The following is a 112,848-nucleotide window of genomic DNA, read 5'->3' as shown; positions in this document are numbered from 1 at the left end:
GCCGAGTCCGGCGAGCTGGCCACCAGCCCCTTCGTGCTGGTCTTCTCCGAGGCGGGCATCCCCGCGGCCGCGGCGATCCTGAACTTCATCGTCCTGGTGGCGGCGCTCTCGGCGGCCAACGCCAACGTCTATGCCGGCACCCGCCTGCTGCACTCGCTGTCCTACCAGGGCATGGCCCCGCGCGGGTTCCGCCGGACCAGCGCCACCGGCATCCCGGTGCGGGCGCTGGTCGGCTCCAGCGTCGGCATCCTGCTGGTCGTGATCCTGGCGGCCTCGGGGATCTCCAACGTGTTCGTCCTGATGGTCGCGCTGATCACCAGCTGCGTCCTGGTCGTCTGGTTCATGATCCTGCTGGCATACGTCTTCTACCGGCGGCGCGAGGGCGCCTCGAGCAGCTTCCGGCTGATCGGCGGCGTACCGATGGCGATCCTGGGCATGGCGGGGCTGGTCTCGGTGTTCTCCACCGTCTTCGTCCTCGACGACATGCGGATGGCCGGGCTGGTGGGCGTGGCGTACTTCGTGGTGCTCACGGTGCTGTACTTCGCGGTCGTGCGACGTCACGTGACGGGGGACCGGGAGGCCTTCGAGGAGGCGGACCGGGCGACGCGGGTCGAGGCCTGAGCCGCCCGGCCCTCGTCGGCGGCCGGTGGGTAGGGTGGTCCCATGAGCTCTGAGACCCTCGTCATCGACGTCCCCCTGCGCTGGGGCGACATGGACGCCTACGGGCACGTCAACAACGTCCAGGTCGTGCGGATCATGGAGGAGGCGCGCGTCGCGGCCTTCGGGCCCCCGGCGGGCACCGGCGAGGCCGGGTTCGAGGCACCCGTCCCGGTGTTCACCGAGCTTCCGGAGGGGACTCAAGCACTCGTCGCGGAGAACCACGTGAAGTACCGCTCGCCGCTCGCCTACCGGACGGTCCCGGCCCGCGTCGAGATCTGGGTCGAGAAGGTGGCCGCGGCCAGCCTGACCGTGGGGTACGCGATCCGCGACGGCGTCGACGGCCGGCTGTGCGCCGAGGCCAGCACGGTCCTGGCCTTCTTCCACGAGCCCAGCGGGCGCCTGCTGCGGATCTCGGCCGAGCAGCGGGAGCTGCTGCGCGGCTACGTCCGCGGCGCCTGAGGGCGCGTACGCGCACGGCCCCGGTCCCGACCCTGCGAGGGTCGGGACCGGGGCCGCGGCGTCTGTGCGGGGTGGTGCCGCCGGGAGCCCCGAGGAGGCCCGGGGGCGGGAGATCTCCGGACGGTGACCCGGGACGTCCTCGGACGGTGGAACCGGGAGGCCCTCGGACGGCGAGCCGGGGCGCCCCGTCCGCGGACGCCCCGGGACCCCCGTCACCGGCGGATCGAGATCACCTCGTCGCCCGGCTGCACGGCGTCGGCCGGCAGGCCCTCCACGGCGGCGAACTTGGGGGTGTTGGTGACCAGGACCGGCGTGATCGTCGGGTAGCCGGCCTCCCGGATCGCGGCGGCGTCGAAGGCCAGCAGCCTCTGCCCGGCCTCGACGCGGTCGCCCTTGGAGACCGCCACCTCGAACCCCTCGCCGCGCATGTTCACCGTGTCGATGCCGACGTGGATCAGCAGCTCGACGCCGGAGTCGAGCCGGAGCCCGATCGCGTGGCCCGAGGCCGGGGTCGCGATGACCTTGCCGGCGCCGGGGGCGCTCACGACGCCCTCGGAGGGCTCGATCGCCACGCCCTGCCCCAGCTTGCCCGCGGCGAAGATGGGATCGGGGACCTCGGAGAGGGGCACGGCCCGGCCGCTCAGCGGCGAGCCGACCGTGATCTCGGCGGCCTCGGAAGCCTCGGGGGAGCCCGAGGCGGCGGTGCCGCTCGCGGGGCCCTCAGCGGTGCCCGCGGGGCCCTCCCCGGCACCGGCGGCGTCGTCCCCCGACGCCGCCCAGGGCGCGGAGGGGGCGGAGGAGACCGGAGCGGCCGCCAGGCCGGTCCCGGACCCGCCCGAGGAGCCCGCCGGGGCGGCCTCACCGTCCGCCGCGGACCCGGCTCCGGCGCTCACTCCGGCACCCACCAGGTCCGGGGCGTTCTCCTCGGTCGGCACGGCGTCGGGGGCGAGGTTCTGCTTGGCCAGGTCGGCCTCCCGCTGCTCCCGCGAGCGGAAGCCGAAGACGAGCACGCCCACCAGGCCGCCGCCGAAGGCCACGGCCAGGCCGATCACGAACAGCGGGATCGGCTGCATCGCCGGGATGGACAGCAGCGAGGTGAAGGCGAAGGCGTAGGAGCGGACCCCCATCCAGGAGATCAGTCCGCCCGCGATCATCGCCGGCACCAGGATCAGCGGGAACACCCGCTTGTACCGGAGCACGACGCCGTACAGGGACGGCTCGGAGATGCCGCCCACCAGGCCCGAGATCGCGGCACCCGTGGCCACCTGCCGCAGCTCCTTGTCCCGCGCCGCGCGGATGGCCACGCCGGTCACCACGCCGAACACGGCGAAGTTGTACGCCGCCATGGGCGACTGGATGAAGTCGTAGCCCAGGGTGGAGAGGTTGGAGATCATCACGGCGTTCAGCGGCCAGTGCAGCCCCAGCGGGACCATGAACAGGTACGCGCCGGCGACGACGACGCCCACGATCGCCGGGTTGATGTCGTTGAGCCACTGGAAGATCTCGGAGATCCCCAGGCCGAGGTTCACGCCGATCGGCCCGATGACCAGCGCGGTCAGCGGCACCATGATGAGCAGCGAGATCATCGGCACGAAGACCATGTGCAGCATGTTCGGGATGATCCGCTTGAGCAACCGCTCGAGCGGGGCCAGCAGGGCGACGGCGAACAGCGGCGGGAAGATCTGCCCGGTGTAGTCGAACATGTACAGCGGGACGTCCCAGCCGCCGATCGAGAACAGCGGGATCATCCCGTTGCCGTCGGCGATCTCGTTGAGGCCGGTGAAGGCGCTGGTCATCAGCGCCGCCGGGATCGCGGCGCCGACCCACATGTTGGCGCCCAGCCGCTTGGCCGCCGTCGCGCCGATGAGAATCGGCATGAAGTTCAGGACGGACATCGCGGCGCCGAGGATGATGAACCAGAACGGGAACTGCGCGCGCCACTGGTTGAGCAGGTCGGAGCTCGCGGCGTCGTCGCTCAGGCTCGGGCCGTTGACGAGGTCGACGTTGACCGTCTCGCCCGCGAAGTTGGTGTACTGGCCGAAGACGCCCAGCTGCTGCAGCAGGACGATCAGCGTCAGGATCATGGAGGAGCCCAGCAGCGCCCAGAGGACGGGGCGGAACGAGTCCGAGAGGACGTCGAACATCCGGGTGATGACGCCGGCCTTCTTCTCATCGCCGCCGTCCCCGGCGTCGTCGGAGCGCTGGGCGCCCTCCCCGCGGGTCTCGGGGTCCATGCCGGGCAGCCTGGTCATCTCGTCGTAGACGCTGGCGACCTCGTTGCCGATCACCACCTGCGTCTGCCCGGACTGCTCGATCACCGAGAGGACGCCCTCGGTCTTCTCGATGGCGGGCTTGTCCACCTCGCCCTTGTCGTGGAGGGTGACCCTCAGGCGGGTCGCGCAATGGGTGAAGTAGTCGACGTTCTCGGCCCCACCCAGGCCCTCCAGGACGGACTCCGCCGTCTTCCGATAATCCACGTGCAACTCCTCGCTGCTCCGGCGGTCCGGTGGGACCGCCCGTTAAACGCGAAAGACCCGAGCCGCTCCCGGCTGCAGGCCCGACGGGCGCGTAGAGGCACCGGAAGCCTCCGCGTCGCCGGCGGGCGGCGGGTCGGAGTCCCGGGGGAGAGGCTCAGGTCTTGCCTGCTGATGCAGTAACAACCCTGTCAGGGGGCCCGACGTCGTCGCCGGACCGACGCCGACTCTACTCGCAGGTCATAACCTCTTCAAGAGAGGCGGGGAGGGTTACGCCTGGCCGGCGCGGGAAGCGGCCTCGTAGGCCTCCCGTTGGTGGGTCCGCAGCCATCGCTGATGGAGCCGGAAGTTCAGCTCGATCAGGGCGCTGCCCGCCGCGCTGACGACCAGGGCCGTCCAGAGCAGGTCCGCCTGGGGCGCCTGGAACTCGTGGTAGAGCAACGACCACGGGACGCTGAGCACCAGCACCAGCAGCACGTACATGGCCAGCAGCAGCCCCAGCCGGGCGCGCGTCAGGGGCCTGGACCCCACGCACAGGATCCAGAGGCCCAGCAACACCAGGACGATGAAGCTCGTGGTCTGGATCTGCTGCGTCGTGGCGGTGGTGGGGTCGAAGACGTGCGCGTAGAGGTTGATGCCGACGACGCCCAGCGTCACCACCACCGCGTTCGGCAGCGCGAAGTGCAGCGCCCGCCGGAGGAACCCGGAGACGTACCGCCGGCTGTTGGGCAGCATGGTCAGGATGAAGGAGGGCCCGCCGATGATGAGCAGGTCCGCGGTGGAGTACTGCCGGGGGAGGAAGGGGAAGGTCCAGGCCAGCAGGCCCAGCGTCACGCCCATCAGCACCGCGAAGCTGGTCTTGGTGAGGAACAGGTGCGTGACCCGCTCGATGTTGGCGATGATCTTGCGCCCCTCGGCCATCACCGAGGGCAGCCGGGAGAACCTCCCGTCCAGGAGCACCAGGCGCGAGACGGCCTTGGTCGCGGGGGCGGCGTTGCCCATGGCGATGCCGAGGTCGGCGTGCTTGAGCGCCAGCGCGTCGTTGATGCCGTCCCCGGTCATCGCGACCACGCGCCCGGCCTCCCGCAGCCCCAGCACCATGTTCTTCTTCTGGTGCGGTGAGACCCGGCCGAAGACGTTGTGCTCCAGGGCCGCCTCGACCAGCTCCGGGCCCTCCTCGGGCAGCACCGAGGCGTCGACGGCGCCGGACCGCGCCTCCATCCCGGCCCGGCGGGCGGCGGCGGCGACCGTGGCGGGGTTGTCCCCGGAGAAGACCTTCAGCTCGATGCCCTGCTCGGTGAAGAACGCGAGGGTCTCCTCCGCGTCCGCCCGGACCTGCTCGCTGAAGGTGATGAGCAGCCGCGGCTCGTGCTCGGCGGGCAGCCGCTGGGCGGCGCGCCCGTCCTCGCCGACGATCAGATGCGGCGCGTGGGCCAGGACCATGGTCCGGTGCCCCGCGGCGGCGAGCTCGCCCGCCCGCTCCAGCGCCTCGCCCCCGGACGGCAGCAGCACCTCGGGGGCGCCCAGCAGCCAGGCTCCGGTGCCGGGGAACTCGACGCCGGAGAAGCGGTTGGCCGAGGAGAAGGGAAGCACGCGCACCGGCTCCTCGTCCGGGGTCTGCCGGAAGCCCGCGGACAGCGCCGCCGCGGTGGGGTTCGCGTGCGGGTCCGCGCCGAACCAGGCCAGGGCGGCCGCGGCGTCGTCGTCCGCCGGCCGCTGCCGGGCGCCGGGGTCCAGGGGGTAGGTGCGGTCGAAGGCGACGCCGCCCTCGGTGAGCGTGCCGGTCTTGTCGAAGCACACGGTGTCCACCCGGGCGAGCACCTCCACGGCCGGCTGCTCCTGGATGAGCACCTCGTCCCGGGCGAGCTTCACCGCCGCGAGGGCGAAGGAGATGGTGGTCATCAGCGCGAGCCCCTGCGGCACCATCGAGGCGACCGAGGAGACGGCGACGACGAGCGCATCCTCCCACGCCCCGGTCTCCAGGGCCGCGCGCCACCCGCCGACCGCCTGCATCTGGCCGTTGAGGACCACGAGGATGATGGGGATCAGCGCGATGGAGATCCACCGGACCACCTTCTCCAGCGCGGCCCGCAGCTCGGAGGAGATCGGGCTGAACTGCCGGGCCTCCTGGGCCAGGCGGGAGGCGTGGGAGCGCTCGCCGACGGCGGTGACCCGGACCAGCCCGGAGCCGCCGGTCACGCTGGAGGCGGAGAGGACCCGGTCCCCCGGGTGCTTGACCACCGGGTCGTTCTCGCCGGTGAGCAGGGACTCGTCGAGGTCCAGGCCGTCGGCGGTGAGGACCCTCGCGTCGGCGGGGACCTGGTCGCCGCGGGAGAGGACCAGGACGTCGTCGAGCACGATCTCCTCGAGCCGCACCGCGGTGACGCGCCCGTCCCTCAGGACCCGGGCGGGGTCGCGGCGGAGCAGGGCGATGCGGTCCAGCTGCCGCTTGGCGGAGAATTCCTGGACGAAGCCGATGACGATGTTGCTCAGCGCGGCGAGCGAGAAGAGCAGGTCCAGCCAGCGCCCCAGCAGGACGATGACGACGGCGCACAGCCCCAGCACCAGGTTGAACAGGGTGAACAGGTGGGTCCTGACGATGGCCCACACGCTGCGCGAGGTGGTGTCGGGCTGCCGGTTGGCCAGCCCCAGCTCGCGGCGCTCGGCGACCTGGGCCTCGGTGAGGCCCGTGCGGGCGAGGGCTGCGACGTCGATCTCCTCCAGCTCCACGGCGGTCTCCCTGGTCCGTGCGGGCATGGGTCTCCTCCGGGAAGGGGGTGGTGGGCGGTCGGCTCGCCTCCATCTTAGGCGGGAGGCCGGGCGGGGTGGAGTAGCGCCAGCTGTAGTCTTCGCCTCGGGGTGGCCGGAGGGACGGGGCCCGGCCCCCCGGGGGCGGCGTGCAAGGTCTCGGACGACGAAGGGCCGCGCCGCCTCGACGAGACGACGCGGCCCTGGGTCGCCGGGGCGGCCCGCTACCCGAAGTGCCGCCGCAGGGTGCCCTCGTGGGCCTCGCGCAGCTCGGTCAGGTCCAGGGAGAACTCGCCCTGGACGTCCAGGGCGCCGTTCTCGGCGTCGACCACGCCGATCCGGGCGTACGGGAAGTTCCGCGCCGTGCACATGTCCTTGAAGCGGACCTCCTCCGAGCGCGGCACCGCGACGACGGCGCGGGCCTGGGACTCGGAGAAGAGCATCGCGAAGGTGTCCACGCCGTCGCGCTCGGCGACCTCGCCCAGCCCGATCCGGGCGCCGACGCCGAAGCGCAGGCAGGCCTCGGAGAGCGAGGCCGCGAGGCCGCCCTGGGCGACGTCGTGCGCCGAGTCGATCATCCCGTCCCGGGACATGTTGACCAGCATGTCGCCCAGCTGCCGCTCGGCGGCCAGGTCGACCTTCGGGGGCAGTCCGCCCAGGTGCCCGCGGAGGCGGGCCCACTCGGAGCCGTCGAGCTCCTCGGCGGTCTCGCCCAGCAGGTAGATCGCCTGGCCGTCCTGGTCCGCCTCCCAGCCGGAGGGGGTGCGGCGCCCGACGTCGTCCAGCACGCCCATCATCGCGACCACCGGGGTCGGGTTGATGGCCTGCCCGCCGGTCTGGTTGTACAGCGAGACGTTGCCGCCGGTCACCGGGACGCCCAGCTCCATGCAGCCGTCGGCCAGGCCTCGCACGGCCTCGGCGAACTGCCACATGATCGCCGGATCCTCGGGGGAGCCGAAGTTCAGGCAGTCGGAGACCGCGACCGGGCGGGCGCCGCTGGTGGCGACGTTGCGGTAGGCCTCGGCGAGCGAGGCCCGCGCGCCCTCGTAGGGGTCCAGGTAGGCGTAGCGCGGGTTGGCGTCGGTGCTCAGCGCGACGCCGAGCCCGGTCTGCTCGTCCACGCGCACGACGCCGGCGTCGTCGGGCTGCGCCAGGGCGGTGTTGCCCTGCACGTAGCGGTCGTACTGGTCGGTGACCCAGCCCTTGGAGCACAGGTTGGGGGAGGCCATGAGCTCCAGGACGGCGCCGCGCAGATCCGTCCCGGCGGGGCGGGCGGCGTCGGCCTCGGAGCCCGGGAAGCGGTCGGCCTGCACGGCGTCCTGCCACTCGGGGCGCTCGTAGGGGCGCTGGTAGGTGGGGCCCTCGTGGGCCACGGTGCGGGGGTCGACGTCGACGATGATCTCGCCGTCCCACTCGATGGTCAGCCGCCGGGAGTCGTTGACCTCGCCGAGCACCGAGTACTCGACGTCCCACTTCTCCATGATCCGCTCGAAGGACTCCATGTTGGCCGGCGAGACCACCGCCATCATCCGCTCCTGCGACTCCGACATCAGGATCTCGCCGGGCGTCAGGGTCGGGTCGCGCAGCAGGACCTGGGTGAGGTCCACGTGCATGCCGCCCTCGCCGTTGGAGGCCAGCTCCGAGGTGGCGCAGGAGATGCCCGCGGCACCCAGGTCCTGGATGCCCTCGACCACCGAGCCCTTGAACAGCTCGAGGCAGCACTCGATGAGCACCTTCTCCGCGAAGGGGTCGCCGACCTGCACGGCCGGGCGCTTGGAGGGCTTGGAGTCGTCGAAGGACTCCGAGGCGAGCACCGAGGCTCCGCCGATCCCGTCCCCGCCGGTGCGGGCGCCGAACAGGATCACCTGGTTGCCGACCCCGGAGGCGTTGGCCAGCCGGATGTCCTCATGCCGCATGACCCCCACCGCCAGCGCGTTGACCAGCGGGTTGGCCTGGTAGCAGGGGTCGAACTCGACCTCGCCGCCCACGTTGGGCAGGCCCAGGGAGTTGCCGTAGCCGCCCACGCCCGCGACGACGCCGTGCACCACGCGCGCGGTGTCCGGGTGGTCGATCGCGCCGAAGCGCAGCGGGTCCATCACGGCCACCGGCCGGGCGCCCATCGAGATGATGTCGCGGACGATGCCGCCGACGCCGGTCGCCGCGCCCTGGTAGGGCTCCACGTAGGAGGGGTGGTTGTGGGACTCGATCTTGAAGGTCACGGCCCAGCCGTCGCCGATGTCGGTCACCCCGGCGTTCTCGCCGATGCCGACCATCAGGTCCTTCCCCATCTCCTCGGTGACCTTCTGGCCGAACTGCTTGAGGTGGACCTTGGAGGACTTGTAGGAGCAGTGCTCGGACCACATGACCGAGTACATGGCGAGCTCGGCGGCGGTGGGCCGGCGGCCGAGGATCTTCTTGACGTCGTCGAACTCGTTCTCCTTCAGGCCCAGCTCGGCCCAGGGGAGTTCGGTGTCCGGGGTGTCCGCCGCGTGCTCGACGGTGTCCAGGTTGAACTGCTGTTCGGTCATGGGGTGGTGAGTCCTAAAGGGTTCGGTGCCGCGCTCAGGCGGAGACGAGCTGGTGGAGCAGGGAGGAGAAGATGCGCAGGCCGTCGGTCCCGGAGCGCATCGCGACGGGCCCGGAGCCGGAGGAGGAGGGGCCGAAGCCGGGCTCCACGGCGTGCTCGGGATGGGGCATGAGCCCGACGACGTTGCCGCGCGCGTTGGCCACGCCGGCGATGCCGTTGCGGGAGCCGTTGGGGTTCCCGCCCGCGTAGCGGAAGACGACGCGGCCCTCCGCCTCGAGCTCCGCCAGCGTCCCCTCGTCGGCCACGTACTGGCCGTCCTGGTTCTTCAGCGGCACGACGATCTCCTCGCCGGGCTCGAAGGCGGCGGTCCACGGCGTCGCGGTGCTCTCGACCGCCAGGCGCTGGTCGCGGCACAGGAACTTCAGGTGGTCGTTCTTGATCATCGAGCCGGGCAGCAGGTGCGTCTCGGTGAGCACCTGGAAGCCGTTGCAGATGCCGAGCACCGGCAGCGGCGAGGAGCCGGAGGTGCCCCGGGACTGCGCGGCGCGGGCCACCGCGGTCATCATGGGGGCCTTGGCGGCGATCGCGCCGGCGCGCAGGTAGTCGCCGTAGGAGAAGCCGCCGGGGACGACGACGGCGTCGACGTCCTGCAGGTCGGAGTCCTTGTACCAGAGGGGGACGGGGGTGCCGCCGGCCAGGCGCACGGCCCGGGCGGCGTCGCGCTCGTCGAGGGTCCCGGGGAAGGCCACGACGCCGACGCGCACCCGGGCGAGCCGGGAGTCGGCGGCCTCCTGGCCGAGGTCGGCGATCAGGGGCGTCTCGAGGGTCACGGAGGAGTCGGCCACGCTGATCAGTCCTCCGCCACGGAGACGCTGACGACGTCCTCGATCACCGGGTTGGAGAGCAGCTCCTGGCCGGCGCGGCGGGCCTCGGCCAGGTGGGCCTCGGTGACCTCGCCCTCGACCGTCAGCTCGAAGCGCTTGCCCTGGCGGACGCCGGCGAAGCCGTCGATCCCGATCTGCGGCAGCTCGCGGGCGATGGCCTTGCCCTGGGGGTCGAGGATCTCTGGCTTGGGCATGACGTCAACAATGATGCGGGGCATCCGGGCTCCTGTTACGCGGTGTGGGTATCCAGTGCGCGGAGGGGTACCGGTTGCCGTCTCACGTCGGGATGTTCGGATCCGGGACGCTCCGCGAGCTTGCCCGTCCAGTCTACCCGGACGCGGGGCCGGGCGCGGACCGGGGCCGGAAGGCGGCGCGGGGCGGGCTCGACGGGCCCTTCGCCGGCTGTTCAGGACCCGGCGATGCCGGCTGCTCAGGACCCGGCGATCGAGGCGGGCCGCGCCGGGTCCAGCACTGCGTGCGGGTCGAAGAACCCGTTCAGGACGTCGTTCTTCCCCTCGACGGCGGCCTTGAGGCTGATCCCGTCCACGTTGATCCGGGCCTGGCGCAGCGAGCGGCCGCCGTACTGGTTCCAGGCCGGCGAGCTGGCGTCGACGTTGAAGAAGGCGTTGAAGCCCTCGGCCTTGTAGAACGCGAACTTGGCGTTCGCCTCGGAGTAGGGCTCGGGCCCGGCGATGTCCGCGCCGAAGGGGTAGATCAGCAGGTCGGTCTTCCCGACGATCGGCTCGACCTCCGCCTTCCACTTGCCCATGTCCTCCTGCAGCGTCGCCAGCGGCATCTCGGTGCAGCTGAGGTGGCCCCAGGTGTGGGAGGCGAACTCCCAGCCCCGCTCCTTCATCGCGTCCGCGACCTCGGTGGCGGTCCTCTTGTCCTTCTCCAGGTCGGGGTTCTCGTCCTTGTACCCCAGGTCGGAGGTGCGGTAGCCCAGCACGCCGTTGTAGCCGGTCATGGCGATGACGCCCTTGCGGCCGTTCGGGGAGAAGTCCGGGTTCTCCTCGATGAAGCGCTCGAGGATCGGCACGTAGTCGTACTCGCCCTGCTGGGTCTTCCCCTGGGCGTCGGTGTAGGTCGTGGTGAGCCCGCCCTCGTCGTCGAGGGCCACGTCGTCGGCGAAGCCGTCGCCCTCCATGTACTCGTAGTAGGAGAGGTCGTCGAAGGACAGGACCAGCGGCTTCTTGCCGACAGGGACCTCCAGCTCCTTGGAGGAGACCGTTCCGTCGGGGGCGGTGGCGTAGATGTCGTGGGGGCTGATCAGCACGTAGCCGCGCTCGTGGGCTTGGCGCAGGAACGTCTCGAACTCCTCGATCGTGGCCATGTAGTCCAGGTAGCCGGCGGCGTCCTCGTCGCCGTCGAAGGCCCGGTCGGTGTCGGCCACCAGGGAGTGGAAGAACAGGTGCGGGACGGTGGTGTTGTCCTCCCAGACCTGCGTCTGAGGCGTCGGGGTGGGGGCGGGCTCGGGGGTCTGCGTCGGGCTCGGGGACTGCTCGGCGCTCGAGCTCGCGTCATCGGACCCCGAGGCGCACGCGCTCAGCAGCGCGAGCCCGAGCCCGGTGGAGGAGGAGAGGAGGACGGTACGGCGAGTGACGGCCACGGTGCTTGGCTCCTGGATAGGCGGCATGTGCTTCAACCCACACCAGGCTAGGGCAATCGTCCTCGGAAAAGGGGAGCGGACGGCGCGTCGGGCGGAAGGTTACGCCGTGTCCGGAAGCATGACGCCGACGCCGTCCGGCTCAGTCGGAGGCGGGGCCCGCGACCTCCCGCAGGCTGTTCAGCAGGCGCTGGCGCAGCTGCGTGGAACGGGCCGCGAAGTCACGCTGCATCGTGGCGTACTGCTTCTTCCCCGCGGCGGTCTCCACGGGGATCGGCTCGTAGCCCCAGGCCCGTAGGTCGTAGGGGGCCGCCCGCATGTCCATCTCCCGGATCTGCCAGGCCAGCTCGAAGGCGTCCATGACCAGGTCGGAGTCCACCAGGGGCAGCAGCTTGTAGGCCCACTTGTACACGTCCATGTTGGCGTGCAGGCAGCCGGGCTGCTCCAGGTGCCGCTGCCGCTCGCGCGTCGGCTGGACCTCGTTGCGCTCCACGGCCTGGGGCTGGAAGAACCTGAACGCGTCGAAGTGGGTGCAGTGGATGCGGTGGGACTCCACCACGCTGTCCGTCCCGTCCGGCCCGAGTCGCAGCTCGAGGTGCTCGTGCCGGATCTCGTTCTCCTCCGAGCGGTAGGCCATGGCCCACTCGTGCATCCCGAAGCAGCCGAAGTTCCCGGGCTTCGCAGTACTCAGGGAGAGGAGCTCGCGGGTGAAGTCCACGGCGCTGCCGCGGCGGGCGAAGAAGTCCTCGACGTCGACCGTCGCCGCGCTCCCGGCCTGCGCGGCGGCCTCCGCGGGAGGGAGCCCCGCGGCCTCCAGCTCCTCGGCGCCGACGGCCCGGTAGAACTTCCAGTCCAGGCGCTCCGCGGCGTCCAGCAGCACGACGCCGGCCCCCGGGTGCCAGCGCGTGAACTGCCCCGGCTTCAGCGTGTAGTAGGTGAAGAGGAAGTCCTCCACCGGATGCGTCGCGCCCCGGTTCCGGCGCTCCACGAAGGGCTCCGCGTAGACGGCGGCGCGCTCGCGGTGCTCCTCGGCGAGCGCGCGCCACTGCGGCCCGGCCGCCACGGCCGGGCCGCGGCGCTGCTCGCCCGGCGGAACGGTGCTCAAGCCCTCAGCGGCCGGTTCCGCCGTAGACGGTGGCCTCGCCGTCGTGGTCCAGGCCGAAGGCGGTGTGCACGGCGCGCACGGCGGCGTCGAGCAGGTCCGCCCGGGTGACCACGGAGATGCGGATCTCGGAGGTGGAGATCATGTCGATGTTGACCCCGGCCTCGGAGAGGGCGTCGAAGAACTGGAAGGAGACGCCGGGGTTGGACTTCATGCCCGCGCCCACCAGCGAGAGCTTGCCGATCGAGTCGTCGTACTCGATGTCCTCGAAGCCGACCTCCTGCTGCACCTTCCGCAGGACGGCGAGGGCGGTGTCGCCCTGGTCCTGGGGCAGGGTGAAGGAGATGTGGGTGCGCTCGGCGGACTTGGTGGACACGTTCTGCACGATCATGTCCAGGTTGACGTGGGCGTCGTTGAGCGAGCCGAAGATCTTGGCGGCGTAGCCGGGGACGTCGGGCACGCCGACGACCGTGATCTTCGCCTGGCTGCGGTCGTGGGCGACGCCCGAGATGAGCGGCTGTTCCAAGGGGATCTCCTTCGTCAGTTCGGCTGAGTCCGCGTCCGTGGCGCTCGGGATGACCCACGTGCCCTCCAGATCGCTGAAGGAGGAGCGGACATGAAGTTTCAGGTTGAAGCGGCGGGCGTACTCGACGCAGCGCAGGTGCAGGATCTTGGCCCCGTTGGCCGCCATCTCCAGCATCTCCTCGCTGGAGACCTGGTTGAGCTTGTGGGCGGCGCCCACGATGCGAGGGTCGGCGGTGAAGACGCCGTCGACGTCGGAGTAGATCTCGCAGACGTCCGCGTTCAGGGCGGCGGCCAGGGCCACGGCGGTGGTGTCGGATCCGCCGCGGCCCATGGTGGTGATGTCGCGGGTCTGGCGGTTCATGCCCTGGAACCCGGCGACGATGGCGATGTTGCCGGCGTCGACGGACTCGCGGATGCGGTGCGGCTGGACCTCGACCAGGCGGGCCGAGCCGTGGATCCCGTCGGTGATCATGCCGGCCTGCGAGCCGGTGAAGGACTGCGCGGGGGCGCCGAGCTCGTGCACCGCCATCGCGAGCACGGCCATGGAGATGCGCTCGCCGGCGGTCAGCAGCATGTCCAGCTCGCGGCTGGGGCCGCGGTAGGAGGAGACCTCGTGGGCGAGGTCGAGCAGGTCGTCGGTGGTGTCGCCCATCGCGGAGACGACCACGACGACGTCGTTGCCCTGCGCCTTCGTCTCCACGATGCGGCGGGCGACGCGCTTGACGCCCTCGGCGTCTGACACGGACGAACCGCCGAACTTCTGGACGATGAGGCTCATGCTTGTCTCCAACGGGTGTCTGTTTGCGGGGCCGTGACCCAGAATATCGGCTGCCACATGTACCGGCGCGTTTCTGTGAGTGTTTCCATACTATGAAATCCGGTGCGCTGGCAGGCGACATGATCGCTTCATGGATTCACGGAGCGGGGCTAGCGTGGGGAGCAGCGGCCGCGGTGGCCGCGGCGGGCCTCGGGCGGGGCGTCACGGAGGAGGCAGGGAGCGGTATGGGCGAGAAGAGCGCGGAGCGGGCCGATGCGGCGGGCGAGCGGGCTGCGCCCGTCGAGGGCCCCCGCCCCCTGGAGAAGGTCAAGTACCCCATGCGCTACCGCGTCCTGCGCGCGGTGCGGGTGGAGGACGCGAGCCCCAGCGTGCGGCGGGTCGTCTGCGCGGAGCAGGGCGAGAGGATCGACTCCCGCGGGCTGGTGGGGGAGTACGTGCGCGTGGTGATCCCCCCGGAGGGCAGTCGCGTCCTGCCCGAGCCGGAGCTCAAGGGGGAGAAGCCGGTGTGGCCCAAGCCGAGCCCGCCCACCCGCAAGTACACCGTCCGGCGGTACGACCCGGAGAGCGGGGAGCTGGAGATCAACGTGGTGCTGCACGAGCAGGGCCGCGGAGCGGCGTGGGCACGGGCGCTGGAGCCCGGCGACCCGGTCCACGTCCTGGGCCCCAAGGCCGGGTACCGGATCGACGACGGCTACGACTTCTATCTGCTGGCCGGCGACGAGACGGGGCTGCCGGGGATGGCGCGGTGGCTCGAGTCCATGCCCCGCGGGGCCCGGGGGCGGGCCGTCCTCGAGGTGCCCTCGCTGCGGTCGCGGCAGCCGATCGACGCCCCGGAGGGGGTCTCGGTGGAGTGGGTGGTGCGCGAGGGCGCCGCGTCGCCCCTGGCGGAGGCCGTCGTCGCCGGCGGGGTCCCCGAGGGCGAGGTGTTCATGTGGCTGGCGGGGGAGTCCGGGGCGATCAGGCCGCTGCGGGCCTGGATGCGCCAGGAGCTCGGGCTCGCCAAGGGGCACGGGTACTCCAGCGGCTACTGGAAGCTGAAGGAGAAGTAGGGCGACGCCGTCCGGCCGCCAGCGGGGCGGAGTGTCAGTCGGCCCAGGGGTTGGCGAACTTCTCCCCGCGCCGCGGCGTGGGATAGCGGCGGTAGGGGTCCGCCGGCTGGGACGCCGGCGCCTCCGTCGCCGCCTGCTCAGGGGCCGACGCCGCGGCCTCGCCCTCGGCGCTCGCGGGCCGGTCCTCGCCGCCGTCCGCGCCGGCGGCGTCCCCCGTGCTCGGGGCGGTCCCGGCGTCGTCTTCCTGAGTCGCCGCCCCCGCGTCCGCGACGCTCGCGGCCTGCTCCGCGGCCTTCGCCCGGCGCTGGCCGGGGGTGAGGATCCGGCGGCCCTCCATCGCGCGGCCGAGGGTGATCTCGTCCGCATACTCCAGGTCGCCGCCCACCGGCAGCCCGGAGGCGAGCCGGGAGACGGTGACGCCGATGGGATTGAGCATCCGGGAGAGGTACGTGGCGGTCGCCTCGCCCTCGAGGTTGGGGTCCATGGCCAGGATGATCTCCTGGACCTCCTCGTCGGCCAGGCGCGAGACCAGCTCGCGGACGCGCAGGCGCTCGGGGCCGATGCCCTGCATCGGGTCGATCGAGCCGCCGAGCACGTGGTACCGGCCGGAGAAGCTGCCCGTCCGCTCGATCGCCGAGACGTCCTTGGGCTCCTCGACCACGCAGATGATCGAGGAGTCGCGGCGGGCGTCGCGGCAGATCGAGCACTTCGGCGTCTCCGAGATGTTCCCGCAGATCTCGCAGAAGGAGACCTTGCTCTTGACCATCGTGATCGCCGAGGCGAGCTTCTCCATCTCCTCGGCGGGCGAGTTGAGGATGTGGAACGCGATGCGCTGGGCGGACTTGGGGCCCACGCCCGGAAGCCTGCCGAGCTCGTCGATCAGGTCCTGGACAGCTCCCTGGTACAAAGGTCCTCTTTCCCGGTCCCGCCGCGGCGGGGCCTGCTACGACTGATGGTGCGGGCGCTCGTCGATGACCCGCCCGCCGAGGATGGTCTCCACGGCAGCCTGGCCGTAGAGCGCCGAGTCCTCGATGTCCTCGTCCTCGGGCTCCGGGACGAAGTCGTCCCAGTCGTCCGGCGGCTCCGGGGCCTGGGGATCCACGACGGGCTCCCCGCGGCGGGGACCGCCCTGGGCTCCCGCCGCGATGGTCGCCGCGTGGCGCTCGCGGAAGGAGCGCTGGTCGCGCTGCTCGCCCGCGGCCGGGCCGGGGGAGGGCTCCTCCTCGGTCCGCACGGCGTGGAGGTGCCGTTGCCGCTCGTGGGACTCGGCGGGGGCGACGCCGCCCTGCGGAGGCGCCGCGGGGGCCCGGTCCTCGGGTTCTGGTGCGGCCTCAGGAGCCGGGCCCCCGGGGCCGGGGGAGGCCCCGGGGCCCTCGCCCTCACCGGTGTCGCCGACCTCGGTGAGGTGCTGCTTGCGCTGGAGCCACTTCGAGGGGTGGTCGGAGGCTCCCGCGGCGCCGTCGGGCCCCGAGTAGCCCCAGCCGCTGCGGCGCCCGTCCACGGGGCTGCCGGGGGCCCCGGCCCGCCGTGCCGCGACGGACCAGTCGTGGGCGGGGCGGGAGGGCTCCTCGGCCGCCGAGGACGCGTCCTCTCCGGAGGGCTCCCGGGCAGGGGCCTCCTCGGCGGTGGCGTCCTCCGGCGGGCTCGGGACCACGGAGAGGCTCGCCGTGGTGCTGGAGGGCTCCCCGGCCTCGGGGTCTCCGCCGGTCCAGGGGTCGTCCGCATCCCGCTCCGCCTCGCCGGGCACGACACGCAGGCGCGACGCCGGCTCCTCCTGTTCGCCCTGCTCGCCGCCGGGGATCGTCGCGACGGCCCAGTCGCTGAAGCCCTCGCCCGACTCGTCGTCGGACCAGTCGGGGGCCGCGTTGGACGAGGGCTCACCGTGGCGCTGCCACGCCTGGTCCCCGCCGCGGGGGCCGTCCGAGAGGGGCTGGGACCGGTCCGCACGATCCCCGGGACGGCCGGCCGAGGGCGCACGCGGGGGCTCCGGGGTCTGGCTGTTCTCCTGCTGGGCGGCGCGGCTCCACTGCTCGTCGCCGGGCCAGTCCTGCTGCTCGCGCTGGGCGCGCCCGGCCGGGGCCCCGGGCTCGGGGCCTGCGTTCCGTGCGTATTCGCCTGCGGGCGAGGCCGCGCCGGGGGCACCCAGCGGGGCGCCCCCGCCGGATCCCTCGGGGCTGCCAGGGCCGGAAGGGCCGCTGGCGCCGGAGGATCCGCCGGACCACGAGGGGCCGCCGGACGCACCGGGGCTCCCCGGTCCGCCGGGAGCGCCCGGTCCGCCGGAACCTTCCAGGCCCCCGGCCGCGGGGGCGCTGCCGTCCAGGGCCACGGTGCAGGCGAGGCCCAGGATCTCCTGGACCGCCTCGCTCAGGGCGCCGGCATAGCGCTCGACCCGGGACTGGATGCCCGGCCCGCTCGAGGCCACGTAGAGGACGCCGTTCTCGAACCGCGCCGGGCGGCACTCGCGGAAGGTGGCCTGGGCGACCTTGGACCGCTTGCCGACGGCGGCCACGACGTCGGCCCACGAGCGCTCCACGAGGTTGACCTGGCCGGCGTCGGCCGGGGAGGTCGGCTGGGCGCGGTAGGCCTGCTGGCCCTCATCGGGGGAGGACTGAGGGGCGTCGTCGCCGGACGCGGGGGACGAAGCCGAAGGGGCTCCGTCCTGCTCGGCCGGACGGGGAGGCTGTCCCTGACCGGCGGCCGGGGACGCGGCGGGCGAGTTCTGGCCGGTCTCCTCGGAGGGGGCGGCATCGGGAGCCGGGAAAGCGGACTCCACGGTCTCGTCGGGAGCCGTCCAGGAATCGGCGCCCGGGGCTGCGGCGCCCTGCTCTCCGGTGTCCGGCTCCTGGGCCTCCGCGTCCTCCTGCCCAGCGGGGACGGGACGATTGCGCCGCGCCATCGCCAGGGCCGCCTCGCGGCCGCCGGGGGAGGCTTCCTGACGCGAGGCGGTCATGCCGCCGTCGGCCATGGAGGCCGCGTGCTCGGCCGGGGTCTCCGGGGTGGTTGCCGCCGCCTGGTCCGCCTGCAGGGGGGCGGCCACGGCGCCGACGCTGCCCATGTTGATCCGGCGCTCCAGCCGGTCCACGCGCGCGTTGACCCCGCGCGATGAGTCCTCCGCGGTGGGCAGCAGGATCCGGGCGCACAGCAGCTCCAGGTGCAGCTGCGGGCTGGTGGCGCCGGTCATCTCGGTCAGGGCCGAGTTGGCGATGTCCGCGGCCCGCGAGAGCTCGGCGGCGCCCAGCTGGGTCGCCTGCCCCCGCATCCGGTCGATCTGGTCCTCCGGCATGCCGTGCAGGATGGACGCGGCCGACTCCGGGACCGCCTTGACGATGATCAGATCCCGGAACCGCTCCAGCAGGTCCTCGACGAAGCGGCGCGGATCCTGACCGGTCTGGATGACCCGGTCCACGGCCTGGAACACGGCGGAGGAGTCCCCCGCTGCGAAGGAGTCGACGACGCTGTCCAGCAGCTCCGCGTGGGTGAACCCGAGCAGCGCCACGGCGAGGTCGTAGGTGATCCCCTGCTCCCCGGCACCGGCCATGAGCTGGTCCAGCACCGAGAGGGAGTCGCGCACCGAGCCGGCGCCGGCGCGCACCACCAGCGGCAGCACCCCCTGCTCCACCTCGATGTCCTCGCGCTCGCACAGCTGCTTGAGGTAGCCGCGCAGCACCTCGGGCGCCACGAGCCGGAACGGGTAGTGGTGGGTGCGCGAGCGGATGGTGCTGAGCACCTTGTTGGGCTCGGTGGTCGCGAAGATGAACTTGATGTGCTCGGGCGGCTCCTCGACGATCTTGAGCAGCGCGTTGAACCCCTCGCGGGTCACCATGTGCGCCTCGTCGATGATGAAGATCTTGTAGCGGTCCCGGACGGGGGCGAAGGTCGCGCGCTCGCGCAGGTCGCGCGCGTGGTCCACGCCGCCGTGAGAGGCGGCGTCCATCTCGATGACGTCCAGGGAGCCCGAGCCGTCCCGGGACAGCTCGCGGCAGGACTCGCACTGCCCGCAGGGCGTGGGCGTGGGACCCTGCTCGCAGTTCAGGCAGCGCGCCAGGATCCGTGCCGAGGTGGTCTTGCCGCAGCCCCGGGGGCCGGAGAAGAGGTAGGCATGGTTGACGCGGTTCTTCTGCAGGGCCGTCATCAGAGGTTCCGTGACGTGCTCCTGCCCGATGACGTCGGCGAACGTCTCCGGGCGGTAACGGCGGTACAGTGCTGTGCTCACCCGTTAAACCCTAGCGGGTCGGACTGACAAGATAAGACCCGTTGCGGTTCTGGGGACGAGGGGTCGGCGCGGGGCGGGCCGTCGAGGGGCCGCTGCGAGGCGTCGTGCCGCGGATCCGCAGGGCGCGGGCGGTGCGGATCCCGGCGCCGGGAGGTTAAAGGATAAGACCCCTCGCGCACCCGTCAGAGCCCGGATACCCTTGCTACCTTCCGGTCCTGGGGGAGTTTTCCACGATGACGCCACGCGAGGGGCTTCCGACAGCTTAGCCCAGAGCGGGATCGGGTGTCACACCGGGGCGAGCGTGTTCTGCGCCACCTTCGGCGGGCACGAGTTGGCACGCCCCGGGCCCGTTGTGTAAGCTCGAATCCGTTCGCTTTCGTGAAATCGCCTTCGGGCGGTCGAGCGGATGCCTGGAGGATTCGCCTAGCGGCCTATGGCGCACGCCTGGAACGCGTGTTGGGTTCACGCCCTCGGGGGTTCAAATCCCCCATCCTCCGCCGCAAGCCCTGGTACCGCTCACGAGCGGGACCGGGGCTTTTTCGTGCGTCGAGTGTCCGCCGTCGGGAGGGTGGGCCCTCGGTCTCATGCGTCGATCCGATTCGCTCCCGCCGGCGCCTCCCGGAGAAGGCGGGGGTCTCGGGGGCGAGTGAATGCACCCCATTACCGCACCACGTTCCGTATATGAGCTTAATAAGCTGAGAATCACCCGTATCTGCGGATACCATGTGACCATGGCTACTCTCTCCGTGGCAGACGCGGCGCACTTCCTGGGCGTCAGCGACGACACCGTGCGTCGCTGGATCGTCTCGGGCAGGCTGACCGGCTCCAAGACCCCCTCCGGCCACACCACCGTGGACGGCCTCGAACTGGCCCGGCTGGTCAAGGACCAGTCCGTGCCTCCCGCCGACCCCACGCACGTCTCCAGCTCCGCGCGCAACCGCTTCGTGGGCCTGGTGACCGCCGTGACCTCGGATCAGGTGATGTCGCAGGTCGAGCTGCAGTGCGGACCGCATCGGGTGGTGTCCCTGATGAGCACGGAGGCCGTGCGGGACCTGGGCCTGGAGCCGGGAGCGGTGGCCACCGCCGTCATCAAGTCCACGAACGTCATGGTGGAGGTGCCGGAGGCATGAGCATCTTCAGCAGGAATCGAGGCTTCGGCAGGTCCACGCGCGGCACGGTCGCCGCGCTGACCGGCGCGGGGCTGCTGGCCTTCGCGGCGACCGGCTGCGGCTCCGGGGCCGGCGCCGCCTCCTCCGAGGCCGAGCACCGCACCCTCACCGTTTTCGCCGCGGCCTCCCTCACGGATTCCTTCGAGGACCTGGCCGAGGAGTTCGAGGCGGACCACGAGGGGGTCGACGTCGAGCTCAGCTTCGGTGGCTCCTCGACGCTGGTCACCCAGCTCGAGGACGGCGCCCCCGCCGACGTGTTCGCCTCGGCCGACGAGGCCAACATGGACCAGGCCGCCGAGGCCGACCTCCTCGACGGGGACCCCAGCACCTTCGCCACCAACGAGCTGACCATCGCGGTCCCGGCGGGCAACCCCGCGGGGATCTCCTCCTTCGACGACCTGGCGCGCGAGGACGTCGACACCGTGGTGTGCGAGCGCCGCGTCCCCTGCGGCGCCGCCACGGAGAGGGTCGAGGAGGCCACCGGCGTCGCCCTGACCCCGGTCAGCGAGGAGAGCGCGGTGACCGACGTGATGGGCAAGGTGACCTCCGGCCAGGCCGACGCGGGCGTGGTCTACAAGACCGACGTCACCGCCGCCGGCGACGCGGTGGAGGAGGTCGGGATCGCCCAGGCGGGCGAGGCGATCAACCGGTACCCGATCGCCTCCCTCAAGTCCTCGGAGGACGCGGAGCTGGCCGGCGAGTTCATCGACTTCGTCCAGGGTCCGCGCGGTCAGGAGCGGCTGGCGGAGGAGGGCTTCGGGTCCCCGTGACGAGCGCATCCTCAGCGGAACCCCGGGATCCGGCGGACGACGTCGTCCCCTCGGCGCCGGCCAGGCCCTCCCGGCGGGGGCGTCGCAGGCCCCGGTCCTACCTGGCGCTGCCGTGGTGGGTCGCCGCCCCGGCCGCCGTCGGAGCCCTGTTCGTCATCCTGCCCGTGTTGGGCATGGTCCTGCGGGTCGAGCCGGGCAGCTTCTGGGAGCTGATCACCTCCGAGTCCTCTCTCGCCGCCCTGTGGCTGAGCCTGCGCACGGCGGCCGCCAGCACGGTGCTGTGCGTCCTGCTGGGCGTCCCCCTGGCCCTGGTGCTGGCTCGCTCGAGCTTCCCGGGGCAGCGGCTCCTGCGCTCCCTGATCCTGCTCCCCCTCGTCCTCCCGCCGGTGGTGGGCGGCATCGCGCTGCTGCACGTCTACGGGCGGGCGGGCCTGCTGGGGCGGCACCTCGAGGCGATGGGCGTCTCGATCGCCTTCACCACCACCGCGGTCGTGATCGCCCAGACCTTTGTCTCCCTGCCCTTCCTCGTGGTCGGTCTGGAGGGCGCGCTGCGCAGCGCCGGCACCCAGTACGAGGGACTCGCGGCCACGCTGGGGGCGGGCCCCGGGACCGTGCTGCGCCGCATCACGGTGCCGCTGGTGCTGCCCGGGCTGGCCTCCGGCGCCGTGCTGGCCTTCGCCCGGAGCCTGGGGGAGTTCGGCGCGACCCTGACCTTCGCGGGCTCGCTGCAGGGGGTCACCCGCACGCTGCCGCTGGAGATCTACCTGCAGCGCGAGACGGATCCCGACGCCGCGGTGGCCCTTTCCCTGGTGCTGGTGGCGGTGGCGATCGCCGTCGTGGGGCTCTCGGCACCGAGGGTCCGCGCCTCGGCCAGGGGATCGCGATGAGTCTCTCCTTCCGCGCCAGCGTCCCCGAGCGCGGGGTCGAGGCCTCCTTCGAGCTCGGCCGGGGCCGCACCCTCGGCATCACCGGCGCCAACGGCGCCGGCAAGTCCACCGTGCTGGGCGTGCTGGCCGGGCTGCTGATCCCCGCCTCCGGCCGGGCCGCGGTGGGGGAGCACGTGCTCTTCGACCTCGACGGCGCCGGCCGCGGCCCCTGGGTGCCCCCGCACCGCCGGGGCGTGACGCTGATGGCCCAGCGCCCCCTGCTGTTCCCCCACCTGACGGTGCTGGAGAACGTGGCCTTCGCCCCGCGGGCGCGGGGGCTGGGGCGGCGCGCCGCGCGGGAGAGGGCCGGGCGGTGGCTCGAGGACCTCGCCGCGACCCGCTTCGCGGACCGGCGCCCCGACGCGCTCTCCGGCGGTCAGGCCCAGCGGGTGGCCCTGGCGCGCGCGCTCGCGGCGGAGCCGGAGGTCCTCCTGCTGGACGAGCCGCTGGCCCCCGTGGACGCCGAGGGCAAGGCTGAGCTGCGCGCCCTGCTGGCCCGGATCCTCGAGGGGCGGACCGCGGTGATGGTCAGCCACGACCCGCAGGACGTCGAGGAGCTGGCCCAGGACGTCCTGCGGCTGGGCGAGCAGAGGGCGCGCCTGCCCTCCGCCTAGGCCCCTCCTGCCCTCCGCTTTGGGCCGGCCGAGCCCGCGGCGTCGTACTCTCCCGGTCTCAGAGCGGGAAGGCCGGCGGCGAGCCCCGCGTGACGAACTCCGTGGGGTGGGTGACGGGTGCGGCCAGCAGCCCGACGGCGGCGTCGACGAGGAAGTAGCCCACGGAGAGCCAGGTGCCCCGGGCCTCGCCCTGCTCCAGCTGCCCCTCGTAGCTGGCGCAGATGCCCATGACCATGCCGCCCAGGATGCGGGCGCGACTGCTCAGCACGTTCGGGGAGACCTCCCGCAGCTCCGGCAGGTCTCCGGGGAGGATCTCCTCGAGGCGCATGGACTGCGCCGCGCTCTCCCGCAGGGCCTCGGCGCCGGAGGGGACGGAGGCGACCTGGTAGAGGAAGCGCGCGCGCCAGCTCGGCACCGGCAGCGAGGCCAGGTGCTCGGTCCACGGCAGGATGTGGCCGGTGACGATCTCCCGCAGCGTGGGCGGAGCGGAGCCCGCGTCCAGCAGCTCGGCGCGGCGCGCCGCCATCTCGGCCCGCCCGCGGGAGAGCAGCGCCCGCATGAGGCCTTCGCGCCCGCCGAAGTGGTAGGTGACGGCCGAGTGGTTCGCCGTCCCGGCGCGCTCGGCGATCGCGCGGTTGGAGACGGCGTCGATCCCGTGCAGGGCGAAGAGCTCCTCCGCGGAGTTCAGCAGGGTCTCGCGCGCCCGATCGCTGTGCCGCCCCATGTTCTCTCCCGTCCATTCCGAAGTGACCGGGGCGCGCCCGACGGCGCGGCCCCACCCCGACGATACCGCCCGGGAGGGCCGCGACGCCGGGCCGGTCGCCAAAAATAAGACACTTGGCGTAAACTCGTCGCGTTGCGCCGTGCGCGGGCCCTCGGGACCCGCCGCGCGGCGGCATGAGAACGCGACGGCGGCAGGAGCTCCACCCTTGACCCACACCACTTCGAGCCAGACGCGGCCCGCCGGCGCCGACGTCGAGACGACCCCCGACGACGACGCCGCGGCCGAGGCGGCGGCCCAGGCCGCCAAGCGCGCCCGCGCCGAGACGATCGGCCGGTACGTGGCGATGTTCGCCATGCCGCTGCTGATGATCGGCATGATGATCTGGGGCTACCTGTACGCGATGCACTCGCCCACCCCGCACCACATGCCGATCGCCGTGGCCGGGCAGGGCGCCGAGGACTTCGGGCAGTCCCTCGAGGACCCCGACCCGGACGCGGTGGACGCCGAGGTGGTCGACGACGCCGAGGACGCCCGCCAGCAGGTCCTGGACCGCGAGGTCCCCGGAGCCGTGGTCCTCGGCGACGGGGACGGGAGCGCCACGCTCTACACCGCGAGCTCCGCGGGAGCCTCGCAGGCCGGCGTCGTGAGCCAGCTCGTGGCCCCCGCGGCGGCCGGCCAGGGCCTCGCCCTCGACAGCGAGGACCTCGCCCCGCTGCCGGACAGCGACCCGGCCGGCCTGGGCGCCATGTTCATGGCCACCGCCCTGGTGATGGCCGGCTACCTGCCGCTGAGCATCACGCTCTCCAACGCCCCGCAGCTGCTGCTGCGCAAGAGCCGCTCCATCCCGCTGTTGGCCGGGTGGTCCGCGCTCATCGCGGGCCTGGTCTGGCTGGTCACCGGCCCCGTCCTCGGCGTCGTGGGCTCCGGCGAGGCCTGGCCGGTGCTGGGCATCGCCTGGCTCGGCGTCTTCGCGATCGGCGCCGTGCAGATGTTCTTCACCAGGATCTTCGGCCCCATGGCGGTGCTGGCCGCGATGTTCCTGCTGATGGTGCTCGGCGTCCCCTCCTCGAACATGAGCATCTCCATCTACACGGCCCCGCCGTTCTACACGGTGCTCCACTCCTTCCTCCCGACGCCGGCCATCGGCGAGGCCCTGCGCTCGGTCCTGTACTTCGGCGGCGACGGCGCGGGCCGCCACCTGCTGGTCCTGGCGATCGGCGCCGTGGCCGGCCTGGCCCTGACGTTCCTGGTGGACGCGCTGAAGCAGCGCAAGGGGGCGCGGCCCCGGACCGTGGTCCTCAACATGCCCTCGCTGCACGGCGGGCCCCGCCCCAAGTCCCGCTTCTGGCGCTACGCGACCCTGCTCTTCTTCCCCCTGACCATGGTCGCCATGATGATCTCCGCGATGCTCGGCGCCATGCACGAGCCGACCCCGCGGGACATGCCGGTGGCCGTCGTCGGCTCCACGACCGAGCAGGCGCGGCAGACCGCCGACGCCTTCGAGCAGAGCATGCCGGACATGTTCGACCTCAGCGTCGTCGACACGCTCCACGAGGCGCGGGCGCAGGTGGAGGACCGGGAGATCACCGGCGCCTTCGTCCTGCCCAGCGCCGAGCAGCCGGAGGCGACGGTCATCACCAACCAGGCGGCCGGAAGCAGCACGGCCCAGACGGTCAGCAGCGTCTTCACGCAGGTCGCGCAGGCCCAGCAGATGCAGGTGGCGGAGGACGACGTCGCGCCCCTGCCCGAGCGCGACAGCATGGGCACGGTGAGCATGTACGTGGCCATGGGCTGGCTTATGGCGGGGTTCATGATCATCGTGGTCGGGGCGAACGCGGCGCCGGCGAGCCGGCCGCTGCCCAAGCTGCTGCCGATCGTGGCCGGCTACTCCCTGTTCATGTCGGCCGTGATCCTGCTGATCGCGGGTCCGTTCACGGGCTCGGTGGAGGGCCACGGCTGGCAGCTGTTCGGCACGGGCGCCATCGCGATCTTCTGCGTGGCGATGTTCGCGACGGTGCTGGAGCGGCTCCTGGGGCTGCTGGCGATCCTGCCGGTGGTGGGGGTGCTGATGTTCCTCGGCATCCCCTCCTCCGGGGGCGCGCTCTCGATCTACATGGAGCCGATCCTCTTCCGGGGGCTGAACGGCGTGCTGCCCATGTCCGCCGGGGTCGAGGCGGTGCGGTCCATCCTCTACTTCGGCTCGGACACGCTGGGGGTCTCCATCCTGACCTTCGCGGCGTGGGGCGCGCTCTCGCTCGTGCTCGTGGTGGTCATCGACCGCTTCAAGCCGGTGCGCACCGAGACGGAGCGGGCCACGGTGGCGCTCTACGGCAAGCACCGGGCCTAGCTGCCGGGAGAGGGGAGCGACGCCGGCTCCTCCCTCTACCCCGGACCGCCGGCTCCTCCCTCTCCCGGACCGGCGGCCCGCCCGGCGGACGGGCGCCTCAGCCCTCCAGGAGCCGCTTGAGGTACGGCGCGTACCTCTCCGCCATGTAGTCGTGCCCCTCCGGGGCCCGGAAGTGCAGCCCGTCCCGCAGGTACGGCGCCGCGCCCCACTCGGTGACCTTCCCCTTCAGCGGGACGAAGAGCGTCCCCTGCTCGCGGGCGACCTGCTCCAGGACGTCGCTGACCCGGTCGCGGCTCGCGGCGCCGTGCTTGGAGATCAGGCCGGTCATGACGATCCGCGATTCGGGGTAGATCGTCCTGAGCCGCTGCACGGTCCGGGTCATCTTGTCCCTGACCTCGGCCGGCGAGGTCCCGTAGCTGTCGTTGCCGGAACCCTGGACGTAGACGATGCCCGGGTCCCCGCCGGGCAGGATCCACTGGCCCTCGACGACGCCCTGGTAGTAGGAGCCGAAACGGTCGCGGGAGGCGTCCGCCGCGACGCCGATGCCCGGCCGGGCCTCGTAGTGGGGCGCGTACCCGTTGCGGCGGATGGCCTGGGCGACCCAGCTCGCGCCGTGGTCCCCCTCGCCCAGCTGAGAGTCTCCGATCACCAGGGCGTCCCCCGCACCCAATCCGGAGCTCACGCGCAGCACGGCGTCTCCCCGCTCCGGGACCCGGGCGAGGTCGCCCTCGGAGAAGCGGGTGATCAGGCGGCCGTCCCGGTCCGCGGACATGCGAGGCGCGCCGGTCGCGTCCGGCCTCTCCCGCCACGTCCGGAACACGCTCTCGTCCATCGCCACGATCTCGCCGGAGGAGGTCAGGACCACGACGCCGTCCTCGTGCCGCTGGTACCGTCCCCCACCCTCCAGCCCCACGGCGCCGCCTCGGGCCGGCCCGAGGTCGTGCTGACGGGCCGCCCCCTCCATCAGCTCCTCAGGTGCCCCCGCGGGGGCCGCGCCGGGCGTGAAGCGGGAGAACCCGTCGTCGGAGACCTCGGCGGTCCCTCCCTCGAAGTCCTGGGCCCGCCCCTTCCCGAGCTCCCTCGTCCCGGAGACGGGGTAGCCCCAGGGCCCCTCCTCCGCGCCCTGGGCCTGCCATGCGAGGGCGGCGGTGCGGTCGGTGACGGCCGCCGCCCCGCTGTCCGGGCTCCAGTACGCGGTGCCGCCGGCGAAGCGCTGGCGGACGCCGCCGTCCCGGAGATCCGTCTCCTCCCCGCCGAGGGGAGGGCCCAGCTCGCCCCGCGCCCCGCCCGCCGCGGCGTAGAGGTCCGCGAGGGCGCCGCGGACGGTGTGGTGGGCGACGTCGTCATCCTCCGTCCGCGTCATCACCTCGATGGCGCCGTCGGCGGGGTCGGAGAACTCCTGGACGGTCGCTCCCTCCGGGCCGACATACTCCTCGCCCCTGGGCGCCCCCATCGAGTCCTCGTACCGGTCCCTGAAGGCCCCCGTGACCGCGTGGACCCCGGTCCGGGAGCTCCAGACCAGGGTTCCGCCGCGGAAGTCCTGGCGGCAGACGCCGTCGTCGGCGCAGCGCTCACCGGCCGTCCCCGGCTCGGGCGCGCCCAGCTCCTCGCGGTGCTCCTCCCAGTGCCTGCCGACGGCGCCCGAGGCGTCGACGGGCACGACGTCGTCCTCTCCGGCGGAGACCAGCCAGTACCACGTCTTCGAGGCGGGGTTGTAGGTCCTGAGGTACTCGAAGCCGCCCTGGGGGTCCTCGCTCATCACCTGTCCCACGGGGTGCCCGTAGAGGCCCTCGGGGCCGCCGGCATCGGTGTAGTGCTCGAGGATGCGGCCGTCCGCCACGTGGGTCGCGGTGCGCCCGGGCGCCCAGTAGACGGTCCCGCGCTCGAACTCCTGCAGGCATCCGCCCTCGGCGAGCCCGCATCTCTCGTTGGCCGCGGGCTCGCCCAGGGCCTCGCGATGGGACCCGTCCGCATAGTACTCCGCGATCTCGCCCCGGACGACGATCTCCTCGCGGGTCACCAGTGCCCAGGCGCCGAGGACCACCAGGCACGCGAGGGCGAGGACGACGGCGATCAGGAAGGGCCTGGAGCGGGCTATCGGATGGCGGCGGATCACGGAGGGGCCTCTCGGGTTGTCTGCGGCGGCACGAGGGGAGGCGGGGTCGGTGCCGGGTCGGGGCGGCTGCGCGGGCGGCGCCTGCCAGCCGGGCCGCCCTCCTGCATCGAATCCTGCCATCTCCTCGCGCTCCGTGGGCCTCTCCGGCGCGGGTTCGCCGGAGAGGCCTCCTGGGCCGAGGACATCAGGGCCCGTCGGAGCCGGGCGCAAGCCCCCGACGGCGTCCGCGCGAGGACGGAGGGGGTGAGGCACCGCCGCCTCGTCAAGGCGCTCCTGCTCGCCGTAGGGTGTGGGTATGGACCCCACCGCCTTCCCCCGCCCCGAGACCGGACGAGCCGCCCGCTTGGCGTGCCGCGAGGCGCGGGGCCGCGCATGCTGACCGCCGTCGCAGGGGTCGCCGGGCTGCTGATCATCGCCCTCGTCCTCGGCCTGCTGGCGGGGATGTCACGGCACGGGACGCTGCCGCCCAACGGGACCTTCGGCATCCGGACCCGGGCGACCAGAGCCTCCGAGGCCGCGTGGCGCGCGGGCCATCGGGCCGCCGCGAGGCGCATGAAGCTCGCGGTGTGGATCGCCCTGATCTGCGCCGCGCTGGTGATGACCACAGCGATCCTGCTGCCCACCACCAGCGAGGTCGGGGACCTGCCGGTCTTCGTGGTCCTGATGGTCTCCTACGGGCTCCTGATCGTGTGCATGATCTTCATCGGCCGGGCCGCCAACAAGGCCGCCCGGCGGGCCCAGCGGGAAGCCCTTGACACGGCCTGAAAGCGAGCGGGTACAGTGAAGGTGATGCAAAAGTGACGTAGGTCACTGGACCTCCCGGGTCCCGCCTCCCGCGTCGCGCCGCCGGACCGAGGAGGCCCACCCATGCGCATCGTCATCACCCAGAACATGACCCTCGACGGGCGGATCGAAATGCTCACCGGCTGGTTCGACCCCTCGTCCCAGGATCAGGACCTCGCCGAGGAGATCCGTGAGCAGAGCGCCGAGGAGGAGGTCCTCCTGCTCGGTCGCCGGACCTTCTGCGACTTCCGGGGTTACTGGCCGCACCAGACGGAGGATCCGACCGGCGTCGCCCGGCACCTCGACCGGGTGGACAAGCGGGTCGTATCCGGCACGCTGACGGATCCCGAGTGGGAGAACTCGAGCATCGTCGCGGGCGATCCGCTGCGGGCGGTCCGCGAGCTGCGGGAGCGGCCGGGCGGCGACGTCGTCGTGACCGGCAGCATCCGGCTCGCCCACGCGATCATCGAGGCCGACCTGGCGGATGAGTACCGGATCTTCACCTATCCCGCCTGGCAGGGGAGCGGGCGGGGGTTCTTCCCCGAGGGGTACGAGGTGCCGCCGCTGGGACTGCTGCGGGCGACGTCGTTCCTCGGCGGCGTCACCTACGCCGCCTACGAACCGGAGCCCCGGCCGTGAGCGCGCGTCGTCTCGGGGCCCCGCGTCCGGAAGCCGCTTCTGGGCGGGCCGCCCCTTGCCGTCCGGGCGGCGCCCGCCGACGGGCCGCCGCCCTGTCGGGTGCCGCCCGCCGGCCGGGCGCCGCCGCCTGGGCCACGATCCGCCGCCCGAGGCCGACGCCGCGTGCGGCCTCCTCCACGGGAAGGGACGCGTCATGGGCCGTCTGATCTACTCCGTCATCTCCTCGCTGGACGGTTTCATCTCCGACCGGCAGGGGAACTTCGACTGGGCGATGCCGGACGAGGAGGTCCACCGCTACGCCAACGCCGAGCTCCACCGGGTCTCCACCCATCTCTACGGCCGCCGCATGTACGAGCTGATGATCCCGTGGGAGACCGATCCCGACATCGCGGACTCCTCGGGAGCGGCGGCCGAGTTCGCGCAGATCTGGCAGGACGCGGACAAGGTGGTCTTCTCCACGACCCTCGAGCGGCCGCTCACCCGCCGCACGACGCTGGAGCGCAGCTTCGACCCCGCGCGGGTCCGCGAGATCGCCGACCGCGCCGAGGGCGACGTGACGATCGACGGCCCGACGCTGGCCGCCCACGCCCTGCGCGCCGGGATCGTGGACGAGGTGCACCAGGTGCTGTTCCCGATCGTCATCGGGGACGGCCTCGCGGTCTACCCCGCGGACCTCCGGCTGGACCTCGAGCTGATCGACCACCGGCGGTTCGCCGGCGGCGCGGTGGCGGTGCGCTACCGCACCCTCGTCGCCGAAGGAGCGCCGTCGTGACCGGATCCGACGAGTTCATCCGCACCACCCGCTTCATCCCCGTGCCGCCGGCCGCGATCTTCGAGATCCTCCGGGACCCGGAGCGGCACCCGGAGACCGAGCCCGGCCACTGGGTGCGCGAGGCCATCGACCCGGCCCCGCTCGCCGAGGTGGGGCAGGTCTTCGGCATGAACATGTACCTGGAGCAGGCCGGCGGCCCCTACGTGATGCACAACCGCGTCGCCGAGTTCGAGGAGGGCCGGCTGATCGCCTGGCAGCCGGGCCAGCTCGACGACGACGGCCGGCTCGAGCTGGGCGGCTGGCTCTGGCGCTACGAGCTCACCCCGGTCGAGGGCGGCACCGCGGTGGCGCTCACCTACGACTGGAGCCGGGTGCCCCGGCGGACGCGCGAGGAGTTCGGCGGCCGGATGCCCCCGTTCGACCCCGTGCTGTTCGACGAGTCCCTGGAGGCCCTGGCCCGCGCCGTGAGGGGGTGAGTTCAGCCCGCCCCGGCCCCCACCAGCGGCGGCGCGCTGCTCAGCGGCTTGCCGCGCAGCTCCGGCAGGGTGAAGGCGGCCACCGCGGCCACGGCGAAGGCCAGGGCGAAGATCGAGAAGAGCAGCACGGGCCCGCCGACGCCGAGCACGGGCGGGACCATCAGCGGCGCGATGATGGACGCGATCCGCCCGAACCCCGCGGCGGCCCCCGTCCCGGTCCCGCGCACGCTGGTGGGGTACAGCTCGGGCCCGATCGCGTAGAGCGCGCCCCACGCCCCGAGGTTGAAGAAGGAGAGCGTGCAGCCGGCGGCGATGATCGCCCACTCCACCGAGGCCAGGCCGTACAGCCCCGCGGCCGCGGCCGAGCCGATGAGGAAGAGCGCCAGGGTCGGGCGGCGGCCCCACCGCTCGATGAGGTACGCGGAGACCGCGTAGCCGGGCAGCTGGGCCAGGGTGATGATCAGGGTGAACGTGAACGACTTGACCAGGGTGAAGCCCTGCGCGTGGAGCAGCGAGGGGATCCAGATGAAGGCGCCGTAGTAGGAGAGGTTGATGCAGAACCAGATGGTCCACAGCGCGATGGTCCGGCGGCGCAGCGGATCCGACCAGATGGAGGGCTTGGCGGACGACGCCGCGGTCTCCGGCCCGGGGGCCGCGCGCCCGGAATCCGACGCCGCCGCTCTCGCCGTCGTATCGGCCGATGCCCGGGCGTCCGACTGCGCCGCGGCGCCCGCCGTCGCAGTCCCGGAAGCGCCGGGAGAGCGCCGGACGTCTCCGTCCTCAGCCTCCCGCCCCTCCTCGGCCGCGGCCTCCTCGAAGGAGCGCACCACCCGCTCCGCCTCGGCGTGCCGCCCCTTCGACTCCAGGTAGCGCACCGACTCGGGCAGGCCCAGGCGGATCACCAGGGCGTAGGCCGCCGGGATGCAGCCCAGGGCCAGCGCCCACCGCCACCCCTCGTCCGAGGCGGAGACCACGAAGGCGCCGATCGCCGCGGCGGCGACCCAGCCCACGGCCCAGAACGCCTCGAGGAAGACGACCATGCGCCCGCGGATGCGCCGCGGGGAGAACTCGGAGATCAGCGTCGAGGCGACCGGCAGCTCGGCGCCCAGACCCAGCCCGACGACGAAGCGCAGCGCCATCAGCACGGCCAGGCCGGTCGCGAGGGCGGAGGCGCCGGTGGCCAGTCCGTAGATCAGCAGCGTGAGCGCGAAGACCTGGCGGCGACCGATCCGGTCGGCCAGCAGGCCGCCCAGGGTGGCACCCAGGGCCATGCCGATGAAGCCGATGGAGCCCAGCCAGGAGGCCTCCGTGGCGGTGAGCCCCCAGTGTGCGGTGAGCGCGGCCATGATGAAGGAGATCAGCCCCACGTCCATGGCATCCAGGGCCCAGCCCACGCCAGAGCCGGTGAGGAGACGGAGGTGCTTGCGGGTGACGGGCAGCTCGTCCAGGCGTTCGTGGCGCGTCGTCTGGGGCACGGGAGGACCTTTCGCACGGCGGGGAGCGGATCTCCCCGTGAGTTCGTGTCAAAAGTACCTTAAGGCGTCCGGCGGTGCTGTGATCGTCCTCACTTCCCGGGATCGCGGTCGCGCCGCCGCTTCCACGCGACCAGTGCGATGGAGACCGGTACGGAGGCCACGGCGACCCCCGCGATCACCCAAGGACTCACCCCGGGGTCGTAATGGTTCAGCAGGACCTGGGCCCCGAAGGTCGCGACGAAGACGCACAGCAGGACCAGGAGTACGGAGGATCGATCCTTGAAGGGCACGGCGGTCTCCGGGGGTCGGGTGCGGTGGGCTCCACCCTAGCCCACCCCCGGCCTGCCAGGGAGCCCAGGGCGGGATGAAAAAAGCCTTGTGATCTGTGCCACTCTGACGACTAAGATGAGCTCATCACTCACACCGGTGCCCGCCAGATGACGGGGCTGCCCCGGACGTGTCCCTCGACATGGAGCAGGACGTACTCGATGAGCAATCGCGACAAATCAATGCACGAGCTGGTGGGGGAGCTGAGAACCTCCCTCAACCACCGCCCCTCCCCGCACCGGCGCAACGGCACCGACTACTGGGTCTTCGGGCTGGCCGGAACCATCGCCGTCGCCTTCATCGTGTGGGGCTTCGTATCGCCCACGGGGCTGGGCGGCGTGGCGGACAGCGCGCTCAGCTGGGTCATCACCAACACCGGCTGGCTGTTCATCATCGCCGCGACGGTCTTCGCGATCTTCGCCCTCACGGTGGCCGTGAGCCGCTTCGGCCGCATCCCGCTGGGTCAGGACGGGGAGGGGCCCCAGTTCAGCACGCCGTCGTGGATCTCGATGATGTTCGCGACCGGCATGGGCATCGGCCTGGTGTTCTACGGCGTCGGCGAGCCGCTGTTCTTCTACATGTCCCCTCCGCCCGGCACCGTGGACGGGCAGTCGGACGCCGCCGTGAGCACGGCGATGGGCACGACGCTGTTCCACTGGACCCTCTACCCGTGGGCCATGTACGCGATCGTGGGCCTGGGCATGGCCTACAGCACCTACCGGCTGGGTCGCTCGCAGCTGTTCTCCTCGATGTTCACCTCCCTCTTCGGCGAGCGCCTCGTCAACGGCTGGGGCGGGCGCGTCATCAACATCCTCGCGATCCTCGCGACGCTGTTCGGCTCCGCGTGCTCCCTGGGCCTGGGCGCCCTCCAGATCGGCGGCGGCCTGCAGTCCACCGGCATCACGGGGCAGGTCAGCTCCGGTCTGCTGGTGGTCGTCATCGCGATCCTGACGGCCCTGTTCGTCGCCTCGGCGGTCTCCGGCATCGAGCGCGGCATCCAGTGGCTGTCCAACATCAACATGGTCCTCGCCGTGATCCTGGCCGTCATCGTCTTCGTCGGCGGCCCGACGTTGTTCATCCTCAACGTCATCCCCAACGCGGTCGGCTCCTTCATCGGCGACCTGCCGCAGATGGCCTCCCGCACGGCGGCGGCCGGCGACGAGACCCTGGCGGAGTGGATGTCCACCTGGACCGTCTTCTACTGGGCCTGGTGGGTCTCCTGGACCCCCTTCGTGGGCCTGTTCATCGCCCGCATCTCCCGCGGCCGCACGATCCGCCAGTTCGTCACCGGCGTGCTGCTCGTCCCCTCGGGCGTGACGCTGCTGTGGTTCTCGATCTTCGGCGGCGGGGCGATCGGCATCCAGGAGCGGGCCGAGCGCTCGGGGGACATGGGCAGCGCCCTGGCCGACATCGTGGACGGCGCTCCGGACATCAACTTCGACCTGATCCTGTTCGACATGCTCAACCACCTGCCCGTCCCCGGCTGGGTGGTCACGATCCTCATGGTGGTCACCGTCATCCTCATCGCCATCTTCTTCGTCACGGGAGCCGACTCCGCCTCGATCGTGATGGGTGCGCTGAGCGAGCACGGCGCCGAGGAGCCGACTAAGAAGGCCGTGATCTTCTGGGGCGTCGCGACCGGATTCGTGGCGGCGGTGATGCTGCTCGCCGGCGGAGACGAGCCGGCGGCAGCCCTCAACGGGCTGAAGAACATCACGATCGTCTCGGCTCTGCCCTTCGTGGTCGTGATGCTGGTGCTCTGCGTGGCGATCTGGAAGGACCTCAGCCGGGACCCGCTGATCCTGCAGGGCAAGGTGGTCCGGGAGATGCTGAAGCAGTCCGTGGCGGCGGGCGTGGAGCAGCACGAGGGCGGGGAGTTCGGGCTGGTGACCCACCCGACGGGTCCCATCCCCACGGTGCGGGTGCCGGGCCGGCCGCCCGAGTCCGCGGAGACCACGGTGGAGGTGTCCGAACCGGTCGACGGGAAGGAATAGGGACGGTCCCGCTCCGCAGGACCCGCGGAGCGGGCCGCCTGCGGACGGTCGGGCCGGCGGAGAGGGGCGTCGCGGAGGCACCGCGGCGCTCCTCTGCGTCCTCTCGCTCCGAGGAGGCGGGCGCCCGGCGAGGCACGGCGGAAAGCTGGGAAAACGCCGTGAACTCGCCAGCAGGCCCCGGCGCCTGTTGCCCCGCTCTGCGCTCTCCCGCACAATATGGGGACCGGCCGCGAACGGTAGGAATCTCGCGGCCGAAGAAAGGAATGATGGAGATACCCGGGGACAGTCCCGAGCACAGTACGTACCCTCTGCCGAACCAGAGCGCGAGAGATCAGCGCAGCGGTAGGGGGTGCACACCTTGGAAGTGATCTCGCTCCTGATCGCCGCCGTCCTCATCGCGGCCTGCGGTCTGTTCGTCGCCGCCGAGTTCTCGCTCATCACGGTCAACCGCAACGCCGTCAAGGACGCCGCCGAGTCCGGTGACCGCAGGGCCCAGGGGGTCCTGAAGGGGATGAACACCCTCTCGACCCAGCTCTCCGGCGCCCAGCTCGGCATCACCCTGACCAACCTCAGCATCGGATTCCTCGCCGAGCCCGCCATCGCGGCGCTGGTCGCCGGGCCGCTCGAGTCGGCGGGGCTCTCCGCCGTGGCGGCGCGCAGCGTCTCCGTGGTCACCGCGCTGGCGCTGGCCACCTTCCTCACCATGATCTTCGGCGAGCTCGTGCCCAAGAACCTGGCCATCGCCAAGCCCATGGGCACCGCGCGGGCCGTCACCGGCTTCCAGCGGGGCTTCAGCTTCGCGACCATGCCGCTGCTGGCGTTCTTCAACGGCACCGCCAACCGGATCGTGCGGGCGCTCGGCGTCGAGCCCAAGGAGGAGCTCGCCTCGGCGCGCTCGCCCGAGGAGCTGGTGACGCTGGTGCGCCACTCCGCCCGTCAGGGCGTGCTCTCCGAGGACGTCGCGGACCTGCTGCAGCGCTCGGTGGCCTTCGGCAGCCGCCGCGGGCACGACGCGATGACCCCGCGCTCGCGGATGGTCGGCGTCGAGCCCGGGGACACCGTGGCCGAGGCCCTGGACCTCGCGGCGCGGACCGGGCACTCGCGCTTCCCCGTGATGGACCACGAGGGCCGCGGGGTCCTCGGCCTGGTCCACATCCGCCGGGCCCTGGCGGTGCCGTACTCGCAGCGCACCGAGGTGCGCGCCGAGGAGATCATGGAGGCCGCCACCGTGGTGCCGGACACCGCCGAGCTGGACGACCTCATGGACACCCTGCGCGAGGGCGGCCTGCAGATGGCCGTCCTGATCGACGAGACGGGCGACGTCGCCGGCATGCTCACGCTGGAGGACCTGGTGGAGGAGATCGTGGGCGACGTCGTCGACGAGCACGACCCGCAGGACCCGGCCGTCGAGAGGCTCGACGCCGCGGGCTGGAGGCTCGACGGCGCCCTGCGGCCCGACGAGGCCACCGAGGCCCTCGGCTGCCACGTGCCGGAGAGCCCCGAGTACGAGACGCTCGCGGGGTTCCTGACCCTGCACCTGGGCAGGATCGCGGAGGAGGGCGACGCGGTCTCCGTGGAGACCGAGCCGCGCAACGGCCTGCCCGCCACCCTGCTGACCCTCACGGTCGAGGCGATGGACGGGGCGCGCATCGCCTCGGTGATCGCCTCTACCTCCCCGGCCCCGATCGAGGAGGGCGCTCGCTGATGGACCTGTTCGGAATCATCGCCACCGTCGTGCTTCTGGTGGCCAACTTCTTCTTCGTCGGCGCCGAGTTCTCGCTCATCGCCGCGCGGCGCAGCGTCGTCGAGCCCAAGGCCCTGGAAGGCGGGCGCCCGGCGCGGATGACCTTGTGGGCCATCGAGAACGTCTCGCTCATGATGGCCGGCGCGCAGCTGGGCATCACCGTCTGCTCCCTGGCGCTGGGCTGGGTCACCAAGCCCATGGTCCAGTACGCGATCGAGGGGCCGCTGGAGTCGTGGGGCGTGCCCGCCGCGATGATCAGCGTGATCTCCTATGCGGTCGCGCTGGCGGTGGTCACCTACCTGCACGTGGTGCTGGGGGAGATGGTGCCCAAGAACATCGCCCTGGCCGGGCCGGAGCGGATGGCTTTGGTCCTCGGGCCGGTGCTGGTCGTCGTCGTGCGCGTGCTGCAGCCGGTGCTGTGGCTGATGAACGCGACCGGCAACGGCATCCTGCGGATGTTCGGGGTCCAGCCGAAGAACGAGGTGACCAGCACCTTCACCCGGGACGAGGTCGCCGGGCTGGTCGAGGAGTCACGCGAGGGCGGTCTGCTGGACCGCCGGGACGAGCGGCTCCTGCTGGGCGCGCTGACCTTCGAGAGCCGGGACATCAGCTCGGTGGTCATCCCGATCGGCCGGGTCACGATCCTGCCGGAGACGGCGACCCCGGCCCAGGTCGAGGACGCCGCGGTGGAGGGCTTCTCCCGCTACCCGCTGCGGGCCGAGACCGGGGAGCTGACCGGCTACGTCCACATCAAGGACGTCATCGCGATGCCCGGGCCGCAGCGGCACCTTCCGCTGGAGCGCGGCAAGGTCCGCGAGCTGCCGGTCTTCGCCCTCGACGAGTCGGTGGGGCCGGCCCTGCGCCTGATGCAGCGGGAGGGCGCCCACCTGGCCCTGGTCCGCGACGCCGGGACGGGGGAGATCGCGGGCATGGTGACGCTCGAGGACATGCTCGAGGAGCTGGTGGGCCAGATCCGGGACGACTCCCGGACGGCGGCCGTGTAGGCGGGAGCGGGGCGTGCGGGGCCGGTGCGCCGGCCCCGCCCCCATGCCGCGACGACGTCGTGCCCGGGGCCGGAGGATCGGCCCCGGGCACGACGCCGTCATGGGAGGCGGCCGCCCCGTTCTAGGCGGTCTCGGCGCCGGCCTCGTCCTGCCCGGCGGGGCGGCCCGCGCCCGGCGCGAAGTCCTCCACGTACTGCCGGATCATCCGGTCGATGCTCCGGTCCCGCACGAAGCCCAGCTCCAGCATCCGCTGGACCTCGAACTCCCCGGGCCACGAGCACACGATGTCCATGACGGACCGGTCCGGCGCGTCGTCGACCAGGGAGCGGGCCTGATCGCCGCCGATCCGCTCCAGCGCGTCGAGCATCTCCCCGACCGTCACGCAGATGCCGGGCACGTTCATCCCGCGCCACGGGCCGATCCGCTCGCCGTCGACCTCCAGCGCGTGCGCCAGGTTGGCCACCGCGGCGCGCGGGGAGGAGAGCCACATGCGGGTGGCGTGCGGGACGGGGCACACGGCCCGCTCACCGTTCAGGGGCTCCCGGATGATCCCGCTGGCGAAGGAGGACGCCGCGGAGTTCGGCCGCCCGGGCCGCACCGAGATCGTGGGCAGGCGGCAGATGCGCCCGTCCACGTGGCCCCGCCGCGAGTACTCGTTGACCAGCAGCTCGCCCACGGCCTTGGTCGCGCCGTAGGTCGAGTCGGGCTGCTCGGCCCACTCCTCGGGGACCACCTCGGGCGGGTCCCCGCCGAAGACGGCGAGCGAGCTGGTGAACACCAGCCGGGGCGCCGTCCCGAGGCGGCGCGCGGCCTCGAGCAGGGCGCGGGTGCCGTCCACGTTGACGCGCAGAGCCAGGTCGAAGTTCTCCTCCGAGCCGCCCGAGAGCACCGCCGCCAGATGGTAGATCCCGAGGACGTCCTCGTCCACCTCCCGGTCCAGCAGCTCCGGCGAGGCCACGTCCCCGACCACGGAGCTCACCCGCGGGTCCGCGACTGGGCACTCGGCCAGGTCCAGGGAGACGATCCGGTCGAAGGGGATCGGCGGCTCGCCGGCGTCGAGGCGCCGCAGCAGCAGCTCGATGAGCCGGCTGCCCAGGAAACCGGCCCCGCCGGTGACGATGATCTTCATGGAAGCTCCTATCTCGATGGTCTGCTGATGGTCGTCGCGGCTGGTTCAGAGGTCTGCGGCGTCGGGGTCTCGTCCGCCTCGGCGTCGGCATCGCCCGGGAACTCCCGCGCGGCGCGCTCGCTCTGCTCCAGGTGGGCGGTCATCGCGGCGGCGGCCCCGGCGGCGTCGTGCCTCTCCAGGGCCAGCAGGATCTCCCCGTGCCAGTGGACGGCGTCCGCGCGCACGCTGCGGTGGGAGGAGGTGCGCAGCCGGACGGCGCGCAGGACCTGCTCCAGCGGCTCGTAGGCCGCGGCGAGGAACTCGTTGCGGGCGGCGGCGATGACCGTGCGGTGGAAGTTGAGGTCCGCCTCCGCCGACGGCGCGGGGTCGGGGTCATCGAGGGACTCGCGCATCCGGTCGAGCAGCTCGCGCAGCCGCCGCAGCTCGCCCGAGCGGATCCGCTCGGCGGCCAGCGCCGCCGTGCCCGCCTCGATCACCCGCCGGGACTCCATGAGCGAGCGGGTCAGCTCCCCGGCGTCCCCGACCAGGCGTCCGCGCAGGGTCATCACGTCGGGGTCCAGCGCGGACCAGCGGGAGGGCGGCGCGACCCGGTTGCGCCGTCCCTGCCGCACCTCGACGACCCCGCGGGCGCTGAGGTCCTTGACGGCCTCGCGGATGGTCAGCCGGGAGACGTCGTAGCCCTGGGCGAGGGCGGCCTCGGCGGGCATCTCCTCGCCGATCCGGTAGCGGCCCGCGCCGATGTCGTCCAGGATCCGCCGGGTGACCTGCTCTGACATCGTCATGGGGACTCCTCGCCGGACCGTGCGCCGCATCGCGCACCTGTGTGCATTGACACACACCAGATTAGCAATACACTTATCAGATATCTGACAGGTGCGACCTCCGCGTCGCACTCCGGCCGAAATCAACGAGGATTTCCCATGACCACTACCACCCTGGTGCTGCTCGGCTTGGCCGCCGTCGCCGCCATCCTGGCCCTGATCATCAAAGCCAGGGCGCATCCCTTCCTGGCCCTGCTCATCGTCTCCGTGGGACTCGCCCTGGTGGCCGGGATCCCGCTCGAGGAGGTCGTACCGGTCCTGACCGAGGGGATGGGCAGCACCCTCGGCTCGGTCGCGCTGATCGTCACGCTGGGGGCGATGCTCGGCCGCATCATCGAGATGTCCGGCGGCGCCGACGTGCTGGCCAAGAAGATGCTCGAGGTCTTCGGCCCGCGGCGCGCGCCCTGGGCGCTCGGCGTCGCGAGCTTCCTGTTCGGCATCCCCGTGTTCGTCGACGTCGCGCTGATCGTGCTGATCCCCATCGTGATGTCCGTGGCGCGGCGGCTCGGCGGCAACATGCTGACCTACGCCCTCCCCACGGTCATGGCCCTGCTGACCGTCCACGTGATCCTCCCGCCGCACCCCGGCATCGTCGGAGGCGCGGAGGTCATGGGCGCCGACGTCGGGATGGTCCTCCTGCTCGGGCTGGTCCCGGCGGTCCTGATGTGGCTCTTCTCGCAGGTGGCCAGCGGGTTCGTGCAGAAGCGCGTGTTCTCCCGGGTCCCCGAGTTCCAGGCCGCGGGGACGGCCGCCGGCGGAGCCTCCGCGGAGGCCGAGGACCGGAAGGGCTCCTCCGGGGAGGACCGAGAAGGGCAGCCTGCCGCCACACACTCCTCGCCGATCGTGGAGAACCCGCCGAGCGTGGGCCTCGTCCTGGCCATGATCCTCACGCCCCTGGTGCTGATCATGGCCCAGACGATCACCGCCCTGGTGCTCCCGGAGGGCGACGCCGTCCGCAACTTCTTCGCGCTGGTGGGCGCGTCCCCCATGGCCCTGCTGATCGGCGTGGTTCTGGCCCTCGTCCTCCTGGGCTACCGCCGCGGCTGGGGCCTGGGCAAGGCCGAGGAGATCATCAACTCCTCCCTGCCCCCGATCGCCGCGGTCATCCTCATCACCGGCGCGGGCGGGACCTTCGGCCACGTGCTCTCCGAGACCGGCGTGGCCGGCGCCGTCGCGGACGTCCTGGCGGGCTCCGGGCTGCCGATCGTGGTCCTGGCCTACCTCATGGCGGCGCTGATCCGCGCGGCCCAGGGCTCGGCCACGGTCGCGGTGCTGACCGCCGCCCCGCTCATCGCCCCGCTCGCCGCGCAGACGGGGCTGGCCCCGCTGCAGATCGCGCTGGTCACGATCACGATCGGCATCGGATCGATGGCGCTGTCCCACGTCAACGACTCGCTGTTCTGGGTCTGGAGCCGATACTTCCAGGTCGGCACCGCGACGGCCCTGAAGTCGTACACCGTCCTCACGACCTCGACCTCCCTGGTGGGCTTCGTCGTCGTGTGCGCCCTCTGGCCGCTCGTGGCCCTCGCCGCCTGACCCTCCCCGCCCGCCGCCCCGCCCCGCTTCCGCAGAAAGGCCCTCCCATGCTCCGCTCCCCCCGCCGCCTCCTGGTCCTCGACGACGACCCCACCGGCTCCCAGTGCGTTCACGACGTCTCGGTGGCCTTCGAGGAGGACGCCGAGCTCCTCCGGAGGACCCTCGCCGAGCCGGGGAGCACCTGCTTCGTGCTGACCAACACCCGGGCGCTCGGGGAGGACCAGGCCGTCGCCGCCAACCGCCGCATCGTCGAGGGCATGCTGGGAGGGGCCGAGGGCGCCGCGCCGGAGGGTCTGCACGTCGTCTCCCGCTCGGACTCGACGCTGCGCGGGCACGTGATCGCCGAGCCGAACGCGATCGCCGACGTCCTGGAGGGTGCCGGCCGCCCCGTGGACGCCTTCCTGTTCTGCCCGGCCATGATCGAGGCCGGCCGCTACACCCGCGAGGACGTGCACTACGCCGTGGTCCAGGGGGAGGAGCTGCGCGTCGAGGAGACCGACTTCGCCCAGGACGCCACGTTCGGCTACTCCCACTCGGACCTGCGCGAGTTCCTCGAGGAGAAGTCCGGCGGCGAGGTCCCGGCCGGCGAGGTCCTCAGCGTCACCCTGGAGGACATCCGGGAGGGCGGCGTCGAGCGCGTCGCCGAGATCCTGGCCGGGGCCTCGGGGCGGCGCTGGGTCGTGGTGAACGCCTGCGAGTACTCGGACATGGAGGTCGTGGCCGACGCCGTGACCGAGCTCGAGGCGCGCGGCCGCGTCTTCGTGACCCGCTGCGGCCCCTCCTTCGTCCGGCCCCTCGCCGGGCAGGAGGGCGCCCGCGTGCTGGGCGCGGAGGAGATCCGCGCGGCGGAGGGCGCGCCGGGCGCCGACGCCGCCCCGAGCGCCGGGACCCGGGCGGAGCACGGCCTGGTGGTGGTCGGCTCGCACGTCGGCCTGACCACCCGGCAGCTGCGCGCGGTCCAGGAGCGGGGCACGCTGACCGAGTTCGAGCTCGACGTCGCCCGCCTCCTCGACGAGTCCTCGCGGGAGGCGCACATCGAGGAGACCGTCGCCGCCATCCGCGAGGAGCTGGGACGCAACGACTGCGTGGTCTACACCAGCCGGGAGCGGGTCAGCACCGACGACCCGGACGAGTCGCTCGCGATCGCCCGCAGCGTCTCCGACGCGGTGGTCCGCGTGGTGGCCGAGGTCCGGGGCGCGCTGCCGGCCTGGGTGGTCGCCAAGGGCGGCATCACCTCCCACGAGGTGGCACACCGCGGGTTGGGCATCCGGCTGGCCACGGTCGCCGGCCAGTTCTTCCCCGGCCAGATCTCGCTGTTCCGGCCCGACGCCGCCCCCGAGGAGACCCTCGGCTGCCCGTACGTGGTGTTCCCCGGCAACGTCGGCGGGGAGCAGGCGCTCGCCGACGTCGTGGACCGGCTTCGCAGCGTCGGGCGCTGAGCCCGCCCCGCCCCCCCCCACAGAATCGATGCCCGCCGGCCGCCGCCGGCCCGCACCACACCTCAACCCCTGGAGGAAGACACCATGACCAAGACACTCTCCGTCGGCTGGATCGGCCTGGGCGCGATGGGCGCCCCGATGGCGCTGGTGACCGCCCGCGCGGGCCACCGCGTGACCGCCTTCGACATGTCCCGCGAGGCGCTCGAGGCCGTCGCCCCCGAGGTGGGCTCCGCCGAGTCGGCGCGGGCCGCGGCGGAGGGGGTCGACGTCGTCGTCATCATGGTCGCGACCGGCCCGCAGCTCGACGCCGTGCTGTTCGGCGAGGCGGGCATCGCGGAGGTGCTCTCCCCGGAGAGCACCGTGCTGGTGATGTCCACGGTGGGCCCGCGGGCGATGGACGAGGCCTCGGCCCGGCTGCTGCCCGTCACCTCGCACGTGGTGGACGCGCCGGTCTCCGGCGGGGTCGCCCGGGCGGGGACCGGCGACCTGCTGGTGATGGTCTCCGGCGCCGACGACGACGTCGCCGCGGCCCGCCCCCTGCTGGACGCGATGGCCTCCAACGCCCCCGTGGTCGGGCCCCAGCCCGGCGACGGCCAGCGCTTCAAGGTGGTCAACCAGCTGCTGTGCGGCGTGCACATCGCGGCGGCCGGCGAGGCCCTCGCGCTCGCGGACTCCATGGGGCTCGACGTCGCCCAGTGCCACGAGGTGCTCAACACCGGCGCCGCCGCCTCCTTCATGTTCGGCGACCGCGGGCAGCGGATGGTGGACGAGCAGTTTGACGAGGCCCGCTCGGCCCTCAACATCTTCGTCAAGGACATGGGCCTGGTGACCGACGCCGCCCGCCTCGCCGAGCAGCCCGTCCCCCTGGCGGCCTCGGCGGAGCAGCTGTACCTGCGCGGCCGCCGCGAGGGCCTGGGCCGCAAGGACGACTCGGTGGTCTTCGACCTGCTGCGCCGCCGCTGAGCGCCCGCGGGTGGGGGCACGTCCGAGGGCCTGGGCCTGGGCCGGGGTCGGGCTGTCCGGGCCCGCCTATCCCGAGGGCGGCGACCGCCGCCTCCGCCGCTCTCGCTTACCCGACCCGGTCCGGACCTGCGGCCCGACTGGACCAGCTCCTCGGTCTCGGTGGTTCCTGAAGCATCGTCCCCATCCTTGGCGAATCATCGCGTTGCCGGGCGGCCTCGCGCACCATGGAAGCGTGAAGCGTGAAGCGTGAAGCGTGAAGCGTGGAGCGTGGAGCACGAGTTACGGAGCGCGGAGCGCCGGGGAAGAGCACGGAAAACTAGCCGGGGGACGATGTGATGAGTGAGGAACTAGCGGTTTTCGGAGCTTTCACGCCGAAAATCTCGAAGGCCGTGGCTGGGCGGGGCCTCGTCCAGCGGTCGGATGCGCAGGAGTCACGCCTCGACGGGGGCAGCTTTCCGGAGCGAAAGCTCCGAAAAGGCTTAGTACACGGAAGAGGTCATGACGCGGCCGTGCGGATTGCGGCAGATGCGGGCAGGAGGGCATCCGCTGCGCTTGTCGGAACCCGGGGCGTCCCCGGCCCCGGACCGAAGTCAGCAAGCGTCGAGGGCGCGGGACGGGCTCGAACATACATCGGCGGCACAGGCCGGGCCCGGGACGGCCGCGAACAGCGCCCGATCGTCCCGGTCTCCGCTCCGGAAAGCGATGGAGCGCTGCGGCGATGAGCTTCCTGCGGCAGCTCGGCCTCGCGATCCGGTCCGCGCGCCGGGTCTACCACCTGACGCAGGAGGAGCTCGCGGAGGTCACCGGCATCAGCGAGCGGACGATCCGCGCCGTCGAGCAGGGCAGGCCGGGCGTCGCCGTCGGCACGGTCCTGACGGTGGCGCATCACGTCGGGCTCGAGCTGCGGCTCCGGGATGCTCCGATCTGGCCCCATCACGCCCTCCATCCCATCCACACCCGGCAGGTCCGGGCGATGATCGAGAGGGGAAAGGCACGGGGCGGGCGGATCCCCCAGCGCGAGGGCGAGAAGGTCCAACGCGCCGCCGAGACCCTGATCCCTGCCCGGGAGGCCTCGGCTCGGCGCATGGCGAGCGACGGCTGGGACGAAGGTCCCGGCGACCGGCTCAGGCTCGGAGAGTGACGATGACCTCGGAAGCCGGAAGCCGGAAGCCGGAAGCGGATGCCAGCTGCCGGAAGGCGGGCTAGGCCCGGCCGGCGAGCTCGGTCGGGCGCTCGGGGTCGAAGCTGCCGAAGCCGCCCAGCAGCTCCCGCTGCTCGTCCGTGAGCTTCCGGGTGCCGCCGGTCTCCTCGTCGACGAGGACCATGACGTTGAGGCCGTCGAAGAGCACGACGTCGTTCTGCAGGCCCCGGAAGGTGATGGAGAACGACGTCGTGCCCACCCGTCCGATGCCCAGCTCGATCCGCAGCCGGCTGCCGTAGTGGACCGGGGCGCGGTAGTTGATCTCGGTCCTGGCCACCAGCGTGGGACGGATCGACTCGGCGCGCTCGGCGAGGGAGAGCATCCACTGGATCCGGGCGTCCTCGGTGAGGGTCAGGATGCGGGCGTTGTTGACGTGGCCCATCAGATCCTGGTCGGACCAGCGGATCTCGGGGGTGGCGACGAAGCCGGGGTAGGCGGGCATCGGGACTCGCTTTCATGCGGTGGATCGGAGCGGCGGATCGGAGGGTGCCCCGCAAGCCCGGGGACGTCCGGGGGCGGAACTCACCCTCTCACCGTAGTCCCCCGACGGCCCGCGGGCGGGAGGGCGGACCCGAACGCGAAGGACCCCCGCCGGGCCGGTCTGGCCCGCGGGGGTCGTTCACATCAATCACTCGCACCTATGAGGTAGTTCCTACTGTAGGAACCGTCCCTGGACGTATCCTTGGGATCCTCTGCGCGAAGACCCCCAGTCAGCTCGGATTTCACCCCGGATCCGGGCGAACGGGGCGGATATCGGCCCCGGAGGGGTCCGGGGGACCCGGCCTGCGGCTACGCTCGTATCCATGCAGATGACTTCCCTGGCTGCCGTGGCGGCCCGTCCCGCCGGACCGAGCGCAGCCGAAGGCGCGGGGCGCCCCGTCGCCCAGGAGCCGGGGGAGCTGACCGGCGTCGCCGGCTGGGTCGTGGAGGTGATGGAGGCCCTGGGCGCCGTGGGCGCCGGCCTGCTGATCGCGCTCGAGAACCTCTTCCCGCCGCTGCCCTCGGAGGCGATCCTGCCGCTGGCGGGATTCACCGCCAGCCAGGGCAGGCTCAGCCTGACGGCGGCGCTGCTCTTCACGACCCTCGGCTCCGTGGTGGGGGCGCTGGCCCTCTACGCGATCGGGCGCGCCATCGGTCTTGAGCGGATCCGGAAGGTCGCGCGCCGCATGCCGCTGGTCGACGTCGCGGACGTGGACAAGACGATGGCCTGGTTCCACCGTCACGGGTACAAGGCCATCTTCTTCGGGCGCATGATCCCGATCTTCCGCAGCCTGATCTCCATCCCGGCGGGCGTGGAGAGGATGCCGCTGCTGCCCTTCACGCTGCTGACCGCCCTCGGCAGCGCCCTCTGGAACACCATCTTCGTCCTCGCCGGCTACTACCTGGGGGAGAACTGGCATCTCGTCGAGGGGTACGCGGGCATCTTCCAGAAGGTCGTGATCGCCGCCGTCGTGCTCTTCCTCGCGTGGTGGGTGGTCAAGAGGGTCCGCTCGCGGCGGGGCGGAGAGGGCGCGGGCCCGGCGGAGGAAGGCGACGCGCGCGGCTGAGACCGGAGGGCTCCGGGCCCCGGGTCAGTCCTCTCAGGCCGACCGCCCTGGGTCAGCTCATCTCAGGATCAGTCCGCCGGCGAGGCAGGCGTCTCGGCCCCGCCGGCCAGGGGCTCCCGTCGCGCGGGTCCGGCCGGCGCCGCGAGCATGAACTCCGGCCGCTCGAACCCTTCTCGGGCGAAGGCCTCGATCACCCCGCGCGCGACCTCCTCCGCGCGGTCCGCGGCCACCAGCGCGATGGCCGACCCGCCGAAGCCCCCGCCGGTCATCCGCGCCCCGAGCGCGCCGGCCGCTCGGGCGGAGTCCGCGGCGACGTCGAGCTCCGGGCAGGAGACCCGGTAGTCGTCCCGCAGCGAGGCGTGCGAGGCGTCGAGCAGCGCGCCCAGCTCCTCCCACGCGGAGCGCCCGGCGGCCGCGGAGCCGGCGAACAGCTCGACGCACTCCTGCACGCGGACCATCTCGGTCCAGGCGTGCCTGATCAGCGAGCGCACGGAGGGCGACTCGGCAGATGCCGCCGACGACGCCAGCTCGTCCCAGCGCCGCAGCGCCCGCTCGGCGTCGGCGGCGTCCGGGCGGGGGCCCAGGGCGTCCCGCAGGGTTTCGACGCCGAGGGTGCGGGCGGCCTCGTCGCAGCCCTGACGGCGTCGCGCGTACTGTCCGTCCACGAGCCGGTGCGGCGCTCGGGTGTCGATGACCAGCAGGGCCAGGCCGGAGCCGGCCAGGTCGATGTCCACCGCCCGCGAGCCGAAGTCGCGGCAGTCGATCGCGAGCACCGAGCCCTCGCGGGCCCGCAGGGAGATCGACTGGTCCATGCCGCCGGTCCCCGCGCCCGCGATCTCGTTCTCGGCGCGGACGCACGCGGCGGCCAGGCGGGCCCGCCCCGCGTCGGTCGCGGCCAGCGGCTCGCGCCCGGGGGCCTCCGGGGCCGATGGCGCGGTCTCCATCCCGGGCCTGCCCGCCGGGGAGCCCGGAGGAGAGGGCCGGCCCTCCGGCACCGGTCCCGGGGTCGGCTCGGCGGCCAGCGCGTCGAAGGCCAGGGCCGCCGAGCATTCGAGGGCCGCGGAGGAGGAGAGGCCGGCGCCCAGGGGCACCGCCGAGTCCACGGCGAGGTCCGCGCCGGGCACGGGGCCCAGTCCCTCCGCCTCGAGGGCCCAGGGCACCCCGGCGACGTAGGCGAGCCACCCCTCCACCTCGCCGGGGGCGACGTCGGCGATCCGCACGGAGCGCGGTGCCCCGGGCTCCTGCGCGGAGACGGCACGGACGACGTCGTCCTCCCGCCGGCCCGCCGCCACGACCGTCCGGTGCGGCAGGGCCAGCGGCAGCACGGTCCCGCCGCTGTAGTCGATGTGCTCGCCGAGCAGGTTCACCCGGCCGGGCGCGGAGAAGACGGCCCAGGGCTCGTACCCGTAGGCGGCGCGGAACGCCGCGGTCACGCGGGCGGTCTGCTTCTCGGCCGGGGGCGCGGCGCGCCAGCGAACCTGCGCCGCGCTCACGGGGCCACCTCCCGCAGCCGCGCCGCGATCCGCTCGGGCGTGGTGTCGCTGACCCACGCGCCGACCCCCGACTCCGAGCCGGCCAGGTACTTCAGCTTCCCCGGCGAGCGCAGCAGCGAGAAGACCTGCAGCCGCATCCGGGAGATGTCCTCGCCGCCGCTGGTCGGGACCTGGTGCCACACGGAGATGTAGGGCAGCCGATCGACGCCGTCGAAGAAGCGGTCCAGCCGGCCGAGCAGGTCCAGGTACACCTCCGCCAGCTCCTCCTTCTCCGCCTCGGTCAGCGCGGTGAAGTCGGCGGCGGCCCGGCAGGGCATCACCGAGAGCTCCACGGGCCACTTGGCGGCGAAGGGGACGTAGGCGACCCAGTGCTCGGCCTCCAGGACCACGCGGACGCCCTCGGCCAGTTCGGCGGCCAGCACGTCGCCCAGCAGGTCGGCGCCCTCCCGCTCCCGGGACCACGCGGCGGCCCGCCGCTGCACGGCCGCGGTGTGCGGCGGCAGGTACGGATAGGCGTAGATCTGCCCGTGCGGATGGTGCAGGGTCACGCCGATCTCCTCGCCGCGGTTCTCGAAGGGCACCACCTGCACGACGCCGTCGAGCGCGTTGAGCTCCCGCGTCCGGTGGGTCCAGGCCTCGATCACGGTGCGCGCCCGCCGGTGCCCGAGCTCGGCGAAGGAGCCCCGGCGGTCGGAGGTGAAGCTCACCACCTCGCAGCGCCCGGCCGGGGTGGTCTCCACGAAGGGCGGCTCGTCCCGCAGGATCTCCAGCGGGCCCTGCAGCGAGGGGAAGCGGTTCTCGAAGACGACGACGTCGTACTCCTCCTCCGGGATCTCGCTCGGCACGCTGCCCCGACCGGCCGGGGCCAGCGGGTCCTCGTCGGCCGGCGGGAGGAAGGTGCGGTTCATGCGGTGCGCGGCGAGCGCCACCGGGTCCCCGGTGAGCGGGTCGACGCGGATGCTCGCGGCCTCGTGCGGGGGCAGCTGACGGGGCTCGAGCGGGCGGGGGTCCCGGATGCGTCGGACCTTCCGCCCGGAGACGTAGGGCTCCGAGTCGTCGAAGAAGATGATCTCCCGCCCGTCGGCGAGCCGGCCGCGGGTCTCCCGGACCTCGGCCGCGGTGCCGGTGCCGGCGTTCACGAGGCCACGACCACGTCCGGGACCGAGTCCCGCAGCATCCGGACGGCCTCCTCCGGCAGGCCGGGGTCGGTGATGACGGTGTCCACCTCGCCCCAGCGGGCGAAGCCGGAGAGGCCGGTGATGCCCCACTTGCTGTGGTCGAACACGGCCACGACCTGGCGCGCGGACCGCACCAGCGCCCGGTTGGTGCGGGCCTCGTTGAGGTTCGGCGTGGTCAGCCCCGCCTCGTCGGCTCCGTGGGCGCCGATGAACAGCAGGTCCACGTGCAGCTCGGCCAGGGCGGCGTCGGCCAGCGGCCCCACCAGGGCGTCCGAGGGGGTCCGCTCGCCGCCGGTCAGCAGCACGTGCGGCTCCCCGCCGTCGTGCCGGCTCCGGTTCCGGGAGCGGAAGAACTCGTCGGCCACCGGAAGCGAGTTAGTCACCACCGTCAGGTCCCCGACGCGGTGCGGGCCGGTGATCTCCTGGGCGATGCGGGTGCAGGTGGTCCCGGCGGAGAAGGCCACCGAGTGCCCGGGCCGCACCAGCTGTGCCGCGCGGCCGGCGATCGCGGCCTTCGACTCGGCGTGCAGGGACATCTTCTCCGCGTAGGCGGGCTCCAGGGTGGAGGCGGTCGACTCCGCTCCGCCGTGCACCCGGTTGAGCAGTCCCTGCTCGTCCAGCTCGGCGAGGTCCCGGCGCACGGTCATGGCCGAGACGTCGAGGAGCTCGGCCAGGTCGTGGACGTGGACCGTGCCCCGCGCCTGCACTTCGTGCAGGATCCGTGCGTGTCGTTGCTGCGCCAGCATGTCTGGTCCCCTTCTGCCGAACGATCCGGATCCGCGCTCCGGGGTCGCGTGAGACGATTATGGCACAAAAACGAACACATATGGTCCCCGCGGGCGACTGCCGGGCGGTGTCCGCCCGCCTGCGGGGAGCTGGAACGGAACGATCTATCAAAGAGAAAAAGTCCTGAAGGCTCCTTCGGGGAGAGCGCTACTCGCTGCTGGAGGGGGCAGGAGGTTCGGCTGAAACAAACATTTATGAACATTCGCCATTGCCGACCCCCGCGGAGGGTGGGGACTCACAGTGACGCAGGCTACACATTTCCCCGTTTCCCCTTTATTGTTGGTCTAAATAAAAGCATGGCGCGGGACCGACCTCGACGCCGAGGGCGGTCCCGCACCGCAGACCCCTGTCCCGAAAGGACCGAGACCGTGGCTGGAATTACCTTCAACGACGTCAGCTGCCGCTACGAGGGCGCCTCGCGCGCCTCCGTGGACCACCTGGACCTGGAGATCGCCGACGGCGAGTTCCTCGTCCTGGTCGGCCCCTCCGGCTGCGGGAAGTCCACGACCCTGCGCATGCTCGCCGGCCTCGAGGAGGTCACCGAGGGCGTGATCAGCATCGGCGAGAAGGACGTGACCCACACGGCTCCGAAGGACCGGGACATCGCCATGGTCTTCCAGAACTACGCGCTGTACCCGCACATGTCCGTGCGGGAGAACATCGGCTTCTCGTTGAAGATCGCCAAGCACCCCGCCGAGAAGCGCAACCGCCGCATCGAGGAGGCCGCCAAGCTGCTGGACCTGACCGAGTACCTGGACCGCAAGCCCAAGGCGCTGTCCGGCGGCCAGCGCCAGCGGGTCGCGATGGGCCGGGCGATCGTGCGTCAGCCCCGGGCGTTCCTCATGGACGAGCCGCTGTCCAACCTGGACGCCAAGCTGCGCGTGCAGACCCGCACCCAGATCTCCGAGCTGACCCGTCAGCTGGGCGTGACCACGGTGTACGTGACCCACGACCAGACCGAGGCGATGACCATGGGCGACCGGGTCGCGGTCCTCAAGGACGGGGTGCTCCAGCAGGTCGATACCCCGGGACGCCTGTACGACCGTCCTGCCAACGAGTTCGTGGCCGGGTTCATCGGCTCTCCCTCGATGAACATCTTCCGCTGCGGGATCACGGAGGAGGGCGCCCGCTTGGGCGGCGCCGTGGCCCCTCTGCCCGCCGAGCAGCGCGGCCGCCTGGGCGGCTCCGAGGCGAGCGTGGGCATCCGCCCGGAGGACCTGACCGTCGTCGGGGAAGGCGAGGGGATGGAGGTGCACGTGGAGCTGGTCGAGGAGCTCGGGGCCGACGCCTACGTCTACGCCTCGCTGCCCAAGAGCTCGCCGGTGCGACTGCAGACGACCAGCAGCGAGCGCCCGCCCCAGGTGATCATGCGCATCGAGGGCCGCAGCCCGATCCGCCGCTACGACCGTCTGTGGCTGGCCCCGCGCGGGCACTGCCACTTCTTCGACCCGGAGACCGGTGACAACCTCGCGGTCGAGCAGGAGGCGGTGGCGGCGGGCTAGGCCCCGCCGCCCGCGTACTCCTCCGCAGCCTCGGCCACGTCCCAGAGGTAGTCCACGGAGCGGTTGTAGCCGAAGACCATGCGGGTCCAGGAGTCGTCCTCCGCGGCCGCGCCGCCGCGCTCGCACAGATAGGCGGCCGCGGTGAGGGCGGCGTCGTCGATCTGGTGCGGGTCGGCGCGGCCGTCCCGGTCACCGTCGAGGCCCGCGGCGGCCCAGGTCTCGGGGAGGAACTGCATCGGGCCGACGGCGCGGTCCCACACGGCGTCGCCGTCGAGCTCGCCGCCGTCGGTGTCCGGGACCGCCATGACGCCCTCGCCCCCGTCCAGGGGGACGCCGGTGATCCTCGGGACGACGACGCCGTCCTCCCCCGCCTCGCCGCCGCTCAGCGTCCCGTGCTGGGACTCGATCCACCCGATCCCCGCCAGGGCGTTCCATCCCACCCCGCACTGCGGGTGGGTCTCGGCGGTGGCCAGGGCCGCGCCGGCGTAGGCGCGCACCGCCCGCAGAGGGATGCCGGTGGCCTCGGCCGTCTCCGCGGCCCAGCCGGGGTCGGGGAGCTCCGCGATGGGCGTCTCGGTCCGGGAGAGGGGCGATGGCCCGTCGCCGTTCCCGGCGTCGTCCTCGCCTTCCGGAGCCGAGGAGGCCAGGCCCGTCATGGGTGCGGTCGGGTCGCTGGGCCGCTCGACTCCCGCCCGGGCCGCCGGCTCGGCCTGCGTCGGCGCGGAGGGATAGCCCTCGCGGGGCTCGCGCTCCGCCCCGCCCTGCAGCCCGCCGCAGGAGGCGAGGAGGAGGGCGCCGCCGCAGAGGGCTGCGCTCAGCGTCGTGCGGCGCGCGGTGGGGCGTGCGGCCCGGAGCGAGCGGGCGGTCCGAGGCGGGCGGGAGAGGCGGGGCGGAGGGGTCATCCTCTCCAGCGTCTCATCGCGGGCTCGGGGCATGCGGACAGGAGGCTGGCAATGCGCTGGACGGGGAGGGCTCGCCTCGGAGGTTGCGGGTGGGGTGCATGCCGGCTTCGTGCGCGGGGCGTCCCAGGTCCGGAGCGTCCCGGGCCCGGGGCGTCCCGGGCCCGAGGCGCTCAGTCGGTCCGGTCGCCCACGCCCCGCCAGGCCGGGAAGGGGTCGGGGAGCTCCGCCCAGGACTCGACGCCGGCGAGCAGCTCCTCGTCGGTGAGCGCTGCCTCGTCGAGGGCGGCGCTCAGGGCCCCGGCGTCGAGGTCCAGGCCGATGATCCCGAGGTCCTGCCCCACCGCGAGCAGCTCCGTGCTCGGCTCCTCCGCGTCGGGATCCTCCCTCGCCCCGAACCCCTCCGCGCCGGGCACGACGTCGCGGGCCAGCGGCTCCAGGGAGATGGCGGGCCCCGCGTGCGTCCACTGCGCGGTGATCCCCGGCCGCGTCGCGAGACGGCAGAAGCCGCACGAGCGGATCACGGTCCCGAACTCGCCGGGCTCCACGCGCTCGTCGAGCAGGGAGGCGAGCCTGCCGGGGTGGAAGGGACGCACCTGCTCGTAGCGCAGGGCCGAGACCCTCGGGTCCCTCATGGCGGGGGAGTGGTCTCCGTTGAGCAGTGCCAGCCAGCCGGCTCCGGTCCGCCGGACCTCGTAGCCCTCACTGCCCTCGGCCGGCTCGAGCCCCGGGCGCTCCAGGCGCAGCCGGGCCCGCGGGTTGAGGTGGCTGACCAGCGCCATGACGGTCGAGAGGTCCGGCGTCGCCAGCCGGTCCCAGTCCGCGATCACCACGGTCGAGGCGAACTCGATCTGGGCCGCCACCAGCAGGGCGCGCGGCGTCGCGTCCCAGAACCTGCGGCCGTGACCGGTGCTGACGTGGCGGATCGTCGACTCGTCGGCGAGGTCGGCCAGGAGGTGGGCGGCATCGACCAGGCATACGACGCCGCCCAGGCGAGTGTGGACCCCCGGCTCGAGCAGCGCCCCGATGACCTCGTCCACCGGGGCGCGCAGCGGATACTCCACCACCGCGCCCTTCACCCCGGCCCACGGGGCCAGCGCCGCCCCCTCCTCCACGGGATCCGCGGCCATGCCCAGCCTCGCCGCGGGGAAGATCTCCCTCCCCGAGGCCCGGGCCAGCTCGGCCGCATAACGACGCCGCTCGGGCGCGCAGGCGCCCACCACGGCCACCACATCGACGGGATCCACGGGCTTCCTCCTTCGGGCGTCCTGCACGGGGTCCGTCTGTACTGTACCTTTAAAAGCATATGATTCTCATCTGCAACTAGGAGGCAGTCGTGAAGGTGCGAGCATCGATCCGTTCGCTGAAGAACCAGCCGGGAGCCCAGATCGTCAGGAGGCGCGGCAAGGTCTTCGTGATCAACAAGAAGAACCCCCGGATGAAGGGGCGCCAGAAGTAGGCGCGAAGACGGTGGTGCGGCCCGGGGATTCCCCGGGCCGCACCGCCGTTCGGATCTGCCGCCGGGCCTACCGGCTCGGCTGGGAGTCGTGATCCGGCTCCCGCTCGGCGGCCGAAGCCTCCGCGGCGGTCTCGAGGTCCCTCTTCCGCCGCGCCCTCTCCCGCAGGCTGCGGCTCAGGATCGGCGCGGCCGCGAGCACCACGGCCAGGATCAGGATGGTCATCGCCACCGGCGACTGCAGCAGGATCGAGAGATCCCCGCGGCCGAACGCCGAGGTCTGGACGAGGGCCTTCTCCGTCATCGGCCCCAGCACCAGGCCAAGGATGAGCGGGGCGCTGGGGTACCCGAACTTCTTGAGGCAGAACCCCAGGGCGCTCGCCACCAGCACCACGATCAGCCCGAAGGTGTTGCCCGCGACGGCGAACGCCCCGATAAGGCTGAAGAAGATGATGAACGGGTAGAGGTGGTTGTAGGGCAGCCGCAGGATCTGCGCGAAGGCCGGGGCCAGCGGCAGGTTCAGCACCAGCAGGATCACGTTGCCGATGAAGAACGAGGTGATCAGGCCCCACACCAGCGTCGGCTGCTCGGTGAAGAGCAGCGGGCCGGGCTGGACCCCGTACATGATGAACGCGCCCAGCAGCACCGCCGTCGTGGAGCCGCCCGGGATGCCCAGGCTCAGCGTCGGGATGAAGTTGGCGTTGGCCGCCGAGTTGTTGGCCGACTCCGGGGCGGCCACGCCCTGGATCGCGCCCTTGCCGAAGCGCTCCGGAGTCTTGGAGACCGACTTCTCGACGCCGTAGGCGAGGAAGGACGCCAGGGTCGAGCCGGCGCCCGGCAGCGAGCCGAAGACGAAGCCGATGCCGGTGCCTCGCGCGATCGCGGGCGAAGCCTGCCTGAGCTCCTTGCGGGTGATCAGCATGTCCCGGAACCGGGCGCGGATGGGCTCGGCGCCCCCGGCGGAGATCTGCGAGAGCACCTCGCCGATCGCGAAGATGCCGATCATGACGACGACGAAGTCCAGTCCGCCCAGCAGGTTCACCGACCCCCCGGTGAACCGCGCGGTGGTGAAGCCCATGGCGACGCCGACGGTCGACAGGGCGATGCCGAGTCCCGCCATCATCAGCCCCTTGCGGATGTCCGCCCCGGAGAAGGCGACGATGGTGGCCATCGCGAAGACCATGATCGCGAAGTTCTCGGCGGGCCCGAATCCGATCGCGAGGTCGGCGATGGGGCCGGCGAGGGTGGCCAGCAGCACCACCGAGACGATCGCGGCGACGAACGAGCCGATCGCCGAGATCGCCAGCGCGGCCCCGGCCCTGCCGTTGCGCGCCATCGCGTACCCGTCGATCACGGTCGAGACGGCGTTCGCGTCCCCTGGCGTCGCGATGAGCACCGCGGAGATGGTGGAGCCGTACTGACAGCCGTAGTAGATGCCCGCGAGCATGATCAGCGCCGTCAGCGGATCCATGCCGAGGGTCAGGGGGATCAGGATCGCGATGCCGGTCGTAGCGCCCAGGCCCGGCAGCATGCCGATCACGGTGCCGACGACGACGCCGATCAGGCACCAGAGCAGGTTCTCGGGGGAGAGCGATGCGGAGAATCCGACCGCGAGGTTCTCGATCATGGTTCTGTCACCTCAGAGCAGGTTGAGGAAGCCCCGCGGCAGGGGAACCTCCAGGAGGACTTCGAAGACGCCCCAGCCGAAGAGGGCCGCGACGACCGCCGCGACGGCGCCGACCCAGGGCTTGCGGGGGTTGTCGAGAATGAACAGCGCCCCGACCAGGAGGGACACCGAGATCAGCATCCCGATGACGTAGGTCAGCGCCACCGAGAGGGCGATCAGGAGGAAGAGGACGACGACGCGCCGGGTCTGCGGAGCGTCGGGGTCGACGTCGTCGTGCTCCCGCTCGCCGGAGCGCAGCGTCCGTAGCTCCCTGCGGACCTGGAGCAGGGCCGGGATCACGATCAGGACGCCCGCGGCCGCGGGCATCGCGCCCGGGCCGACCCGCTCCTCCTGCTCCAGGCCGTAGACGAGGCCGCCCACCAGGGCGACGACGCCGAGCAGCAGGATCAGGACGGCGAAGACCAGGTCGGAGGACCTCCTGGTGCGCCCCTTCGCGCTGGTGCGCGTGCTGGTGTCGGTGTGCGTGCTCATGAGAGGGCCTCCGCGAGGTCGTCGTGGTATCGGTCGAGGTACGGGCCGAAGTCCTCGCCGAACAGCGGCTCCTCGACCATGTAGTTCTCCTCCAGATAGGACCGATAGGCATCGGTGCGGGCGTATTCGCGCGCGGCCTCGATCCAGCGCTCCCGCTGCTGATCGGTGATGCCTCCCGGCGCGATCACGCCGCGGAACTGGGCGAAGGCGACGTCGATCCCCTGCTCCCTGCCCGTCGGGATGTCCCGCAGAGCCTCGGCCTCGAAGCGCTCGGGGGTCAGCGCGCACAGTGCGCGGAGATCGCCGCTGGCCAGCTGACCGATCACCTCGCTGGGGTTGAGGGAGGCCGCCTCGACGTGCCCGCCCAGCAGGGCGGCGAGGACCTCGCCGCCGGATTCGTAGGGCACCCGGTCGAAGCGCATGTCCTGGTCCTTCTCGATGAGGGAGAAGACGATCTCGTCGAGGCTCGTCGCACCGGAGACGCCCACCAGGACGCTGCGCTCGCGGGCCGCCCGGACCAGCTCGGCGGCGTCGGCGTAGGGCGCGTCGGGGCGGGTCACCACGAGGGTGTAGTCGTCCCCGGCCTTGAAGATCGGGGTGAAGTCGCGATAGCTGAAGCGCACGTCCTGGGTCAGCGGGAGGACCATCATGGCGGTCTCCGTGGCCAGCAGCTGGCTGGAGTCGCCGTGCATGCCCAGGAAGGTCGAGTAGCCGATGGCACCCGAGCCGCCCTGGACGTTCTCGACCGAGATCGAGTTGCCCAGGGCCTGCTCGAGGCCGTCGGCGAGGGCGCGGCCGGACTGGTCCGAGCCCCCGCCCGGGGCGAAGGGGACGATCATCGTCGCGTTGCCGCCGGAGTCCTCGCTCCGGGACGAGCATCCGGTGATCGCCGCGGCGAGCATCGCCGCTGCGCCGGAGCCCAGCAGGGTTCGTCGGGACAGGTGCATCCATGCCTCCTTGCACAGATCCGAAAGGGGCGGGCCGGGAGGGCCCGCGGGGGAGCGGCGCCGAGTCGTTCCCGGCGGCGGCAGGACAGTCCCGCCGCCGGACCGGGCCCGGCGCCGCCGGCTCAGGCCCGGCGTCGGCGCGCGGTCTGCGCGCCGAGGTCCACGGCGATCTCGAAGGCCCGCTGGCTGGGGCCGATATTGGCCTTTCCGGTGCCCACGATCTCGTAGGCGGTGCCGTGGGCGGGGGTCGCGATCGGTACCGAGAGGCCGCCCTGGACGGTCACGCCCTGGTCGAAGCCCATGAGCTTCATCGCGATCTGGCCCTGGTCGTGGTACATGGTGACGACGCCGTCGAACTCCCCGGCCCGGGCCTTGATGAACAGCGTGTCGGAGGGGAAGGGCCCGGCGACGTCGAGGCCGCCGGAGCGAGCCAGGGCCACGGCCGGGGCGATGTGGTCGATCTCCTCCCGGCCGAACTGGCCGTTCTCGCCCGCGTGCGGGTTGAGGGCGGCCACCGCGATCCGGGGGCTCTCCACGCCGGTGCCGCGGACGACGTCGTGCAGGAGCTCGATCGAGTCCAGCACGCTGCGGGCGCTGATGTGCTCGGCGACCTCGGCGAGCGGGATGTGGGAGGTCACCCGGGAGGTGGTCAGTCCGGGGATGAAGTTCAGCTCGCTCGTGAAGCCGGTGTCCCCGAGGGACTTGGCGAACCAGCGCAGCTCGTCCTCCTCGTGCATCCCGCCCAGCCGCAGCGCCGTCTTGTTGAGGGGGAGGAACATGATGGAGTCGGCCTGGCCCTCCTGGAAGAGCCGCAGCGCGGTGCTCAGGTCCTGCAGGACGCGGGAGCCGGCCTCCTGGGAGCACTCCCTCAGGGGGACCTCGCGGTCCTGCAGCGGCGTCTCGACCAGGTGGACGTGCCCGGTGCCGGGCTCCTCTCCGACCGGGACCTCGACGCCGGCCAGCTCGCTGGCCCGCGCGAGCTCCGCCGGGGAGACCAGGAGGGAGATCTGCGCGCGCTCGAGGTTCTCCGGGTCGGAGAGCAGCCGGGCGCCCAGCTCGGGTCCGATGCCGGAGAAGTCGCCGAAGGTGAGGGCGAGGCGAGGGGCGGAAGGGGACATGGAAGGCCTCCAGGCGGTTGGTCCACGCGGGCGACGACGTCGTCACCCCGATCTAAATCAAATAGGATCTTGGATCAAAAGTGTGACGCAGCCTACGAGGGTTGTCAATGCCTGAAAACGTGACGAGGCCGTGTTGGAGGAGGAAAAACCCCTAGATGCGGGGGTAAATGGGGAGAGATCGCTCAGGAGAGGGAGGTCGTGGAGCGGTCCCGGACATGGTCCAGATGGGCGCGGAGAGCGGCTAGGGCGGCGTCGTGATTGCGATTTGCTACATGATTCAGGATCTCAGCATGCTCCGCGAGAGCCTCCTGCGCATCGAGGCTCTCTGCCGGCGAGGCCCAGGTCTGGCGCATCCTGTGCACGTGGGTTCCCAGGGACTCGATGATCTCGGTGAGGTAGCGGTTGTCCGCGTGCTGGAAGAAGGTGCGGTGGAAGCCCCAGTCCACGCGGAAGTGCTCGCGGACCATCTCGTAGTCGGGGCTCCCCGACTCCGCGATGCGCTCGACGACGCCGCTGTGCTCCTCGTGCGCGCGGCGGAGATCCCGCTGGAAGGACTCCCAGTCGGCGAAGGAGCGGCTGAGCGCGGCCCCCTCGACGATCTGGCGCGTGTCGATCAGCTCGCGGATCTGGCGCTCGGACAGCGCCGGCGCGACGACGTACCCCCGCCGTGCGGCGTACTGGACAAGCCCGGAGTGCTCGAGCGAGACCAGCGCCTCCCGCACCGGGGTGGGGGAGATCTCGAACTGGCGGGCCAGCCCGTCGATGCTGAGCCGGGAGCCGGGAGGGCGCTGACCGCCCAGGAGCTCGGCGAGGATCAGCTCGTACACCTCGTCGCGCAGGGCTTGGCGCTTGATCGACATCTCGGCACTCCTTCGCATCCCGGCCCGGCGGGGCCGCGCATCGGGCCCCGCACGGCGTTCACCGGCACGGACGGCACATCCGCTCGTCAATATCCTATTTCACGCGATTGCCGTCGAGCCCCATCTCCCCGCGTGGTGCCGGCCTCACCCCTCCAGCCGCCGGTCCCGCCGCTCGAAGGCCTTGGTCCCGAAGATCAGGAGGGCCCCGAGGAACGGTGCGCCGGCCAGCAGGAGCAGGCCCGCCGACTCGGTGCCGGTGGCCTCCACGACCCAGGCCCGGAGGTTCGGCGCGAGGAAGCCGCCCAGGTTGCCCAGCCCGTTGATCAGGCCGACGCCGGAGGCCATGGCCGCTCCCGAGAGGTAGCTGGTCGGGAGGTTCCAGAAGATGGGCTGGGTGGAGACGAAGCCGATCGCCCCCAGGCACAGCGCGATCATGGCCAGGACCGGCTGCTGGACGTATGCGGAGAGCAGGAGGCCGACGCCGGAGATCACCAGCATCAGCGTCGAGATCTGCCGGTAGCGCGCGGAGCGGTCGGCGGCCCGCCCGATGAAGAACGTGGTGACCAGGCCCGCCATCCAGGGGATCGCGACCAGGAGGCCCACCGTGAACCCGACGTCCTGCCCCACGATCCCCGCCACCTGCCGGGGCAGGAAGAAGGTGAGGCCGTAGACCGCGGCCTGGATGGCCAGGTAGGCGACCGAGAAGTAGAGCACCCGTCCGTTGACCAGGGCGCGCCACCAGCTGAGCTTGGCCGTCTCCTGCTTGGCCCCGGCCTCGGCCCGCAGGGTCGCGGCCAGCTCGCCGCGCTCCTCCTCGCTGAGCCAACGGGCCTTCTCGGGCCGGTCGGTGAGATAGAAGAAGGCGATCACGCCCACCAGGACGGCGACGAGCCCCTCGATCATGAACATCCACTGGAAGCCGTGCAGGCCGAGGGTGCCGTCGAGCTCGAGGAGCCCGCCGGAGAGGGGGCCCCCGACGATGTTGGCGATGGGCAGCCCCAGGTAGAACAGGGCGGTCGCCTGGGCCCGCTTGCGGCGCGGGAACCAGTAGGTGAGGTACAGGATCACGCCCGGGAAGAACCCGGCCTCCGCGACGCCGAGCAGGAACCGCAGGACGTAGAACATCGTGGGGCCGCTGACGAACATGAACAGCGCGGCGATGATCCCCCAGGTCACCATGATCCTGGCCATCCACCAGCGCGCCCCCACCTTGTGCATGATGAGGTTGGAGGGCACCTCGAAGACGGCGTAGCCGATGAAGAAGAGGCCCGCGCCGAAGGCGTAGGCGCTCGCGGAGAGGCCGGCGTGGACCTCCAGGTCCTGCTCCGCGAAGCCGATGTTGGTGCGATCGATGAAGGCGATCACGAACATCAGCATGAGGAAGGGCAGCAGGCGCCAGCGCGCCTTCCGGGTGGCCGCCTCCACGGCGGGCGAGTATCGCTCCCGGTCCTTCTCGACGACGTTCCGGCGGGGCGCGGGCGTTTCTGCGGACATCTTCGTCCTCTGTTCGTGGTGGTGGGGTGCTGCGGGTGGAGGGGCCCGGCGCGGTCGCACGCACCGGGCCCCGGGGACGCGGATCAGACCATGTGCTTGCCGCCGTCCACGAAGACGGAGTCCCCGTTGACGAAGCTCGAGTCCTCGCTGACCAGGAAGCCGATGAGGCCTGCGACCTCGTCGGGCTGGCCCACGCGCTCCAGCGGGATGTCGGAGGACATCCCCGCCTTGCGGTCGTCCGTGAGCTTCCCGCCCATGATGTCGGTGTCGATCGGGCCGGGGACGATGGAGTTGCACGTGATGCCGTGCTTCCCGAGCTCGCGGGCGCCTCCCCGGGTCAGGCCGAGCACGGCCGCCTTCGCGGCGGCGTATCCGGTCTTCGAGAAGGTGCCGCCGCCGTCGTAGGCCGTCACGGACGAGGTGTTGACGATCCGCCCGCCGAAGCCGCCCTCGATCATCCGCTCGGCGGCGGCCTGCATCATGAACAGCGTGCCCTTCGCGTTGACGTCGACGACGCGCGTGAAGATCTCGTCGGTGATCTCGAAGAAGGAGTGCGGGCTGGCCACGCCGGCGAGGTTCACCTCGGCGAGCACGGGAGGCAGCTCCTCGTCGATGCGGGAGAAGGCGGCGTCGACCGATTCCTTGTCCGCGATGTCCACGCCGATGCCGACGACGGTCCGGCCGGTCTCGGCGGACAGCTCCGTCGCGAATCCGGCGACCGCGGCCTCGTCGATGTCCAGGGCGGCGATGTCCCACCCGTCGGCCGCGAGCCTGCGGGCGACGTGCCGGCCGATGCCGCGCGGGGCGCCGGCACCGGTGACGACGGCTGTGCGGGATGAGGGGAACGAGTTCTTGGTCATGGGTCTCCGTTCGAGGTTGAGGGGACGGTCAGCGGCCCGACGCCGCGGCGGGCGAGGAATCATCGGCCGGGTCGGCCAGCGCGGAGCCGAGGACCTGCCGGATGTAGTCGCGGTTCTCCGCGCAGACGCCCAGCGAGTCCGAGCCGTAGTGCTCGCAGCAGAAGGGGCCGGAGTAGCCGAGCTCGAGGGCGCGCCGGATCACCTGCCGGTAGTTCACGTAGCCGTACTTCAGGGGCAGGGGCGCGGTGCTGTAGGCGCCCGTGGCCGGGTCGAAGTCCCGCGAGTAGTTCTTGATGTGCCAGAAGTTCGCGTGGGGGAGGACCGCCTCGAACATCTCCATGACCGGCGGGAGCTCGCGGTGCAGGCGGATCAGGTTGCCGAGGTCCGGGTTCAGCCCCACCGCCTCGTGGCCGAGGTCCCGGATGAAGGCGACGGCGTCCTCCGGCGTGCCGATGTAGGTGTCCTCGTAGACCTCGAGGCTGATCTCGACGCCGCTGCGGCGGGCGTGGTCGCCGAGCTCGCCGATCCGCTCGAGGGCCAGGTCCCTCAGCTCGGGGGAGTCGACGTGCCCCTGGACCAGCCAGAACCAGACCTGCCGGCTCTGCTCCTCGGTCAGGGCCTGCATGAACCCGGTGTTCACGACTCCGGCCCCGAAGCTCGGGGCGAGGTCCACCAGACGGTGCGCGTCCGCCAGGTTCCGCTCCCCGTTCCGGGCGTCCGCCACGGAGTTGCGGGTCATCGAGATCGAGGAGATGGAGAGCCCCTCGCCGTCGAGCACGCGCCGGAACTCCTCGAGGCGCTCCTCGGAGAGGGCGGCCAGGGGGACCCAGGCGTCGGTGGGATCAATGTGGTCGAACCCCAGCTCCCTGACCTGGCGCAGCTGCTGCGCCCAGACGCCGGAGGGGGCGTCCTTGATGTGCCCTCCTCCCGGCGCCCGATCGCCGAACGAGAGCATGTTGGCCGCGATGGGCCAGTTCTCTGCCGTCAACATCGTTGTCCTTCCACTATGGGGGTCGTCACAATATAGGATATAGGTTCAAGTCGAGAGGTCGTCAAGAAGCCGCGCCGGGAGGTAGCGCCTGCGAGTCGCCGACCCTCCTCCGCCGACCTCGGTATGATCCGAAGGGGTCGGGTACCAAAGCCTCTCGTCAGCATGAGATTGATCCTATAGGATCAGAGGAGGCAAGCGCCGGCCCGAGCCCGGCGCCCGGCCGTCCCGCCCCACCCGAGAAGGAGGAAGGAACGATGACGTACCTCTTCAACAGCCCGTCCGACTTCGCGGAGGAGGCCGTGCGCGGCCTCGCCGCCGCCCACCCGGACCACGTGACGCCCGTCCGCGGCGGCGTCGTGCGCCCCACCGAGACGCCGGAGGGGCAGCCGGCGCTGGTCATCGGCGGCGGGTCCGGGCACTACCCGGCCTTCGCCGGCTGGGTTGGCCCCGGCATGGGCCACGGTGCGCCCTGCGGCAACGTCTTCGCCTCGCCCTCGGCCTCCCAGGTCTACTCGGTGGTCCGCAACGCGGAGAACGGCGGCGGGGTCCTGCTGGGCTTCGGCAACTACGCCGGGGACGTGCTGCACTTCGGGCTCGCCGCGGAGAAGCTGCGGCACGAGGGGATCGACGTGCGCATCGTGCCGGTCAGCGACGACGTCATGTCCAACGACGTCGAGCACTCCCGGGACCGCCGCGGCATCGCGGGCGACCTCCCCGTCTTCAAGATCGTCGGGGCCGCCATCGAGGCGGGCGCCGATCTGGACGAGGCCGAGCGCATCGCCTGGAAGGCCAACGACGCGACGCGCTCCTTCGGCGTCGCCTTCGACGGCTGCACGCTGCCGGGTGCGGAGGAGGCGCTCTTCCACGTCCCGGAGGCGAGCATGGGCGTCGGGCTCGGCATCCACGGCGAGCCCGGGGTGCGCGAGGAGCCGATCGCGGGCGCCTCCGAGATCGCCGACCTGCTCCTGGACGGGATCCTCGAGGAGGAGCCCGCCCGGCGGGACGGCGGCTACCGGGGGCGGGTGGCCGTGATCCTCAACGGGCTCGGGACCGTGAAGTACGAGGAGCTCTTCGTCGTCTACGGGCGCGTCGCCGAGCGCCTGGCCGAGAGGGGGCTCACCGCCGTGAGGCCCGAGGTCGGGGAGTTCGTGACGAGCCTGGACATGGCGGGCCTCTCCCTGACCCTGGTCTTCCTGGACGAGGAGCTCGAGGAGCACTGGCTCGCGCCGGTGGACACGCCGGCCTTCCACCGGGGCATGATGCCGGAGGTCGAGCGCGCGCCGCGCGGCCGGCTCTGGACTGCCGAGGACGCCCGGATCCCCGAGGCCTCCGATGACTCGCGCCGCTGCGCGGAGCGGATCGCCGGGGCCCTGGAGGGCTTCGAGCGGGTGTGCGCCGAGCGGGAGGAGGAGCTCGGGCGGCTCGACGCCGTCGCGGGCGACGGCGACCACGGCCAGGGCATGGCGTACGGCTCACGCGGCGCGGCCCGCGCCGCCCGCCGCGCCGTCGAGCAGGGCGCCGGCGCTCGCACCGCCCTCCTGCTGGCGGGCGAGGCCTGGTCCGAGGCGGCCGGGGGGACCTCCGGCGCGCTGTGGGGCGCCGCGCTCACCGCGGCCGGTGGGGCGCTCTCCGACGCGGAGGGCGCGGACGGGCGCCGGACGGTCGAGGCGCTGGGCGACGCCGTCGAGGCCGTCATGCGCCTGGGCGGCGCGAAGCCCGGCGACAAGACCATGGTGGACGCCGCCGTCCCCTTCCGCGACGCGCTCGCGGAGCGGTTCGACGGCGAGGACGCCGCGGCGGCCGTGGCGGCCGCGGCCCGGACGGCCCGCGAGGCCGCCGAGCGGACCTCGGAGATCAGGGCGAGCCTGGGCCGCTCGCGCGTGCTCGGGGAGAGGAGCGTCGGGACGCCGGACCCGGGCGCGCTCTCCTTCTCCCTGCTGATGGAGGAGCTCGGCAGGCAGCTGGGGGAATAACCGTCCCGGGGGCGGGGCGTTGGAACAGACAGGGCCGCGGACGCGGCCAGAGGCAGAGCCGGACATCGCACGGCAGAAGGAGCGGAGCATCATGGCACTGAGGATCGTGGTCGGCGGGGACAACGCCGGATTCAACTACAAGGAGGCCCTCAGGAAGGACCTCGAGGCCGACGAGCGCGTCGCCTCGGTCCTCGACGTCGGGGTCACCGGCACCGAGGACGGCACCTACTACCCGAACGTGGCCATCGCGGCCGCCGAGAAGATCGCCGCCGGCGAGGCGGACCGGGCCCTGCTGATCTGCGGCACCGGGCTCGGCGTCGCGATCTCGGCCAACAAGGTCGCCGGCGTCCGCGCCGTGACCGCGCACGACATCTACTCGGTCCAGCGCTCGGTGCTCTCCAACGACGCGCAGGTGCTGTGCATGGGCGAGCGCGTGGTCGGGCTGGAGCTGGCCCGGACCCTGGTGGGGGAGTGGCTCGGCCTCGAGTTCGACCCGGAGTCCTCCTCGGCGGCGAAGGTGGACGCCATCCGCGCCTACGAGGGCTGCTGAGATGTCCCTCCGCTGGATCGGCACCAGCTGGAAGATGAACAAGACCCTCGCCGAGTCCCGGGCCTACGCCCGCGGGCTGCGCGAGCGGCTCGGGGACGGGGCGCCGGAGGGCCTCCAGCCCTTCGTGATCCCCTCCTTCACCTCCCTCGCCGCGGTCGCGGAGGAGCTCGGCCCGGGCTCGCCGGTGCTGGTGGGCGCGCAGAACGCGCACTGGGAGGAGGCGGGCGCCTGGACCGGCGAGGTCTCCATGGGCCAGGCGGCCGACGCCGGGGCGAGCCTGGTCGAGATCGGCCACTCGGAGCGGCGCGAGCACTTCGGCGAGACCGTGGAGACGACCCGCTGGAAGGTCGCCGCCGCCCTGGAGCGCGGCCTGATGCCGCTGCTGTGCATCGGCGAGGACGCGCGGACCCAGCGGACCGGCGGCTCGGCCGAGTTCATCCTGGGGCAGGCGGCCGGGGCGCTGGAGGGCCTGGCCCAGGAGCAGCTGTCCCGGGTGCTCATCGCCTACGAGCCGATCTGGGCGATCGGCTCGGCCGGGCGGCCCGCCACGGCCGAGGAGCTGGCGACGCCGTTCGAGCGGCTGGGCGCCGAGTACGGCGGCCGGGTCGCGGGCCTGCTGTACGGCGGCTCGGTGACCCTCGGCAACGCCCGCGAGCTGCTGGGCATCGACGGCGTGGACGGCCTCTTCGTGGGCCGCACCGCCTGGGAGCTGGAGGGGTACCTGCGGCTGCTCGAGCTCGCCGCCGGGCACTGACGGGGACGGGCGCCCGCGCGCCGCGAGATGAGGAGCCCGCGCCGAGCCCTCGGGCCCGGCCGGCTGGGGCCTCGATCGGGGCGCGGTCACCCGACGTCAAGGATCGTGACCTCCACGGTTCCGGGCGTCCACCCGGCGTCGCGCAGGGCCGCCGCCACCGCGTCGCGCACCCCTTCGCCGGCGGACACCGCGGGGCGGGAGTCGTCGACGCTCACGTAGACGCTCACCGAGGCGCTCGAGCCGCTGACGGCGATCCGCGTGCCGTCGGCGGCGAGCCCGCCCCGGGACGCGGTGCTCGCCGGACGTCGCAGGCCCAGGAGGAAGTCGGACACGCTCGACTCGCGGTGCAGCACCCCGGGCGCGCCGTCCACCGCTTCGATGACGGCGCGGGTCAGGCGCTCGCGCCAGTTTCCGCTCCAGGGGACGGGCCCGGGGGCGGGACGGGCGCCGCGGTCGTCTGCTGCATCAGTCATGCGCGAGATCCTCCACCGTGAGATCGACGGACGTGACGATGGCCCCGAGCCGCTCTGAGACCGCATGGGCGATGTGGCGCCGCAGGCGGTCCTCGCCGGCGCCGAAGCGGGCGAGGGGGTCGATCACCAGCCCGACGTCGAGGCCCAGCGGCACCGAGCCCCCGGCCGCGGCCCCCAGGCCCCTCACCGCGCAGCGTCGGGCGGTGAGGCCCGGATGGGAGTCGACGACCTCGCGCACGGCGGCCGCGATCGCGTGCTCGCTGAGGGAGATCACGGTGCCGGGCACCACCTTGACCTGGATCCGCTCGCCGCGGCGCACGTGGGACCGGGCGAAGTCCATGATCCGGCGCCTCACGTCGGGCCGCGTGGCGAGCTCCGCGTCCTCGCGCTGGGCCTGAAGCGTCATGGCCTGGAGCCGGGTGAGGCGGCGTCGAGCATCGAGGCAGTGCGTGCACCGGCGCTGGTGATCGTCGGGCTCGCCGCCGATGCTCAGCCACACCGAATCGATCGTGCGACCGCAGGCCAGCTCCTCGTCCGAGCTCATCGCCAGTCACCCATCCCTTCAGCCAGCGCCTTTCGAGCCCGCGCGAGCCGACCGCGCACGGTGGCCCCCGTGACGTCGAGGGAGTCGGAGATCTCCTGGTACGAGAGTCCCTGCAGCTCCCGGAGGACCCAGCATAGTCGCTGCTCCTGGGGAAGCTCCTGCAAGAGCGCCGCCAGAGCATCCATGCTCGAGGCCGCTTCCACCTGGCGCGCCGGATCCTGCTGGCGCGCGTCCCCCAGCGTCTCCTCCATGTAGCCCGCGTCCACCGGCGCCGTCGCCTGGGCGGCGCGGCTACGCAGGGTGTCCTGGCAGTGGTTCGCCGCCTGCCGGTACAGCCACGTCGAGAAGGCCTCGGGATGCCGCAGGTCGCCGAGCTTCGACCAGACCTTGATGAACGTCTCCTGGACCGTGTCCTCGGCGTCGAGCCGGTTGCCCAGCATGCGGTAGGCCATGCCGAAGAGCCGGCCCTCGAAGCGCTCCACGAGCCCCTCGAAGGACGCGAGGTCGCCGTCCTGCGCACGGACGACCAGGGTCACCAGCTCGGTCGCCGAGCTGGGGGACTCCTGCTCATCGGTGCCGCTCACGCGTCTCCGTCCCGTTCGCGAGTGATGCCGGGTCCCACCCGGCGGGTTCCCCCATCGTACGGCGGGGACGGGACGGCGCGGCGAAAGATCTCGAAGATTTCTGGGGAGATCCCGTGACGTTCCGAGCGCGGGACCGTCTGTACCTGTACAAGCCATCCATCCGATCTCACGAGGAGTGATCACCATGGCAGAGCAGAACACCCAGACGGTCAAGGGCAGCACCCCGACACAGGCCCTCGGCGGTTCCCAGGGCTCGGGCCAGGCCTCCGGCCAGGACCTCGAACCGCACGGGCCGCTCCAGACTCCTCACGGCAACACCACGATCAACGAGACCGTGGTGCAGAAGCTCGCGGGCATCGCCGCCCGCGAGGTGCCCGGCGTCCACTCGATGGGCAACGCCGCCCGCCGCGCCTTCGACTCCCTCTCCGGCCGTATCCCCGGCTCGCAGACGAACGTCGCGGGCGGGGTGAGCGTGGAGAAGGGCGAAGAGCAGACCGCGATCGACCTGACCATCATCATCGAGTACGGCAGCGCCGTCGTCGACGTCGCCGACTCCATCCGCCGGAACGTCATCCGGAGCGTCGAGCAGGCCACCGGGCTGGAGGTCCTCGAGGTCAACATCAACGTCACCGACGTCCACCTGCCGGACGACGACCAGGGCGAGGACGACTCCTCGAACGAGCTGAAGTAACCCGCGCCCCGGGGCCGCGGCCGAAGCGGTCGCGGCCCCGGGCACCGCATCACCCACTCGGCAAAGGAAGCATCATGAGTTCAGCAAAATTCTGCGTCGTCGTCGGGCTGGTCCTCGGCATCGTCGCCGCATGGGGTGGCTTCGTCGACTTCGTCATCGTCGCCTTCTTCGCGGTCATCGGCCTGCTGGTCGGGCTCGCGCTCGACGGCCGCCTCGACGTGAAGGCCCTCTTCGGCCGTTCCTCCGATCGGAGGTGAGCGAGGTGTTCGACGCATCGACAGGCGGACCCGGGGGCGGGGAGCATCCCCCGCGGGAACCGGACGGTCCGGCGTCGTCCTCCCATCGGGGGCATCTGGTCCTCGCCGAGAAGGTGGTCGAGAAGATCGCCGCGCAGTGCGCCTCGGAGATCACCGAGGTCGGCGGGACCGGCGGCGGATTCCTCGGCATGGGCCGGCAGAACGACCCGGAGGCGCGCCCCAAGGTCTCGGTGGAGCTCACCGGGGCCATCGCCACGCTCAGCATCGAGCTGGGGGTGCGCTATCCGGCGTCCATCGCCCGCGTCACCCAGCAGGTCCGCGAGGAGCTGGGGCGCCGCGTGACGGAGCTGGCCGGGGTGCAGGTGCGCCAGATCGACATCCGGGTGGGGTACCTGCACGGCGGGTCTCCCGCGGAGGAAAGGACACTGCTGTGAAGGCTCTGAGACATCGTCCCGCTCGGGTGCTGCCCGCGGTGCTGGTCAGCATCGTGATGCTCGCCCTCGCCGCCGCGCTCCTATGGGCGGCGATCGCACGGCTCGCCACGGGCCAGTGGTGGTCCCAGCTGTCCCGCGCGGCGCAATCCGTCGAGCAGGCCCCCTGGGCCGCGCCGGGGGCGATGGTCGCCGCGGCGGTCGTGGCCATCATCGGGCTGCTCCTGATCATCTGGGCCCTCGCGCCCGGTGCGTTCACCACCGCGCGGGTCGCATCGCCGGAGCCCGAGGACGCCGTCGTCAGGGGTGGCGTGCACGCCGTCATCACCACCGGCGGCCTGGCGACTCTGGCCTCCGGGGCCGCCCACCAGATCGACGGCGTGAGCGGCGTCAGAAGCTCGGCCACCGCCAAGAGCGTCCTGGTCAGCCTCACGACGCCGCTGCGTTCGAGGGACTCCCTGGTCGCCGAGGTCCGGGCCGCCGTGGAGGAGCGGATGCGCCGCTCCGGCGTCTTCCCAGCCCCCAAGATCCGGGTCCGGGCGCACACGAAGGAGATGTCATGAGAATACTCGCGGGCGGCCTCAACCGGGCCTGGCTCACCGTCATCGGCCTCGTGCTGCTGGTCCTCGGCGTCGGGTGGCTTCTCGCCGCGTCGGGACTGCTGGCCTCCCTCCATCCGGCGCTCGACCAGGAGGCCGCTCCGATGCGGGGTGCCTCGGGCGTTCTGGACCAGCCGTGGATGCCGGCGGCGATGATCGTCGTCGCGGCCCTCCTGATCCTCGCGGGCCTCTCCTGGCTCGTCCGGCAGATCCCCCGCAAGCGGCAGGCGCCCACCCTCCGGTTCCACGAGGACGCCCGCCAGGGCGTGACCCTCATGGAGGCGCCGGTGTTCTCGGACGCCGTCGCGCACGACGTCGAGGAGCTGGAGCACGTCACGGCGGCGCGGGCGCTCCTGCGGGGAAGCCGCAGCGAGCCCGAGCTGGTCCTGCGGGTCGCCGTCAACGAGCGGGCCGACGCCCAGGAAGTGGTCGACGCCATCTCCGAGCGCATCCTGCCGCGGGCCGTGGAGGCCCTGGGCGTTCCCTTCACGGACGTGGGGATCGAAATCGTCGTGACCCGACAGAGCCGGAAGAGCGATCGGGTGCGGGTGCAGTGAGCAGTCCGGGGCCGGCGGGGAGGATCCCGCCCGCCGGGGGCTCGCCCGGAGGATCCGCGGCTGACATGGACGACGCGTCCCGCACCGGGGCGCGTCGTCCATGCTCGTGTAGGGCCTCGGCGGGCAACGGCGTGGTCTCGCCGCCGCACCGAACGCCGGCCCCGACGAAGCATCTGGCTGTCTCGTCCCGGGGCCTCGGTAGACTCGGAGCATGAGCCCCGTAGCCTTCGTCACCGGCGCCTCGGCGGGAATCGGCGCCGTCGTCACCCGCCTGCTGCTGGATCGCGGATGGACCGTGTACGCCGCGGCCCGCAGCGCCGCGCGACTCGAGGAGGCGACCTCCCTCGGCGCGCGCGGGGTCGTCGTCGACCTCTCCGACGAGCGCTCCCTCGAGGTCGCGGTCCGGCAGGTCCTGGAGGAGACCGGCGGCGTGGACGTGCTGGTCAACAACGCCGGCTACGGCGAGCAGGGCGCCGTCGAGGACCTCGGTGCCTCCGCCGCGCGACGGCAGCTCGAGGTGAACCTGGTCGGCGCCGCGCGGCTGATCCAGCTGGTGCTCCCGGCCATGCGCGAGCGCGGGCGGGGCCGCATCGTCAACGTCACCTCGGTGGTGGCCGACCTCCATCTCCCGCTCGGCGGCTGGTACGGCGCGAGCAAGGCCGCGCTCGGCGCCCTGACCGACAGCCTGCGCCAAGAGCTGCGCCCCGCGGGGATCCGCGTGATCGACGTCAGGCCCGGGCCGGTGAGCACCGGGTGGCAGGAGGACGAGTCGGAGACCGTCCGGCGGGTCAGCGGCGGCGGCCGGTACGCGGCCCTCGCCGAGCAGGTGGCGGCGAGGGCCCTGGAGCGGGGGAGCGTCTCCTCGACGCCGGAGCGGGTGGCCCGCGCCGTCCTCGACGCCGTGACCTCCCCGCGGCCCCGGCCCCGGTACTTCGTGGGCCGCGGCGTCGGGATCGCCCATCGAGCCCTCCGGCTCCTGCCCGCCGGGGTCCTCGACGTCGCGGTGCGGGCCTACCTCTCGGGGGCGCGCTCGAGAGGGTCGCGCCCCGGTGGGGACGGATCCGACGAGCCTCGGCCCGGCGGGCTTTGCTCCGACGGGCCCCATCCCCACATGCCCCATTCTGACGAGCCTCTCTGACGAACCGCGGCTCGGAGGGCGGCGGCCGGGCAGAGGCCGTCGCTGACAGACGCCGGCCCGGCGGCCTCGGCCTCGGGCGCATCGTCGCCGCGAGGGCGCGGCCCCGGCGCCGCGCAACATCCGCTCATCCGGGAGCGACGCCGATACGGTGGGGGGCATGCCCTCTCCCACCACCCCCGTTCAGCCCGCCCTCCTCACGGCCGAGGGCGTGGTGGCCGGGTACGCCGGCGAGCCGGTCTGCGGGCCGGTGGGCCTCGGCGTCGGGCCCGGCGACCGCCTCGCGCTGATCGGTCCCAACGGCACGGGCAAGTCGACGCTGCTCAAGGGACTGACCGGCCGGCAGCACCCGGTCGAGGGCGAGGTCCGCTTCGCGGGGGCGCCCCAGGACGAGGGCTCGCTCGAGTGGCGCCGTCGCGTCTGCGTCCTGCTCGACGACGAGTACTTCCTGCCCCACCTGACGGTCGGCGAGCACCTCGAGGCGGTGGCCCTCGCGCACGGTCTCGAGACCCCGTACGAGCGCGCGCTGGCCGAGCTGGAGCGCTGGGGCGTGGGCGCCAAGCAGGGCAGCGACCCCCAGACCCTCTCCTCCGGGCAGCGACGCCGCTTCCTGCTCGCCGCGGCCTTCCTGCGCCCCGCCGACCTGATGGTCCTGGACGAGCCGGAGCAGCGGCTCGACGCCGCGACCCGCTGTGACCTCGCCGAGGCGCTCGCGGCCCGGGCTGCGGAGGGCGTCGGGCTGATCTTCGCCACGCACGACGCCGCGTTCCTCGCCCGCCTCGCCGACCGCTGCGTCATCCTCGACGACGTCGCCCCACCCCGTCTGGCGACCCCCGCCGAGGGACTGGAGCTGCTGGCGGTGGAGCACTCGTGAGCGGCTCCTCCGCGGGTCCCGCCGCTTCCGTCCGCTCCGCCGAGGAAGCCCGCCCCGCCGAGGAGGTCCGCGGCTTCGTCGCCCGCAAGGCCCGGCAGAAGAGCCGCGGCAGGGGCCGGGCGGCCTTCGGCGACTGGTACATTCTGGTCTTCGCGCTGGTGGTCGCGGGCGCCGTCGTCGGCCGGCTGGTCATCGAGGCCGGGGCGCCGGGCGGGGGCGGGCCGCTGGCGGAGGGCGAGGCCGTCCGCCGGCTCGCCGCCCTCGCCCTCCCGGACTTCCGGTGGGCCGTCGCCGCGCTGACCCTCCTGGTCCCGGTGCTCTGGTACTGGGGCCTGCGCGCGGCCGGGCCGCTGTCCGTGTCGCGCGAGACGCTCCTCTGGATCTTCCAGGCCCCGGTGGACCGGCGGCCGTACCTGCACCGCCGGCTGGCCGCCCTGGCCTGGGCCTCGGCGCTGTTCGGCGCCCTCGGCGGGGCGCTGACGGTGATCCCCCTCGGGCTCGGCGGCGGCTGGGGTCCTGGCTCCCTCCTCCCGATGGCGGCCGGGGCCCTCCTGTGTCTGACGGCCCTGCGGCTCGCGGTGGGCCGGCAGACCCGCCCCGGCGGTAGGACGGGGCGGGTCTGCCGGCCTGCGCCACCCCGAGCTCGACGCCGCCGCGGGCACCGGCCAGTTGCTCGAGCTCTCCGTCTACGCCCTGGACCTCGGCTCGCTCTCCCGCGTCCTGTTCCGCGGGCGCGTCCCCTCCCGGGGCGTCCGCCCGCTGCCGCGCCGTCTCCGGGGGAGGCCCGCCCTGCTGATGGCCGCGGCGGAGTGGCGGCAGTGGCGCCGCTGCCGCGGCGTCGTGCCCGGCCTGGCGATCACGCTGCTCCTCGGGTTGCTCCTGGCGCTCTCGCCGCTGCTGCGCGCCCCCGTGCTCCTGGTGGTCGCGCTGGCGGCGGTGGCGCTGGCCGCCATGGAGTGCGCCGGGGCAGGCGTCGGGCACTCCCAGGGCAGCCCCCAGCGGCACGCGATGTGGCCGCTGGGGCGGCGGGGCGAGCGGCTCGCGCAGCTCGCCGTGCCCATCGGGCTGATGACGGCCTGGCAGGTGTTGCTGCTCGGCGGGCTGGGCGCGCTGGCCGGCCGTCCCGAAGCCGCCCTCGCCGCCGTTCTCGCGGGGATCGGCCTGGGCGCCATGGCGGTGCAGTCCTCCGACGCCGAGCCGCCGGACTGGGGCTCCGACGTCTACGTGCCGACGCCGTTCGGCATCGTCCCGATCAGGAGCGTCTACACGCTCCTGAAGTGCCACGCCGTGGCGACCGCCGCCGCGCTCCCGCCCGCGCTGGCTGTGGTGGGAGCGCTCGGCCCGCTCGCGGCCGCCGCCTGGAGCGCGGGGATCGCGGCGCTGGCGCTGACGATGTGCCTGCGGCGTCCCGCCGGATCCTGAGGGTCGAGAACTCCCGGCTGACACCGACAGGATGACTCGTTATGATGAGTTGTACTAGGTGACCAAGGGAGGTGCCTCGTGGGTCAGGTCGACTCATCCCCGCGGCCGGCGGACGCCGCCGGCGGTGACCAGCGCGTGCCCAAGTACGAACGCGTCCGCGAGGCCCTGCGCGAGCGGTTCTCCTCCGCGCCCCCGGGCACCCTCGTCCCCTCCGAGGCCGAGCTCTGCCAGATCCACGGGGTCAGCCGGATCACCGTGCGCCGCGCCGTCGAGGACCTCATCGCCGAGCGCATCCTGGACCGCCACCACGGCCGCGGCACCTTCGTCGCCGAGTCGGGCCAGCGGCTCCCCGCACCGCCGGAGAGCATCGACCTGACCGGCTTCCACCGGCAGAAGAGCTCCGAGGGACACCGGGTGACCAGCCGGGTCCTCGTCCTCGAGGCCTTCGCCGCCCCCTTCGACATCGCCGCCGCCCTCGGCCTGCCCGAGCGCGCCCGCGTGGTCCGCCTGGACCGGCTCCGCTCGGTGGACGGCTCCGTGGACCACCTGACCCGCGAGTGGCTCGACGCCGGGCGCTACGCCGACCTGCTCGGCCAGGACTTCACCGACCAGTCGCTCTACACCTACCTCTCCTCGCGCCACGGCCTGGTGCCCGCCCGCAACGAGGTCACGGTCTCCGTCCAGCGCGCCATCGGCGACGACGCCCGCCTGCTGGGCCTGCCCGAGGGCACCCTCCGGCTCGCGACCCGGACCACCACCTACGACGACCACGGCCGCCCGCAGATCCACGGCCGGAACATCTACGCCGACGAGGCGGCGCTGACCCGCTTCTCGGTCCTCGCCCGCAACCACCGGCCCTGACCCGGCCATGCATCCCGAAGGAGGCACGAGAGTGCTCGAACAACACCTCACCGAGGACCGCGTCCTCTTCGCGGACCCCGCCGACTGGCGCGAGGCCGTCCGCGAGGCCGCCCGCCCGCTCGTCGAGGACGGCTCCGTGGAGCCGCGCTACGTGGAGAAGGTCCTCGAGACCATCGCCGCGCCGGGTGGCACCTACATGGACCTCGGCTTCGGCATCACGCTGGCCCACTCCCGCCCCGAGGAGGGCGTGAACCGCACGGCCCTGAGCCTGCTCCTGCCCGAGCGCACGCTCCACCTGGCCGACGAGGAGTCCCACCCCGTCAACGCCGTCTTCGTCCTCGCCGCGACCGGGACCCAGGACCACCAGCAGACCATGGCCGAGCTGGCCCGCCTGCTGATGGACGCCGGGTCCCGCACGGCGCTGCTCGCGGTCCGCTCCTACCCGGAGCTCACCCGGATCCTTCAGCCCGCCGGCTGACGACCTCGCCGGATCCCCTCCGGCGGAACAACATCCCAACAGTTCAGGAGAGAACCAATGAAATTCATGGCAATGTGCAGCTCCGGCCTCGGCAGCTCCTTCATGGTCCACATGAACATCGAGACCGCGCTCAAGACCGTCGGCGCCCAGGGCGTCGAGGTGGACCACGCGGACCTCGGCTCGGTGGGCCCCGAGGCGGCCGACGTCTTCTTCGTGGGCCGGGACCTGGAGAACTCGGTCTCCGACTTCGACGACGTCGTCGTGCTCAACTCCATCATCGATCAGGAAGAGCTCGTGGAGAAGGTGCGCGAAGCGTGCCAGCGGCACGGGATCGCCACCACCGACTAGTCCCCCGCGGATAGGGTAAAGGACACGTGAAATGAACAGTTTCCTGGAGATTCTGGTCCAGATCTTCTCTCAGCCCGCCATCCTGGTGGCGCTGATCGCGCTCATCGGACTGCTCCTGCAGAAGAAGAGTGGCGCCGACGTCATGAAGGGCACCGTCAAGACCTTCGTCGGCTTCCTGGTGCTCTCCGCGGGCGCCGCCGTCGTCGTCGGGGCCCTGGATCCCTTCGGCACCATGTTCTCCGAGGTCTTCGGGGTGCAGGGCGTGGTGCCCAACAACGAGGCCATCGTGGGGCCCGTGCTGCAGGAGTACGGGACCGTCGCCGCGCTGATCTTCTTCTTCGGCATGATCATCAACGTGATCTTCGCCCGGCTGACGCGGTTCAAGTACATCTACCTCTCGGGCCACGTCGCGCTGTACCAGTCGGCGATGATCGCGGTGATCCTCATGGTCGCCGGGTTCAGCTCCTGGCAGGCCGTCCTGTGGGGCTCCATCGCGGAGGCCGTGATCACCACCGTCTCCCCGGCCGTGGTCCAGCCCTTCATGCGCAAGGTCACCGGCAACGACACCGTGGCGCTGGGGCACACCGGCGGGTTCGGCATCGCGCTGTCCGGCCTGGTGGCCAGCGTGACCGGCGGCGATCCCGAGAAGTCGACCGAGAAGCTGAAGGTGCCGAAGTCGCTGGGCTTCGTGCGCGACTCCACCGTCGTCGTTGCGCTCTCGATGGGCCTGATCTTCGTGATCGTGGCGCTCGTGGCGGGCCCCAGCTACGTCCAGACGGAGATCTCCGACGGGCAGAACTACCTGCTGTGGGCCGTGATGTCCGCGGGCCAGTTCGCCGCCGGCGTCTTCATCATCCTCGCCGGCGTGCGGGTGATCCTGGCCGAGATCGTCCCGGCCTTCAAGGGCATCTCGGAGAAGCTCGTCCCCAACGCCAAGCCGGCGCTGGACGTGCCGATCACCTTCACCTTCGCCCCGAACGCCGTGATGGTCGGGTTCTTCTCCTCGCTGGTGGCGGGCATCCTCGGGATGGCCGTCATGGGCGTGGCGGGCAGCGCCGTGATCATCCCCGGCATCGTCGCGCACTTCATGACCGGCGGCGCCTCCGGGGTCATCGGCAACGCGGTGGGCGGCCGCCGGGGCGCGGTCCTCGGCTCCTTCGCCAACGGCCTGGTGATCACGATCGTCCCGCTGCTGCTCCTGCCGGTGCTCGGCGAGATCGGGACCGCCAACTCCACCTTCGGCGACTCCGACTACGGCGTGATCGGGCTGTTCCTCGGCTGGCTGGGCATGGGCGGCGGACAGGCCCTGATCATCGTCGGCATCGTGGTGGCGACGCTGGCGCTGTTCGGCGCGAGCCTGCTGGCCGGCCGTCGCGCCAAGCGCCTGGAGCGCCGGGCCGCGGCCGAGCAGGAGAGCTCGGAGGTCGCGGGCTAACGGCCCCGCCGCGTCCCCGCGCCGAGGACCCCGCCGTCGTCACGACGGCGGGGTCCTTCGCGTCCGGGACGGGGTGAAGCAAACAAAATAAAACATCGCCCCGGTATGCGGAGAGGTTCCGCCCGGGAGAAGAGCCGAATGTTTGATGTTGACTGGATCACAGTCGGGAGTAGACTGACTCGCGAAACAATCAATCGCAAACAACAACGCACAAAACTGCGCTTGTTCCGGTCTGTCAGGAGGCAAGCGATGACGCTTGCGGACGCCAGCAGCCTTCGGCTCTCCCTCTCATGGGTCGACTACGCGCTGCTCATCATCTACTTCGCCACCGTCCTCGGCATCGGCATCATGGCCAAGCGCCGGGTGCGCACGAGCATGGACTTCTTCCTCTCGGGCCGCTCGATGCCGGCCTGGATCACCGGCCTGGCCTTCGTCTCCGCCAACCTCGGCGCCACCGAGATCCTGGGCATGGCCGCCAACGGCGCGCAGATCGGCATGTCCACGCTGCACTACTACATCGTCGGCGCGGTCCCGGCCATGGTCTTCCTCGGCCTGGTCATGATGCCCTTCTACTACGGCTCCAAGGTGCGCTCGGTGCCGCAGTTCATGCTCAAGCGCTTCGGCAAGCCCGCGCACGTGGTCAACTCCATCGCCTTCGCCGTCTCCAACGTCCTGATCGCCGGGATCAACCTGTACGCCATGTCCATCGTCATCGAGGCGATGCTCGGCTGGCCCGAATGGGTCGCCATCGTCGTCTCCGCCGGCTTCGTCCTGCTGTACATCACCATCGGCGGTCTCTCCTCGGCCATCTACAACGAGGTCATGCAGTTCTTCGTGATCGTCGCCGGGCTGGTGCCGCTCACCGTCGTCGGTCTCCACCGGGTGCACGGCTGGTCGGGGCTGAAGGAGGCCCTGCTGAACACGGAGGGCATCAGCCGGCTGCACCTCTCCGCCTGGCAGGGCACCGGGATCGGCGACGTCACCAATCCCATCGGCGCCAACTGGCTCGCGATCGTGCTGGGCCTGGGATTCGTGCTCTCCTTCGGGTACTGGACCACCAACTTCACGGAGGTCCAGCGCGCCTTCTCGGCCAAGAACATGTCCGCTGCCCGGCGCACCCCGCTGATCGGCGCCTTCCCCAAGCTGTTCATCCCCTTCATCGTGGTGATCCCCGGCCTGATCGCCGCGGCCACGGTGGGCAACCAGTTCGCCGACGGCACCCTGACCTACAACGACGCGATCCCCAAGCTCATCCAGATGTACCTGCCCTCCGGTGTGCTGGGGGTCGCCGTCACGGGCCTGATGGCCTCCTTCATGGCGGGCATGGCCGCCAACGTCTCGAGCTTCAACACGGTGTTCACCTACGACATCTGGCAGGAGTACATCAAGCCGAACATGCCGGACGCCCACTACCTCAGGACCGGGCGGTGGGTCACCGCGATCGGCGTGGTCGTGGGGATCGGCGCGGCCTTCCTCGCCGCGCAGTACGGCAACATCATGACCTACATGCAGACGCTGTTCTCCTTCTTCAACGCCCCGCTGTTCGGCGTCTTCATCCTCGGCCTGCTGTGGAAGCGGATGACACCTGCCGCGGGCCTGTGGGGCTATGTCGCCGGCATCATAGCCCCCACCGTGGTGTGGATCGCCTACCTGCGGGACGAGTCCCTGTTCGGCTCGGCCACGGCGGAGACCATGTACGGGGCCATCTACTCGTTCCTCGCCGTCATGGTGGTCTCGGTGGTCGTCACCCTCTTCACCACGCCCAAGCCGGTCTCGGAGCTCAAGGGCCTGGTCTACGGCGTCGGGAGCATCGACGTGAAGGGCGACGTCGTGGCCGGCGACGCCGCCTGGTACCGTTCCCCGGCCCTGCTGGGCACCGTGGCGCTCGCGCTGTGCGTGGCGCTGTACCTGCCCTTCCTCTGAAGCCCGCACCGAAGCCGCACCCGCCCCTCGCCGTCGTCGAGATCGATCATCACAGGAGGTCCGCCATGAGCCAGAACCCATCGGAGGTGCCGGAGCGCATCACCCTCGGCCCCGAGGAGAAGGAGGAGCTGATCCGGCACACCCGCCGCACCGACCTGCGGCGCATCATCGGCGCCCTCTTCCTCGTCTACGGCGTGGTGGTGACCCTCATGGGGATCCTCGACCCCGCCGCCGACGTCGCCAAGACCGGCGGCCTGCACATCAACCTGTGGTCGGGGCTCGGCATGCTCGTGGCCGCGGGCCTGTTCTTCCTCTGGGACCGGCTGGCCCCCGTCCCCGCCGAGGACATCGTGGCCAGCGCCGAGGCGGAGGAGATCAAGAAGGCGGAGGGCGAGGGTAAGCTCGAGTGATGGAAGCCACTCCAGTCCCCGTCCCCGCAGGCCCCGGCGTCCCCGATCCCCAGGGGACGCGCCACGAGATCAGCGCCGGCGGCTACACGGCCGTGGTCGCCGAGGTCGGGGCGAGCCTCGTCTCGCTGACCGGCCCCCACGGCCACCTCGTGCGCACGACGCCGCCCGGCCACCTGCGCGCCGGCTGCAGCGGGGCGATCCTCGCGCCGTGGCCCAACCGGATCCGCGACGGCCGCTACGCCTTCGGCGGCCAGACCCACCAGCTGCCGCTCACCGAGCCCGGACGCGGCAACGCCTCCCACGGGCTGGCGCTGTGGGAGCGGTGGCGGGTGACGGGGGAAGGTGCGGGGACGGACGCCGCCGGGACGAGCCCGGCCGAGGAGAACGGCGTCGAATCGGAGGCCGGGACCGCCGAGAGGAGCGATGCGCAGAGGGGCCCTGCCGAGGCCGCCGACGCCGAGGCCGACGCCGTCGAGCTCCTCCTCGACCTCGTCCCCCAGCCCGGCTACCCCTTCCCGCTGCGGCTCACGGCCCGGTACGAGGTCTCGGCGGCGGGCCTGAGCTGGTCGGTCACAGCCGAGAACACGGGCGCCGACTACGCGCCCTACGCCGTGGCGGGCCACCCCTACCTCGTCGCGGACGGCTCCGACGGCTCCGCGCCGGGCGGCATCCCCGGCTGGACCCTGCGCATCCCCGCCGGGACCTACCTCGAGGCGGATCCGGACCGCCTCCTCCCGGTGGCCGAGCACCCGGCCCGGGACGGCGTCTTCGACTTCCGGGAGGGGCGCATGCTGGGGGACACGGCCTACGACGTCGCCCTCGGGGAGATCGAGCGCGACGCGGCGGGCGGCTTCGAGTGCCTGCTCACCGGCCACGAGGGGCGCGGCGTCGTGCTCCGCTGCGGCCCCGAGGTCCGCTGGATCCAGGTCTACACGGACGACGAGCCGCATCCGGAGGACGGGCGCCGGGCGGTCGCCGTCGAGCCCATGACGGCGCCGGCGGACGCCTTCCGCTCCGGCCGGGACCTCACCGTCCTGGGACCGGGGGAGCGCCGCACCGCGAGCTGGCGGATCGCCGAGACCGGCTGGTGAGGGATGCCGGCTCCTCGCCGCCAGCGAAACCCGGATCCGGAATATCCGCCCCGCCCGAAGACTTATGCCGGTCATGAGCACGATGAAAGCGATGACGTACGAGACGTTCGGCGACCCCTCGGTCCTGTCCCTGACCGACCAGCCCCTGCCCAAGGTCGGGCCGGGGGAGGTCCTGGTCAAGGTCCACGCGGCCGGCGTGAACCCGGTGGACTGGAAGGCGATGTCCGGCGGGCTGGACTCGATGATCGAGGCCCAGTTCCCGGCGATCCCCGGCTGGGACGTCGCGGGCACCGTGGCTGCCAAGGGCATCGACTCCCCGGGCGTCGAGGAGGGCGACGAGGTGATCGCCTACGCCCGCAAGGACTGGATCCACGGCGGGACCTTCGCCGAGTACGTGAGCGTGCCGCTGCGCGCGCTCGCCCCCAAGCCGCAGAACCTCACCTGGGAGCAGGCCGCGGGACTGCCGCTGGCCGGCCTCACCGCCTACCAGGTGCTGACCCGCTCCGGCCTGGAGGAGGGGAAGACCGTGCTGATCCACGGCGCCTCGGGCGGCGTGGGGAGCATGGGCGTGCAGATCGCCGCCGCGGCCGGGGCCCGGGTGATCGGCACCGCCTCGGAGAAGAACCACGACTACCTGCGCCAGCTGGGCGCGGAGCCGGTGGAGTACGGCGAGGGCCTGGCCGGGCGCGTGCGCGAGCTGGCGCCCGACGGCGTGGACATCGTCGCCGACTTCGTCGGCGGCGTCCTGGACACCACCCTGGAGGTCCTGGCCGAGGACGGCGTCCACGCCTCGATCGCCGACCCCGAGGCCGAGAAGAACGGCGGGGCCTGGATGTGGGTCGTCCCCAGCGCGGAGGACCTGACCCGGCTCGGCGACCTCGTGGAGCGCGGGAAGCTCAGCGTGAAGGTCGACGCCGTCTACCCGCTGGACCGCCTGCCCGCGGCCTTCGAGAAGAGCCAGGAGGGGCGGACGGTCGGCAAGATCGTCCTGCAGGTCTCCGGCGACTAGGTGTACTGAGCCATCAGGCCGGTGCCGCTCGGACCGCGGGGGCCGTGGGCGGCCGGGGACTACTCCCCGGCCTCGGCGGTCCCCTCGGCGCGGGCCGAGCGGCGCCGCTCCCGGGCGACCTCGAACCCGATCGGCACCACCGAGAGCAGCACCAGCGCGACGGCGATCAGGTCCACGTGCTCCCGGATGAAGGCCACGTTGCCGAGCCACACGCCGGCCAGGGTGAGCAGCAGGCACCAGAGGAGGGCGCCGGTGATGTTCCACTTCGCGAAGTCACGGTAGCGGTACTGGGCCATCCCGGCGGCGAGCGGCACGAAGGTCCTCACGATGGGCACGAACCGGGCGAGCACCAGCGCCTTGCCGCCGTAGCGGGTGAAGAAGCGCTCGGCCTTGGCGAGGTTCTCGGTGCTGAGGATCCGCGCGCCGGGGGAGAAGAGCCGCCGGCCGAAGACCTTGCCCAGGGAGTAGCCGACCTGGTCGCCCAGCACGGCCGCGACGCCGACCACCACCAGCAGCACGGCCAGGTTGAGGCCGAGCTGGTGGTGCAGCAGGCCGGTGGTGAAGAGCAGCGAGTCGCCGGGGAGGAACGGGAAGAGCACACCCGACTCGATGAAGATCATCGCCGCGACGACGCCGAGGACCCAGGGGCCGGCGCCGTCGAGGATCGCCTCGATGTCGATGCCGAGCAGGGCGGGATGCGGCGCGAGCACGCCTCCCGCCGCCTGGAGGTCGGCGGTCAGGGCGTGGAGCGAGGCCAGAGTGGTCATGTGCAGCCGTTCGGGGAGGGAAGCGGGGGAACCGGGCCCATGCTACTCCCCGGAACTGGAGGCGGGCCGGCCCGGCTCCGGGGGGACGCGGCGCAGCGTGGCCCAGGTGATGGCGGCGCCGACCAGGCAGGAGAGGGTCGAGCCGAGGGCCGCGTAGGCGAAGCCGGAGGTGAACGCCGAGGAGGCGTTGTCCATGAGGGCCCGGCCCAGCTCGCCGCCGAGCGCCTGGGCGACGTCGACGGCTCCGCCCAGCGTCTGCCCGGCGGCCTCCGCCGCCCCGCCGGTCACTCCGTCCGGGATCTCCACGGCGCTCTGGTACCCGGCGGTGAGGACCGTGCCGAGCACGGCCGCGCCCATGACGTTGCCGAACTCGTAGGTGGTCTCGGAGATCGCCGAGGCGGCCCCGGCCTTGCCGGGCGGGACGGCGCTGAGGATCATGTCGTTGGCCAGCGTCTGCACCGCGCCGTTGCCGAAGCCGAAGACGAGGAAGCTGGCCATCAGCAGCACCAGCCCGGCCCCGAGGAACTCGGTGAAGGCGCACAGCAGGAAGCCCAGCGCGTTGGCGAGCAGGCCTCCGCTGACCACCACCCCGGGGCGGATCCGGCGGACCAGGGGGACGGCCACGAAGCCGCCGATGACGGTCATGATCATCCCCGGGATCATCAGGATCCCCGCGTGCATGGGCGAGTAGCCCTCGACCAGCTGCAGGTACTGGGAGAACGCCAGGATGAAGCCGACGAAGGCGATGGTCACGGTGAAGTTGCACGCCAGCGAGCCGGTGAAGACGGGGTTCCTGAAGAGCCTGACGTCGAGCATGGGCTCGCGGGCCGAGAGCTGGCGGCGGACGAAGAGCACGCCGCAGCCCAGCCCCACCAGCAGGGCGAGCACCGGGACGACGCCGAGGCCGGAGGTGGACAGCTCCTTGATGGCGTAGACCACCCCGACCATCGTCACCATGATCAGGGCGATGGACCACGGGTCCACCGGGCCCGGATCGGGGTCCTTGGAGTTGGGGACCAGCAGCGGCAGGAGCACCAGGGCCGGGATCAGCAGCGGGATCGCGATGAGGAAGATCGAGCCCCAGAAGAAGTGCTCCAGGAGGAACCCGCCGAGGATGGGTCCCAGCACTGCGCCCGCCGAGAAGCCGGAGGCCCACACCGCGATCGCCGTGCGCCGCTGGGCGGGGTCCAGGAAGATGTTGCGCAGCAGGGACAGCGTCGCGGGCATCAGCATCGCGCCGAAGCACCCCAGCCCCGCCCGGGCGGCGATCAGCCACTCCGGCGCCGGCGCCAGCGCCGCCAGCCCCGAGACCACCGCGAAGCCGCTGCAGCCGATCAGCAGGATCCGCTGCCGTCCGATCCGGTCGCCGATCGCGCCCATGGGCACCAGCAGCCCGGCCAGCACGAGCGGGTAGACGTCCACCATCCACAGCAGCTGCACGCCGCTGGGCTCCAGGCTCCGGGAGATCGAGGGCAGGGCGAAGGTCAGCACCGTGTTGTCGATGGAGATCAGCAGGACGGGGATCATGAGGATGACGAGGGCGAACCACTGGCGCTTGCCGGCGCGCAGGGGGATGGCGTTGGTCCAGGGCATGACCTCATCGTAACCAGCCCCCGTATCCACAGCAGACCCCTCCCGCCCCGTCGCGCCCCCGATCCCTGACACACTGGAGGGCATGGACACCGCAGCAGCCACCACCGACCTCCACGCCCAGGCCCGCGCCCACCTGCAGGCGCTCACGGGCCGTCCCGACGCCGACTTCCACCCCGGCCAGTTCGAGGCCATCCGGGCCCTGGTCGAGGACCGCGCCCGCGCGCTGGTGGTCCAGCGGACCGGCTGGGGGAAGTCCGCGGTCTACTTCATCTCCTCGCTGCTGACGCGGGAGCAGGGCGGCGGGCCGGCGCTGATCATCTCCCCGCTCCTGGCCCTCATGCGGGACCAGGTGGCCGCGGCCGAGCGGGCGGGGGTGCGGGCCGCCGCGGTCAACTCCGCCAACGCCACCGAGTGGGAGGACATCCGCGCCCGGATCGGCGCGGGGGAGCTGGACGTCCTGCTCATCAGCCCCGAGCGGCTGAACAACCCCCGCTTCCGGGAGCAATGGGCCCCGGAGCTGCTGCGCACCTGCTCGCTGCTGGTGATCGACGAGGCCCACTGCATCTCCGACTGGGGACACGACTTCCGCCCCGACTACCGCCGCATCCGCGACCTGATCGGCGAGCTCCCGGCCGGGGTCCCGGTGCTGGCCACCACCGCCACGGCCAACGAGCGCGTGGTCACCGACGTCCGCGAGCAGCTGGGGGTCGGCGGGGAGGGCGGCCGGGACGTCTTCACCCTGCGCGGGCCGCTCTCCCGCGCCTCGCTGCGCCTGGGCTGCCTCACCCTGCCGGACAACGCGGCCCGGATCGCGTGGCTGATCGAGCACCTGGGCGAGATGCCCGGCAGCGGCATCGTCTACGCGCTGACCATCTCCGCGGCGGAGGACACCGCGCGGATCCTCGCCGAGGCGGGGTACCACGTGCGCTCGTACACCGGCCGCACGGACGCGGGCGAGCGGGAGGAGGCCGAGCGGGAGCTGAAGGAGAACCGCGTCAAGGCGCTCGTGGCCACCAGCGCGCTCGGGATGGGCTTCGACAAGCCGGACCTGGGCTTCGTGGTGCACCTCGGCGCACCCTCCTCGCCGGTGGCGTACTACCAGCAGGTCGGGCGCGCGGGCCGCGCGACCGAGAACGCCGACGTCCTGCTGCTCCCCGGCCGCGAGGACCCGGAGATCTGGAAGTACTTCGCCACGGCCTCGATGCCCACCGAGGAGAACGCCCAGCAGGTCCTCTCCGCGCTGGCGGGGGCCGGCGGGCCGATGTCCGTCGCCGCCCTCGAGGCCGCCGTGAACATCAAGCGCACCTCCCTGGAGCTCCTGCTCAAGGTGCTGGCGGTGGAGGACGCCGTGGACCGGGTCTCCGGCGGCTGGGTCTCCACCGGCAAGCCCTGGACCTACGACGCCGAGCGCTACGGCCGGATCGCCGAGGCCCGGCGCCGCGAGCAGAACGCGATGCTGGACTACGAGGCCGGGCACACCTGCCGCATGCAGTTCCTGGCCCGGGAACTCGACGACGCCACCGCCGAGCCCTGCGGCCGCTGCGACGTCTGCGCGGGCCCCTGGTACCCCCGCGACGTCGACGAGGAGGCATCGCGCCGGGCCCGGCACGGCCTGGTCCGTGTGGGCGTCCCGGTGGAGCCGCGGGCCCAGTGGCCCACCGGCCTGCCCACCCTCGGCATCGAGAAGAAGGGCAGGATCCCCGAGGAGGAGCGGGCCGAGCGGGGTCGCGCCCTGGCCCGGCTGACCGACCTCGGCTGGGGCAACCGGCTGCGCGAGGTCTTCGTCAACGACGACGCCGGCCGCCCCCTCGACGCCGAGGTCCCCGCGGACCTGGGCCGGGCCTGCGTCGGGGTGCTCGCCGAGTGGGACTGGGCGCGGCGGCCGGCCGGCGTCGTCGCGATCCCCTCCGCCTCGCGTCCCCGCCTGGTCGACTCCCTGGCCCGCGGCCTGGCCGGGGCCGGCCGGTTGCCCTACCTCGGCGAGCTGGAGGGGGCTCAGGGCTTCCCCTCCGGCGCGGCCGGGCGCGGCGGCAACAGCGCCTACAGCCTGGCCTCGGTGTGGGGCCGCTTCCGGGTGGGCGAGGAGCTCGCCGGGAGGCTGGCCGAGGTGCGGGGGCCGGTGCTGCTGGTCGACGACCTCATCGACTCCCGCTGGACCATGACCGTGTGCGCGCGGGAGCTGCGGCTCGCCGGGGCGGAGGCGGTGCTGCCCTTCGCGCTCGCCCTGCAGGCCTAGGGGCGAGAGGGCAGGCCGGACTCCTCCCTCTGTCCCGGCGCCCGCTGTCCCCGCCTCGAGGAGGAGCCTGCAGGGACCGGCCTGTACGCATGTGCCGTGCCCTGCACGCGCCGTCCGCTCGTCCGGGGTCGTTCCGACTCGTCCAGGGTCCTCTCCCTTCCTCCCGCCCAGGGCCGTCCCGTCCCCGCCGCCGGCTCGCTAGCCGCCCCGCGCCTTGGTCCGGGCGGTGGCCGGGGCGCTCCAGGGGTCCTCGGGCCAGGGGTGCTTGATGTAGCGCCCGCGGTTCTCCGCCCGCACGCCGGGGTAGGCGTTGGTCCAGAAGGAGGCGAGGTCGGCGGTGACCGCCAGGGGCCGGCGGGCGGGGGAGAGCAGGTGCAGCAGGACGGGCACGCGGCCCTCGCACACGGCGGGGCCCTCCGCCCAGCCGAAGCATTCCTGTAATTTCACGGCCAGGACCGGCGGGGCGACGTCGTCCTCGTGGTCCTCCGGCGCGGGCCAGGCCAGGCGCACGGAGGAGCCGCTGGGCACCCTGACGCGCTCGGGCACGAGCTCGTCCAGGCGGGCGGCCTCCGGCCAGGGCAGGAGCCGCCGGAGAGCGCTCGCCGCGTCGACGCCCCGGCGCGAGGCGCCGCCGGCGATCCGCTCCAGCTCGGGGGCGAGCCAGTCCTCGGCGGAGGCCTCCAGGGCCGCCAGCCGGACGTCGGGCCACGGCTCGCCGTACACGGCCCGCAGCAGGCCCAGCCGGCCGCGCAGGGACTCGAAGTCCGGGCCCGGCCGCAGGAACGTCTCCAGCCCGTCCCGCTGCAGGGCCGCCGCGACGGCGTGCCGCCCCGCCGCGGGCGAGGGCCGGCGCGGCGTGGAGGACAGCTCGATCGCCCCGAGCCGCCGCACGTCGCGGGAGATGACCTTCCCGTCGAAGCGGGCGTCCTCCTCCTCGGCCAGCAGCTCGGATCCGGCCAGCTCGGCGGTGTCCTGGTCGACGACGGCGGCGCACCGGATCAGCGGCCGGCCGCCGCTGAGCCCGACCTCGGCCACCGCGAGCCACTCGTGGCCCTTCAGCGCGGACTCCCGCGGCAGGACGGCCCCCGACCCCGAGGCCAGCAGGTACTCGTCCTCGCTGCCCCGCCGGAGCCGGGCGATCCGCTCGGGGAAGGCCAGCGCCGTCACCAGCCCGGCCCCCGCCTCGGTGGCGGGGGCGCCCGGGAGCCGGTCGGATCCGGCCTGGGACGAGGAGGCGGCCGCGGGCCGGCCGTCCCCCGCAGCGGCGAGCTCCCGGCCGAAGCGGCGCACGTCCTGGTGCCACCGCTCGTCCCGACTCCGGCGCAGCTCGCGCAGCAGGGCCCAGGCGTCGGAGCCCGGCGCGCGCCGCTCCGAGGCGAGGGCCGCGACCGTCTCCGCCGCGGCCCGGGGATCGAGGAGCTCCGCGCCGTCGAAGAGGGCGCGGGCCAGGCGCGGGTCGGCCGGGACGGCGGCGAGTCGGCGGCCGAGCGGGGTGGCGCGGTCGGCGTCGTCGAGGGCGCCCAGCGCGCGGAGGACGGTGCGGGCGCCGGCGAGGGCGCGCTCGGGAGGGGCGTCGGGCAGCCGGAGCCCGGCGCCGCCGGGCGCGCCCCAGCAGGCGAGGTCGAGCATCGCCGCGGTGAGGTCGCTCGTGACGATCTCGGGCGGGGTCGCCGCGGGGCGCGCGGCGTGCTCGCTCTGGGCCAGGCACCGGATCACGGCGCCCGGGGCCTCGCGGGCGGCGCGTCCCGCGCGCTGGGCCATGGCCGCCTTGGAGGCGCCCACGGTGACCAGGCCGCTCATCCCGCGCACGGTGTCCAGGCGCTGCTGGCGGTCCAGCCCGGCATCGACCACCGTGCGCACGCCCGGCACGGTCAGCGCCGACTCGGCGACGTTGGTGGCCAGGATCACCCGCCGCGGTCCCGCCGCGGACCGCGGGGCCAGGATGCGCCGCTGCTCCTCGGGCGGGGTGCGGCCGCTGAGGGAATGGACCTCGAGGCCGGGACGGCCGGAGAGCCGGGTCGCCACGGCGTCGATCTCCCGGGCGCCGGGGAGGAAGACCAGCAGGTCGCCGGTCTCCGCGGGGGAGCGGCGCTCGACGTCCTCGAGCACCGTGGCGGCCACGTGGGCCAGGAAGTCCCGGGTGACGCCGCGGGCGTCGAGCGCGGCGCGGGCGGGCGGGGCCCAGCGCACCTCCAGCGGGTGCAGCGCGGCCTCCACGGCGGCGACCGGCGCCGGCTCCGCGTCGGTCCCGAGCAGCCGGGACCAGAGCGGGGCGTCCAGGGTCGCGGACATCGCGACCAGCGAGAGGTCCTCCCGCAGCTCCGCGAGCTGGCGCAGCATCCCGAAGGCGAGGTCGGCGTCGAGGTGCCGCTCGTGGACCTCGTCCATGACCACGCAGGAGACGCCGGCCAGCTCGGGATCCCGCACCAGCCGGCGCAGCAGCACGCCGGTGGTCACGAACTCGACCACGGTCCGGGGCCCGGCGCGGCGCTCGCCGCGCACGGTGTACCCGACCTCCTCGCCGAGCCGGAGCCCGCTCAGCTGGGCCAGCCGGTGGGCGGCGGAGCGCGCGGCGATCCGCCGGGGCTGGGTCACGACGACGCGGGTGGCGGGGGCGTGCACCGGGGGACGATCAGAGGCGCCGCGCGACGAGTCGTCGGCGCCTGCCGACGAGTCGTCAGGATGACCGGCTGACGAGTCGTCGGAAGGCCTGATGGACGAGTCGTCGAAGGAGCCGGCTGACGAGTCGTCGCTCGGAGCGCGACCCTCCGCCCCCTCCCGTCCGGCCAGCAGCTCCGCGAGCAGCGGCGGGACGACCGTCGTCTTGCCGGTGCCCGGAGGAGCGTCCACCACGGCGCGGACGGGCCCGCCGCCGGCGGCGAGGCGGCGCAGCCGCGGGATCAGCTCGGCCGCGGGCAGGCCCGCGGCGATGGCCTCCAGGGGGAAAGTGCTCACCCCTCCAGTCTGCCAGGGGCGGCCCGGGGCGCCGAGCCGGGCCTAGCCCGGCAGGTTCTCGAAGAGGGCCCGGGCCGTGACGAGGTCCTGCCAGCCCATGCCCACGGTCTTGACCAGGGCGGGCCCCGGCCGCCGAGGCTCGTTCAGCATCGTGGCGACGTCGAGCAGCTCATCGGCGGCGATCGCGCCGTGCTCCACCGCCAGCACGACGTCGCCCGCCTCCCGCAGGGCCGTCTCCCGGTCCTCGACGTACACGCTCGCGCGGGCCGCGAGGGCGTCGTCGGTCTCCCGGGCGCCCGGCTCGTGGGAGCCCATCGCGACGACCACCGCCTCCGGGCGGACCCGCGACCCGTCGAAGAGCGGCTCCCGGGCGCTGGTGCAGCACGCGATGACGTCCGCCTCGGCGACGCGCTCGGCGCTCGCGGCCTCGGCCGGGAAGCCCTCGTCCAGCAGGCGCTGCGCCAGCTCGCGCGCCTTCTCCTCCGAGCGCCCGACGACGCCCACCCGCCCCAGGTGCCGCACGGCCGCCGCGGCCCGGACGTGGTGCAGGGCCTGGGGGCCGGTGCCGAAGACCAGGAGGTCCGCGGCGTCGGGCGCGGCCAGGGCGTCGATGGCCAGAGCGGAGACCGCGGGCGTGCGGATCGAGGTGAGCGCGATCCCGTCGATGAGGGCCAGCGGCTGGAGGGTCTCGGCGTCGAAGAGCATGTAGCTGCCCTGGATCTTCGGCAGCCCCCGCGCCGGGTTGCCCGGCGCCACCGTCAGGATCTTGACCCCCGCGTAGCCCTCGAACTCGCTGGGCATGAGCAGGAACTCGCCGTTCGTCAGGGGCGAGGTGGTCCGCGCGGCCTGCCGAGCGGGATCCAGCCCCTCCTGGAGCGCCTGACGCAGGGCGTCGACGGCGGCCCGCAGCGGGAGATGGGCCATGACCTGGTCCGGGCCCACGGAGCGGATCTCGGGGCTGTGCGGTGAGGGCAACTCTCCTCCTCGGCCCCTCGAAAGCGTCGGAGGGCCTGATCGGGTGCGTGTGATGCGAGTCTAACGCCGTGGCGCCCCGTGTCGACTCGGGCCGGGACTGTGACCCCGCGGCGGCTCAGCCGGCTGGGCCTCCCCTCGCGGCGCATGGTGAGATGAGCGCATGAGGGATCCCCACCGCATCGAGAATCGGCGTCCCGCCGCCGCTACCGGAGCGCCCGCCTGGCGCGCCCGCCCCGAGACCCCGGCCGATCACGACGCCGTCCGGGCCGTCGAGGAGGCCGCCTTCCCCACCGCGGAGGAGGCGGACCTCGTGGACGCCCTGCGCGCCGATCCCGCCGCCTGGATCGAGGGCCTCTCCTACGTCGTCGAGGACAGGGAGGGTCCGGTAGCCGGGCACGCCCTGCTGACCCGCTGCACGGTGGGCGGCCGTCCGGCCCTCGCGCTCGCACCCTGCGCGGTGCTGCCGGAGCGGCAGCGCATGGGCGCGGGGAGCGCGGCGATCCGCGGAGCGCTGGAGGCCGCGAGGGAGCGCGGGGAGGGGCTCGTCGTCGTGCTGGGGCACGCCGGATACTATCCGCGCTTCGGCTTCGTCCCGGCCTCCGGGCTGGGGATCCGCGCGCCCTTCGAGGTGCCCGACGAGGCCTTCATGGCCCTGCCCCTGCGCCCCGCGGCGGGCCTCCCGCGGGGCGTCGTGGCGTACCCGGACGCGTTCGGCATGTGAGCCCGCGGGCCGAGCGCGCTCGGTTTGCTCCCCGGTCCACAAGATAGTTAGCCTCCTTATGGACTTTAGTAGCAGACGTCACGTTTCCAGGAGGCCGAGTGACCATTCCCCAGACGCTGTCCCTGGCGTTGCTGATCATCGTCCTGGTGCTGGCGATCTGGAAGAAGGTCAACATCGGCACGCTCTCGCTGGGCGCCGCCTTCATCCTCGTCCTGGTCTCCGGCTCGGACGCCGACGACATCTACGCCGCCTTCCCCGCGAGCCTGGTGGTGCTGATCATCGGCGTCTCCCTGATGTTCAGCCACCTGGAGCTCAGCGGCGCGATCCACTGGGTCATCGAGGGCGCGTTCCGCGTCGTCGGGCAGCGGAGGAAGCTCATCCCGTGGGTGGGGTTCGTGCTGGGCGGCTTCCTCTCCACGGTGGGGATCTTCGGGACGGGGCCGGTGGCCATCCTGGTGCCGCTGATCGCGTTCATCTCCGTGAAGTACCGGGGGACGTACCTGATCAACGCGCTGGGCGTGATCATGGGCTCGATCGGCCTGGGGATGTCCCCGCTGAACCCGACGGGCGCCACGATCCGCCAGCTCGCCGCCGACGCCGGGGTCACCTACCCGGTCTGGGGCCTGTGGCTGGTGGCCGTGGTGGTGACCGCCGCGGCGCTCGCCGTGCTCCAGGTGGTCTTCGGGGTCCTGGGCCGGCGCGGGAAGATGCTCGTCGAGCCCCAGGCGGCCCAGGTCGAGGCGGGGCGCGACTCCCGGAAGGGCGTCCAGACGCCGGCGTACGCGGTCGCCTCCCTCGTGGGGCTGGCGGTGTTCGTGGTGTGCGTGGTGGCCTTCAGGCTGGACGTGGGACTCACCTCCATGGCGGTGGCCGCGGTGCTCCAGCTGGCGTTCCGGCCCTCCCAGAAGGCGATGTTCGCCCAGGTGCCGTGGGGCGCGGTGCTGCTGATCGGCGGCCTGCTCACCTACCTGGGGCTGCTGCGCTCCGTGGGGACCATCGACTCGATCCAGGGCGCCATCGGGGGCGTGGCCTCGGGCGCGGTGCTGCTGTTCGCCCTGGCCTACCTCACGGCCCTGCTCTGCAACGTGGAGTCCTCGGCCCTGGGCGTGCTGAGCATGACGATGCCCCTGGTCTTCGGCTTCTTCGCCGACTCCCCGTCCGTCTTCTGGGTCGTGGCCGCCGTGGCGGTGCCCTCCGGTCTCATGGTCATGAACCCTATCCACATCGCCGGGACCCTGGTGGTGGGCAACGCCGAGGAGGAGCGCCAGAACGACGTGTTCCGCATCTTCATGGCCACCTCCCTGGGCCTGACGGCGGTGGTCCCGGGGCTGCTCGGCCTCATCCCGCTGGCCACCGGCCTGTGATCGAGGGAGGATGGGCGGCATGACGTGTGAGATCCCCGTGTCCGTGGTCCGCGGCGGCACCAGCCGAGGAGTGTTCCTCCGGGTCCGGGACCTGCCCCGCGATCCGCGGGCCCGCGACGCCCTGTGCGTCGGGCTGATCGGCGGCCCCAACCCGCTGGCCGTGGACGGCCTGGGCGGCGGGGCGTCGTCGAACTCCAAGGTCATGGCCGTGGGGCTGCCGGAGGACCTCGGGGGCCTTCCGTGGGAGGGTTCCTGTCCCGCCGGCGTCGACCTGGTCACGGTCTTCGCGCAGCCTGCCGTCGGCTCCGCGGCGGTGGACTGGAACGGCAACTGCGGGAACCTGAGCGCGGCGGCGAGCGCCTATGCCCTGGACGCGGGCCTGCTCGAGCGCGAAGGGGAGCGCGCCTCGGCGCGGGTCTGGAACGCCAACACCGGAGCGGTCTTCCTCCTGGAGCACCCGCTGGAGGGCGGCCGGCTCCCGCGCACCGGCGAGTACCTGATGTCCGGCGCCGGCGGGCCCGGCCCGCGCATCGACCTGAGGTTCCTGGAGCCCGGCGGGGAGAAGACGGGCTCGGTGTTCCCGCAGGGGCGCACCACGGAGCTCGGCGACGGCGTGCGCGCCAGCCTCGTGGACGTCTCGAACCCCCTGGTGATCCTCGACGCCGCCGCCGAGGCGGGCGTGGATCCCGCCCTGAGCCCCGCCGAGCTCAACGCCGACGCCGCCCTGCTGGCGCGGCTCGAGGCCCTGCGCCGCGAGGCCGGCGAGCGGATGGGCGTGCCCGGCAGCGCCGCCGTGCCGCGGGTGGCCTGCGTGGCCCCCGGCACCGAGGGCGCCGCCGTGGACGTGCGGGTGACCTCCATGGGGGTCTTTCACCACGCGGTGCCGGTGACCGTGGCGCTGGCTCTCGGCTCCGCGGCGGCGCTGGGAGGCACGGTGCTCGACGCCGTCCTGCCCGCCGAACCGCCGGGCGAGACCACGATCCGCCACCCGAAGGGCACGGTGACCGTCACGGCGGAGACCCGGGAGGACGGCTCGCTGGTGACGGCGGGGCTGGCCCGGACCGCGCGAATCGTCCTGACGGGCACGGCCTTCGTCCCGGGGGCGGGAGAGGACGCCTAGCCCCCGGGACGAGCAGCCCCGGCATCAGCCCCAGGGGGGAGGAGGGGGGCTGCGGCCCCGCGCCTCGGCACAGCAAAAAGCCCCTCCCACCCGGGATCCCGGGGGAAGGGGCTTCTCTCAAGAGCGGTGACGGAGGGATTTGAACCCTCGGTACGGGGTTACCGTACACAACATTTCGAGTGTTGCACCTTCGGCCGCTCGGACACGTCACCAACTTTGGATACTTTACCGGCTCGGCCGGATCGTCTCAACTCGGGCGTCCCCGGCGGCCGGGTGACCCTCCTCCCGGACCCGGACCCGGACCCGGACCCGGACCCGGACCCGGACCCGGCCCGGATCGGTCGGAGCCGGGCGGGGGCCTGAGCCGCGCGGCCGGTGAGGAAGGCACCGGCCCGGCGTCGTCACCTCAGCCCGGCGCGCCCCCGGGATCCGGCGCGATGCCCCGCCCCTCCGCCCGCGGTCCCAGGATGTACCCGTCCACCAGGGTCATCACGGTCCGGGCGGCCTGCTGGGTGGTGCGCTCGCTCCGCAGCATCTCCCGGTCCATGGCCAGCATGAACGTCGTCCCGAAGATGCCGACGGCGATCGAGCGGCCGTCCGGGTGCGGAGCCACCGCGTAGTACTCGCCCAGCTCCTCCACCATGGCCGTGATCCGCTCGATCACCACGGCGCGCTGCCGCACCAGCGCGTCGGAGGAGCTGTCCGGATCCCCCGGCCGCCAGATCTCGGCGACGACGAGCCGCGCGAACCCCGGGTTCCCGTCCAGGAAGCGCAGGGCCGCGATCGTGCCGCGCAGCAGCCGCTCCCGCGGGTCCTCGATCCCCTCCCCGGCCTCCTCGATGTGCTCCAGGACCAGCTGGACGCCGTAGCTCAGCAGCCCCTCGACCATCGACCTCTTGGAGCCGAAGTTGTAGTAGACCGTCCCCTTGGACACGCCCGCCCGCGCGGCGACCTCGTCCACGGTGGTGGCGGTCGGCCCCTTCTCGCTCATGATGACCATCGCGGCCTCGAAGAGCTTCAGCTGGGTCCGGGAGGAGCGGGCGGGACGCCGCCTCGGCGCCGGGTCGGCCATCATCTACAGTTCCACCTCCGGGTTGAGCTTCTTGAGGGTCCAGGTGCGGTCCTTCACCGCGCCCAGGAAGCCGAGCAGCAGGCCCAGCACGAGGAAGCCGGCCAGCAGCGCCACGGTCGGCCAGACCGCGGCCGTGTCGATCCCGTAGATCAGGCGCCGGAGCCCGGTGAGCGCGTGCGACATCGGCAGCGCGTGGTGCATCCACTCGAGCGGGGCGGGCAGCGTCTGATAGGGCATCATCCCTCCGGCCGTCACCAGCTGCAGGACCAGCAGGATCAGTACCACGAGCTTACCGGGCGCCTCCAGCAGAGCGATGAGCCCCTGGCAGATGGCGCTGAAGACGACGGATGTGAAGAGGAAGAACCAGAAGGCCAGCCACGGGTGCGCCATGTCGAACCCGAGGGCGAACTTGACCACGGCGAACAGCAGCACCCCCTGGGCGACGCCGACCAGCGCGAACGGCGTCCACGCGCCGAGGGCGATGCGCAGGCTCGAGGCGTTGGAGGCCAGCGCCCGGCTGTTGCCGGCCCGCAGGAACTGCCCGGCCATCAGCAGGCCGATCCACAGGGCGAGGACCATGAAGAACGGACCCATGCCCTCGCCGTAGCTGCCCGCGCCGGCCAGGGAGTCGTGCTCGTCGGAGACCGGATCGGACATCACCGAGGAGAGCGAGTCCTGGTCCGAGGAGCTCAGGTCGGGGACCTGGCCCACGCCGTCGCGCAGCTCGTCGGTCAGCTGCTGGGAGCCCGAGCGCAGGTCGCCGGAGCCGCCCTGCAGCTGCCCGGCGCCCTCGTCCAGCTGGGCGGAGCCGTCCACGGCCTGGCCGGTGCCGTCGGCCAGCTGCTGGGCGCCGTCGCGGGCGTCCTCCTGGCCGTCGAGCAGCTGCTGCGCGCCGGAGACCAGCGAGCCGGTGTTCTCGGACAGCTCGGAGGCGCCGGAGGAGAGGTCCTGGGCGCCCTGGTCGACCTGCTGCGCGCCGTCGGCGAGCTCGCCGGTCTTCTCGTCCAGCGTCCCCGCCCCGGTGGCGAGCTGCTGAGCGGCGGAGTCGGCGTCGCGGGCGCCCTGGGCCAGGTCGGAGGCCCCGCTGCCCAGCTGGGAGACGGCGCCGCTGAGCTCGTCGATCTGGGAAGCGATCCTGGAGGTGCCGTCGCTCGCGCAGCCCGAGTCGCGGAACTGCTGCAGGCCCGAGCCGAGCGGGGTCTGCTCGACCTGGTCCAGGCCCCGGGTCGCCGCATCGGTGATGCGCGAGCGGGCGTCCTCGTCGGAGAGGCTCTTGACCAGCGAGTCGGCCTGCTCCTGGGTGAGCGTGCCGTCGCTGACCAGACCCTGGACCCGCTGGGCGGCGACGCCGTCCACCTCGGAGAGCACGGCCTGGGAGGCGTCGGCGCCCAGTCGGCCGGAGGGGGCGGCGTCGTTGGCCTGCGAGAGGTCGGCGCACACGGCGTTCAGGTCGCCGGAGAGCGAGGAGAGGCCCGACTGCTCGATGGCGCCGTTCAGGGCCGTCGCGCCGTCGGAGAGCTGCCCGGCGCCGTCGGAGAGCGACGACGTCCCCTCGGCCAGCTGCGAGGCCCCGGAGGAGAGCTCCCCGGTGCCGCCGTGCAGCTCGCCCGCGCCCTGGGAGAGGGTCGAGGTGCCGCCGGCAAGGGTCGAGGCCCCGTCGGAGAGCTGGTGGGCGCCGTCGTCCAGCTGCCGGGCGCCGTCGAGCGCGGCACGATTGCCGTCCACCAGCTGGTTCTGCCCGTCGAGCAGGGCCAGGGCGCCGTCGTTGAGCTGGGTCGCGCCGGAGGCCAGGGAGGAGGTGCCGTCCTTGAGCTGGTCGACGGCGTCGGAGAGGCTCACCGCGCCGTCGGTCACCTGCTGGGAGCCGTCGGTGGCGTCGGAGAGCTGGCCGTGGATGGTGGTGAGGTTCGCCAGCATGGTGCCGGCCGTCTCGTCGCCGACCTGCCGGGCCACCGAGTCGCGGACGGTGCCGCCGGCCTGCTTGACGATGTTGGTCAGCAGGTAGTTGTTGGCGTCGTTGGTGATGACCTCCAGGCCGGCCTGCTCGGGGTCGACCTCGCCCGGGGTGCCGTCCTCGGCCGGGGCGAAGCGGGAGGTGGAGAGCAGCCTCTCCGAGAAGTCGTCCGGGATCACCAGCGCGAAGTCGATGTCGCCCGAGGAGACCTCCTGGACGGCGTCGTCCCGGCTGGTCACGTCGTGCCAGTCGAAGTCGGCGGAGGAGCGGAGGTCGTCCGCGACCTCCTCGCCGGTGTTGACCTGCTCGCCGTCGCTCGTCGTCGCGCCCGTATCCTCCATGACCAGGGCGCCGCTGACGTGGTCGACCTTGCCGTACGGATCCCAGTTGGAGTACAGGTACATGCCGCCGTAGAGCAGTGGGATGCAGATCAGGGCGATCATCACCAGTTTGGGGAGCACTCCTGGGGAGAAGCGCTTGAGCTCTGTCAGGGCGACCCTCAGGGACGTCATGATCCTCTCCTTGTCTCGGGTTCGGGGGCCGTCAGGACGGGTTGTCGATGCGGGATGCGGCGTGCCGCGGCGAGGCGGGGTCCGCGGGGGCGGTCGCGGCGCCGGCGTCGGCGGAGCCGGGGCCCGCGGAGTCGGCCGCTTCGGGTTCAGAGAATGCGGCCCCGGCCTCGTCCTCCTCGGGACCCGGTTCGGCGTCCGGCGGCGGGGCGGAGCCCACCTCCACGGCCGGGCCGGCCCAGTCCGCGGGGATGCCGGGGACGGTGGCGACGACGGCGCGCGGCCGCTCCTCGGCCTCCGCCAGCTCCAGGAGGCGTCCGAGCCACGCGTCCGGCGTCTCGGAGCCCTCACCGTGCCGGGAGGGGGTGTCGAAGACCAGCAGCTCGGCGGTGTCGTCGGCCTGCGCCAGGGCGCAGGCCAGGCGCAGGCGCTGCTCGCCGGTGAGCTCCTCGTCCCAGAGGTCGTCCAGGTCCTCGAGGCCGTGCTCGGAGAGCCAGGGCCCGATCCCGGTCCCGCGCAGCGGCGAGGGCCGGAGGTAGGAGAGCATCTCGGAGGCGTAGTCGCGGACGCGCATGTGGGGCTCCATGGCGTTGACGCCGGGGGAGTCGACGACGGCGGAGCGGCGGCGCAGCGACCGGCGGGAGCCGTCCCCGTCCCAGCTGATCGCGCCCTCGCCGGGCTTCATCCGGCCGGCGAGCATCAGGGCGAGGCCCGTGCGGGTCAGGGGGCTGGCCGCGCGCACGAGCAGCAGCTCGCCGCGGGCGGCGCGCAGCGACGTGGGGGGCACGAGGGGCGTGTGGCGTCCGGCGGCCCGGACGTTCTCGGCGACGAGCACGGTCGACTCCTGACGGCGATGAGGGGAGGGAGCGGACCGGTGCGGTCCGGAGACCAGCGTAATTAGACTGACCAGTCAGTTCAAGAACAACGTGGCGATGTGATGCACCCGTCAGGAGCGTCCCGGCTCACCCGCGGCGGGACCGGAAGAAGTCGAGCAACAGCTCGGCGCACTCCCGCTCGCGGACCTCGGGGAAGACCTCGATCCAGTGGTTGAGCCGCCGCTCGCGCACGACGTCGAGCACCGAGCCCGCGGCACCCGCCTTCTCGTCCCACGCGCCCATCACCAGGCGGGGGATGCGGGCGAGGACGGCGGCGCCGGCGCACATGGCGCAGGGCTCCAGGGTGACCACCAGCGTGCAGTCGTCGAGGCGCCAGCGGCCCAGGCGGCGGGCGGCCTCGCGGATCGCGAGGATCTCGGCGTGGCCGGTGGGGTCCGCGTCGGCCTCGCGGCGATTGCGGCCCCTGCCGAGCACCGCGCCGTCGGGTCCCACGACGACGGCGCCGATCGGCACGTCCCCGCTGCTGCGGGTCCGGCGGGCCTCCTCCAGGGCGAGGCCCATCCAGGTGTGGTGCCGGGGGTCGAGGTGGTCCATCCCTCCATTCTGGCCTCCGTGGAGGCCGGGTCCGCCCCGCGGCGCGGTGGTAGTTTGAGAGGCATGCGCGTGAAGATTCTGGAGCACCCCCTCGTCGACCACAAGATCACCGTCCTGCGGGATCGGGAGACCGCGTCCCCGCAGTTCCGTCAGCTGGTCGACGAGCTGGTGACCCTCCTGGCCTACGAGGCGACCCGGAACATCCGGGTGGAGCCCCGGACGGTCCGGACCCCGGTGGCGGAGACCGTGGGCTCCGCGATCGCCAGCCCCGGTCCGCTCGTGGTCCCCATCCTCCGCGCGGGCCTCGGCATGCTGGAGGGGATGACTCGGTTGGTCCCCACCGCGGAGGTCGGCTTCCTGGGCATGGCGCGCAACGAGGAGACCCTCGACATCGTGACCTACGCCGAGCGCCTCCCGGAGGACCTCACCGGCCGCCAGGTGTACGTGCTCGACCCGATGCTGGCGACCGGCGGCACCCTGATCGAGTCGATCAAGTTCCTGAGGGCCCGCGGGGCCGACCACATCACCTGCATCTGCATCCTGGCCGCGCCGGAGGGGATCGAGGCCCTGCAGCGCGGCGTCCAGGGCCTGGACAACGTGGACCTGTTCCTCGCCGCCCGGGATGAGCGGCTGAACGAGAAGGCCTACATCGTCCCGGGCCTCGGCGACGCGGGGGATCGCCTCTACGGGGTCGCGCAGTAGGGTCCCCCTCCTATAAGTGATTTAAATCACAAGTTATTCATTCACCTTCCTCCTCAACTCCGCCGGGTGGGTTTCCGAGCCGTGTTCCCCCTCGTCCGAGCGCGACGCCGGGGGTGATGTTCGGTGGGCGAACGGGATCTCCCCGATGATGCATATTCCCCGGCGGGAGCTGTTCTGCCGGATTTTTCATTTCGAACGGGCGGCGTCCGTTTTTATGTCGAAGTGTGACGATTCAACTCGCCCTCCGGGCCTCCGGTGCCAGGGCGGCGATCCTTCGATCACGCAGATGCCGGCACCCTGTCGAGCTGGAGATGACCAGTGATTTAATTTGACTTTAGGAAGTTTTTCTGCTCTCAGTTCTACCACTCCCTCCCTCGCTCCTTCGTGCACGTATTGACCCCGTCGTTTGGGGGCTGTCTAGCAACTTTGGTCTGATTCTTCACGAAGACCGGGAAGGTGGACCCGGCTGTATATTCGGGGCTTCGTCTCACGATGTGGAACGCACGAGCGATTGTTACTTGCAGCTATGAGTCTGACCCGTCACCATTGAGTGAAAGCGGTGCGTTCGCCTTGGAATGCTTTCACTCGTCGCGTCGACGCGCCGCCCGTTCTCCCGACGCCGTTCGAGGGGCGGGGGAACTTGGAATATGGGTGCAGGATCACGGTCCTCACCGCGAGTCGAAACAAGAGACGGGGACCCGATGTCAGGCGCACCTGGATACGTGCACATCTCCCAGCGGAACCGGAGCACGGCCGCGCGCGGAATGCGCTCTGCCGCCACGACCGGGCGGGGGACGGTGGGGGAGCCCACCAGCTACCGCTCGCTGCGGGCCATGACCCCGGTCGTCTCCTCGGAGGAGCCGCAGGCGCAGCTGCGGCCCGTGGCCGCCGAGAACGAGGCCCGCGGCTTCGTGCTCTACGTGGGGATCAACGAGGACGTCGCCGCGCAGAACGGCACCTCCCTGGTCCGCCTGGTCCAGGACATCCGGGCCTACGCGCAGTCCCTGGCGCCCCAGGCGGACTCCTATGCCGCCGTGGCCATCGCCCCGGCGGGTGCCGAGGGGAGCGACCTCGACGTCGTCCGCGATGCCCTGGGGGACCCGACCGCGCCCCGGAGCGTGCCGGACACCGCGGCCGTCCCGCAGGCCGCCGAGTCCAAGCCCTCGCAGCCGGCCGGCGTGCTCATCGACCTCTCCCGCCGCGAGGTCTTCCTGGACGGCGAGGTCCTCAACCTCACCTACAAGGAGTTCGAGCTGCTGAACTACCTGGTGGAGAACGCCGCCCGCACGGTCGGCCGCGAGGAGCTGCTCGACTCGCTCTGGCGCGACGCGGAGGAGACCCCCAACGAGCGGACCATCGACGTCCACATCCGCCGGCTGCGCTCCAAGCTCGGGCGCCTGTCCAACACCGTCCGCACGGTGCGCGGCCAGGGGTACCGCTTCTACGAGCACCCCGAGGTCGTCATCTGGGCCGCCCCCGAGTACTCCATCTGATCCGAGGCCGCTGACCCGGCCTCCGTGCGGGGGCCTCCGGGCCCCCGGCGCTGGGATTCCGTAAGCTGGGGTCATGAGCCCCTTGATCGACCCGCGCTCGCAGGACAAGACCCTCGTGATCATGCGCCACGCGGAGGCGGACGCCCCGTGGGGCGTGAGCGACTTCGACCGTCCCCTCACCGAGCGCGGCCACGCCCAGGCGCCCGACGCCGGCCGCCGCCTGCTCGAGATCGGCGCGGCCCCGGAGATGATCGTCTGCTCCGCCGCCCTGCGCACCCGCCAGACCTGCACCTGGGTCTGCGACGCGCTCGGGGAGAAGGCCCCCACGGCCAGCCTGGAGGAGCGCCTCTACAACGCGCCGCCCCGGGAGCTGATGCGCGCCATCGCCCGCGTCCCGGAGACCGTGCGCGCCCTGATGGTCATCGCCCACTACCCGGCGGTCCAGGAGGTCTCCATGCGGCTCGCCTCCCGGGACTCCGACTACGACGCCGTCATGGACGCCTCCTCCGGCTTCCCCGCCGGGGGCTTCGCGGTGCTCACCACGGACAGGCCCTGGGCGGCGCTGGACCAGGCCGACGCCGTGCTGCGGGCCTTCGTCGCACCGCAGCGCCAGCCCGGGGCGAGGAACGCCTGAGCCGGGCCCGAGGTCCGAGCCGGACTCAAGATATGGGCCGGGCACGGGAACGAGTCCGGGTCTGAGAGCCGGCCCCGAGAACGAGAGAACCCGGGCCGCGCCGTCGAAAGGACGATGGCGCGACCCGGGTCGCTGGGCGGAGACGGGGGGATTTGAACCCCCGGTCGAGTTTTATCCCGACCCTTCATTAGCAGTGAAGTCCATTCGGCCGCTCTGGCACGTCTCCATGCTGACTCCGGCGGACGGAAACGAACCCGTCCAACGGCACAGCCCTCACAGCTTATCGGGGAACACTCCGCGCGGTCAAAGCCGGGCTCCTGCGCGGACGGCGCCCCGCCCGGGGCTCTCCCCGGCGTCGGCCCGGCTACCCTGAGAGGCATGGGTAGAACGCAGCACATCGTGATCATCGGAGGCGGGCCCCGCGGCCTCTCCGTCCTGGAGCGGCTGGCCGCGCACGTGGCCGCCGAGCCCGGGGGGAGGGTGGACGCGCACGTCGTCGACCCCTTCCCTCCCGGGCCGGGGCACGTGTGGCGGACCGACCAGTCGCGGCACTTCCTGATGAACACCCCGAGCCTGTTCCCCACCGTGGTCCCGACGGCGGCCACCGTCGCCTCGGCGGCGGGCTTCCCCGAGCCGATCCCGATGCTGCGCGGCCTCTCCTTCGAGCGCTGGCGCGCGGAGACGGCCGCCGACCCTGACCACGCGCTGGTCGGCCTCTCCGACGAGGACCTGGCCGAGCTGCGCGCGCTCACCCGGACGGGCTTCCCCTCCCGCAAGATCTACGGCACCTACCTCGCGGACGTCTACGCCAGGATCCGCGCCGGGGCGCCTCGCGGGCTCGCCATCACCCACCACCCGCAGGAGGCCGTCCGGCTCTCCCCGGCGGATGCGGAGAGCTCGCGGCGGTACCGCGTGGAGCTGGGCGACGGCGTCGTGCTCTCCGCCGACGCCGTGGTGCTCGCCCTCGGCCACACGGACGCGACGCTGCACGACGACCAGCGGGATCTCATGGAGTTCGCCGCGGCCCGAGGCCTGGGCTACTGGCCGCCCGCCGTGCCCGCCGACGTCCACTGGGACGACCTGCCGGCGGGGAAGCGGGTGCTGATCCGGGGCATGGGCCTGAACTTCCACGACGTGCTGGCCCGGCTCACGGAGGGCCGGGGCGGCGGCTTCGAGCCGGACCCGGAGCGGCCGCACCGTCTGCTCTACCGGCCCAGCGGACTGGAGCCGCAGGTCTGGGTCGCGTCCCGGCGGGGCACCCCGTACCGGGCCAAGGCGGTGCTGGACTCCTACTACCCGCGCTCGGTGGAGAACCGGTTCTTCACTCGCGAGCTGGTGGACCGGACCCGGGCGGAGGCGGAGGCAGAGGGCCGGCGGATCGACTTCGAGACCGAGTACTGGCCGCTGATGCGCAGGGATGCCCAGTGGAACTACTACAGGACGATGGCGCGGGTGAGCCCGGAGGCCATCGCCGGCGACGCGGAGCAGTTCCTGCGCGAGGTGGACGAGATCATGCGGGACGCCGACCACGTCTCCTGGTGGACGCGGCTGGAGCGGCTCACCACCGAGCGGGTCGAGCCGCAGCTGATCCTGCGCCCCGAGCGCCTGACGCGCCCCTTCGGCGGCCAGAGCTTCCAGTCCCACGAGGAGTACGCCGCGGCCGTGGTGCACCTGCTGGACCGCGACGTCGAGGCCTCCTTCGCGGGGGAGGACAGTCCGCTGAAGATGGCGATAGGCTCCCTGAACCAGGCCCGCGCCCTGGCCAAGTACGCGGTGCAGGACCACGGGGTCAGCGGCGAGTCGTGGGTGCGCGGGCTCGAGCGGATGTTTGCCAGCCTCGTGGACGGGCTGGCCTCCGGGCCGCCGGTGCTGCGGATCCAGCAGATGGCGGCCCTCGCCCGGGCCGGGACGCTGCGCTTCCTCGGCCCCGACCCGGTCTTCGGCCCGGACGAGCGGGAGGGGACCTTCGTCGCCTCCTCCCCGTGGGTGCGCGACGAGCCGGTCCACGCCGAGTCTCTCGTCGAGGCGCTGGCCCCGGCCAACGACGTGCGGATCAGCACCTCGCCGATGATCCGCCGGCTCTTCGAGGACGGCTACGCCCGGCCCTGGCAGTGGTCCATGGACGACTCCGCCGCGCCGGTCCCCGGCCGCGGCTTCGAGGTCACCGTCTCCCCGTACCGCCTCATCGGCCCCTCCGGCGAGGCCGCGCAGCACGTGTACGTGCTGGGCCTCCAGCTCTCCTCCGCGCAGTGGGGCACGGCCATCGCGGCCGAGGCGGACGCGGACCTGCGCTTCAGCGCCCAGACGCTGGCCCACGCCGACGACGTCGTCGCGGACGTCCTGGGAGGCACGGCATGAGCGAGATCGTCCCGGCCGCCAGCGCGGTGATCCTCGACGCCGAGGGCCGCATCCTGCTCGTCCAGCGCGGCCGCGAGCCCGGCCGGGGCCTGTGGTCCGTGCCGGGCGGGAAGGCGGAGCCGGGGGAGACGCTGGCCGAGGCCGCCGCCCGCGAGGTGCTCGAGGAGACCGGCCTGCGGGTCGAGGTGGGCCGTGAGCTGTGGAGCTTGCGGATCCCCGCCGGCGACGGCCGGACGTACGACATCCACGACTTCGAGGCCCGCCTGCTGGGCGGCGAGCTCCGCCCGGACGACGACGCCGCCGACGCCCGCTGGGTCACGCCCGAGGAGCTGAGGCTCCTGCCGCTGACCGACGACCTGGACGTGTACCTCGCCGAGGCGGGGGTCCTGGGAGGCCCGTGACGAGAAGGCCCCCGGACCGCGCTCGCGGCGGTCCGGGGGCCCTCGTCCACGCGGAAGCTATGGGATTCGAACCCATGGTACGGGGTCGCCGCACACCGGTTTTCAAGACCGGCTCCTTCGGCCGCTCGGACAAGCTTCCTCGTCAGCGCTCGCCCGGCGTGCCTAGCATGGGACAGGGGCGGGGAGCGCAGTACGTCAGCTTACCGGCCCCCGCAACGGATTGTCTAAGGAAGGGAACCGCAGCGATCATGAGAGCCGTCGTCGAGCAGCAGCACGGAGCCCCCGAGGTCCTGGAGGTCACCGAGATCCCCGATCCCCGCCCTGGGCCGCAGGAGGTCCTCATCCGGGTGACCGCCGCGGGCCTCAACCGCGCCGACGCCGTCCAGCGCAAGGGCCACTACCCGCCGCCTCCCGGCGCCCCCTCCACCTACGGGCTGGAGGTCTCCGGCACCGTCCTGGAGGTCGGCGAGGAGGCCGCCCGGGCGACGTCGCTCGAGCCGGGCCGGCCCGTCGTCGCGCTGCTGGCAGGCGGCGGGTACGCGGAGCGGGTCGCGGTCCACCACGCGCAGGTGCTGCCCGCCCCGGACGGCGTCGAACTGGCGGCCGCCGCCGCCCTGCCGGAGGTCGCGGCGACGGTGTGGGCCAACCTGTTCATGGTCGCCGGCCTGGACCCGGCCGGCCCCTCCCGGCCCGGCGAGGCGGTCCTGGTCCACGGCGGCAGCGGGGGGATCGGGGCGCACGCGATCCAGCTCTGCCGCGCCCTCGGGTACCGCGTGTTCACCACCGTGGGCAGCGCGGAGAAGGCCCGCTGGGTCGAGGACCTGGTGCGGCGCCAGGACGAGCGGCTCGCCGGCGGCGGGCGGCGGGAGCCGGGCGAGGTCGTCGTCGTGCAGTACCGCGAGGAGGACTTCGCCGAGGTGGTCCGGGAACGGACCGAGGGCGAGGGCGTGCGGGCCATCCTGGACGTCGTCGGCGGCAGCTACCTCGAGCCCAACGTGAAGGCGCTGGGCACCGAGGGGCGCCTGGTCGTGATCGCGGTGCAGGGCGGGCGCGCCGGGGAGCTGGACCTCTCCCGGCTGATGGCCAAGCGGGCCTCCGTGGGAGGGACGACGCTGCGTTCCCGCTCCGCGGAGGAGAAGGGCGAGGTCCTCGCCGGGATGGCGGCGACGGTGTGGCCCCTGCTCCGCGACGGCGTGATCGACCCGCTGGTGGACCGGAGGTTCCCCCTCGATCAGGTGCGGCGGGCCCACGAGTACTTCGACTCCGGGGAGCACCGGGGGAAGGTGCTGCTGACGCTGTAGGTCCCGGAAGGCCGGGATGCGGTGCCCCTCCCGCTTCTACCGTGCGGTAGGCCATATGCCATGATGAGCTGTATCTCATCATCACCGCACCCCTGAGGCAATGGAGGCTCACCATGAGCACGGCTGCGTCCGAAGCACAGCAGCGAGGACCGGACGGCCCCGGTCCCGAAGAACCGCCCAACCACGTCGAGCCCGAGGTCCTGGAGGCCGAGCACGGCGGCTGGAACTGGCGCAAGATCCTGATCTGGACCGCCATCGCCGTGCTCGGCGGCGTCAGCTGGGTCATGGTCGCGCTGGTCCGAGGCGAGACCGTCAACGGCATCTGGTTCGTCTTCGCGGCCGTCTGCAGCTACTTCATCGGCTACCGCTTCTACTCGAAGTTCATCGAGAACAAGCTGATCCGCCCCGACGACCGGCGGGCCACCCCGGCGGAGTACATGGCCGACGGCAAGGACTACATGCCCACCGACCGCCGCGTGCTCTACGGGCACCACTTCGCGGCGATCGCCGGCGCGGGGCCCCTGGTCGGCCCGGTGCTCGCGGCGCAGATGGGGTACCTGCCGGGCACCATCTGGATCATCGTCGGCGTCATCCTGGCCGGCGCCGTGCAGGACTATCTGGTGCTGTTCTTTTCGATGCGCCGCGGCGGCCGCTCGCTGGGGCAGATGGCCAAGGACGAGCTCGGCGTCGTCGGCGGGTACGCCGCGATCATCGCGACGCTGGTCATCATGGTCATCATCACCGCGATCCTCGCCCTGGTGGTCGTCAATGCCCTGGGCGAGTCCCCGTGGGGCGTGTTCTCCGTGGGGATGACCATCCCGATCGCGCTGTTCATGGGCATCTACCTCCGCTACATCCGGCCCGGCAAGGTCATGGAGGTCTCCGTCATCGGATTCGTCCTGCTGCTGGCCGCGATCATCGCCGGCGGGTACGTGGGCTACTCCGACTGGGGCATCGAGTATCTGACGCTGGACCGGGTGACCCTGGCCTGGTGCGTGATCGTCTACGGCTTCATCGCCGCGATCCTGCCGGTCTGGCTGCTGCTGGCCCCGCGCGACTACCTCTCCACCTTCATGAAGATCGGCACCATCCTGCTGCTGGCGGTGGGCATCGTGATCGTGCGCCCGGAGATCTCCGTGCCGGCCTTCAGCGAGTTCGCCTCGCGCGACGACGGCCCGGTGTTCACCGGCTCCCTCTTCCCCTTCCTCTTCGTGACCATCGCCTGCGGGGCGCTCTCCGGGTTCCACGCCCTGATCGCCTCGGGCACCACCCCCAAGATGGTCGAGAAGGAGCGCCAGACCCGCTTCATCGGCTACGGCGGGATGTGCATGGAGTCCTTCGTGGCGATCATGGCCCTGGTCGCCGCGCTGACCGTGGACCGGGGCATCTACTTCGCGATGAACGCCGGCGCCGGCGCGACCGGGGGGACCATCGAGGGCGCCGCCGCCTTCGTCAACTCCCTCGGCCTGACCGGCGTCGACGTGACCCCCGGCCAGCTCGACGCGACGGCGCAGGGGGTCGGCGAGCACACGATCGTCTCCCGGACCGGCGGCGCCCCGACGCTGGCGGTCGGCATGGCCGGGATCATGCACTCGATGCTGCCCGGGCTGGACCTGATGAGCTTCTGGTACCACTTCGCCATCATGTTCGAGGCGCTGTTCATCCTGACCGCCGTCGACGCCGGCACCCGCGTCGCGCGCTTCATGCTGCAGGACACCCTCGGCAACTTCGTCCCGAAGTTCAAGGACCCCTCGTGGCGCGTGGGGGCCTGGCTGACGACGGCGATCATGGTGGCCGGGTGGGGGTCCATCCTCCTGCTCGGGGTCACCGACCCGCTCGGCGGGATCAACACCTTCTTCCCGCTGTTCGGCATCGCCAACCAGTTGCTGGCCGCCATCGCGCTGGCCGTGTGCCTGGCCATCGCGGCGCACCGGGGCGCGGTCAGGTACCTGTGGGTGGTCATCCTGCCGCTGGCCTTCGACGTCGTCGTCACCGTGACCGGCTCGTGGCAGAAGATCTTCTCCCCGGACCCGGGGATCGGCTACTGGGCCAACCACTTCGAGGCCAAGGAGGCGCTGGCCTCCGGCGCGGAGAGTTTCGGGACGGCGCAGACGCCGGAGGCGATCCAGGCGGTCATCCGGAACACCCTGGTGCAGGGCTCGCTGTCCATCCTGTTCGTGGTGCTGACCATCGTCGTCGTGCTCATCGCGGCGTACAAGGCGGCGCGCTCCGTAGCCGGGCGGCCGGGGAAGGACCACGAGGACCCGTTCGTCGAATCGCGCCTGTACGCCCCGGCGGGCATGATCGCCACGCCCGCCGAGCGGGAGCTGGAGAGGAAGTGGGAGAGCTATGACGCGCAGACCGGACGCGCGCCCCGATCGGGGCACTGAGGCCGGGCCCGGGCCCCTCGCCCGCTGGTGGCGCCGGCTGGGCGGACCGCGTGCGATGCGGTTCGCCAGCGGGGTGCTCGGCGCGGACAAGTACGAGCGCTACCTCGAGTACCATCGGCGCAGCGGCTGCTCCGGCGAGCCGCTGAGCGAGCGCGAGTACTGGCGCGAGCTGTCCGCGCACCAGGAGGCGAACCCGCAGGGGCGCTGCTGCTGAGGGACGACGTCGCTGAGGGGCGGGAGCCGCTGAGGGGGAGAGACCTCTGAGAAGCGGCATCACGCGGAACCGGCAGCGCTGAGGAGCCGAGGCGAGGGCGCCTTCCCGGGGAGATCCGGGGAGGCGCCCTTTAATATCCCCTGACAGGGTGTCACCAAACGTCGAGTCGTATATCCTGGTGAGGTACACCTAACCATCGCGCGACCACGGAGGGAGGCCGAGATGGGACTCAAGGACTTCGTGCAGACCCGGCGCGACAACGCTGAGCTGGGGCAGGGGGTGTGGCGCCGGGCCCACGACAGGTTCAGGCGCGGCCTGGACCGCTTCCACCAGATCCTCGAGCGAGTGGAGGAGGGACCCCTCCTGGAGGCCCTCGTGCCGGCGGCCAACCGGCTGGCCGACCTGCTGCCGCAGGTGCGGGAGGTAGCCGCCTCCGCTCAGCGGCTCGCGCCGAGCGAGTCGACCGACATCCCGGCCTCGCCCGACGGCCGCTACTCCGAGCTGCACCGCACGCTGTCCAAGGCGGGCAACGCGGTGGCCCAGTGCGCCGAGGCGCTCGCCATGCTGCGCTGCGGCGGGGCATGCCCCGCCGCCGGCTGCTCCACGGCAGAGTCCGTCGAGCGCCGCATCACCGCCGTCGAGGAGCAGATCCTCGAGGCGAAGCGGCTGCTGCGCATCGCGCAGGCCCCAGCGGCCGCCGCGCACGAGCCACCGCACCCGACCTCTCGGAGCCTCCACGGCGTCCGGCGCGGCTGAGGGCGGCACGGCCCGGATGCACGTCGGCCGACGTGGAAGGAGAAGGGGTTAGTTGCCCCACATCCCGTAGGTCTGCGCCAGCTCGGAGACCTTGCGGGCGCGGGCCAGGCGCGGCAGGTAGGAGCCGTCCTTGGGGACCTCCCCGCCCTTGCTCTTCTGCAGCATCTCGCGGGCCCAGCGGATCTCCTCCTCGGAGGGCGCCAGGGCGCTGTTGATGCCCTCGGTCTGGCCCGGCTGCAGGGTGAGCTTCCCCGTCATGCCCATCGAGGCGGTGACCTTGCAGGCCTCCCGCAGCCCCGTCTCGTCGACCCCGTTGGCCGGGCCGTCGATGGGTCCGGGCAGCTCGCCCACGCGGGAGGCGACTACCAGGGCCGAGCGCGCGTAGGCCAGGGCCATCGCGTCGTTGCTGACGCCGGTGTCCTTGCGGTAGTCGCCCAGGCCGAAGGCCAGGCGGAAGGTGCCCGGGGCGCGGGCGATGTCCACGGCGTTGACGATCCCCACCGCGGACTCGATCAGGGCGATGATCGGCGTGCCGGCGCGGGACATCATGGCCGTGCGGGTGACGTGGTCCGGGTGCTCGGTCTTGGCCAGCACGATGCCGCGCAGGCCCTTGGCCTCGGAGAGGGCGGCGAGGTCGTCCTCCCAGAACTCCGTGTGGATGTCGTTGATGCGGACCCAGGCCTTCATGCCGTCGTTCAGGGCCTCGACGACGCGCTGACGGGCGGCGGGCTTCTCCTCGGCCGGGCAGGCGTCCTCGATGTCCAGGATCACGGAGTCGGCCTCCGACTCGGAGGCGGGCCCGTACAGGGAGGCGTCGGAGGCATTGGTCAGCAGCCACGAGCGGGAGAGGCGGGCGGGCAGCTGAGCGGCGCGTTCATTGCGGTGATACGACATGTTCGAATTCATCCTCACTCGTTGGGGGGCGACTGGTCGGCGGCTGATCCGGCGGGGACGGGGCGCCCGGGGCCGCCGGTCCCAGCGAAAAGGCCCCGTCATCGATGCGATGACGGGGCCTTTGCTCGAGCCCCCTGCCGGAATCGAACCGGCGACCTTTTCGTTACGAAGGAAACGCTCTACCGACTGAGCTAAGGAGGCCTGCGTCTGGACACGATCATTCGCCGAGGTCATCGGGAAATCTCGATTTACGCGAGTGTCACTGTAGCAGGTTCCGAGCAGGCCCCACAAACGTCCCCAGCCCCTCCCCGCCCACAGCGAACGCCCGGGGTCTTCCGGCATACGCGGACTCGTGGAAGTGTTGTGGTGAGGGAACGGACCGAAAAGACCGACGAACGAGGAGGAGACTCATGGCGAACATCGGAATCATCGGAGGACACGGCAAGGTCGCCCGGTTGGCGACGCCCCTGCTGGTCGAGCGCGGCAACCGGGTCGTCTCGTTCATCCGGAAGCAGGAGCAGACCGCGGAGATCGAGGGACTCGGGGCCGAGGCCGTCGTGCGCGACGTCATGGAGCTCTCCCGCGAGGAGCTGACCGAGCTCTTCCGCGACGCCGGGCTCGACGCCGTCGTCTGGTCCGCCGGAGCCGGCGGCGGGGATCCCGAGCGCACCTGGAAGGTGGACCGCGACGCCGCGATCCGCACCATGGACGCCGCGGAGGCCGCCGGCGCCACGCGCTACGTGATGGTCTCCTACATGGGAGCCTCGCTGAACCACTCCGTGCCCGAGGACGACGACTTCTACGCCTACGCCCAGTCCAAGGCCGAGGCGGACGAGCACCTGCGCGGCTCGAACCTCGAGTGGACCCTGCTCGGCCCCAACCTCCTCTCGGAGGAGGATCCCTCGGGCGAGATCAGGGTGACCGCCGAGCCCGGCGAGAGCACCGCCTCGCGCGCCAACGTGGCCCGGGTGATCGACGCCGTCCTCGCGGACGCCTCCACCATCCGCAAGGCCATCCCGTTCACCGACGGCCAGACGCCCATCGCCGAGGCCATCGGCTCGGTCCCGGCCGCCGACCGGCTCGACCACGCCGTCTAGGAGGCGATCATGGGTCTCTGGGACGCGATGAAGGGGTCGCGCCGCGAGGGCTCGGACCGGGGCGGGGGCGCCGTGCCCGAGGCCCGGCTGGAGGCGAACGTCTCCGGCCGGGTCCAGGGCGTGGGCTTCCGCTACTGGACCATGGGCGTGGCCCGCGAGCACGGGCTCGTGGGCTACGCCGAGAACCTGCCGGACGGCAGCGTGGAGGTCGTGGCGGAGGGCAGCCGGGACGGCGTCGAGTCCCTGCTCTCGGCGCTGAGCTCGGGGGACACCGCAGGCTCGGTCAGCGGCCTCGACCACTCCTTCACCGATCCCACCGGCGAGTTCTCCGACTTCGGGGTGCGCTAGGTGGGCCACCAGCATTCCCACGCCCCGGCCCCCGGCGGCTCGGGGCGTGGGCGGCTGACGGCCGCCTTGTGCATCACGCTCGGGATCTTCCTGGTCCAGGTGATCGGCGCCGTCGTCACCGGCTCGCTCGCGCTGCTCTTCGACACGGTCCACGTGCTGACCGACGCGGCCGGGCTCGCGATGGCGCTCTTCGCGGCCGTCCTCACGGAGCGGCCCGCCACGGAGCGCCGCACCTGGGGCTGGAAGCGGATGGAGGTCCTCGCCGCGGCGCTGCAGTCGGCGGTGCTGCTGGCGGTCGGCGTGTTCGTCGTCGTGCAGGCTATCGGGCGGCTGATCGACCCGGAGCCGGTCGCGGGCGCCGAGCTCGTCGTCTTCGGCGCGATCGGCCTCCTCGGCAACGTGGTGGCGCTGCTGGTGCTGTTCGGCGGAAGCAAGACCCTCAACATGAAGGCGGCCTTCCTGGAGGTGGTGAACGACGCGCTGGGCTCGGTCGCGGTGATCGTCTCGGCCGTGGTCATCATGCTCACCGGCTGGGTCCGGGCGGACGCGATCGTCGCGATGCTGATCGGCGTGCTGATCATGCCGCGGGCGGTGACGATCCTGCGCGAGTCCCTCGGCGTGCTGCTGGAGACCGTGCCCCCGGGACTGGACCTCACCGAGGTCAGGCGCCACATCGAGGCCCATCCCCACGTGGTCCGGGTCCACGACCTGCACGCGAGCCGGATCTCCACCGACCTGCCGATCCTCTCCGTGCACGTGGTGCTCGACGACGAGTGCTTCGGCGACGGCCACAGCGCGGAGCTGCTGGGGGAGATCCAGTCCTGCATCGCCGGGCACTTCGAGGTCTCGATCGAGCACTCGACCATCCAGCTTGAGCCCCTGAGCCACTACCGGCACGAGGCCGAGGGGTTCACCGTATGAGCGGCGCCTCGCGCAGCGTGCAGCTGAGCCTCTCGGGCCTGACCGCCCGCATCCTCCCGGACGGCTTCAGCGAGTCCGGGCGCGTCCTGGAGATCGGCGGCGCCGAGCAGTCGCACGTGGATCCGGCGCATCCGGAGCGGATCTTCTACGAGTACCTGCACCGGGTCGGCGCCGTCGCGGACGCGATGGCGCCCGCCGGGGAGCCGCTGAGTGCCGCCCACCTGGGGGCGGGCGGCCTCACCCTGCCCCGCTACCTCCAGGCCACCCGGCCGGGCTCGGCGCAGGTCGCCGTGGAGATCGAGCGCGAGCTGCCCTCGCTGGTGCTGGACGCGCTCCCGCTGCCCCCGGGCACCCGGCTGCGGATCCTGAACGACGATGCCCGGGCGGCCCTGCCCGGCCTGGCCGCCGCCGCGGGCCTGGCGCCGGGCGAGGGGCTCGACCTCCTCGTGGTGGACATCTTCTCCGGCCGGGACGCCCCGCCCCACCTCGCCTGCGAGGGCTTCTACCGCGAGGCGCTGGAGGTCCTGGGCCCCCGCGGGATCCTGCTGGTCAACGTCGGCGACGACGCCGGCCTCTCCTTCTTCGCCGCCCAGGCCACGGCGCTGACCGACGCCGTCGCCCACCGGGGCTCCGTGCGGGACGCCGCCCCGGCCTCCGGACCGTGGACGCTGACCGACGCCTCGCTGCTCTCCGGGCGTCGGGAGGGCAACCTCATCCTGGCCGCGGGGCCGGGCCTGGGCCCCGGTGCGCGGATCGACCCGCGGGAGCAGGCCGAGGCGTGGCGCCGGGCCGGTCCCCACCCGGCCGCGGTGCTGGACCCCCTCGAGACCGAGGGGTTCGTCCGCAGTCTGGAATGATGGGCCCGCCGGAGGATAGTCTCTGCGCTGTCAGCGCACCGCCTCCCGGCGCCCCCGGCCCGCGTGGTTAGATGACGTCATGGCATCGCATCGGTTCTTCAACTCGGCCCTGAAATCCGCGTTCGACCAGGAGGGGCGGCCCAAGCCCGGCCTGAACCGCGCCCTCGACACGGTGCTGCGGGTCCAGCGCCCGCTCGTGGTCGCCTGGGTCAGGAAGATGCGCGACAAGCATCCCGAGGACACCCCGCAGCAGATCGCCAAGCGCCTGGAGCGCGCCTACCTGCGGGACGTCACGGTCGGGGGCGGGGCGGTCGGCGCATCCGCCTTCGTGCCCGGCATCGGCACCGCGACCTCGGTCGGGCTCTCGTTCATCGCCGTCGGCGGCTACCTGGAGCGCACGGCGCTGTACTGCCAAGCCGTGGCCGAGCTGCACGGCGTCCACCTCCAGGACCCGGAGAAGGCCCGCACCATGGTCATGGCGCTCATGCTCGGCGAGGACGGGGCCTCCCTGATGGAGGGCCTGCTCGGGCAGTCCGGCAGAGCCTCCTCGCGCTGGGGGCTGATGCTCGGCGGCCCGGGCAAGGGCTCGGCGGTCTCCCGGAGCATCCGCAACATGTTCATCAAGAGGTTCATCGCCCGGCAGTCGGGGGCCACGCTCGGGCGCGCGCTGCCCTTCGGCATCGGCGCGGTCGTCGGCGGCGGGGCCAACCTCTCCCTCGGCCGTCACGTCATCCGCTCGGCCCACGAGGCGTTCGGAGAGGCCCCCGGGACCTTCCCGGCGAGCCTGGGGCTTCAGGAGAGGGCGCCGTCCTTCGAGGGCGATCCCGAGGCCGGCGTGCCGGTCGCGGAGCTGCCGCGGGGCACGACGCCGGAGGAGCCCGATCCCGAGCACGAGGGCCGGCGCGCCGGCAAGCGCGCGGGGCGCGCCGCGAGGAAGCGCTCGAAGGGCGACGAGGGGAAGTAGGCCCCGAGACGACGCGGGCGCCCCGGGACAGGATCCCGGGGCGCCCGCGCGCGGCGTCGTCGGCTACTTCACGTAGTCGACCAGCCGTTCCGCGATGCCGTGGTAGGTCGCCGGCGTCAGCTCGCTCAGGCGGGCCTCGGCCTCGGGGGAGAGGCCGAGCTCGGCCACGAACTCCTTGAGCCGGGCCTGGTCCACGCGGTGCCCGCGGGTCAGGTCCTTGAGCCGCTCGTAGGGGTTGTCCAGGCCCTCGACGCCGGCCACCGCCTCGGCGCGCATCACCATCTGGATGGCCTCGGCGAGCACCTCCCAGTTCTGGTCGAGGTCGGCGGCGAGCACCTCCTGGGCGACGTCGAGCCTGGCCAGGCCCTTGTCCACGTTGGAGATCGCGAGCACCGAGTGCCCGAAGGCGACGCCGATGTTGCGCTGCGAGGAGGAGTCGGTCAGGTCGCGCTGCCAGCGCGAGGTCACCAGGGTCTCGCCCAGGGTGTCCAGCAGCGAGCAGGAGATCTCGAGGTTCGCCTCGGCGTTCTCGAAGCGGATCGGGTTGATCTTGTGCGGCATCGTGGAGGAGCCGGTCGCGCCCGCCACCGGGATCTGGCGGAAGTAGCCGATCGAGATGTAGGACCAGATGTCGGTGCACAGGTTGTGCAGCACGCGGTTGAAGTGGGCCATCGAGGAGTACAGCTCGGCCTGCCAGTCGTGGGACTCGATCTGCGTGGTCAGCGGGTTCCAGGTCAGCCCGAGGTGCTCGACGAAGCCGCGGGAGACGTCCTGCCAGTCCGCCCCGGGCACCGAGGCCACGTGGGCGGCGTAGGTGCCGGTCGCGCCGTTGATCTTGCCCAGGAACTCCTGCCGCTCGACGGCGCGCACCTGGCGCCGCAGCCGGTGGGCGAGCACCGCCATCTCCTTGCCGAGCGTGGTCGGCGTCGCCGGCTGGCCGTGCGTGCGGGAGAGCATCGGCACCTCGCGGGAGGACTCGGCGAGCTCGACGACGCGCTCCACCAGGCCGCGCGCGGCCGGCAGCCAGACGTCGGCCACGGCGTCGCGGATCCCCACGGCGTAGGCCAGGTTGTTGACGTCCTCCGAGGTGCAGCCGAAGTGCACCAGCGGCTTGAGGCGGGCCAGCCCCAGGGCCTCCAG

General features: G+C 72.6%; 102 protein-coding genes, 5 tRNA genes and 1 other RNA gene (2 of these 108 only partly in view). 60 read left to right on the top strand and 48 right to left on the bottom strand.

What is annotated here, in order from left to right:
* Positions 1-621 carry the end of an amino acid permease gene (locus tag EWV39_RS02670; protein ID WP_238147975.1) on the top strand. The gene continues 795 nt to the left of window position 1, outside the view, so only the last 621 of its 1,416 coding nucleotides appear in the window; its start codon lies beyond the left edge, outside the window; the stop codon is at positions 619-621.
* Between the two features lie 42 nt (positions 622-663).
* Entirely contained in the window at positions 664-1,119 is a 456-nt protein-coding gene (locus EWV39_RS02665) for an acyl-CoA thioesterase (protein ID WP_129656731.1), read from the top strand.
* A gap of 212 nt (positions 1,120-1,331) precedes the next feature.
* On the opposite strand, the gene EWV39_RS02660 is transcribed toward EWV39_RS02665, so the two are convergent.
* The 8 genes from EWV39_RS02660 to EWV39_RS02625 form a co-directional block, all read right to left on the bottom strand.
* A complete protein-coding gene (locus tag EWV39_RS02660; RefSeq protein WP_129656730.1) occupies positions 1,332-3,596 on the bottom strand; it encodes a glucose PTS transporter subunit IIA in 2,265 nt (754 codons plus the stop codon).
* Positions 3,597-3,863: 267 nt separating this feature from the next.
* On the bottom strand, positions 3,864-6,350 hold the full coding sequence (locus EWV39_RS02655; protein WP_129656729.1) for an HAD-IC family P-type ATPase: 2,487 nt from the start codon (positions 6,348-6,350) through the stop codon (positions 3,864-3,866).
* Positions 6,351-6,565: 215 nt separating this feature from the next.
* Positions 6,566-8,869: a phosphoribosylformylglycinamidine synthase subunit PurL gene (gene purL, locus EWV39_RS02650; protein ID WP_129656728.1), complete on the bottom strand. Its 2,304-nt coding sequence runs from the start codon at positions 8,867-8,869 to the stop codon at positions 6,566-6,568.
* A 34-nt stretch (positions 8,870-8,903) separates the two neighbouring features.
* On the bottom strand, positions 8,904-9,713 hold the full coding sequence (gene purQ, locus EWV39_RS02645; RefSeq protein ID WP_420329932.1) for a phosphoribosylformylglycinamidine synthase subunit PurQ: 810 nt from the start codon (positions 9,711-9,713) through the stop codon (positions 8,904-8,906).
* Between the two features lie 5 nt (positions 9,714-9,718).
* Entirely contained in the window at positions 9,719-9,970 is a 252-nt protein-coding gene (gene purS / locus EWV39_RS02640; protein WP_129656727.1) for a phosphoribosylformylglycinamidine synthase subunit PurS, read from the bottom strand.
* A 212-nt stretch (positions 9,971-10,182) separates the two neighbouring features.
* Positions 10,183-11,361: a polysaccharide deacetylase family protein gene (locus EWV39_RS02635; RefSeq protein ID WP_238147974.1), complete on the bottom strand. Its 1,179-nt coding sequence runs from the start codon at positions 11,359-11,361 to the stop codon at positions 10,183-10,185.
* 139 nt (positions 11,362-11,500) lie between these two features.
* A complete protein-coding gene (locus tag EWV39_RS02630; RefSeq protein WP_238147973.1) occupies positions 11,501-12,463 on the bottom strand; it encodes a 3-methyladenine DNA glycosylase in 963 nt (320 codons plus the stop codon).
* A gap of 4 nt (positions 12,464-12,467) precedes the next feature.
* On the bottom strand, positions 12,468-13,763 hold the full coding sequence (locus tag EWV39_RS02625) for an aspartate kinase (protein ID WP_129656725.1): 1,296 nt from the start codon (positions 13,761-13,763) through the stop codon (positions 12,468-12,470).
* Between the two features lie 224 nt (positions 13,764-13,987).
* On the opposite strand from EWV39_RS02625, the gene EWV39_RS02620 reads away from it, so the two are divergent.
* Positions 13,988-14,812 (top strand): siderophore-interacting protein, encoded by an 825-nt coding sequence (locus EWV39_RS02620; RefSeq protein WP_129656724.1) that lies wholly within the window; start codon positions 13,988-13,990, stop codon positions 14,810-14,812.
* Positions 14,813-14,846: 34 nt separating this feature from the next.
* Here the strand turns inward: EWV39_RS02620 and recR are convergent, their stop codons facing one another.
* From recR to ffs, 3 genes are all read right to left on the bottom strand, one after another.
* Positions 14,847-15,719: a recombination mediator RecR gene (gene recR, locus EWV39_RS02615; protein WP_129656723.1), complete on the bottom strand. Its 873-nt coding sequence runs from the start codon at positions 15,717-15,719 to the stop codon at positions 14,847-14,849.
* A gap of 36 nt (positions 15,720-15,755) precedes the next feature.
* Positions 15,756-19,025 (bottom strand): DNA polymerase III subunit gamma and tau, encoded by a 3,270-nt coding sequence (locus tag EWV39_RS02610; protein ID WP_129656722.1) that lies wholly within the window; start codon positions 19,023-19,025, stop codon positions 15,756-15,758.
* Positions 19,026-19,182: 157 nt separating this feature from the next.
* Positions 19,183-19,282: signal recognition particle sRNA small type (gene ffs, locus EWV39_RS02605), an RNA gene on the bottom strand.
* A gap of 155 nt (positions 19,283-19,437) precedes the next feature.
* On the opposite strand from ffs, the gene EWV39_RS02600 reads away from it, so the two are divergent.
* The 5 genes from EWV39_RS02600 (at position 19,438) to EWV39_RS02580 (ending at position 22,504) form a co-directional block, all read left to right on the top strand.
* Positions 19,438-19,522: transfer RNA gene (locus tag EWV39_RS02600), tRNA-Ser, on the top strand.
* Positions 19,523-19,756: 234 nt separating this feature from the next.
* Positions 19,757-20,155, top strand: coding sequence for a TOBE domain-containing protein (locus EWV39_RS02595; protein ID WP_129656721.1), 399 nt, complete (start codon positions 19,757-19,759; stop codon positions 20,153-20,155).
* The gene (gene modA / locus EWV39_RS02590; RefSeq protein ID WP_129656720.1) at positions 20,152-20,964 is read left to right on the top strand and encodes a molybdate ABC transporter substrate-binding protein; all 813 of its coding nucleotides are present in this window, start codon (positions 20,152-20,154) and stop codon (positions 20,962-20,964) included. The genes EWV39_RS02595 and modA overlap by 4 nt, the downstream gene beginning before the upstream one ends.
* A 101-nt stretch (positions 20,965-21,065) precedes the next feature.
* Entirely contained in the window at positions 21,066-21,851 is a 786-nt protein-coding gene (locus EWV39_RS02585) for an ABC transporter permease (protein WP_238148074.1), read from the top strand.
* Positions 21,848-22,504, top strand: a complete 657-nt coding sequence (locus EWV39_RS02580) for an ATP-binding cassette domain-containing protein (protein WP_129656719.1) — start codon at positions 21,848-21,850, stop codon at positions 22,502-22,504. The genes EWV39_RS02585 and EWV39_RS02580 overlap by 4 nt, the downstream gene beginning before the upstream one ends.
* 58 nt (positions 22,505-22,562) lie before the next feature.
* Here EWV39_RS02580 and EWV39_RS13765 read toward each other — a convergent pair whose 3' ends face one another.
* Entirely contained in the window at positions 22,563-23,228 is a 666-nt protein-coding gene (locus tag EWV39_RS13765; RefSeq protein ID WP_165313097.1) for a TetR/AcrR family transcriptional regulator, read from the bottom strand.
* Positions 23,229-23,433: 205 nt separating this feature from the next.
* Between EWV39_RS13765 and EWV39_RS02570 the strand changes: the two genes are divergently transcribed.
* Positions 23,434-25,575: an ABC transporter permease gene (locus EWV39_RS02570; protein WP_202864873.1), complete on the top strand. Its 2,142-nt coding sequence runs from the start codon at positions 23,434-23,436 to the stop codon at positions 25,573-25,575.
* Between the two features lie 97 nt (positions 25,576-25,672).
* On the opposite strand, the gene EWV39_RS02565 is transcribed toward EWV39_RS02570, so the two are convergent.
* Complete coding sequence (locus EWV39_RS02565) at positions 25,673-27,691, bottom strand: GDSL-type esterase/lipase family protein (protein ID WP_165313095.1); 2,019 nt, start codon at positions 27,689-27,691, stop codon at positions 25,673-25,675.
* A 372-nt stretch (positions 27,692-28,063) separates the two neighbouring features.
* Here EWV39_RS02565 and EWV39_RS13760 point away from each other — a divergent pair, with 372 nt between their 5' ends.
* The 4 genes from EWV39_RS13760 (at position 28,064) to EWV39_RS02545 (ending at position 30,361) form a co-directional block, all read left to right on the top strand.
* Positions 28,064-28,456 carry an SdpI family protein gene (locus EWV39_RS13760; protein ID WP_165313093.1) on the top strand — a complete coding sequence of 131 codons (393 nt, stop codon included), beginning with the start codon at positions 28,064-28,066 and terminating at the stop codon, positions 28,454-28,456.
* 102 nt (positions 28,457-28,558) lie between these two features.
* On the top strand, positions 28,559-29,113 hold the full coding sequence (locus tag EWV39_RS02555) for a dihydrofolate reductase family protein (protein WP_129656715.1): 555 nt from the start codon (positions 28,559-28,561) through the stop codon (positions 29,111-29,113).
* 193 nt (positions 29,114-29,306) lie between these two features.
* Positions 29,307-29,885: a dihydrofolate reductase family protein gene (locus EWV39_RS02550; protein WP_129656714.1), complete on the top strand. Its 579-nt coding sequence runs from the start codon at positions 29,307-29,309 to the stop codon at positions 29,883-29,885.
* Positions 29,882-30,361, top strand: a complete 480-nt coding sequence (locus tag EWV39_RS02545) for an SRPBCC family protein (RefSeq protein WP_202864872.1) — start codon at positions 29,882-29,884, stop codon at positions 30,359-30,361. The genes EWV39_RS02550 and EWV39_RS02545 overlap by 4 nt, the downstream gene beginning before the upstream one ends.
* A 2-nt stretch (positions 30,362-30,363) precedes the next feature.
* On the opposite strand, the gene EWV39_RS02540 is transcribed toward EWV39_RS02545, so the two are convergent.
* Together EWV39_RS02540 and EWV39_RS02535 are read right to left on the bottom strand one after the other, a co-directional pair.
* Complete coding sequence (locus EWV39_RS02540; protein WP_238147972.1) at positions 30,364-31,836, bottom strand: MFS transporter; 1,473 nt, start codon at positions 31,834-31,836, stop codon at positions 30,364-30,366.
* A gap of 89 nt (positions 31,837-31,925) precedes the next feature.
* Positions 31,926-32,126 (bottom strand): hypothetical protein, encoded by a 201-nt coding sequence (locus EWV39_RS02535; RefSeq protein ID WP_129656713.1) that lies wholly within the window; start codon positions 32,124-32,126, stop codon positions 31,926-31,928.
* 198 nt (positions 32,127-32,324) lie between these two features.
* On the opposite strand from EWV39_RS02535, the gene EWV39_RS02530 reads away from it, so the two are divergent.
* The 3 genes from EWV39_RS02530 (at position 32,325) to EWV39_RS02520 (ending at position 36,905) form a co-directional block, all read left to right on the top strand.
* The gene (locus EWV39_RS02530; RefSeq protein WP_129656712.1) at positions 32,325-34,157 is read left to right on the top strand and encodes a BCCT family transporter; all 1,833 of its coding nucleotides are present in this window, start codon (positions 32,325-32,327) and stop codon (positions 34,155-34,157) included.
* 358 nt (positions 34,158-34,515) lie between these two features.
* The gene (locus EWV39_RS02525; RefSeq protein WP_129657317.1) at positions 34,516-35,862 is read left to right on the top strand and encodes a hemolysin family protein; all 1,347 of its coding nucleotides are present in this window, start codon (positions 34,516-34,518) and stop codon (positions 35,860-35,862) included.
* Positions 35,862-36,905: a hemolysin family protein gene (locus tag EWV39_RS02520; protein WP_129656711.1), complete on the top strand. Its 1,044-nt coding sequence runs from the start codon at positions 35,862-35,864 to the stop codon at positions 36,903-36,905. Before EWV39_RS02525 ends, EWV39_RS02520 begins: the two co-directional genes overlap by 1 nt.
* Positions 36,906-37,026: 121 nt before the next feature.
* Here the strand turns inward: EWV39_RS02520 and denD are convergent, their stop codons facing one another.
* The gene (denD, locus tag EWV39_RS02515) at positions 37,027-38,034 is read right to left on the bottom strand and encodes a D-erythronate dehydrogenase (RefSeq protein ID WP_129656710.1); all 1,008 of its coding nucleotides are present in this window, start codon (positions 38,032-38,034) and stop codon (positions 37,027-37,029) included.
* An 8-nt stretch (positions 38,035-38,042) separates the two neighbouring features.
* Positions 38,043-38,816: a FadR/GntR family transcriptional regulator gene (locus EWV39_RS02510; RefSeq protein ID WP_165313091.1), complete on the bottom strand. Its 774-nt coding sequence runs from the start codon at positions 38,814-38,816 to the stop codon at positions 38,043-38,045.
* A 138-nt stretch (positions 38,817-38,954) separates the two neighbouring features.
* Here EWV39_RS02510 and EWV39_RS02505 point away from each other — a divergent pair, with 138 nt between their 5' ends.
* From EWV39_RS02505 to EWV39_RS02490, 4 genes are all read left to right on the top strand, one after another.
* Positions 38,955-40,391 carry a GntT/GntP/DsdX family permease gene (locus tag EWV39_RS02505; protein ID WP_129656708.1) on the top strand — a complete coding sequence of 479 codons (1,437 nt, stop codon included), beginning with the start codon at positions 38,955-38,957 and terminating at the stop codon, positions 40,389-40,391.
* Positions 40,392-40,438: 47 nt separating this feature from the next.
* Positions 40,439-41,830: a four-carbon acid sugar kinase family protein gene (locus tag EWV39_RS02500; RefSeq protein ID WP_129656707.1), complete on the top strand. Its 1,392-nt coding sequence runs from the start codon at positions 40,439-40,441 to the stop codon at positions 41,828-41,830.
* An 84-nt stretch (positions 41,831-41,914) separates the two neighbouring features.
* Positions 41,915-42,793 (top strand): NAD(P)-dependent oxidoreductase, encoded by an 879-nt coding sequence (locus EWV39_RS02495; protein WP_129656706.1) that lies wholly within the window; start codon positions 41,915-41,917, stop codon positions 42,791-42,793.
* Positions 42,794-43,511: 718 nt separating this feature from the next.
* Positions 43,512-43,934 (top strand): helix-turn-helix domain-containing protein, encoded by a 423-nt coding sequence (locus EWV39_RS02490; RefSeq protein WP_129656705.1) that lies wholly within the window; start codon positions 43,512-43,514, stop codon positions 43,932-43,934.
* A 61-nt stretch (positions 43,935-43,995) separates the two neighbouring features.
* Here EWV39_RS02490 and EWV39_RS02485 read toward each other — a convergent pair whose 3' ends face one another.
* On the bottom strand, positions 43,996-44,436 hold the full coding sequence (locus tag EWV39_RS02485; protein WP_129656704.1) for an acyl-CoA thioesterase: 441 nt from the start codon (positions 44,434-44,436) through the stop codon (positions 43,996-43,998).
* Positions 44,437-44,803: 367 nt separating this feature from the next.
* Between EWV39_RS02485 and EWV39_RS02480 the strand changes: the two genes are divergently transcribed.
* Positions 44,804-45,541, top strand: coding sequence for a DedA family protein (locus tag EWV39_RS02480; protein WP_129657315.1), 738 nt, complete (start codon positions 44,804-44,806; stop codon positions 45,539-45,541).
* A 68-nt stretch (positions 45,542-45,609) separates the two neighbouring features.
* Here EWV39_RS02480 and EWV39_RS02475 read toward each other — a convergent pair whose 3' ends face one another.
* Genes EWV39_RS02475 through EWV39_RS02465 form a run of 3 tightly spaced genes read right to left on the bottom strand, consistent with a single transcriptional unit; the run spans position 45,610 to position 48,958 of the window.
* Positions 45,610-47,034 (bottom strand): galactokinase, encoded by a 1,425-nt coding sequence (locus EWV39_RS02475; RefSeq protein ID WP_129656703.1) that lies wholly within the window; start codon positions 47,032-47,034, stop codon positions 45,610-45,612.
* Entirely contained in the window at positions 47,031-48,173 is a 1,143-nt protein-coding gene (gene galT, locus EWV39_RS02470; RefSeq protein ID WP_129656702.1) for a galactose-1-phosphate uridylyltransferase, read from the bottom strand. The genes EWV39_RS02475 and galT overlap by 4 nt, the downstream gene beginning before the upstream one ends.
* A complete protein-coding gene (locus EWV39_RS02465; RefSeq protein ID WP_129656701.1) occupies positions 48,170-48,958 on the bottom strand; it encodes a DeoR/GlpR family DNA-binding transcription regulator in 789 nt (262 codons plus the stop codon). The genes galT and EWV39_RS02465 overlap by 4 nt, the downstream gene beginning before the upstream one ends.
* Before the next feature lie 408 nt (positions 48,959-49,366).
* Between EWV39_RS02465 and EWV39_RS02460 the strand changes: the two genes are divergently transcribed.
* Positions 49,367-50,500: an ABC transporter ATP-binding protein gene (locus EWV39_RS02460; RefSeq protein ID WP_129656700.1), complete on the top strand. Its 1,134-nt coding sequence runs from the start codon at positions 49,367-49,369 to the stop codon at positions 50,498-50,500.
* On the opposite strand, the gene EWV39_RS02455 is transcribed toward EWV39_RS02460, so the two are convergent.
* Both EWV39_RS02455 and EWV39_RS02450 read right to left on the bottom strand, forming a co-directional pair.
* The gene (locus EWV39_RS02455) at positions 50,497-51,402 is read right to left on the bottom strand and encodes a lytic transglycosylase domain-containing protein (RefSeq protein ID WP_238147971.1); all 906 of its coding nucleotides are present in this window, start codon (positions 51,400-51,402) and stop codon (positions 50,497-50,499) included. The genes EWV39_RS02460 and EWV39_RS02455 overlap by 4 nt on opposite strands.
* Before the next feature lie 170 nt (positions 51,403-51,572).
* Complete coding sequence (locus EWV39_RS02450) at positions 51,573-52,646, bottom strand: GTP-binding protein (protein WP_129656699.1); 1,074 nt, start codon at positions 52,644-52,646, stop codon at positions 51,573-51,575.
* A gap of 89 nt (positions 52,647-52,735) precedes the next feature.
* Between EWV39_RS02450 and ykgO the strand changes: the two genes are divergently transcribed.
* On the top strand, positions 52,736-52,858 hold the full coding sequence (gene ykgO, locus EWV39_RS02445) for a type B 50S ribosomal protein L36 (RefSeq protein WP_129656698.1): 123 nt from the start codon (positions 52,736-52,738) through the stop codon (positions 52,856-52,858).
* A 67-nt stretch (positions 52,859-52,925) separates the two neighbouring features.
* Here the strand turns inward: ykgO and EWV39_RS02440 are convergent, their stop codons facing one another.
* From EWV39_RS02440 to EWV39_RS02405, 8 genes are all read right to left on the bottom strand, one after another.
* A complete protein-coding gene (locus EWV39_RS02440) occupies positions 52,926-54,482 on the bottom strand; it encodes a tripartite tricarboxylate transporter permease (RefSeq protein WP_129656697.1) in 1,557 nt (518 codons plus the stop codon).
* 12 nt (positions 54,483-54,494) lie between these two features.
* The gene (locus EWV39_RS02435) at positions 54,495-55,013 is read right to left on the bottom strand and encodes a tripartite tricarboxylate transporter TctB family protein (protein ID WP_129656696.1); all 519 of its coding nucleotides are present in this window, start codon (positions 55,011-55,013) and stop codon (positions 54,495-54,497) included.
* The gene (locus EWV39_RS02430) at positions 55,010-55,960 is read right to left on the bottom strand and encodes a tripartite tricarboxylate transporter substrate binding protein (RefSeq protein ID WP_129656695.1); all 951 of its coding nucleotides are present in this window, start codon (positions 55,958-55,960) and stop codon (positions 55,010-55,012) included. Before EWV39_RS02430 ends, EWV39_RS02435 begins: the two co-directional genes overlap by 4 nt.
* A 122-nt stretch (positions 55,961-56,082) precedes the next feature.
* The gene (locus EWV39_RS02425; RefSeq protein WP_129656694.1) at positions 56,083-57,078 is read right to left on the bottom strand and encodes a 4-hydroxythreonine-4-phosphate dehydrogenase PdxA; all 996 of its coding nucleotides are present in this window, start codon (positions 57,076-57,078) and stop codon (positions 56,083-56,085) included.
* A gap of 182 nt (positions 57,079-57,260) precedes the next feature.
* Positions 57,261-57,938 (bottom strand): GntR family transcriptional regulator, encoded by a 678-nt coding sequence (locus EWV39_RS02420; RefSeq protein ID WP_129656693.1) that lies wholly within the window; start codon positions 57,936-57,938, stop codon positions 57,261-57,263.
* Between the two features lie 144 nt (positions 57,939-58,082).
* A complete protein-coding gene (locus EWV39_RS02415) occupies positions 58,083-59,432 on the bottom strand; it encodes an MFS transporter (protein WP_129656692.1) in 1,350 nt (449 codons plus the stop codon).
* Positions 59,433-59,515: 83 nt separating this feature from the next.
* Complete coding sequence (locus EWV39_RS02410; RefSeq protein WP_129656691.1) at positions 59,516-60,292, bottom strand: SDR family NAD(P)-dependent oxidoreductase; 777 nt, start codon at positions 60,290-60,292, stop codon at positions 59,516-59,518.
* Between the two features lie 28 nt (positions 60,293-60,320).
* The gene (locus EWV39_RS02405) at positions 60,321-61,283 is read right to left on the bottom strand and encodes a sugar phosphate isomerase/epimerase family protein (RefSeq protein WP_129656690.1); all 963 of its coding nucleotides are present in this window, start codon (positions 61,281-61,283) and stop codon (positions 60,321-60,323) included.
* A 254-nt stretch (positions 61,284-61,537) separates the two neighbouring features.
* Here EWV39_RS02405 and EWV39_RS02400 point away from each other — a divergent pair, with 254 nt between their 5' ends.
* The 3 genes from EWV39_RS02400 (at position 61,538) to EWV39_RS02390 (ending at position 64,560) form a co-directional block, all read left to right on the top strand.
* Positions 61,538-63,256, top strand: a complete 1,719-nt coding sequence (locus EWV39_RS02400) for a dihydroxyacetone kinase family protein (protein WP_129656689.1) — start codon at positions 61,538-61,540, stop codon at positions 63,254-63,256.
* Positions 63,257-63,347: 91 nt separating this feature from the next.
* Positions 63,348-63,806 carry a ribose-5-phosphate isomerase gene (locus EWV39_RS02395; RefSeq protein ID WP_129656688.1) on the top strand — a complete coding sequence of 153 codons (459 nt, stop codon included), beginning with the start codon at positions 63,348-63,350 and terminating at the stop codon, positions 63,804-63,806.
* Position 63,807: 1 nt separating this feature from the next.
* Positions 63,808-64,560 (top strand): triose-phosphate isomerase, encoded by a 753-nt coding sequence (locus EWV39_RS02390; RefSeq protein WP_129656687.1) that lies wholly within the window; start codon positions 63,808-63,810, stop codon positions 64,558-64,560.
* Between the two features lie 86 nt (positions 64,561-64,646).
* On the opposite strand, the gene EWV39_RS02385 is transcribed toward EWV39_RS02390, so the two are convergent.
* Genes EWV39_RS02385 through EWV39_RS02375 form a run of 3 tightly spaced genes read right to left on the bottom strand, consistent with a single transcriptional unit; the run spans position 64,647 to position 66,161 of the window.
* Positions 64,647-65,033 carry a hypothetical protein gene (locus tag EWV39_RS02385; RefSeq protein ID WP_129656686.1) on the bottom strand — a complete coding sequence of 129 codons (387 nt, stop codon included), beginning with the start codon at positions 65,031-65,033 and terminating at the stop codon, positions 64,647-64,649.
* Positions 65,026-65,577: a hypothetical protein gene (locus EWV39_RS02380; protein WP_129656685.1), complete on the bottom strand. Its 552-nt coding sequence runs from the start codon at positions 65,575-65,577 to the stop codon at positions 65,026-65,028. The genes EWV39_RS02385 and EWV39_RS02380 overlap by 8 nt, the downstream gene beginning before the upstream one ends.
* The gene (locus EWV39_RS02375; RefSeq protein ID WP_165313089.1) at positions 65,574-66,161 is read right to left on the bottom strand and encodes an RNA polymerase sigma factor; all 588 of its coding nucleotides are present in this window, start codon (positions 66,159-66,161) and stop codon (positions 65,574-65,576) included. The genes EWV39_RS02380 and EWV39_RS02375 overlap by 4 nt, the downstream gene beginning before the upstream one ends.
* Before the next feature lie 184 nt (positions 66,162-66,345).
* Here EWV39_RS02375 and EWV39_RS02370 point away from each other — a divergent pair, with 184 nt between their 5' ends.
* The 16 genes from EWV39_RS02370 (at position 66,346) to EWV39_RS02295 (ending at position 79,682) form a co-directional block, all read left to right on the top strand.
* The gene (locus tag EWV39_RS02370) at positions 66,346-66,852 is read left to right on the top strand and encodes an Asp23/Gls24 family envelope stress response protein (RefSeq protein ID WP_129656683.1); all 507 of its coding nucleotides are present in this window, start codon (positions 66,346-66,348) and stop codon (positions 66,850-66,852) included.
* A 74-nt stretch (positions 66,853-66,926) separates the two neighbouring features.
* Entirely contained in the window at positions 66,927-67,109 is a 183-nt protein-coding gene (locus EWV39_RS02365; RefSeq protein WP_129656682.1) for a hypothetical protein, read from the top strand.
* Between the two features lie 5 nt (positions 67,110-67,114).
* A complete protein-coding gene (locus EWV39_RS02360) occupies positions 67,115-67,543 on the top strand; it encodes an Asp23/Gls24 family envelope stress response protein (protein WP_165313087.1) in 429 nt (142 codons plus the stop codon).
* On the top strand, positions 67,540-68,103 hold the full coding sequence (locus EWV39_RS02355; protein WP_129656680.1) for a DUF6286 domain-containing protein: 564 nt from the start codon (positions 67,540-67,542) through the stop codon (positions 68,101-68,103). The genes EWV39_RS02360 and EWV39_RS02355 overlap by 4 nt, the downstream gene beginning before the upstream one ends.
* Positions 68,100-68,696, top strand: a complete 597-nt coding sequence (locus EWV39_RS02350) for an Asp23/Gls24 family envelope stress response protein (protein ID WP_129656679.1) — start codon at positions 68,100-68,102, stop codon at positions 68,694-68,696. The genes EWV39_RS02355 and EWV39_RS02350 overlap by 4 nt, the downstream gene beginning before the upstream one ends.
* A gap of 211 nt (positions 68,697-68,907) precedes the next feature.
* Positions 68,908-69,834, top strand: a complete 927-nt coding sequence (locus tag EWV39_RS02345; RefSeq protein ID WP_129656678.1) for an SDR family NAD(P)-dependent oxidoreductase — start codon at positions 68,908-68,910, stop codon at positions 69,832-69,834.
* Positions 69,835-69,991: 157 nt separating this feature from the next.
* Positions 69,992-70,705, top strand: a complete 714-nt coding sequence (locus tag EWV39_RS02340) for an ABC transporter ATP-binding protein (RefSeq protein ID WP_129656677.1) — start codon at positions 69,992-69,994, stop codon at positions 70,703-70,705.
* A gap of 669 nt (positions 70,706-71,374) precedes the next feature.
* The gene (locus EWV39_RS02335) at positions 71,375-72,127 is read left to right on the top strand and encodes a hypothetical protein (RefSeq protein ID WP_129656676.1); all 753 of its coding nucleotides are present in this window, start codon (positions 71,375-71,377) and stop codon (positions 72,125-72,127) included.
* A gap of 78 nt (positions 72,128-72,205) precedes the next feature.
* Positions 72,206-72,988 carry a GntR family transcriptional regulator gene (locus EWV39_RS02330; RefSeq protein ID WP_129656675.1) on the top strand — a complete coding sequence of 261 codons (783 nt, stop codon included), beginning with the start codon at positions 72,206-72,208 and terminating at the stop codon, positions 72,986-72,988.
* A 31-nt stretch (positions 72,989-73,019) separates the two neighbouring features.
* Positions 73,020-73,466 (top strand): PTS sugar transporter subunit IIA, encoded by a 447-nt coding sequence (locus EWV39_RS02325; RefSeq protein ID WP_165313085.1) that lies wholly within the window; start codon positions 73,020-73,022, stop codon positions 73,464-73,466.
* A 57-nt stretch (positions 73,467-73,523) separates the two neighbouring features.
* Positions 73,524-73,814 (top strand): PTS sugar transporter subunit IIB, encoded by a 291-nt coding sequence (locus EWV39_RS02320; RefSeq protein ID WP_129656673.1) that lies wholly within the window; start codon positions 73,524-73,526, stop codon positions 73,812-73,814.
* Positions 73,815-73,845: 31 nt separating this feature from the next.
* Positions 73,846-75,249, top strand: coding sequence for a PTS ascorbate transporter subunit IIC (locus tag EWV39_RS02315; RefSeq protein ID WP_129656672.1), 1,404 nt, complete (start codon positions 73,846-73,848; stop codon positions 75,247-75,249).
* 249 nt (positions 75,250-75,498) lie between these two features.
* Positions 75,499-77,172, top strand: a complete 1,674-nt coding sequence (locus tag EWV39_RS02310; RefSeq protein ID WP_129656671.1) for a sodium:solute symporter family protein — start codon at positions 75,499-75,501, stop codon at positions 77,170-77,172.
* Between the two features lie 65 nt (positions 77,173-77,237).
* Positions 77,238-77,582: a hypothetical protein gene (locus tag EWV39_RS02305; protein WP_129656670.1), complete on the top strand. Its 345-nt coding sequence runs from the start codon at positions 77,238-77,240 to the stop codon at positions 77,580-77,582.
* Positions 77,582-78,673 (top strand): aldose 1-epimerase family protein, encoded by a 1,092-nt coding sequence (locus EWV39_RS02300; RefSeq protein ID WP_129656669.1) that lies wholly within the window; start codon positions 77,582-77,584, stop codon positions 78,671-78,673. The genes EWV39_RS02305 and EWV39_RS02300 overlap by 1 nt, the downstream gene beginning before the upstream one ends.
* Positions 78,674-78,755: 82 nt before the next feature.
* Complete coding sequence (locus EWV39_RS02295; RefSeq protein WP_193554685.1) at positions 78,756-79,682, top strand: NADP-dependent oxidoreductase; 927 nt, start codon at positions 78,756-78,758, stop codon at positions 79,680-79,682.
* A gap of 59 nt (positions 79,683-79,741) precedes the next feature.
* Here the strand turns inward: EWV39_RS02295 and EWV39_RS02290 are convergent, their stop codons facing one another.
* A complete protein-coding gene (locus EWV39_RS02290) occupies positions 79,742-80,449 on the bottom strand; it encodes a VTT domain-containing protein (protein WP_129656667.1) in 708 nt (235 codons plus the stop codon).
* 42 nt (positions 80,450-80,491) lie between these two features.
* Positions 80,492-82,042, bottom strand: a complete 1,551-nt coding sequence (locus EWV39_RS02285; RefSeq protein WP_129656666.1) for an MFS transporter — start codon at positions 82,040-82,042, stop codon at positions 80,492-80,494.
* An 82-nt stretch (positions 82,043-82,124) separates the two neighbouring features.
* On the opposite strand from EWV39_RS02285, the gene EWV39_RS02280 reads away from it, so the two are divergent.
* Entirely contained in the window at positions 82,125-84,278 is a 2,154-nt protein-coding gene (locus EWV39_RS02280; protein ID WP_129656665.1) for a RecQ family ATP-dependent DNA helicase, read from the top strand.
* 198 nt (positions 84,279-84,476) lie between these two features.
* Here the strand turns inward: EWV39_RS02280 and hrpB are convergent, their stop codons facing one another.
* A complete protein-coding gene (gene hrpB / locus EWV39_RS02275; RefSeq protein WP_129656664.1) occupies positions 84,477-87,233 on the bottom strand; it encodes an ATP-dependent helicase HrpB in 2,757 nt (918 codons plus the stop codon).
* A 42-nt stretch (positions 87,234-87,275) separates the two neighbouring features.
* Positions 87,276-88,208: an ornithine cyclodeaminase family protein gene (locus EWV39_RS02270; RefSeq protein ID WP_202864871.1), complete on the bottom strand. Its 933-nt coding sequence runs from the start codon at positions 88,206-88,208 to the stop codon at positions 87,276-87,278.
* Positions 88,209-88,368: 160 nt separating this feature from the next.
* Between EWV39_RS02270 and EWV39_RS02265 the strand changes: the two genes are divergently transcribed.
* From EWV39_RS02265 to EWV39_RS02255, 3 genes are all read left to right on the top strand, one after another.
* Positions 88,369-88,929 (top strand): GNAT family N-acetyltransferase, encoded by a 561-nt coding sequence (locus tag EWV39_RS02265; RefSeq protein WP_129656663.1) that lies wholly within the window; start codon positions 88,369-88,371, stop codon positions 88,927-88,929.
* A 98-nt stretch (positions 88,930-89,027) separates the two neighbouring features.
* On the top strand, positions 89,028-90,293 hold the full coding sequence (locus EWV39_RS02260) for an SLC13 family permease (RefSeq protein ID WP_129656662.1): 1,266 nt from the start codon (positions 89,028-89,030) through the stop codon (positions 90,291-90,293).
* Positions 90,294-90,312: 19 nt separating this feature from the next.
* A complete protein-coding gene (locus EWV39_RS02255) occupies positions 90,313-91,413 on the top strand; it encodes a PrpF domain-containing protein (protein ID WP_165313084.1) in 1,101 nt (366 codons plus the stop codon).
* Positions 91,414-91,537: 124 nt separating this feature from the next.
* On the opposite strand, the gene EWV39_RS02250 is transcribed toward EWV39_RS02255, so the two are convergent.
* The 5 genes from EWV39_RS02250 to tadA all read right to left on the bottom strand — a co-directional run bounded on the left by EWV39_RS02250 (position 91,538) and on the right by tadA (position 96,378).
* Positions 91,538-91,625 (bottom strand) — tRNA-Ser (locus EWV39_RS02250).
* Between the two features lie 194 nt (positions 91,626-91,819).
* Positions 91,820-92,488 carry a TetR/AcrR family transcriptional regulator gene (locus EWV39_RS02245; protein ID WP_129656660.1) on the bottom strand — a complete coding sequence of 223 codons (669 nt, stop codon included), beginning with the start codon at positions 92,486-92,488 and terminating at the stop codon, positions 91,820-91,822.
* Positions 92,489-94,951 (bottom strand): YhgE/Pip domain-containing protein, encoded by a 2,463-nt coding sequence (locus EWV39_RS02240; RefSeq protein WP_129656659.1) that lies wholly within the window; start codon positions 94,949-94,951, stop codon positions 92,489-92,491.
* Positions 94,952-94,982: 31 nt separating this feature from the next.
* The gene (locus EWV39_RS02235; protein ID WP_129656658.1) at positions 94,983-95,783 is read right to left on the bottom strand and encodes a P-loop NTPase family protein; all 801 of its coding nucleotides are present in this window, start codon (positions 95,781-95,783) and stop codon (positions 94,983-94,985) included.
* Between the two features lie 127 nt (positions 95,784-95,910).
* The gene (tadA, locus tag EWV39_RS02230; RefSeq protein ID WP_129656657.1) at positions 95,911-96,378 is read right to left on the bottom strand and encodes a tRNA adenosine(34) deaminase TadA; all 468 of its coding nucleotides are present in this window, start codon (positions 96,376-96,378) and stop codon (positions 95,911-95,913) included.
* Between the two features lie 63 nt (positions 96,379-96,441).
* Here tadA and upp point away from each other — a divergent pair, with 63 nt between their 5' ends.
* The 3 genes from upp (at position 96,442) to EWV39_RS02215 (ending at position 99,207) form a co-directional block, all read left to right on the top strand.
* Positions 96,442-97,080, top strand: a complete 639-nt coding sequence (gene upp, locus EWV39_RS02225; protein ID WP_129656656.1) for a uracil phosphoribosyltransferase — start codon at positions 96,442-96,444, stop codon at positions 97,078-97,080.
* 701 nt (positions 97,081-97,781) lie between these two features.
* Positions 97,782-98,573, top strand: a complete 792-nt coding sequence (locus EWV39_RS02220) for a winged helix-turn-helix domain-containing protein (protein ID WP_129656655.1) — start codon at positions 97,782-97,784, stop codon at positions 98,571-98,573.
* Positions 98,574-98,646: 73 nt separating this feature from the next.
* On the top strand, positions 98,647-99,207 hold the full coding sequence (locus EWV39_RS02215; protein ID WP_129656654.1) for a SixA phosphatase family protein: 561 nt from the start codon (positions 98,647-98,649) through the stop codon (positions 99,205-99,207).
* A gap of 137 nt (positions 99,208-99,344) precedes the next feature.
* Here EWV39_RS02215 and EWV39_RS02210 read toward each other — a convergent pair.
* Positions 99,345-99,433, bottom strand: a tRNA-Ser gene (locus tag EWV39_RS02210).
* Between the two features lie 152 nt (positions 99,434-99,585).
* Here EWV39_RS02210 and EWV39_RS02205 point away from each other — a divergent pair.
* Together EWV39_RS02205 and EWV39_RS02200 are read left to right on the top strand one after the other, a co-directional pair.
* Complete coding sequence (locus EWV39_RS02205) at positions 99,586-101,565, top strand: FAD/NAD(P)-binding protein (protein ID WP_129656653.1); 1,980 nt, start codon at positions 99,586-99,588, stop codon at positions 101,563-101,565.
* The gene (locus tag EWV39_RS02200; RefSeq protein ID WP_129656652.1) at positions 101,562-101,966 is read left to right on the top strand and encodes an NUDIX hydrolase; all 405 of its coding nucleotides are present in this window, start codon (positions 101,562-101,564) and stop codon (positions 101,964-101,966) included. Before EWV39_RS02205 ends, EWV39_RS02200 begins: the two co-directional genes overlap by 4 nt.
* A 51-nt stretch (positions 101,967-102,017) precedes the next feature.
* Here EWV39_RS02200 and EWV39_RS02195 read toward each other — a convergent pair.
* Positions 102,018-102,105 (bottom strand) — tRNA-Ser (locus EWV39_RS02195).
* Between the two features lie 109 nt (positions 102,106-102,214).
* Here EWV39_RS02195 and EWV39_RS02190 point away from each other — a divergent pair.
* The 4 genes from EWV39_RS02190 (at position 102,215) to EWV39_RS02175 (ending at position 106,627) form a co-directional block, all read left to right on the top strand.
* Positions 102,215-103,267, top strand: coding sequence for an NAD(P)H-quinone oxidoreductase (locus EWV39_RS02190; protein WP_129656651.1), 1,053 nt, complete (start codon positions 102,215-102,217; stop codon positions 103,265-103,267).
* Positions 103,268-103,380: 113 nt separating this feature from the next.
* Positions 103,381-105,657, top strand: coding sequence for a carbon starvation CstA family protein (locus tag EWV39_RS02185; protein ID WP_129656650.1), 2,277 nt, complete (start codon positions 103,381-103,383; stop codon positions 105,655-105,657).
* Positions 105,658-105,712: 55 nt separating this feature from the next.
* On the top strand, positions 105,713-105,871 hold the full coding sequence (locus tag EWV39_RS02180) for a CstA-like transporter-associated (seleno)protein (protein WP_129657309.1): 159 nt from the start codon (positions 105,713-105,715) through the stop codon (positions 105,869-105,871).
* A 222-nt stretch (positions 105,872-106,093) separates the two neighbouring features.
* Complete coding sequence (locus tag EWV39_RS02175) at positions 106,094-106,627, top strand: dehydrogenase (protein ID WP_129656649.1); 534 nt, start codon at positions 106,094-106,096, stop codon at positions 106,625-106,627.
* 48 nt (positions 106,628-106,675) lie between these two features.
* On the opposite strand, the gene EWV39_RS02170 is transcribed toward EWV39_RS02175, so the two are convergent.
* Both EWV39_RS02170 and EWV39_RS02165 read right to left on the bottom strand, forming a co-directional pair.
* Entirely contained in the window at positions 106,676-107,521 is an 846-nt protein-coding gene (locus tag EWV39_RS02170) for an HpcH/HpaI aldolase/citrate lyase family protein (protein WP_165313082.1), read from the bottom strand.
* Between the two features lie 128 nt (positions 107,522-107,649).
* Positions 107,650-107,722: transfer RNA gene (locus EWV39_RS02165), tRNA-Thr, on the bottom strand.
* Positions 107,723-107,931: 209 nt separating this feature from the next.
* Here EWV39_RS02165 and EWV39_RS02160 point away from each other — a divergent pair.
* From EWV39_RS02160 to EWV39_RS02140, 5 genes are all read left to right on the top strand, one after another.
* A complete protein-coding gene (locus EWV39_RS02160; RefSeq protein WP_129656647.1) occupies positions 107,932-108,618 on the top strand; it encodes an SDR family oxidoreductase in 687 nt (228 codons plus the stop codon).
* Positions 108,619-108,627: 9 nt separating this feature from the next.
* A complete protein-coding gene (locus tag EWV39_RS02155; RefSeq protein WP_337589929.1) occupies positions 108,628-108,966 on the top strand; it encodes an acylphosphatase in 339 nt (112 codons plus the stop codon).
* Positions 108,967-109,887 carry a cation diffusion facilitator family transporter gene (locus EWV39_RS02150; protein ID WP_129656646.1) on the top strand — a complete coding sequence of 307 codons (921 nt, stop codon included), beginning with the start codon at positions 108,967-108,969 and terminating at the stop codon, positions 109,885-109,887.
* Positions 109,884-110,744, top strand: a complete 861-nt coding sequence (locus EWV39_RS02145; protein WP_129656645.1) for a spermidine synthase — start codon at positions 109,884-109,886, stop codon at positions 110,742-110,744. The genes EWV39_RS02150 and EWV39_RS02145 overlap by 4 nt, the downstream gene beginning before the upstream one ends.
* Positions 110,745-110,823: 79 nt before the next feature.
* Positions 110,824-111,708: a di- and tripeptidase gene (locus tag EWV39_RS02140; protein WP_193554669.1), complete on the top strand. Its 885-nt coding sequence runs from the start codon at positions 110,824-110,826 to the stop codon at positions 111,706-111,708.
* 63 nt (positions 111,709-111,771) lie between these two features.
* Here EWV39_RS02140 and purB read toward each other — a convergent pair whose 3' ends face one another.
* A protein-coding gene (gene purB, locus EWV39_RS02135; RefSeq protein ID WP_129656644.1) for an adenylosuccinate lyase crosses the window boundary here: on the bottom strand, positions 111,772-112,848 show its 3' portion. The gene runs 375 nt beyond the window's last position; only the last 1,077 of its 1,452 coding nucleotides appear in the window; its start codon lies off the right edge, out of view — the gene reads right to left on this strand; the stop codon is at positions 111,772-111,774.

The sequence above is a fragment of the Rothia halotolerans genome (genome assembly GCF_004136635.1).
Lineage (GTDB): Bacteria > Actinomycetota > Actinomycetes > Actinomycetales > Micrococcaceae > Rothia > Rothia halotolerans.
Note: the sequence above shows the minus strand (reverse complement) of the source record. Positions and strands in the feature narration are given on the sequence as shown.

Coding starts and splice junctions, on each gene's coding strand:
- EWV39_RS02665 (WP_129656731.1), top strand. CDS start 664: ATGAGCTCTGAGACCCTCGTCATCGACGTCCCCCTGCGCTGGGGCGAC.
- EWV39_RS02655 (WP_129656729.1), bottom strand. CDS start 6,350: ATGCCCGCACGGACCAGGGAGACCGCCGTGGAGCTGGAGGAGATCGAC.
- purL (WP_129656728.1), bottom strand. CDS start 8,869: ATGACCGAACAGCAGTTCAACCTGGACACCGTCGAGCACGCGGCGGAC.
- purS (WP_129656727.1), bottom strand. CDS start 9,970: ATGCCCCGCATCATTGTTGACGTCATGCCCAAGCCAGAGATCCTCGAC.
- EWV39_RS02625 (WP_129656725.1), bottom strand. CDS start 13,763: ATGAGCCTCATCGTCCAGAAGTTCGGCGGTTCGTCCGTGTCAGACGCC.
- EWV39_RS02620 (WP_129656724.1), top strand. CDS start 13,988: ATGGGCGAGAAGAGCGCGGAGCGGGCCGATGCGGCGGGCGAGCGGGCT.
- EWV39_RS02595 (WP_129656721.1), top strand. CDS start 19,757: ATGGCTACTCTCTCCGTGGCAGACGCGGCGCACTTCCTGGGCGTCAGC.
- modA (WP_129656720.1), top strand. CDS start 20,152: ATGAGCATCTTCAGCAGGAATCGAGGCTTCGGCAGGTCCACGCGCGGC.
- EWV39_RS02580 (WP_129656719.1), top strand. CDS start 21,848: ATGAGTCTCTCCTTCCGCGCCAGCGTCCCCGAGCGCGGGGTCGAGGCC.
- EWV39_RS13765 (WP_165313097.1), bottom strand. CDS start 23,228: ATGGGGCGGCACAGCGATCGGGCGCGCGAGACCCTGCTGAACTCCGCG.
- EWV39_RS13760 (WP_165313093.1), top strand. CDS start 28,064: ATGCTGACCGCCGTCGCAGGGGTCGCCGGGCTGCTGATCATCGCCCTC.
- EWV39_RS02555 (WP_129656715.1), top strand. CDS start 28,559: ATGCGCATCGTCATCACCCAGAACATGACCCTCGACGGGCGGATCGAA.
- EWV39_RS02550 (WP_129656714.1), top strand. CDS start 29,307: ATGGGCCGTCTGATCTACTCCGTCATCTCCTCGCTGGACGGTTTCATC.
- EWV39_RS02530 (WP_129656712.1), top strand. CDS start 32,325: ATGAGCAATCGCGACAAATCAATGCACGAGCTGGTGGGGGAGCTGAGA.
- EWV39_RS02520 (WP_129656711.1), top strand. CDS start 35,862: ATGGACCTGTTCGGAATCATCGCCACCGTCGTGCTTCTGGTGGCCAAC.
- denD (WP_129656710.1), bottom strand. CDS start 38,034: ATGAAGATCATCGTCACCGGCGGGGCCGGTTTCCTGGGCAGCCGGCTC.
- EWV39_RS02510 (WP_165313091.1), bottom strand. CDS start 38,816: ATGACGATGTCAGAGCAGGTCACCCGGCGGATCCTGGACGACATCGGC.
- EWV39_RS02505 (WP_129656708.1), top strand. CDS start 38,955: ATGACCACTACCACCCTGGTGCTGCTCGGCTTGGCCGCCGTCGCCGCC.
- EWV39_RS02500 (WP_129656707.1), top strand. CDS start 40,439: ATGCTCCGCTCCCCCCGCCGCCTCCTGGTCCTCGACGACGACCCCACC.
- EWV39_RS02495 (WP_129656706.1), top strand. CDS start 41,915: ATGACCAAGACACTCTCCGTCGGCTGGATCGGCCTGGGCGCGATGGGC.
- EWV39_RS02490 (WP_129656705.1), top strand. CDS start 43,512: ATGAGCTTCCTGCGGCAGCTCGGCCTCGCGATCCGGTCCGCGCGCCGG.
- EWV39_RS02485 (WP_129656704.1), bottom strand. CDS start 44,436: ATGCCCGCCTACCCCGGCTTCGTCGCCACCCCCGAGATCCGCTGGTCC.
- EWV39_RS02480 (WP_129657315.1), top strand. CDS start 44,804: ATGACTTCCCTGGCTGCCGTGGCGGCCCGTCCCGCCGGACCGAGCGCA.
- EWV39_RS02465 (WP_129656701.1), bottom strand. CDS start 48,958: ATGCTGGCGCAGCAACGACACGCACGGATCCTGCACGAAGTGCAGGCG.
- EWV39_RS02455 (WP_238147971.1), bottom strand. CDS start 51,402: ATGACCCCTCCGCCCCGCCTCTCCCGCCCGCCTCGGACCGCCCGCTCG.
- EWV39_RS02440 (WP_129656697.1), bottom strand. CDS start 54,482: ATGATCGAGAACCTCGCGGTCGGATTCTCCGCATCGCTCTCCCCCGAG.
- EWV39_RS02435 (WP_129656696.1), bottom strand. CDS start 55,013: ATGAGCACGCACACCGACACCAGCACGCGCACCAGCGCGAAGGGGCGC.
- EWV39_RS02430 (WP_129656695.1), bottom strand. CDS start 55,960: ATGCACCTGTCCCGACGAACCCTGCTGGGCTCCGGCGCAGCGGCGATG.
- EWV39_RS02425 (WP_129656694.1), bottom strand. CDS start 57,078: ATGTCCCCTTCCGCCCCTCGCCTCGCCCTCACCTTCGGCGACTTCTCC.
- EWV39_RS02420 (WP_129656693.1), bottom strand. CDS start 57,938: ATGTCGATCAAGCGCCAAGCCCTGCGCGACGAGGTGTACGAGCTGATC.
- EWV39_RS02415 (WP_129656692.1), bottom strand. CDS start 59,432: ATGTCCGCAGAAACGCCCGCGCCCCGCCGGAACGTCGTCGAGAAGGAC.
- EWV39_RS02410 (WP_129656691.1), bottom strand. CDS start 60,292: ATGACCAAGAACTCGTTCCCCTCATCCCGCACAGCCGTCGTCACCGGT.
- EWV39_RS02405 (WP_129656690.1), bottom strand. CDS start 61,283: ATGTTGACGGCAGAGAACTGGCCCATCGCGGCCAACATGCTCTCGTTC.
- EWV39_RS02400 (WP_129656689.1), top strand. CDS start 61,538: ATGACGTACCTCTTCAACAGCCCGTCCGACTTCGCGGAGGAGGCCGTG.
- EWV39_RS02395 (WP_129656688.1), top strand. CDS start 63,348: ATGGCACTGAGGATCGTGGTCGGCGGGGACAACGCCGGATTCAACTAC.
- EWV39_RS02390 (WP_129656687.1), top strand. CDS start 63,808: ATGTCCCTCCGCTGGATCGGCACCAGCTGGAAGATGAACAAGACCCTC.
- EWV39_RS02385 (WP_129656686.1), bottom strand. CDS start 65,033: ATGACTGATGCAGCAGACGACCGCGGCGCCCGTCCCGCCCCCGGGCCC.
- EWV39_RS02380 (WP_129656685.1), bottom strand. CDS start 65,577: ATGAGCTCGGACGAGGAGCTGGCCTGCGGTCGCACGATCGATTCGGTG.
- EWV39_RS02370 (WP_129656683.1), top strand. CDS start 66,346: ATGGCAGAGCAGAACACCCAGACGGTCAAGGGCAGCACCCCGACACAG.
- EWV39_RS02365 (WP_129656682.1), top strand. CDS start 66,927: ATGAGTTCAGCAAAATTCTGCGTCGTCGTCGGGCTGGTCCTCGGCATC.
- EWV39_RS02350 (WP_129656679.1), top strand. CDS start 68,100: ATGAGAATACTCGCGGGCGGCCTCAACCGGGCCTGGCTCACCGTCATC.
- EWV39_RS02345 (WP_129656678.1), top strand. CDS start 68,908: ATGAGCCCCGTAGCCTTCGTCACCGGCGCCTCGGCGGGAATCGGCGCC.
- EWV39_RS02340 (WP_129656677.1), top strand. CDS start 69,992: ATGCCCTCTCCCACCACCCCCGTTCAGCCCGCCCTCCTCACGGCCGAG.
- EWV39_RS02320 (WP_129656673.1), top strand. CDS start 73,524: ATGAAATTCATGGCAATGTGCAGCTCCGGCCTCGGCAGCTCCTTCATG.
- EWV39_RS02315 (WP_129656672.1), top strand. CDS start 73,846: ATGAACAGTTTCCTGGAGATTCTGGTCCAGATCTTCTCTCAGCCCGCC.
- EWV39_RS02310 (WP_129656671.1), top strand. CDS start 75,499: ATGACGCTTGCGGACGCCAGCAGCCTTCGGCTCTCCCTCTCATGGGTC.
- EWV39_RS02305 (WP_129656670.1), top strand. CDS start 77,238: ATGAGCCAGAACCCATCGGAGGTGCCGGAGCGCATCACCCTCGGCCCC.
- EWV39_RS02300 (WP_129656669.1), top strand. CDS start 77,582: ATGGAAGCCACTCCAGTCCCCGTCCCCGCAGGCCCCGGCGTCCCCGAT.
- EWV39_RS02295 (WP_193554685.1), top strand. CDS start 78,756: ATGAAAGCGATGACGTACGAGACGTTCGGCGACCCCTCGGTCCTGTCC.
- EWV39_RS02290 (WP_129656667.1), bottom strand. CDS start 80,449: ATGACCACTCTGGCCTCGCTCCACGCCCTGACCGCCGACCTCCAGGCG.
- EWV39_RS02285 (WP_129656666.1), bottom strand. CDS start 82,042: ATGCCCTGGACCAACGCCATCCCCCTGCGCGCCGGCAAGCGCCAGTGG.
- EWV39_RS02280 (WP_129656665.1), top strand. CDS start 82,125: ATGGACACCGCAGCAGCCACCACCGACCTCCACGCCCAGGCCCGCGCC.
- EWV39_RS02265 (WP_129656663.1), top strand. CDS start 88,369: ATGAGGGATCCCCACCGCATCGAGAATCGGCGTCCCGCCGCCGCTACC.
- EWV39_RS02255 (WP_165313084.1), top strand. CDS start 90,313: ATGACGTGTGAGATCCCCGTGTCCGTGGTCCGCGGCGGCACCAGCCGA.
- EWV39_RS02245 (WP_129656660.1), bottom strand. CDS start 92,488: ATGATGGCCGACCCGGCGCCGAGGCGGCGTCCCGCCCGCTCCTCCCGG.
- EWV39_RS02240 (WP_129656659.1), bottom strand. CDS start 94,951: ATGACGTCCCTGAGGGTCGCCCTGACAGAGCTCAAGCGCTTCTCCCCA.
- tadA (WP_129656657.1), bottom strand. CDS start 96,378: ATGGACCACCTCGACCCCCGGCACCACACCTGGATGGGCCTCGCCCTG.
- upp (WP_129656656.1), top strand. CDS start 96,442: ATGCGCGTGAAGATTCTGGAGCACCCCCTCGTCGACCACAAGATCACC.
- EWV39_RS02220 (WP_129656655.1), top strand. CDS start 97,782: ATGTCAGGCGCACCTGGATACGTGCACATCTCCCAGCGGAACCGGAGC.
- EWV39_RS02215 (WP_129656654.1), top strand. CDS start 98,647: ATGAGCCCCTTGATCGACCCGCGCTCGCAGGACAAGACCCTCGTGATC.
- EWV39_RS02205 (WP_129656653.1), top strand. CDS start 99,586: ATGGGTAGAACGCAGCACATCGTGATCATCGGAGGCGGGCCCCGCGGC.
- EWV39_RS02200 (WP_129656652.1), top strand. CDS start 101,562: ATGAGCGAGATCGTCCCGGCCGCCAGCGCGGTGATCCTCGACGCCGAG.
- EWV39_RS02190 (WP_129656651.1), top strand. CDS start 102,215: ATGAGAGCCGTCGTCGAGCAGCAGCACGGAGCCCCCGAGGTCCTGGAG.
- EWV39_RS02185 (WP_129656650.1), top strand. CDS start 103,381: ATGAGCACGGCTGCGTCCGAAGCACAGCAGCGAGGACCGGACGGCCCC.
- EWV39_RS02180 (WP_129657309.1), top strand. CDS start 105,713: ATGCGGTTCGCCAGCGGGGTGCTCGGCGCGGACAAGTACGAGCGCTAC.
- EWV39_RS02175 (WP_129656649.1), top strand. CDS start 106,094: ATGGGACTCAAGGACTTCGTGCAGACCCGGCGCGACAACGCTGAGCTG.
- EWV39_RS02170 (WP_165313082.1), bottom strand. CDS start 107,521: ATGTCGTATCACCGCAATGAACGCGCCGCTCAGCTGCCCGCCCGCCTC.
- EWV39_RS02160 (WP_129656647.1), top strand. CDS start 107,932: ATGGCGAACATCGGAATCATCGGAGGACACGGCAAGGTCGCCCGGTTG.
- EWV39_RS02155 (WP_337589929.1), top strand. CDS start 108,628: ATGGGTCTCTGGGACGCGATGAAGGGGTCGCGCCGCGAGGGCTCGGAC.
- EWV39_RS02145 (WP_129656645.1), top strand. CDS start 109,884: ATGAGCGGCGCCTCGCGCAGCGTGCAGCTGAGCCTCTCGGGCCTGACC.
- EWV39_RS02140 (WP_193554669.1), top strand. CDS start 110,824: ATGGCATCGCATCGGTTCTTCAACTCGGCCCTGAAATCCGCGTTCGAC.